The following is a 110,627-nucleotide window of genomic DNA, read 5'->3' as shown; positions in this document are numbered from 1 at the left end:
GACGCCGCTTCGGCGCGCTCGCGGGCACCGCGGTCGTCGCCGCCGGCGGCGGCGATGCGGGCGGCGTGGGCCGCTGCTGCGGCCGCGAGGATCTCGGAACGGTCCATGCGACGACGGTACCGTGCACGACCGACGTGGGTCGGGCCTCCCGGCCGTCCGGACGACGGGAGCGGCAGGCGCGCGGACCGGAGGACCGACGTGCGGGTGACCGCGAGCGGCGGTGCGCGCACCGGGGGGGCGCACCGCCGCCGGGTCAGGTCGTGCGGGCGGCCTCCGTGGTCAACCAGACCGCGGCGTCGGCAGCGAGGATCCCGTCCACGAACGCGCCCGGCACCGACTCGACCAGGACCTCCCCGCCGGACACGCCCTCCCCGGCCGGCAGCCGCACCGGCTCGGAGCCGAGGTTGCCGACGACGGTGACCCGGCCGTTCGACCACGCCAGCACGCTGCCGGTACCGGTCTCGTGCCAGCGCAGGGTCCCGGCGCCGAGGGCCGTCCGCCGTCGGACGTCGAGCGCCCGGCGGTACATCGCCAGGGTGGAGGTCTCGTCGTCCTCCTGCTCGGCGACGGCGTACGCGCCGAAGTCGACCGGCTGCGGCAGCCATGTGTCCGCGGCGGACGAGAAGCCGAAGGACGGCCCGTCGGAGGTCCACGGGATCGGCACTCGGCACCCGTCGCGGCCGCGGATCCGGTGGCCGGAGCGCTCCCACACGGGGTCCTGGCGGACCGCGTCGGGAAGCGTGGTGACCTCGGGCAGGCCGAGTTCCTCACCCTGGTACAGGTAGGCGGAGCCCGGCAGGCCGAGCATGAGCAGCGTCGCGGCCCGGGCACGGCGGAGACCGGTGGCACGATCCGGCTGCGGGTCGTCCACGCCCACACCGGCCTCGAGCTCGACCGGTCCGTCGTAGCCGAAGCGGCTCGCGTGCCGCATCACGTCGTGGTTCGAGAGCACCCACGTGGTCGGCGCACCGACGGCGTCGTTCGCGGCGATGCTCGTGTCGACGTTCGCCCGGATCGCCGCCGCGTCCCACGGGAGCGACAGGTACGCGAAGTTGAACGCCTGGTGCATCTCGTCGGACCGGACGATGCGGGCCGCCCGCTCCGGTGGGAGCCACGCCTCGGCGCAGAGGATGCGCTGGCCCTCGTACTCGTCCAGGATCCGTCGCCACTCGCGGAAGACGGCGTGGATGCCCTCCTGGTCCCACATCGGCGGCATCACGCCGTCGACCGGCTCCACGACGCCGTGGGTCGCGTGCGGCCAGTCCGGCAGGCCCGGGGCCTTCACGATCGCGTCACACACGTCGACCCGGAACCCGTCCACCCCGCGGTCCAGCCAGAACCGTAGCGTCGTCTCGAACTCCCGGTGCACCCGGGGGTCGTCCCAGTTCCAGTCCGGCTGCTCGGGCGCGAAGAGGTGCAGGTACCACTGGCCGAGGGTGCCGTCCGCCTCGGTGACGCGGGTCCAGGCCGGGCCCTCGAACATCGACTGCCAGTCGTTCGGCGGCAGGTCGCCGTGTTCGCCGCGTCCGTCGCGGAAGTGGAACATCCCACGCTCCGGGCTGCCCGGCGCGGCGGCGAGCGCGGCACGGAAGAGCACGTGCTGGTCCGAGCAGTGGTTCGGGACGAGGTCGGCGATGACCCGCAGCCCCAGGTCGTGCGCCCGTGCGAGCAGGGCGTCCGCGTCGGTGAGCGTGCCGTACAGCGGGTCGACGTCCCGGTAGTCGGCCACGTCGTAGCCACCGTCGGCCTGCGGGGACGGGTAGAACGGCGAGAGCCACACGGCGTCGGCACCGAGCGCCGCGACGTGGTCGAGCCGCGCCGTGATCCCGGCCAGGTCACCGGTCCCGTCACCGTCGAGGTCGGCGAAGGACCGCGGGTAGACCTGGTAGATGACGGCGGTGCGCCACCAGTCGGGCGCGGTGTCGGTCACAGCAGCGTCGGTCTCGTCGGCGTGGGTCACGTCGGGGGTGGTCATGCGGTCGGCACCTTCCGGTCGTAGAGCTCGGGGCGGCGGTCCCCGATCCAGTCGTTGTGCGGGCTCGTGGACTTGTCGCGGGCGAGGGCCGGGAAGACGTCGACGGTGATGGCGGTCGCGCCGGCCCCGGGCTCGGTCTCGGCGGCGACCCAGCCGAACTGGTCGACGATCACGCTCGCCTCGTTCCAGTCCTGGCCCCGTTCCGTGCCCGCGCGGTCGCAGCACGCGATGAACACGCCGTTGGTCCGCGCGGTTGCCTGCGCGGCGATCACCTCGGCGACACGGTCGCGCTCCGGGTGGTCCCCGACCGGCCAGTTCGTCGGGACGGCGATGAGGTCCGCGCCCGCGAGCGCGAGCATGCGGGGCATCTCCGGGAACTCCATGTCGTAGCAGACGAGCACGCCGATGCGGCCGTGCGCGGTGTCGACGACGGGAGGCGCGGCGTCGCCCGGCGTGAACACGAGGGTCTCGCGGTCCCACAAGTGCGTCTTCCGGTAGACGGTCCGGACACCGGTCCGGTCCACGACCGCGACGCTGTTGCGCAGGACGCGGCCGTCCCGCTCGCAGAAGCCCACCACGACGACGGTGTCCGTCCCCGTCAGCGCGCCGGCGACCCGGGCGAAGAGCGGGTCGTCCGCCGTGACCGCGAGCGCCGCTGCCTCGTCAGCGTCCCGGAAGACGTACCCGGTCGTGGCGAGCTCCGGCAGGACGAGGACGTCGACCCGGTCCTCGACGGCCCGCTCCACCGCGGCGAGGACGCTCCTGCCGTTGCCCTCGAGGTCACCGAGCACCGGCGCGAGCTGGTCGCACCGGACCCGGGCCACGCCGGCCCCGCCGGCCGTCACTTGACCGCGCCTTCCGTCAGCCCGGTGATGAGCCGACGCTGGAGCAGGACGTAGGCGACGACGATCGGCAGGGCGACGAGCACGGCTGCCGCGGCGGTGACGTCGGGCTGGGCGCCACGCTGCGCGCCGGAGAAGAACGACAGCGACAGCGGCGCCGTCTGGACGGCCTCGTTCTGCGGCACGAGCACGAGCGCGAGCAGGAACTCGTTCCACGTGAACAGGAAGAGGATCGTCGCGAGCGTCGCCACGGCCGGAAGCGCGACCGGGGTCAGCACGCTGCGGAGGATCCGGAAGCGGGAGGCGCCGTCGATGCGCGCCGCCTCGAGCAGCTCACCCGGGACGGAGGCGAAGAACGACCGCATCCAGAACACCCCGAGCGGCACCGACAGACCGATCTGCGGCAGGATGAGCGCCCAGTACGTGTCCACGAGACCCCACCCGGCGAGCATCTGGTACAGCGGCAGCACGGTGACCTCGTACGGCAGGACGAGCCCGACGAGCAGGAGGCCGAGGAGCAACCGGCCCCCGGGCACCCGCATGTGTGCGAGGGCGTAGCCGGCCAGGCAGGCGACCGTCGCGGTCACGACGACGACCGTGATCGCGACGACGGCGCTCGAGACGAGGGCGGACGCGAACCCGCCCTGCGTCCAGGCGTCGACGTAGTTGTCGAACCCGACGCCGCCGTCGTCCCCGCTCAGCGAGGTGACGATCACCGACGCGAGGGGGAACACCGCGACGAGCGCGGCGACGACGAGCACCGCGTGGGTGACGAGGGTCTCGCTGCGTGCGACCTTCACGACGCCGCTCCCTTCCGCTCGCGGAGGGCGAGCTGCACGATGCCGACGACCACCAGGATGAGCACCGTCAGGACCACGGCCAGCGCGGACGCCTGCCCGAGGGCACGGTCCTGGAACGCGTCCTGGTAGACGAAGACGCTCGGCACCGTGGTCGACGTCCCGGGGCCACCGCGCGTGGTGTTCCAGATGAGGTCGAAGTTCCGCAGCGCGAACGTGATGGTCAGGATGAGCGCGATGGAGATCTGCGGGCGCAGGGCCGGCAGTGTGATCGACGTGAACTCCCGGATCGCCCCGGCGCCGTCGAGCCGGGCCGCCTCGTAGAGGGACCGGTCGATCGTCGCGATGCCGGCCAGGAAGAGCACCATGCACAGGCCGTACTCGACCCAGGTCCCGATGAGCCCGATGGACGGCAGGGCGGTGCCGAAGTCACCGAGCCAGCTGCGGGCGAGACCGCCCAGCCCGACCGCCCGGAGGAAGCCGTTGACGGGGCCGTCCTCGGCGAGCAGCCCGCGCCAGGCGACGGCGACGACGACGCTCGACAGGATCTGCGGCAGGAACAGCACCGCCCGGAACACGGTCAGGCCGTGGATGCGGATCCGCGACATCGCGCCCGCGAGCAGCAGCCCGACCAGGACGGGCAGTGCGGCGTAGAAGAACAGCAGCACGACCGAGTGTCCGAGCGCCTGACGGAGGTCGGCGTCCGCGAAGACCGCCGCGTAGTTCGACAACCCGGCCGGGGTGGCGACGCTGATGCCGTCCCAGTCGTAGAACGAGATGCGCACCGACTGGACGATCGGCACCACGACGAACACGACGAAGAACGCCAGGGCCGGGGCGACGTACAGGAGCGAACTCCAGCTGACACGGGTGGCGGCCGGGCGACGCCGACGTGGCGCCGCCCGGTCGGTCCCGCGCTCGACGAGCGTGGCCGCCATGTCAGTCGTGCGCCTTCGCCCAGGTCCGCTGGACCGTGTCGGTGAACTCGGACGGCGTCGTCCGGCCGGCCATCACCTCCTGCAGCGCTCCGCCCATCGCGGTGAGCATGTCCGTGGTGCTCCAGTCGTAGTACCCGACCTGGGTGCCCGCGGCGATGGTGTCCTTCAGCGCGGTCAGGGTCTGCTCCTGGAGCCGGTCCTGCGAGCTGACGCCGTCGGTGACCACCGGCAGGCGGCCGGTGTCGAGGATCCACTGGCCGACCTCGGGGCTGTGCATCATCCCGAGGAACGCGATGGCCGCCTCCTGGTGCTCGGACTTCGTGCTGATGTGCCACGGGGACGCGGTGGCGCCGACACCGCCGGACGTCAGCGGGGCGAACCCGAAGGAGTCCGAGTCGAGCGAGGCGCCGTTCCACGAGCCGCCGACGAAGAACACGCCCTTGCCGTCGGCGAACCGGGCGATCGCGTCCTCGTTGCTCAGCCCGTCGTAGCCGGACCCGAAGTACCCCTTCTCGGCCCAGTCGCGCATGGTCTGGGCGGCTTCCTCGTTGCCCTTGGTCGCGAAGGTCGAACCCGACTTCCCGCCGATCCAGGCGGCGATCGACGACGGGTCCTGCTTCGTCGCGGCGATGTCCGAGAAGACGTGGGTGGCGGCGTACTGGTCGGAGTTGCCGAGCATGATCGGCTGCTCGCCCGCTGCCTTCGCCGTCGCGAGGTCCTGCTCGAGGTCGTCGATCGACGTCGGCGGTTCGAGCCCGAGTTCGTCGAGCTTCCGCTCGTCGTAGTAGATGCCCTGCACCTCGCTGATCACGGACATGCCGTAGAGCGTGCCCGAGCCGAACGCCGTGCCGTCGTCGTTCCAGCGTGCGGGCCCGAGCGTCGAGGCCCCGGTGCCCGTCGACCACCCGTACACGTCCGCCACGTCGTCGAGCGGCCGGACCAGGTCGCCCTTGACGAGCGCCCCGTCGACCGCGTAGCCGATGTTGCCCTGGAAGAGGTCCGGGGCGTTCGCCGAGTTGGCGGCGTTCACGACGGTCGCGATGAGGTCGTCGAAGCTCTTGTACGTGATCCGGACGTCGACGTCCGGGTAGGCCTTCTCGTAGGCCGGGACGAGCTTCTCCATGAGCGGCTTCTCGGCGACGTCGGCCCACATCGTCAGCGTCGTGTCACCGTCGATGTCCGACGCGGCGACCTTCTTCGTGATCTCGGGCTGGTCGACCTGGCCGACGGGCCCTCCGGAGCCGGGGGCCGAGCACCCGGCGAGGGCGACGACGAGGCCGATGACGGGCACCGTGGCGAGGAGACCTCGACGGCGTGCGGCTGGTGTGGTCATGGTCACTTCCGGGTCGTGTGGTCGGGTTCGGGGGTGGTGGAGCGTGTGAGCCGCTCGGTCCGCAGGGTGGCGGTGGCGCGGTGGGCGGACATGCCCTCGCTCGCCGAGATGACGTCGACGGCGTCGGCCAGCTCGGGGGTGGCCTCGCGGGCGATGTGCTGGTAGGTGAGCGGCTTGAGGAACCGGCTCACCGACAGGCCGGCGCTGTGCTTCGCGCCGCCCGCGGTGGGGAGGGTGTGGTTCGTGCCCGCCATGCCCTTGTCGGAGTAGGCAACGGTGCTCCACGTGCCGATGAACAGCGAGCCGTAGTTCGTGAGGCGGTCGTGGTACCAGTCGTCGTCCGCGGTCTGCACCTCGAGGTGTTCCGGAGCGTACTCGTCCATGACCGCTGCGGCGGACTCGCGGTCCCCGACGAGCACGACCGAGCCGTGGTCGCGCCAGGCGGGTCCGCAGATCTCGTTCGTGGACAGGGTCGGCAGCTGCCGCTCGACCTCCGCGATGACCGCCTCGCCGAGCGTGCGGGAGGTGGTGACGAGCGCCGCCGGGGAGTTCGGGCCGTGCTCCGCCTGGCCGAGCAGGTCGGCGGCCACGAGCTCCGGGTCGGCGGTCTCGTCCGCGATCACGGCGACCTCGGACGGCCCGGCCAGCAGGTCGATGGCCACGGCACCGAAGAGCTGGCGCTTCGCCTCGGCGACGAAGGCGTTCCCGGCACCGACGATCATGTCGACCGGTGCCGCGCCGAGCAGACCGAACGCCATGGCGGCGAGCGCCTGGACGCCGCCGACGACGAACAGCCGGTCGACACCGGAGACGTACGCCGCGTACGCCACGGCCGCGTTCACGCCACCGTCCGGCTGCGGCGGGGTGCAGGCCACGACGGTCGGGACGCCCGCGGCCTTCGCGACGCCGACGCTCATGAACGCGCTCGCGGTGAGGGGGAAGCGCCCGGCCGGCAGGTACGCGCCGACACTGCCGACCGGGACGTAGCGCTGTCCCACGGTGAGCCCGGGGACGAGTTCTGCGGAGAAGTCCGCGAGGTGCTCGCGCTGCAGACGCGCGAACTGCTGCGTGCGCGCGGCACCGAGGTCGATGGCCGCACGGAGTTCGGGGGTGAGCCGGTCACCGGTCGCGGCGAGTTCCTCGGCGCTCAGCTCGACGACGTCGGCGTGGTCGAGTTCGCGGGCGTACCGCTGGACGGCCTCGAACCCGTCCCGCTGGATCTCGGCGAGCATCCCGGCGACCCGTTCGGCGACGGCGGGGTCGCGCTGGGCCTCGGGGGCGTCCACGGCCGGGGCCTTGAGGAACGAGAACCGGTCGGCGTTGTCCGCCACGAAACGAGGGCTGAGCTTCATGGAGACGACCCTGCCCGGGCTGATCGGCAAGGACAAGGCCAGATGATCCACGACCACCCATAGGGTTCCCCTGTGACCCTGACCCAGTTGCGTGCCTTCCTCGTCATCACGACGGCGGGCTCGTTCTCCGCTGCCGCCGCCCAGCTCGGCATGGCGCAGCCGTCCGTGTCGGAACTGGTCCGTCGGCTCGAGGAGTCCTACGGGGTGCGGTTGTTCACCCGGGGCAGCCGCCGCCTCGTGCTGACGAGCGCCGGCGAGGCGCTCCTCCCGCACGCGCGCCGGGCGGTCGAGGCGGCCGACGACGCCGACCGGACGCTCCGGGACCTCACGAGCCTCCAGGGCGGTGTCGCCACCTTCGGGCTCCTGCGCAACGCGAACTACTACTTCCTGTCCCGCCTGCTCGAACGGTTCCACTCCCGCTACCCGGACGTCCGGCTCCGCGTGATCGGCCTGAACTCGGTCGAGGTCGCCGATGCCGTCACCGCCGGGGACCTCGAGGCGGGACTCGTCGTCCTGCCGATCGACGCCGACGGTCTCGAGGTGACGCCGCTCCGCCGCGACGACGTCCTCTACGCCTCGGCGGACCCGGCGCGGACCGCGCGGCCGGTGACGATCGAGGACCTGGCGGCCGCGGACCTCATCCTGTACGACGCCCACTACGGGTGGCGTGATCCGACCCGGCGGCAGCTCGCCGAACGGGCGCAGTTCGCCGGGGCCACGCTCACCGCCCGGATCGAGGTCGAACACGTCGACTCGGCGCTCGACCTCGTCGCCCGGGGTGCCGGTGACACGATCGTCTCGCGGGCCGTCGCCGAGGCACCGACCTTCCCGGCCGGGATCCACACCGTGCCGTTCGCGGAGCCGCTGTACGACACGATCGCCCTCGTCCGACGGCGGGACGTCCCGCTCTCCCCCGCGACCCGCGAGATCGCACGGCTCGCGCGCCGGATGCTCCTCGAGCGGTGACCCCGCGCAGCGCGACGGCTCAGCGCGCCCCGGCCAGCGCCCGCAGGCCGTCGTCGATCGACACCGTCGGCTCCCAGTGCAGGTCCCGCCGGGTCCGCCGCTGGTCGAACCAGTGTGCGGTCGACAGCTGCTCCGCCAGGAACCGCGTCATCGGCGGCTCGTCGGTGCCGGGTCGGACGCGCCACACGGCCTCCACCGCGGACCCGACCGCGCGGGCGAGCCCGGACGGCGCGTGTGCCCCCGGTGCCGGGACGCCGGACGCGACGCAGATCCGTGCCAGCAGTTCTCCGACCGGTCGGGGCTCCCCGTTCGTGACCACGTAGACGTTGCCGTGCACGGCCTCCGCGCGGTCCAGCGCGGCGACCATGGCGGTCGCGGCGTTGTCGACGTAGCAGGAGTCGATGAGGGCGGCACCGGAGTCGAGCACCGGCAGACGGCCACGACGTGCGCGGTCCACGATGCGGCCGACGAGCTGCTCGTCGCCGGGGCCCCAGACCAGGTGCGGACGGACGGCGACGACCGCGAACCCGGGGGCGTCGGCGGCGAGCGCGAGCAGTTCGGCGGCGGCCTTCGTCCGGGCGTACTCGCCGCGGGCGTTGCCGGGCGAGGCCGTCGTGGCGTCATCCCCGGCGATGGACGCTCCCGCGTGGGCGACCGACGGGGACGAGACGAAGACGAACCGCGTGACGCCGGCGTCGCGCGCGGCCGCGAGCAGGTCCCGCGTGCCCGCGACGTTGACCCGTTCGAAGTCGGCCGGGTCCCCGGCCAGCGAGACCTTGGCCGCCAGGTGCACCACGGCGTCGACGCCCCGCACGGCGGACCGCACCGCTGCCGGGTCGGTCACCGTGCCGAGGACGTCGACCACCCCGTCGACGCGCGACGGTCGCCGCTGGAAGGTCCGGACGTCGTGCCCGGCGTCCCGGAGGGCAGCGGCGACGGCGCGCCCGAGGAAGCCGCTGGCACCGGTCACCAGGACCGTCACGGGCGGGTCATCCGTCCGCCCGCCAACACCGAGGACGCCCAGCGCGCCAGGCGTGCCCGGTCCACCTTCGAGTTGTGGCGGATGTCGGTCGGCAGTTCCGGCACGACGAGCACCGCGGCGACGGGCACCCCGGCCGCTGCCCGGACGGCGTCCGCGAGCGCCGGGTCGGCGAGCGCGGGGCGACGGGCGGCCGGGACGGTCTCCACGACGGCGACCACCTGCTGCGTACCGGACGGACCGACGCCGACGACACCCGCGCGCCCGACGCCCGGGACGCGTTCCGTGCGCTGCTCGGGCCCGACCGGGGTCACGACACCGGTCGGGGCCGTGATGACGTGCTGCATGCGGCCCTCGACCCAGAGCCGCCCGGAGGCGTCGAGGTGTCCGACGTCACCGGTGCGGTGTCCGCGCGGGTCGTCCACCCCGAGACGGGAGACCCGGTCGGTGCGCCAGAGCCGGTCGTAGTGGTCCCGCACGTGCGGCGCCGCGACGACGATCTCGCCGGTGACGTCGGGCGTCTCGATGAGCGCTCCGGTCGCCCGGCCGTCCTCGTCGAGGGGCGCGATCCGCACCCGGACGGACGCAGCGGGTCGGCCGACGCAGATGCCCGCCGACGAGGACGCCGAGGCGGCCGTGACCCCGTCGAGGTCCACGTCGGTCATGAGCAGCCCCTCGGTCATCCCGTAGGGGGTGTGGGCGCTGGCGTTCGGCATGAGCTCGGTCGCGGCGGTCAGCAGCGCGGCCGACACCGGGGCTCCGGCCGACAGGAACAGCCGCACGCGGCCGAGTGCCCGGCGGTCGTCGTCGGTGAGCGCCGACGCCGTCGCGACGACGTTCGCGATCGCGGCCGGCGACAGGAACACGACGGTGGCGTCCGCCGCGGCGACGGCGTCCGCGACCGCACGGGCGGTCAGGGTGCGCGGCGCGGTGACGTCCATGTCCGGTGCCACGGAGCGAGCGCCGAGCGCGGGACCGAGGAGCGCGAAGGGCGCGAACCCGGCGACGAGTCCGGTGCCGACGCCGACGTCGTACTGCCCGGCGAGCGCGTCCCGCACCGCGCCGAGCTGGCCGTGCGTGTAGACGACGCCCTTGGCGGGCCCGGTCGACCCCGAGGTGAAGAGCACCGCGGCCGGGGCGTCGGGCGCCGGGGCTGCCGGCAGCGCGGTGCCGGCAGCGAGGCGTGCTGCTCCCCGGCGGGCGACGGCGGCGAGGGTGTGCTCGACGCGCAGGGCCGCACGGGCCGGTGCGGGGAGCGCGATGGTGGCGATGCGGCGGCCGGGCCAGCCGAGCGCGCGTGCGGCGGCGAGTCCGGGCAGCGCGCCGATGACCCAGTCGGGCCGGGCACCGCGGACGGCACGGGTCAGCCCGCGGAGGCCGAGACCGGCATCGGCGACGACGACGACCGCGCCGACGCGCACGCAGGCGTACAGGGCGGCGGTCAGGTCCGCGCCGGGGGTCACGAGGAGCGACACGCGGTCGCCGGGACGGACACCGAGGTCGACGAGTCCCGCGGCGACCTCCTCGATCCGTCGGGCGAGCAGCCGCCAGCTGATCGTGCGGGTCCCGCCGGGGGCGGCCATCTCGACCAGGGCGGCGTCGTCGCTGTCCCGCAGCTCCTCGAGGTGGGCCCAGAGCGGGCGGCCCGGACCGGCAGGGAGCGGGCGACCCGGACCGGCAGGGAGGGGGCGGCCAGGTCCGACAGCGACCGGCTCGCCCGCATCGGCATCGACATCGGCGGCCGGGAGGCCCGCACCACCGTCCGGCAGGCGGTCGCCGAGCCAGTCGAAGACCGTCCCGGCCACGTCGGCGTCGTCCGGCAGCAGGTGACCGGCGCCCTCGAACCGGTGCACGTCGGCCTGCGGCAGACGGGCCGCGAGGTCGTCGAGGTACCGCTCGAGGAACACCGGGTCGCGCGGTCCCCAGAGGAGCAGGGCGGGGACGTCGAGCGCGGCGACGCCGGCTGCGATGCGGTCGAGTTCGGCCGCGCTCGGGTGCTGCGCGTCGACGGGGATGTCCGCGACGAACCCGCCGACCGCCCCCCGTCGGGCAGCGCCGCGGTACGGGGCGCGGTAGGCGTCGGCGGTCGCCCGGTCGAGCCGCGGGTGCGCGATCGCGAGGGTGGTCTCGATGAACGCCGGCGTCACGACCGTGGCCCGGCCGAGCAGGTGCGGGCGGAGTGCGAGGCGCAGGGGTGCCGGGATCGGGGCGTCGTCGGGCTGGTGGACCGCGGTGTTGCAGGTCGTCACCGCGACGACGAGGTCGGGGTGGTCGACGGCCCAGCCGAGCGAGACGACACCGCCCCAGTCGTGACCGAGCGTGACGACCGGCCCGGTCAGGCCGAGCTCGTCGGTCAACGCGCCGAGGTCCGCGACCCGGTCGGCCAGACGGTGGTCCTCGCCGGTGCGCTCCGAGAAACCCATCCCGAGCTGGTCGACGGCGACCACACGCCACACGGGGCCACCGGCCGCGGCGACCTCGAGCGAGCGCGCGAGCACCGAGCGCCACAGGTAGGACCAGGTCGGGTTGCCGTGCACACACAGCAGGGTGCCGACGGGCTCCAGGCCGAGCTCGTCGAGCTGCCCGGCCGTGTCGAGCAGGTGCCAGGTGCGCTCGGGTCGGGCCGTGCCCGCCGTCGGACCGGCTGACGCGGGGACGGTGACCAGACGGGACCACGCCGAGTCGAGTCCGGGCAGGGGCGGTGGGAGCGTCGCCGGAGCCGTGGTCGCGGCGGCGCGCGGCAACCGCGGTGTCACCAGCGCAGTTCCATCATCGCCGTGTTGATGCCGGAGCCGACACCGCCGAGGAACACGCGGTCCCCGGGGCGGATGGAGCCGCGGGTGACCTCGTCCGCGAGGGTGATCGGGATCGACGCCGGGCCGACGTTGCCGAAGCGCTCGTAGGTGGTGGGGACCTTGTCGCGCTCGACACCGATCGCCTGGACGAAGGCGTTCGTGTGCACGTCCGAGACCTGGTGCAGGACGTAGCGGTCCATGTCGGCCCAGTCGAAGTGGGCGCGGGCCTCGTTCCAGGCGGCGACGACGAGTTCCATGCCGCCCTTGAGCAGCATCTTCGCGTCCGTGAACATCCCGTCCACGCTGCCGACGCACAGGTCGTACCACTGGGTCGCCGCGCGGGTGACGCCGCCGACGATCCGGTGGCCGGCCGGGTGCAGGTCGGCCGGGCCGAGCACGGCGGCGGCAGCGCCGGAGCCGAGCGTCAGGCTGGCGAACTCGCTCATGAAGTCCTTGCGGTTCCGCCCGCCCTGGTTCAGGCGGTCGATCGTGTTGAGCTGCACCTGGTCGGCGTCCTCGCCGTCCACGATGAGCGCGTACTTGATCTGCCCCGAGTCGATCATGCCCGCGGCGACGCTCATCGCGTTGACGAAGCCGAGGCAGGCGTTCGCGATGTCGAAGTTGATCGCCGACGTCGGCAGGCCGAGACCGTGGTGCAGCCGCACGGCCACCGAGGGCTCGAGGTGCGGACGGGTCACCGACGTGTTGATGAGCAGGCCGACGTCCTCCGGCTTGATCCCCGCGGCCGCCATCGCCCGACGTCCGGCGTCGATCGCGGCGGTCTGGAAGGACTGGTCCTCGCCCCAGTTGCGGCGCTCCCGCACCCCGGCGACGCGTTCAAGCAGCCCCATCGGCAGGCGCAGGCGGCGGAGCACACCGCGGAGCTTCTCCTCGATGTCCGCGGACGTGGTCACGCGCTCGGCGACGGTGGTCTCCACGGCGAGGATCGCGGCGTTCTGGAAACGGACGGTCGCGTTGCCGGGTCGCTCCGTCTCGGCGCTCGGGGTGTCCTGCTGAGGCCGCTCGGTCATGATCGTCACTTGCACATACTTCCGTATCGAGGCTGGGTCTCCGTTGCGACTGCGTCGAACGGACCCCGGGGTTGTCGTCCCCGTTGCCGATCCGGCAATCGTACTGGCCCTGGATGAGCGCCGGTGGGATGCTGCGCGCATGACTGCGTACCCCGCTCCCCGGTCCGAAGCCGAGACGTTCTGGACGGCCCGCTACGGGGACTCACCGATCTGGTCCGGGCGGCCGAACGCATCCCTGGTCGACACGCTCGGGCCGCTCGTCCCCGGAACGGACGACGATCGCGCGTCGGACCACGTCGGCGCCGAGACCGGCCCCACCGCCCTCGACCTCGGGTCCGGCGAGGGCGGCGACGCCCTGTGGTTGGCGGCGCAGGGGTGGCGGGTGACCGCGGTGGACATCGCGCCGAACGCGCTGGACCGGGGCCGGGCCGAGGCGGAGCGTGCCGGGCTCGGCGACCGGGTGCGGTGGGTGCAGGCCGACCTGGCCGGGTGGGACACCGACGACCGGTTCGACCTCGTGTCCGCGTCGTTCCTGCACTCGTCGGTGTCGTTCCCGCGGGCGGCGGTGCTGCGCCGTGCGACGACGTTCGTCGCCCCGCGGGGACGCCTGCTCGTGATCGGGCACGCGGGCTCGCCGTCCTGGGCCGCTCACGAGGAGCACGCGCACGCCGAGCCCCTGGTCGGGCCCGGGGAACAGGTCAGCCAGCTCGCACTCGGTGCCGGGTGGACGGTCGAGGTCGCGGAGCTGCGCACGCGGACCGTCACCGGACCGGACGGTGGCACGGCGACGCTCGAGGACTCCGTGGTGCTCGCCCGACGCACCTGAGGGCCGGACGTACGACCGGCCCGGACGGCCGGCTCAGACGACCGGAGGCCCGGGATGACGGGAGGCCCGGGGCCCGCCGGACAGGGACGTCGCCCTGCCTGCGTGCCCCGGGCCTCCCGGCCGGGCGGCGGCGTCAGCCGCGCAGCTCGAGGTACTTCGCGATGAGCGCCTTCGTCGAGGAGTCCTGCGCGTCGAGGACCGCACGGTCGCCCTGCACGGCCGGGGTGACCTGCAGCGCGAGCTGCTTGCCGAGCTCCACGCCCCACTGGTCGAACGAGTCGATGCCCCAGATGGTCCCCTCGGTGAACACGATGTGCTCGTAGAGGGCGATCAGCTGGCCGAGGACGCTCGGGGTGAGTTCGGGCGCCAGGATCGACGTGCTCGGCTTGTTCCCGGTGAAGGTGCGGGCGGCGACGATCGCCTCGTCCGTGGTGCCCTCGGCGCGGACCTCGTCAGCGGTCTTGCCGAACGCGAGCGCCTTCGACTGGGCGAAGAAGTTCGCGAGGAACAGGGTGTGCACGTCCTGGCCCGGCTGCACGGCCTTCCCGTCGCCGGTCTCGTCCTGCAGCGCGTGCGCGGGCTTCGCGACCGTGATGAAGTCGGCCGGGATCAGGCGCGTGCCCTGGTGGATGAGCTGGTAGAACGCGTGCTGGCCGTTCGTGCCGGGCTCGCCCCAGAAGACCTCGCCGGTGTCGGTGACGACGTCCGAGCCGTCCCAGCGGACCCGCTTGCCGTTCGACTCCATCGTGAGCTGCTGCAGGTACGCGGGGAAGCGGTGCAGGTACTGCGTGTACGGCAGGACCGCGTGGCTCTGGGCCCCGAGGAAGTTCGTGTACCAGACGTTGAGCAGGCCCATCAGGACCGGGACGTTCTCGGCGAGGGGCGCGGTGCGCATGTGCTCGTCGATGGCGTGGAAGCCGGCGAGGAACTGCTCCCAGTTCTCCTTGCCGATCGCGATGACGACGCTCGTGCCGATGGCGGAGTCGACCGAGTAGCGGCCGCCCACCCAGTCCCAGAAGCCGAAGGCGTTCTCCGGGTCGATGCCGAACGCGGCGACCTTGTCGAGCGCGGTCGAGACGGCGACGAAGTGCTTCGCGACGGCGTCCTTCTTCTCGTCGTCGCCGGCGTCGGCGAGGCCGAGACCCTGCCACAGCCACTGGCGGGCGAGACGGGCGTTCGTGAGCGTCTCGAGGGTGCCGAAGGTCTTCGACGCGACGATGAAGAGCGTGGTCTCGGGGTCGAGGCCGGCCGTCTTCTCGGCGATGTCGGCCGGGTCGATGTTCGAGACGAAGCGGACCTCGAGCCCCTGCTGCACGTACGGCTTGAGGGCTTCGTAGACCATGACCGGGCCGAGGTCGGACCCGCCGATGCCGATGTTGACGACGGTCTCGATGCGCTTGCCGGTGACACCGGTCCACGCGCCGGAACGGACCTGCTCGGCGAAGCCGTAGACCTTGTCGAGCGTGGCGTGCACGTCGGCGTCGACGTCCTGCCCGTCGACGGTCAGGGGCGCGGCGGGCACGAGGCCCTCGGTCGCCGCCGGACGGCGCAGCGCGGTGTGCAGGACGGCGCGGTCCTCGGTGACGTTGATCCGCTCGCCGGAGATCATCGCCTGGTACCGCTCGGCGACGCCGGTGTCCTCGGCGACCTGGAGGAGGGCCTGCAGGACCTCCTCGGTCACCAGGCCCTTGGAGAGGTCGACGGTCAGGTCGGCTGCCTGGAAGGTGTACTTCTCGGCACGACCGGGGTCGGCGTCGAACCACCCACGGAGGTCCGGGGAGAAGCCGTCGGCGATGCCGGCGAGCTGCTTCCACCCTGCGGTCGTCGTGGGGTCGACGGGTGCGGATTCGGTCACTTCGGTCCTCCTGGACGCCAGAGTTCGGTCAGCCCGCAGACCTGGCGCAGCATCGCGTCGCGGGCCGCGTCCGAGCGTAGTGCCGTCGCACTCACCTCGCGCACAGGGGAGGCGCCCTGGGCGAGCAGTACGCCGACAGTCGTACTGTGGACGGGCCTCCCGGCGGCTCCACGTCCGCCGGCCGGTCCCCTGCACGACCAACGGAAGGACCCGCGTGACCCACGCACTCTTCGACCCCATCACCCTCCGCGGCCTCGAGATCCGGAACCGCGTGTGGATCCCGCCGATGTGCCAGTACATGGTGGAGGCGCAGGACGGCGTCCCGACCCCGTGGCACCTCGTCCACCTCGGCGCCCTCGCCCGTGGCGGTGCCGGTGCGGTCGTCGTCGAGGCCACCGGCGTCGTCCCCGAGGGCCGCATCAGCCCGCAGGACCTCGGCCTGTGGAACGACGACCAGCGAGACGCCTTCCGACCGATCACCGACTTCATCCACAGCCAGGGTGCGGTCGCCGGGATCCAGCTCGCGCACGCCGGCCGCAAGGCCTCGACCAGCCGCGAGTGGGGACCCACCGCGGGCGGCGGCAACGTCGCGCCGGAGCAGGGCGGGTGGCAGCCGGTCGGTCCGTCGCCGATCGCGTTCCCGGGCCTGCACGTCCCGACCGAGCTCACGACCGAGGGCATCGCCGAGGTCGTCCGTGCGTTCGCCGCTGCGGCCCGTCGCGCCGTCGACGCCGGCTTCGACCTGCTCGAGCTGCACGGCGCCCACGGGTACCTGCTGCACGAGTTCCTGTCACCGCTGTCGAACGAGCGCACCGACCAGTACGGCGGGGCACTCGAGAACCGGGCGCGGGCCCTGCTCGAGACCGTCGACGCCGTGCGCGCCGAGGTCGGCGAGGCCGTCCCGCTCGTCGTGCGCCTGTCCGCGACCGACTGGGTCGAGGGCGGCTGGGACCTCGCCGAGACCGAACAGGTCTCCACGTGGCTCGGCGAACACGGCGTCGACCTCGTGTCGGTCTCCACCGGCGGCAACGTGGCGGACGCCCGCATCCCGGTCGGCCCCGGGTACCAGCTGCCCTTCGCGACCGCGATCCGGCAGGCCACCGGGATCCCGGTCGCGGCCGTCGGCATGATCGACGACGCCTTCCAGGCCGAGCAGATCGTCGCCCTCGGGCAGGCCGACGTGGTCCTCGTCGGACGGGGTGCGCTGCGCGACCCGAACTTCCCGATCCGGGCCGCCCAGGCGCTCCGGGTGGACCTGCCGTACAAGCCCGCCCCGTACGAGCGCGCCTACCGCTGACGACCGGTCCGCCGCCGGGCGGCACGGCCGTGCCGCTACCGTGGTGGCATGACGGGCACGGGGGCGACCGCCGGGGGCGGTCCGACGCAGGACGACGGCTGGTCACGGCTGCCGGTGGGCCCCCGCGAGCACCGGCAGGACGCGGTCCTGGCGCTCGTGCTCGCGGGGGCGCTCGCGGTCTCGGTGACCCTGTACTCCGCCGTGGGGCTGTACGACGACCCGGCGGCGTGGTGGGTGTGCGCACTGATGGTCGTCGCGAACGCCGGGCCCCTGGCGTTCCGCCGCCGGTTCCCGATGACGGTGGCCGTCGTCGCCGCGCTGGCCTTCGCGGCCACGCAACTGCTGCACGTGCCCGAGGGGCTCTTCACCAACTTCACGCTCTTCATCGCGCTCTACACCGTCGGGGCGTGGTGCTCCGACCGCGTGCGGGCCGAGGCCGTGCGCTGGGTCGTCATCGCCGGGATGTTCGCGTGGGTGTTCCTGGCGATCGTCTTCCGCTGGTCGGTGCCGAGCGCGCTGCCCGACGACGGTCACTCCGTCATCCCGCCGTTCGTCGCGAGTTCGCTCCTCACGATCGTCATCAACCTCGTCTACTTCGGCGCCGCCTGGTACTCGGGCAACCGGGCCTGGGCAGCGGCCGTCGCCGCGCACGAGCTCGGCCAGCGCACGGCCGAGCTCGCCGCGGAACGCGAGCGGTCGGCGGCGCAGGCGGTCGCGCTCGAACGCGTCCGGATCGCCCGTGAGCTCCACGACGTCGTCGCCCACCACGTCTCGCTCATGGGCGTCCAGGCCGGTGCCGCGCGGCGCGTGCTCGACCGCGACCCGGCGCAGGCGGCGGCGTCCCTCGGCGTCGTCGAGGACAGCGCCCGGACCGCGGTCGAGGAACTCCGCCGGATGCTCGGCACGCTGCGGGAACCCGGTACGGACGCCCCGACGACCCCGGCGGAGGCGCCGAGCACCGAGGGCCTCACCCGGCTGCCGGAACTCGCCCGGGCCGCCACGGACGCCGGGCACGAGACCGGGTTCAGCGTCGTCGGCGACGAACGACCGGTCCCGCCGACCGTCGCCGCGGTGACCTACCGCATCGCGCAGGAGGCGGTGACGAACGTCCTCAAGCACGCCGGACCGGACGCACGGGCCGACCTGCGGCTCCGGTACCTGCCGGACGCGGTGGAGCTCGAGGTGACGGACACGGGCGCCGGGGCACGGGCCTCCCGGTCGGCGGGCGGCAGCGGGCTCGGACACGTCGGCATGCGTGAGCGCGTGGCGGCGGTCGGCGGGCGGATCGAGATCGGACCGCGGGACCGCGGCGGCTACCTGGTGCGGGCATGGCTGCCGACGACGTGATCCGGGTGGTGCTCGCCGACGACCAGGACCTGGTCCGCGCCGGCTTCCGGGTCATCCTCGAGTCGGAGCCCGGTGTCCGGGTCGTCGCCGAGGCCGCCGACGGTGCGGGCGCGGTGGCTGCCGTCGCCGCGCACCGACCGGACGTGGTCTGCCTCGACGTGCAGATGCCGGGTGTCGACGGCCTCGAAGCGGCGCGCCGGATCACCGCCGGTGCGAACCCACCGGCCGTGCTCGTCCTCACGACCTTCGACACCGACGAGTACCTCTTCGACGCCCTGGCCGCCGGGGCGAGCGGGTTCCTGCTGAAGAACGCCTCGCCGGAGAAGCTCATCGAGGCCGTCCGGACCGTCGCCCGCGGTGACGCCCTGCTCGCTCCGGACGTCACGCGCCGGGTGATCAGTCGGGCGACCACGGCCAGCGTGCCCGTGGTCGACCAGGCCGTGCCCGACGCGGACGTGGCCCTGCCGGGTCTGACGGAACGCGAGACCGAGGTGCTGCGGCTGCTCGGTCGGGGGCTCAGCAACGCCGAGATCGCCGGCCAGCTGTTCGTCGGCGAGGCGACCGTCAAGACGCACGTGTCGAACGTCCTCCAGAAGCTCGGCGTGCGCGACCGGATCCAGGCCGTGGTCTGGGCGTACGAGCACGGGGTGGTGCGCTCGGGCGAGTGAGCCGCCGCGGTCCTCCCCCGCGCGGCGGAGACGCCGACGCACGCGATCCCCGTCTCGTGCCGGAGGCGCCGCCGCCCGCCACCGCAATAGCGTCGGAGGCGCAGCGACGGCCGCTGCGGAAGGGGACCCCATGCTCACCATCGAGGGAGTGACGAAGCACTTCGGCGAGCGCCGTGTGCTCGACGACGTCGGCTTCAGCGTCGGACGCGGACGACTGACCGGGTTCGTCGGCGGCAACGGTGCCGGCAAGACGACGACCATGCGCATCATGCTCGGCGTGCTCGACGCCGACAGCGGCACGGTCGCGCTCGACGGCGCACCGATCGGACCGGCCGACCGCCGCCGGTTCGGCTACATGCCGGAGGAGCGCGGGCTGTACCCGAAGATGCCCGTCGCCGAGCAGGTCACGTACCTGGCCCGCCTGCACGGTGTGGACCGACGGACCGCCGCGGCCCGGACGGCCGAGCTGCTCGAGCGCCTCGAGCTCACCACGCACGCCGGCGACCCCGTCGAGAAGCTCTCGCTCGGCAACCAGCAGCGCGTGCAGGTCGCCGCCGCGCTCGCCCACCGGCCCGAGGTGCTCGTGCTCGACGAACCGTTCTCCGGCCTCGACCCGATGGCGGTCGACACCGTGCTCGGTGTGCTGCGGGAGACCGCGGCCGACGGTGTCCCGGTGCTGTTCTCGAGTCACCAGCTCGACGTCGTGGAGCGGCTCTGCGACGACGTGGTCGTCATCGCCGACGGCCGGATCCGTGCCGCCGGACCCCAGGACGAACTGCGGCGGGCCGCCGGTCCCGCCGCGTGGGAGCTCCTGGTGGCGGACGACGTGGCGTGGGTCCGCGACGAGCCCGGCGTCCGCGTCCGCACCTTCGACGGCGGGTACGCCCTGTTCGAGGCGGACGAGTCCGTGGCGCAGGCCGTCCTGCAACGGGCCGTCGCACGCGGCACCGTGGCGTCGTTCGGTCCGCGGGTCCCCCGGCTCAGCGAGGTCTTCACGGAGGTCGTCCGATGAGCCTCCTCGACAGCAGCACGATCGACGCCGTCCGGCTCGTGACGGTGCGCGAGATCCAGGCGCGGCTCCGGAGCAAGGCGTTCGTCGTCTCGGCGGCGATCCTGCTCGTGATGGTCGTCGTCGGCATCGTCGTCGGCGGGATCGTCGGGAAGTCGGCGGCGGACGCCACGACCCCCGTCGCCGTGGTGAGCGGCGTGACCCTGCCGACGACGGACGGTCTCGACGTGACCGAGACGGCGGATCGGGACGCGGCGGAGCGCCTGGTCCGCGAGCGCGAGGTCGACGCCGCGGTCGTCCCGGACGGCGGCCAGCTCGGGTTCCGGCTCGTCGGCCTCGACAGCGCCCCCACCGACGTGGTGTCGGCGTTGAGCGTGTCGCCGCAGGTCGATCTGCTCGACCCCGACGCGCTCCCGCCCGGCCTCGTCTCGCTCGTCGGCATCGCGTTCGGCGTCGTGTTCTTCGCCTCCGCGGTGACGTTCGGTCAGTCCATCGCGCAGAGCGTCGTGGAGGAAAAGTCGACCCGCGTCGTGGAGATCCTGATGGCGGCGATCCCGGCACGGGCGCTGCTGGCGGGCAAGGTGATCGGCAACAGTGTCATGGCGCTCGGGCAGATCGTCACGATCGCGATCGCCGCGGCCGTCGCCCTGGCGGTCACCGGGCAGGACAACCTGTTCACGCTGCTCGGTCCGAGCGCGCTGTGGTTCGTCGGCTTCTTCGCGATCGGGTTCGTCCTCATCGCGGCGCTGTTCGCGGCGTCGGCGGCGCTGGTGTCCCGCCAGGAGGACGTCGGCAGCGTCACGACACCGGTGATGATGCTGCTGATGATCCCGTACTTCCTCATCGTGTTCGCCCCGGACGACCCGACGGTCCTCGGCATCATGTCGTACGTGCCGTTCAGTGCCCCGATCGGGATGCCGGTGCGGATCTTCCTCGGGACGGCGGCGTGGTGGGAGCCCGTGCTCTCGCTGCTGGTCGTCCTGGCATCCGCCCTGGTGGTCGTGCTCCTCGGCGCCCGGGTGTACGAGAACGCCCTGCTCCGCACCGGTGGCCGGGTGAAGCTCGGCGAGGCGATCCGCGGCTGAAGGGCTCGACCACGCCGACTGTGGCCCCGTCACGGCGGTTCCCGGACACGGGACGCCGGACGGGGCCTCCGACGTGCGACTCTTGAGGCGATGCCGATCGACGACGCGATGCCGGTGCGTCTCGAGGTGACCGGGACGGACATCGACGATGCCGCAGCCCACCTCGCCCGTGTGTACGACGCCGAGCTCGTCGCGACGCCGAGCGCCGTCCCGTTCGCGTTCCGGTACGCGTCCATGGGTGACGACACGATGTCACTGCACACGTCGCGGTTCGCCGGGCACATCGACGGCTCGCTGCCCCCGTCGTCCTCCGTCATCGTGCAGTGGCTCCGGTCGGGGGCGTCCCGGCTCGACACCGGCGGCGACCCCGTGGACATGGTGCACGGCGTCCCGGTGCCCCTGCTGCCGGACCGCACGTTCTCGTTCGAGATGGACGACTACGAGCAGCGGCTCGTGCACCTGTCCCGCGAGGTCGTGGAGCGCGTCGCGTCCGAACAGGGCGCGGACGTGACGGGTGGACTCCGGTTCGACGTCACCGCCCCGCCGTCGGAGCAGTCGGTGCGGACGTGGCACAACACGGTGTCACTCGTCTCCCACACCCTGCGTGACGGCGTCCCCGGGCGCCTCCTGCACGCCGAGATGGCACGGCTGGCGTCGGCGGCCCTGCTCGAGATGTACCCGCAGCAGCACGCCGCCACTCCCGACGTGCCCCCCGCGCAGTCCCCGCACGTGCGCGCTGCGGTCGACTACGTGCACGAGAACGCCCGGTCGCCGATCACGACGAGCAGCCTGGCGCGCCACCTCGACATCGGCTTGCGGGCGTTGCAGGAGGCGTTCCAGCGCGACCTACAGACCACCCCGAACGCGTTCATCCGGCAGGTGCGACTCGACCGGGTCCGGCAGGAGCTCCTCGCCGCGGACCCGGCGACCCGGACGGTCCGCGAGGTCGCTGCGGCCTGGGGCTTCGCCCACCTCGGACGCTTCGCCCAGCAGTACGCGGCGGTGTTCGGCGAGCGGCCGAGCGACACCCTCGCCAGGTCCTGACCGCGACGGACGCCGCACGGTTGCCGGACCACCCGTGCCGCAGAGCGGACGGCGGCGACGTCAGATGAAGGCGGAGGCCGCGGTCGGCCCGTAGGCACCCATGAGCGTCACCACGGCGAGGCGTGCCGACCGGGCGGGTCGGGTCGTCCCGTGGATGGCCGCCTCGACCTTCGCGCCGTGGACGAGCAGCGAGAGCGCGTCGGCGACGTGGACCGGGAGTCCGGCGCGGGCGGCGAGGGCGTGCAGGTGCGCCTCGAGGATGGTGAGGTGCTCTTCCGCCAGTGCGGCGACGAGCGGCTCGGAGTGGCCGAGCTCGCCGTAGCCGTTGATGAACGCGCACCCGGTCCAGGCGTCGTCGTCGAACGAGGCCTCGAGGTGTGCGAAGACGGTGAGGATCTCGTCGCGGGCGTCCTCGACCCCGTCCGCTGCGGCGGCCAGCCCCAGCGTCCAGCGTTCCTGTCGGAAGCGGAGGACCGCGACGACCGCGTCGATCCGCTCGGGGAACAGCGCTCGCACCGTTTCGGCATCGGTCAGCGCGGCTCCCGCCACGCGGCCCGCGGAGAGTCCGGCCGCGCCGGAGGTGCTGAACACGCGGTCCGCGGCCTCGACGATCCGGGCCCTGACCCACGGGTCGTCAGCTCGTTCGCCGACCCCGCCCACGTCAGCGGTTCCTGGTCGGGGTGGTCGCGTCGCGGGAACAGAGCCGTTCCAGACGACCGAGCCGCGACCAGATGTGCTGGTGTTCCGCGGCGATGCCGGTCGCGCTCGTCCCGACCCGGAGCGGGCGGGCCACGGGCGCGACAGCGTCGGTCACGCTGCGACCAGGAAGAAGTCCGCGTAGGTCGGCTCGGCAGCGGTCCCCAGGGAGAGCTTCGTCTGCACGATGCGGTCGATCTCGGACGGGGAGGTCATGCCGTGTCGGCGCCACTCGAGCGGGTCTTCACGGAGGTGTTGCATCACGGACGGTTCACGCATGGAGGGCCTCCTGCTCACGCATCAGGGCGGTCATGTCGATCGGCTCGGTCAGGGCGACGGTGTCGTACCCGGACGGGGCGGTCGGGGCGCTCACGCGGCCACTCCGAGGACGATCACGGCGAGGGCGGAGGCGGTCACGGCCGCGAGGCCGACGACGAGCGCGCTGGCTGCCAGCAGACGGCGCCGCGCCGTCTCCCGGACCTCCGAGAACCCGGTCGCGGGGCGCGAGCTGGGAGTGACGGCGGACCGGGCGGTGGCCGTGGAGTGCTCGACGACGAGCGCGACGAGCGGATTGCGGACGACGGTGGTGGCGTGCATCTGCGACGCCTCCTCACTGGGACCTCGGACGGCCCTGACTGCGGCCAGGATCACCGTGTGAACGGCCTCCGCAGATCGCGGAGGATGTCTGAGGACGACGGTGGGGCGTGCGTCCTGGCACCCTCCACGCTAGGTGACGGGTCGGCCGTGCCACGAACGAACCGGACGATCCGCGAATCGCGGACACGGCAGCGCCGCGCATCCCGAGTGGTGGTGCCGCGCAGTCCGTCCCCGCGGGTCGGTCTGCGCCTGCGAGGGCCAGCCCGGGGACGCTCCGGTCAGCCCCGGCGCGTACCGTCCGAGGCATGAGCAACGTCATCATCCTCGGCGGCCACGGCCGCGTCGCCCTCCTCACCGCGCAGCTCCTCACCGCTCGCGGTGACACCGTCTCGTCGGTCATCCGGAAGGCCGAGCAGCAGGACGACGTCCGCGCCACCGGTGCCGAGCCGGTCGTCGCCGATATCGAGCAGCTCGACATCGCCGGGCTCACCGACCTGGTCCGCGGGCACGACGCCGTCGTCTGGTCGGCCGGTGCCGGTGGCGGGTCCGCTGACCGCACGTGGGCCGTCGACCGCGACGCCGCCATCCGCACGATGCACGCCGCGCTCGACGCCGACGTGCACCGCTACGTGCTCGTGTCCTGGTCGGACGCGGGCCTCGGTCACGGCGTCCCCGAGGACGACGACTTCTTCGCCTACGCCGAAGCGAAGACGGTCGCCGACGCCGTCCTCCGCGACTCCGCCCTCGACTGGACGGTCGTCGCGCCGAGCACCCTGACGGACGACGAGCCGACCGGGGCGGTCGAGACGGCTGACCCGTCGTCGAGCATCGCCCGCGGGGACGTCGCCGCGCTGGTCGCCGCCGCGCTCCACGACGACGCGTCGGTCGGCAAGACCTTCCGCGTCAACACCGGGAGCACGCCGATCGAGCAGTTCGTCCGCGACTGACCCGCGACCCACGCCGAGACGCCGGCGTCACCCCGGAACGCCGCCGAGTCCCCGAGACGCCGCCGGATCCGGCGGCGTCTCGCTCGTTCCGCGGCGTCGCACGCAGACGGGTCCGTCCCGCGTCGCACCGCCGTCAGTCGAGCAGGGCCGCGGCAACCGTCCGCGCGGTCGCGGTGTCCCCGCCGCCGTCCCGGAGCCGCATCGCGAGCGAGCCCGACACGACGAGGAGCAGCTGGTCGGCGAGGACCTCGGCGCGGTCGCCGACGAGCGGGACCGCCCGGTCGCGGAGCCGCTCGCGCAGCGTCGACGTCTCGCCGTGCAGGACGGCGGCGATCTCCGCTGGGGCGTCGGCGTACTCCGAGGCCGTCCCGAGGAACGCGCACCACCGCGACCCGGTCGGGGTCGAGCGGAAGGCATCGAGCGCGTCGAACACGGCCAGCAGGCGCCCGCGGTCGTCGACCGCCCGCGCCACGGCGTCGTCCCAGGTCCGGATCCACTCGTCGTGGCGACGGGTCAGCGCGGCCGCGACCAGCGCCTCCTTGCTGGGGTACCCGCGGTAGAGCGTCGCGGCGGAGACACCCGCCCGTTCCAGGACGGCGTCGATCGGGGTCGCGGCGATGCCCCGCGTGAAGAAGAGTGCCTCGGCGGCGTCGAGCAGCTTCCGCTCCGTCCCTGGACGCATGGTCATGGCAGCACCCTAGGGTGTGAAAAGTGAAACGACCGTTTTCGTTCTTCGCCCGTCCCGGAGCACTCATCGCCAGCGGCACGGCGCTCATCGCCGCGACCTACGGGCTGGTCCGCCTGGCGTACGGCCTGTTCCTGCCGGACGTCCAGCGGTCCCTGTCCCTCGGAGACGGTCCCGCGGGGCTCATCGCGGCCGGTTCCTCGCTCGTGTACTGCGTCGGTGCGCTCGTCGGGTTCCTGCTCGCCCCGACCCGGCCGCGCATGACCGTGGCGCTCGCCTCCGCGTCGGCCGGGCTGGGCGTCGCGGGGATGGCCACCAGCGCGACCTCCGCGGTGTTCGGCGTCACCGCGGTCGTCGCCTCCGCCGGGGCAGGGCTCGCGTCCCCCGCGCTCGTCCGACTCGTGCAGCGGGACCTCCGCGCCGGTCGCGCCGACCGCGCGCAGGCCGTCGTGAACTCCGGGACCGGGCCGGGACTCGTCGTCGCCGGGCTGCTCGCCCTCGTGCTCCTGCCCGACTGGCGCACGGCGTGGACGGCTGCGGCGGTCGTCACGGTCCTGGCCGGAGCGGCGGTCCTCGTCGCGGACGCGTACACACACCCGCGTCGGCAGGTCCGGGAGGACCACCCGCAGCCCGTCGGTCTCCCGCCGTGGAGCTGGTTCGTCGCCCACGGCCGCCTCGTGGTCGTCGCGCTGCTGCTCGGCACGGGGTCCGCCGCGGTGTGGACCTACGGACGGTCACTCCTCGTCGACGCGGGAGCCCCGGCGTCCCTGTCGGTGCTCGCGTGGACCGCCCTGGGCGTCGGCGGTGCAGCGGTGGCCCTGACGGCGCGTGTGCTCGCTCGGCTGCGCGCACGGACGGCGTGGACGGTCACCTCGGCGGCGGTCGCGGTCGCCACGCTCGGCCTCGGACTGGCACCGGTCGCTCCCCCCGCGGCCCTCGTCGCGCTCGCGCTCGCCACGTGCGTGCTGTTCGGCTGGGGCTACACCGCGGCGACCGGGGCGCTCATCGCGTGGACGACCGAGGTCGACGCCGGGCGGGCGGCCTCGGGGACGTCGGTGCTGTTCGTCGTGCTGGTGCTCGGACAGGCACTCGGAGCGGCTGCAGCCGGAACGGTCGTCGCCACCGTGGGGACCGGGCCGGTGTTCGCTGCCGCGACGGCCGTGGTGGCGGCCGCAGCGCTCCTGACGGTCAGGGCTCCTGCAGGTCGGGGTACTCGTCCAGGTCCGGCACGTCGGTCATCTCCTCGCCCCAGGCCGGACGCGCCGGCTGCAGGCGGAGGGTCTCGCGCTCGAGGTACACGATGACCTCGTCGTCACGGGGATCGTCGGTACCACTGTCGACCGGCACCGAGAAGATCTCGCTCGCGGGGCCGATGAGGAGATGTGCGGTGGCGGCGTCCCCGGTCTCGGTGACGACGGGGACCTCGACGACGTCGGACCGGTCGGCCACCGCGAGCGCGCGGCAGTACCGGAGGAGGGCCTTGCAGGTGCGGTCAGCGACGAGGAAGGAGCTGTTGACGTAGTGGACACGGCGCATGTCGGTCAGGCTGTCCGCCGTTCGCTGGGTGAGCGCCTAGGATCAGCCGGAGCCGGCCAGAACGGCGCGGAAGGACAGCACCATGGGCAAACTCGTCTACGACTCGACGTTCACCGCGGAGTTCGACGACCGCCTCCTGACGCACCTGCAGATCGTGATCGGCATGAAGTTGCGCCGCGGTGAGTCGTTCATGTTCTCGTGGAAGGACGACGTCGAGCTCGGCGACGGCCGGACGGCGATCTGGCTCGACCGGTCGATGCCACTGGTCTTCCGCTACTCGGGCAGCCGCGTCCCCGCCGTGAACCGCGCCTGGGTCGAAGCCCTCGGTCTGACCGCGGGGTCGTCGGCCGGCCTCCGCATCGTCCCCGAACCGACCGACACCGGAGAGACCCTGTGAAGCGCACGGTGATCACGTACGGCGGAAGCCGTTACACGATCGCGAACGAGGACGTCGCATCCGTCCAGGCCCGGATCACCGAGGGGCTGCGGAACGAGCCGTGGATGTGGCTCGAGGTGAACCACGGTGACGGCCGCGCCACCCCTGCCCGCCTGCTCGTCTCCCCGGCGACCCCGGTGGCGATCATCAGCGAGCGCGACACCGATCAGCAGGACGAGGAGTCATCGGTCGCGCGGTACATCCTGCCCGACGAGCTCCGGCCGGTGTCCGTCGAGATGGGACCCGCCGACTCCTGACCGGGACCGGCCCCGTCAGGACCGTCCGCCCCCGAGGAGCGCTCGGAGCGCCTCCTCGAGCGGGCCGGCGACTGCTTCGACCTCGGCGGACGCCAGCGGTTCCACGCGCGTGGCGGTCCGGAGCATCGTCATGCCGAGCACCACGGACAGTGCGATCTCGGCACGGACGAGGAGGTCCTCGTCGACGACGCCGTCCGGCCGGACCGCGCCCGCCAGACGATCGGCGTACCCCCGCAACGTCTCCCGACGGATGTCGTCGACGGCTTCGTCCCCGGAGCTCCGGAGCAGGAGCAGCAGCTGCATCGAGTCCTCGTCGGTGGGGGAACGGATGATGTGCCGGATGAGTCCGCCGATCGCGCGCTCCAGGTCGGGCCCGGGCCGAGGCGTCGTGGACGTCGGCCTGGTGCGGACGAGACAGGCGCGGAACAACCCCTCCTTCGAGACGAAGTAGCGGTTGATGAGCGCGACGTTCACCCCGGCGTCGGCGGCGATGTCCCGGACGGTGGTGGCCCGGTACCCGTCGAGGGCGAAGCGCCGACGAGCCGCCTGGAGGAGCGCGAGACGGGTGGCGGCGGCGTCCTTGCTCATGCCGCGATCGTAGCGCGACACCGCCCGATGTAATCAGTTGTTGACATCTCGCCCGTTCCGCGTACCCTCGTCGAGTCAGCAACTGTTGACATCGACAGCGTCGTCGGCGTCCCCATCGACCGGACGGAGCACGATGTCCACCGCCACCGCGAGCCCACGCACGGGTTCCACGCCGACTCCCGCGCCCGCGCACCGCCCGAACAGCACGGCGATCATCGTCTTCCTGTCCCTCGGCGGCTTGTCCTTCGCGGTCCTGCAGTCCCTCGTCGCCCCCGCGCTCGCGACGATCGGCCGAGACCTCGACGCCTCGACGAGCGACGCGAGCTGGGTGCTCACCGCCTACCTGCTGTCCGCGTCCGTGCTGACGCCGATCCTCGGTCGCCTCGGGGACATGGTCGGCAAGCGCAAGGTGCTCATCGTGGTCCTCACGATCCTGCTGGTCGGGGCGGTCCTGGCCGCGCTCGCCCCGAACCTCGGCGTCCTCATCGTCGCCCGCGCACTGCAGGGTGCGGCCGGCGCCGTGATGCCCCTGTCGATCGGCATCGTCCGCGACGAACTGCCGAAGGAGAAGGTGAGCGTCACGATCGGGCTGCTCTCCGCGATCTTCGGCATCGGTGCCGGCGTCGGCATCGTCGCCGCCGGTCCGATCGTCGAGCACCTGTCCTGGCACTGGTTGTTCTGGCTGCCCGCCGTCCTCGTGGTGATCGCCCTGCTCGGCACCGTCTTCGGCATGCCGGAGTCGCCGGTCCGCAAGCCGGGCCGCCTCGACGTGGTCGGGACCGCCGTCCTCGCCGTCTCCCTCGTCGCGGTCCTCCTCGCCGTCAGCGAGGGTCAGACCTGGGGCTGGGGTGACGGCAAGACCGTCGGCCTGCTCGTCCTCGGCGCCGTCGCCCTCGTCGCGTTCGTGCTCGTCGAGCTCCGCGTCGCCGAACCGCTCATCGACGTGCGGCTCTTCGCCGTGCGCGGGGTCTGGACCGCACACGTCGTCGCGCTGGTCTTCGGCTTCGCCATGTTCGGCACGTTCGTCCTCGTCCCGACGCTCCTCCAGCTCCCCGCTGCCACCGGGTACGGGTTCGGCAAGGACGTCACCGAGGCCGGGCTGTTCCTGCTGCCGACCGTCGTCATGATGGTCATCGCCGGCCCCGTCGCCGGCATCCTGGTGCGGAAGGTCGGACCGAAGCCCCCGATGCTGATCGGCGGGGTCGCGATCGTCGCCGCGTTCGTCATCCCCGCGGTCGCGCACGCCGAGCTCTGGCAGGTCGTCGTGTCCGGCCTGCTCACCGGCGTCGGCATCGGCATGGCACTGGCCGCCTGTTCGAACGCCATCATCGAGAGCGTCCCCGCGAACCAGACCGGCGAGGCGATCAGCGCCAACACGGTCGTCCGGACGATCGGGTCGAGCGTCGGCACCGCGGTCATCGCAGCGCTCATCACCTCGCACAGCACGCCGCAGGGCCTGCCGACCGACGACGCGTTCACCATCGGCTTCTGGGCGTGCACCGGTGTCGCGGTCCTCGCGGTGGTCGCCGCGCTCGCGGCGCCGTCGATGCGCGCCCGTCGGGCAGCGGCCGTGGCCGCCGGTGTGACCGACTTCGACGACGTCACGCGCTGACCCAGCGGCCCGGACACACCGTCCGACGGGAGGCCCGGACCGGGTGGGCAGATCCGCTCACCCGGTCCGGGCCTCCCGTCCGTCAGGCGCGGCGGCCGGTCGGCTGCCGTCAGGCGCGGTGGTGGTCCCGGCTGAAGACCGCGGCGAGCCGCGCCACCAGGGCCTCCCGGATCCGGACGCCGACCGGCGGCGCGGCCGGGACGGTCCGGACCGGCGCGGTGAAGGCGAGGTCGTGCAGGTTGTTGCGCTTCGAGCCGTCCCAGTTCGCGAACAGGTAGGGCGTGCCCAGCGCCATCAGGCTGCGGACCGGCGCCCGGCGGCTGCCGGCGGCCGCGACGGCGTACCCGGAGTGCCCCGCTGAGATGGCACGGATGACGGTGTCCGCGTCGCTGACACCGTTGGCGGTGACGACGGTGGTGATGCCCGTGCGGTCGCGGGCGACGAATTCGATGATGTGTTCTGTCACGAGGAGCTCAGGGTCGCGAGTGACGTCTCGGCGGGGGTGGGCCGCGCGAGGCTTGGCCGGAACCGACGTTGCTTCCGTCCCAGAGGATACGTCCCACCTCGGGTACGGGGTCGCGGACGATCCCGAATGCGTCGCTGCAGGGCGGTCAGGGAACCCAGACGACGATGCCGCTGAGGTCGTTCAGCGTGGCGGCGACACCCGCGCGGAGCGCCCGCCCGGCCCGCTCGTCGGTGAAGGTGGACGGGTCGTGGTGGCTCGAGACGCCGAGGCCCTCACCGCGGAAGCCTGCACCGGTCCAGTCCGCGGCCGTGACGTTCGACGTCGGCTCGGCGATCTCGGCGCCCAGCACGAGGAACTGCTGGTGCAGGGCGGACGGTGACACCGCGGCGATCGGGTCGACCATCTCGTCGCCGACGCTGATGACCAGGTCGGACCGCTTCGCGATCGCCGTCGCGACGGACGACAACCGCTCGTCGACGGTGTCCGCGACGACGGGGACCACGGTGACGTCCTCGGCGTCAGCCCACGACTCGACGGCGTCCATGAGCGTCTCGGTCTCGGTGCTCGGGTCGGCGGGCGACAGGAGCACGACGCGGTACCCAGACGGCGGCGCGACGTCGTCCCATGAGCCGGGCGCCGGGTTCACCGTGGCCTCCGGGGCCGGCGGTTCCTCCGGGTCGACGAAGTCGGAGCCGAGCGTGCCCGTGCCGCGGACGGCCGTGGGGACACCGGCGGGTGCGCTGTGCCGGCTCGTCCCGGGGTCACGGTCCGCGGCCCCGTCCGACTGCGCCGAGCAGCTGGTGACCAGGACCGTGCCGGCCGCCACCAGGGCAGCGGCGGCGAGGACGACGGAGGCGCGGGGGACGAGTCGGGTCACGAGGTGCCATGCAAGCACACCGAGGACCCGCGACGGGCTCGGGACGGTCGCTGTCCAGCGCCCGTCCATCGGTTCGTTGCCGTCTGTTCGCCTGCGCGTCGCTCTCGGCCGCGATGGTCGGGCCGGTGAAGCACCGAAGCACCCTCCCCGCCCCCGGCGGGCTGTCCCTCCTCCCCCCGTCCGTCACGCGGATCGTCGCAGCCCTCGTGCTGTTCGGCACGGTCGTCCTGAGCCTGCTCGGCGGAGCGTCGGCGGCGAGCGCGCACGGCTTCAGCTCCGTCGTCTACGCGGACGTCAGCGGTGACGGTGCCGACACGGTCCGCGCCGGACTCGGGCTCGAGTACGACCTCATGCTCGTGTCCGTCGGCACGAGCGAGGACGACGACGCGCTCTACCGCCAGGGTCAGGCGGCCTGGGACGACGGTGACGACGCCGGGATGGTGCGAGCCGCCGAGGCGCACCTCGACTCGATCGGCCGGTACGTGTTCGACCGCTTCGCGGTGACGTCCGGTGGGCACGAGTGCACCGGCACGCTCGACGACTCGGTCCGTGTCGAGATGCGCGACGAGGTCCCGTACGCGATGCTCACGGCGGACTTCGCGTGCCCGGAGCCCGGACACACCGCGTCCGGCCACGTGGTGCGCTCGGAGCTGTTCCCGGACAGCGAGACGTTCGTGCAGGACACCAAGACGATCGTCACGTACGACGTCGACGACCAGGAGGGCACCGCGACGCTCGACGCCGACGAGCCGTCGTTCTCCACGGAGCAGTCCGCGGGCGCACGGTTCTGGGAGTTCTTCACCCTCGGCGCCGAGCACCTGCTGACCGGGATCGACCACATCCTGTTCCTCATCGCGCTCATCGCCGGCTCCCGACGGCTGCGCGAGGTCGTCTACACGGCGTCGGCGTTCACCATCGCGCACTCGATCACGTTCATCCTCGCCGCGCTCGGCGTCGTGAGTCCGCCGTCGATCGTCGTCGAACCGCTCATCGCGCTGTCGATCGCGGCGGTCGCCGGGTGGTACCTCTGGCGGCTGTTCCAGCGCCGGTCGCGCGCCGACGAGCTGGTCGTGGCCGACCACGGCCGGTTCGCCCTGGACCGGTCGGGGTGGTCGCGTCTCGCCGTGGTCTTCGCGTTCGGGCTCATCCACGGGCTCGGGTTCGCCGGCGCCCTCGGCATCCAGGAGGCGTTCTCGTGGCAGCTGCTCGTGTCGCTCCTCATCTTCAACGTCGGCATCGAGGCGGTCCAGCTCGCGATCATCGTCATCGTGTTCCCACCGCTGTCCCTGCTGCGGCGGAAGGCGCACATCGCGTCGCTCTGGGTGACCGGTGCCGTGACGGCAGGCGTGTTCGTGATGGGGATGGTCTGGTTCGTCCAGCGGCTCGTCGAGGGCTGATCTCCTACCGCTTCAGAGCTGTGAGACGGATGGTCACACAGCGTTTACTCACCATCCACCAGGGCGATGCAGAGTCTCTCTGCTGCACCATCCCTTCCCTTGAGAACGGACCCACATGAGTCTCCTGTCCGGCGCCCCTTCCCGGCGCAGAACCACCACCAGCCGCTTCGGCGGGGCCGTCATCGGCGCGGCCCTCATCGCCGGCGCCTGCCTCGTCGGCGCCAACCCGGCGACCGCGGCCACGAACACCCCGACGAGCAACGTCTCGTCCGGCGGCCCGCTCCACATCCTGCTCGGCGTCGGTGCCACCGAGAGCCAGCGCATCGCCTCGTGGTACTTCCCCGCGAACGTCGCCCAGTCGCTCGAGATCCAGAAGACCGACAGCATGACCGGCGGTGTCTTCACCGACGCGAAGAAGACGATCGACGCGTCGGAGGCCGCCAACACGGCAGCCGACACGAGCACGACCGACCGGTCGACCCGCTCGATCCCGGGCATCACCGCCGAGGCCGGCTACATCAACGCCCACGCGACGATCTCGGACCTCGAGCCGAACACCACGTACACCTACCACGTGGGTGCCGCGGACGGGTCGGCCTGGTCCGCCCCGTACACGTTCACGACGAAGAGCTTCAGCGGCGACTTCGACTTCCTGTTCTTCGGTGACCCGCAGATCGGTTCGTCGGGCTTCGTCGACGACGATGGTGCCGGCTGGGCCGACACACTCAAGTACGCGACCACCAAGGAGAAGGACGCCGAGCTCCTCGTCTCCGGTGGCGACCAGGTCGAGAACGCCAACAACGAGTACCAGTGGGGTGCGTTCGCCGACAGCAGCGACGTCCTGAAGCGCTACCCGTGGGCCTCGACCATCGGCAACCACGACGTCGGCGGCAAGGCGTACGAGCAGCACAACCAGCTGCCGAACTCCCTCCGCGTGCCGGACTTCTACCCGGGTGGCAACTCCACCGCGAACTCGGGTGGCGACTACTGGTACATGTACAAGGGCGTCCTGTTCATCGACATCAACTCGAACGCCTACGCCGCCGGTTCCGACGCGGCGCACGTGAACTACATCCGCGACGTCATCACGCGCCACGGCGACGACGCGAAGTGGACCGCGCTGGTCTACCACCACTCGATCTACTCGCCGGCCGACCACGCGAACGACCGTGACAACCAGCAGCGCCGCTTCGACTTCACCCGCGCCTTCTCGGACATGGGTGTCGACGTCGTCCTGCAGGGCCACGACCACTCCTACTCGCGCAGCTACGCGATCAAGAACGGCAAGAAGGCCAACCCGGACGAGCAGCCGGGTGCCGAGGACGTCTTCGCCGGTCCCGGTGGCGTCATCTACCTCACCGCCAACTCCGCATCGGGCTCGAAGTACTACGACCTGACCACCCCGGACGCGACCCAGGGTGGCTACGGCGCCGACCCGCTCGACCCGACCGGTCAGCGTCACTTCGCCAACTCGGTGGAGAACCAGGAGCACGTCCGCACGTACGTCAAGGTCTCGGTCACGGACGACAACCTCGCCGTCACGAACGTCCGGGCGGGCGACTGCACCACGCTCAACTCGGCCGTCCAGCACGGGAACGTGGACAGCTGCGGCGTGACCCTCAAGCCGACCGCGTCGGCTGACCCGGCGCCGATCGGCTCCACGGTCGACGACTTCACGCTCCACGCGGCCCTGCCGGCGACCACCACCACGCTCGAGGCTTCTGCTGCCACCCAGAAGTACGCGACCGCCACCCCGGTGACGATCACGGCGACGGTCGGCGGCGGCATCGGCGAGCAGTCCGGCACGGTCACGTTCTCGGACGGCGACACGGTGCTCGGCACCGACACGGTCGCGAAGGGCACGGCCAGCATCACGCTGCCGAGCAAGTTCGCGATGGGCAAGCACGAGATCACCGCGTCCTTCGCCAGCAGCTCGGACTGGGCCGGCGCGGACTCGTCGACCACGAGCAGCACCGTCGTCACCGTCACGAAGGCGACGTCCACCACGGGCATCTCCTACAGCGGCGGCAAGACGACCGTCACCGTCAAGGTCCCCGGCGTGACGGTCAACGGCACCGCGAAGGTCTACGAGGGCTCGAAGAAGCTCAAGACCGTCTCGATCGTCAACGGCAAGGCGACCACCACCTTCCCGCTGGCGAAGGGCACGCACAAGCTGCACGCCGTGTTCTCGCCCACCTCGATGATCAACACGAGCACCAGCCCGACCATCTCGGTCCGGGTGAAGTAAGACCAGCGACACAGGACCGGCCCCGTGGCGTCTGCCACGGGGCCGGTCTCGTTCGTGCTGGGGGTCGGTGCTGGTGAGTCGGGCCGTCGGTTCGGGGACTCAGGCGTTCTGCCAGACCCGGATCCAGTCGACGAGCATCTGCTGCGGGAACGCGGTCGTCGCGTCCGGCGCACCCGGCCACCCGCCGCCGACCGCGACGTTGAGGACCACGAAGAACGGCTTGTCGAACACCCACGGGTCCCCGTTCGTGTCCGCGGGCGTGATCGTCCGGTAGGTCGCACCGTCGACAGACCAGCTGATCGAGCCCGGTCGCCAGTCCACCGCGTAGACGTGGAAGGCGTCCGCGAAGGCACCGCTCGGCAGCGTCGCCGCCGTACCGATGCCCTCGGCCCCGGAGTACCCGGGTCCGTGCACGGTGCCGTGGATCGTCCCGGGCTCGCGTCCGATGTTCTCCATGACGTCGATCTCGCCGCACGCCGGCCACCCGACCTGCGGCAGATCGGTTCCGAGCATCCAGAACGCGGGCCAGATGCCCTGCCCGCGCGGGATCTTGATGCGGGCCTCGACCCGGCCGTACTGCACGGAGTACGTGCCCTGCGTCGTCAGGCGGGCGGACGTGTACGAGCCGTCGGCCTCGCGCCGCGCGGTGATCGCGAGGTTGCCGCTGCCGTCGAGTGCCGAGTTCCGCCGCGAGTCGGTGTAGACCTCGAGTTCCCCGTTGCCCCAGCCGCCGCCACCCAGGTCGTGGCGCCAGATGCCCGGGTTCGGGGCGCTGCCGGCCGGTCCGTCGAACTCGTCGGCGGCGAGGAGCGTCGGCGCCGTGGCCGCTCGGGCCGCCTCCGGCCGCAGTGTCGCGACGCCCGTCAGGCCGACCGCTGCGGCGGCGCCCAGGCCGAGCGTGAGCAGGCGGCGGCGGTCGATCGCGCCGTCGGCGCGGGACTGGTCGTCCTTCGTCATGGGTCCTCCGGCACGGTGTGCTGTCATCGGGCAGAGGAACAGTAGACGACACGTTCCGCCGGAACACCATGCCCCCGTCCGGGTCCCCCGCGCTGCGCGGCCAGACGGCGCGGTGACCGCAGGACGGACGGGAGGCCCGTGGCGGGTCGCGCCACGGGCCTCCCGGACGGCTCGGGGTGCGCCGATCAGGCGTGCCCGCCCGTGGCCTCGACCGTCTCCTCGAGCACCGCGGCCGGTGCGGACGTGCCGCCGGACCGGACGAAGACGGCGGCGAGGACCGCCACGACGACCGCGACCACACCGGCGACGACGAAGGCGGTGTGCATGCCCCCGAGGAACGCATCGCGGGCGGCCGCCGACGCCGCCGGACCGAGCCCGGTGGGCACGATGCCCTGGGCGAGCCCCTGCCGGTCAGCGCTCGCGAGTCCGAGCCCGGCGGTGCCCGAGAGCACCTCGGCGCTGACCACGGCGGAGAGCACCGAGGTGCCGAGCGCACCGCCGAGCTGCAGCGCGGTGGCCTGGAACCCGCCGGCGACCCCGGCGAGCTGCACCGGGGCGCTGCCGACGACGGCCTCGGCACCGGCCGTCATCGTGAAGCCAGCCCCGAGGGCGAAGACGACGAACGGGACCGCCATCCCGACGTACGCGGAGTCCTGCGTGGTGCCGGTCAGGGCGAACAGCGCGACCCCGACCATGAGCAGACCGATGGTGAGCGTCCGGCGGATGCCGAGCCGCCCCACGAGTGCCGCGCCGATCGGCGACGCGATGATCGAGACGCCGCTCAGCGGGAGCTGCATGAGCCCCGCCTGCAGACCGGTCACCCCGCGCAGGTTGAGCATGTACAGGGACAGGAAGAACGTCACGCCGAGCATCGCGAAGAAGTTCGCGCCGACGGCCAGGCCACCGATCGAGAGCGTCGACGACCGGAACAGCGACATCGGCAGCAGCGGGTCGGTCACGCGCAGCTCGACCAGCACGAAGACCACGAGCAGCGCGGCACCACCGAGCAGCACCCCGAGCGTGAGCGGGCTCCCCCACCCCCACGACTCGGGCTGGACGACGGCCAGCACGATGCCGAACAGACCGAGCGCGAGCAGCACCACGCCGGCTACGTCGAAGCGTCCGCGGTGGGGAGCGGTGGACTCCCGCAGGACGAGCCCGCCGAACACCAGGCCGATCAGGGCGATCGGGGCGTTCACGAAGAAGACGGACTCCCAGCCGAGTGCGGCGACGAGGACGCCGGCGACGATCGGACCGGCCGCGATGGCCACCGAGGACGCACCGCCCCAGACACCGACGGCGACGCCGAACCGCTCCTTCGGGAAGGTCGCCCGCAGCAGCGCGAGGGTCTGCGGCATGAGCAGCGCGGCGCTGAGCCCCTGCACGGCACGGAAGACGATCACGCCCGTGGCGGTCCCCACGAGGCCGATCGCGACCGAGGCCAGCGCGAACGCGACGACCCCGATCAGGTACATGCGGCGGCGGCCGAACCGGTCCCCGAGCTTGCCGCCGAGGATGAGGAACACCGCCAGGGCGAGCAGGTAGGCGTTCGTGATCCACTGCAGCTGGGTGAAGGTGGTGCCGAGGTCGGCGGCGATCGCGGGGTTCGCGATCGACACGACGGTGGCGTCGAGGCCGACCATGAACAGGCCGAAGCAGACGGCGACGAGGGTGGCGATCGGGTTGCCGCGCAGGGTGCGGCGGGATCCGGGCATGGCTGTGCCCATGAGGGCTCCTTCGGACGACACGGACCGTGCTCCGGCGGTGGGACCGCACGACGAGAGGCACGAGGGGTGCGAACCGAAGGACGCGGGGTGGCACCGACAGGGAGCGGTACACGAGCCGACCGTCGTTCTCGCGTGACGGGCAGCCCCCTTGGTTCTGGCACCACGACGGTAGCAGACAGCACCGCGCCGCACGAACGGCCGCACACCGCTGGACTCGGGGCGCTGTGCTCAGGGCTCAGGGCCGGGGTGCCGCTCCGACCGCGGAGCGCTCGGGCTCGCGCTGCGCACACACCTCGGCCCACACGGTGTCGAGGGACAGGCCGAGCACGCCGGCGAGCGCCGCCACGGTCGGGAAGGACGGCGTCGCGATCCGTCCGGTCTCGACCTTCCGCAGCGTCTCCGGCGAGACACCGGCCTCGAGCGCGACCGCGAGCATCGACCGGGTGCCACGTGCGGACCGGAGCACGGCACCGAGGCGCCGCCCGCGTTCGAGGTCGACCGGGGAGAGCGGGAGACGGACCATGCGCCTACAGTAATACCGGTATGACAATCGGAACAGAAACGGCACCCGCATGATCGAGATCCTCACCCCGGCCGAGCTCCCCCGGGCCCGCGCCGCCGGCGCCCTGGTGGCCGACATCCTGCAGACCCTGCGGAGCCGCACCACGGTCGGCACGAACCTGCTCGACCTCGACCGGTGGGCGGCCGAGATGATCACCGCCGCCGGGGCCACGTCGTGCTACGTCGACTACGCCCCGTCGTTCGGGCGCGGCCCCTTCGGTCACCACATCTGCACCGCCGTGAACGACGCCGTCCTGCACGGTCTGCCGCACGACCGCGCCCTGGCCGACGGGGACCTGCTGACGCTCGACCTCGCCGTCGTGCACCAGGGCTACGCGGCCGACTCCGCGATCAGCTTCGTCGTCGGGACGAGCCGTCCGGAGGAGAGCGTCGCGCTCATCGAGACCACCGAGCGGGCCCTGGCCGCCGGGATCGCGGCCGCCCGCCCGGGCGCACGGCTCGGGGACCTGTCACACGCGATCGGGTCCGTCCTCACCGAGGCCGGCTACTCGATCAACCTCGACTTCGGCGGGCACGGCATCGGCTCGACCATGCACCAGGACCCGCACGTGGCGAACGACGGCCGGCCGGGTCGCGGGTACACGCTGCGTCCGGGCCTCCTCCTCGCTCTCGAGCCGTGGGTGATGGTCGACACCGACGAGCTCGTCACCGACGCCGACGGGTGGACGCTCCGCAGCGCGACCGGCTGCCGGACCGCCCACAGCGAGCACACCATCGCGATCACCGAGGACGGGGCCGAGGTCCTCACCCTGCCCTCCGGCCCGGTCGCCGGGTAGCCCGGTCGCCGGATGGCCCGGTCGCCGGGTAGCCCGGTCGCCGGACAGCCCGGTCGCCGGACAGCCCGGTCGCCGGATAGCCTCGACGCGTCGGGCGGTCGAGGGGGCCGTCGACACGAGGGGGACACCGATGCGAACCACCACCATGCCCGTCGCCGCGGCCGCAGCCGTCCTGGCACTGACCCTGGCGGGCTGCTCCGGCGGCGGGGACGACACCACCGGCGGTGCCGGAGCCCGGACATCGGCGCCCGCCCCGAGCGCCCCGGTGACGAGCGCGGCGCCCACGCCGTCGGCGTCGTCGACGGGCGGTCGCGCGTCCGCCCACACCGAGGCCGAGCTGACCGGCGTGTTCCAGCGCATCCAGTTCAGGCCCGCCGAGTTCACCACGACGGACGCGATGCTCGACTCCGTCTACCCGGGCCTGACGGTCTCCGATGCCAGCTGCCTCGCCCCGTTCGGCGTCGGGTGGGACGCCTCGGACGACGCCGGGACCGTGGTGTTCGGCACGAGCAACGACCGGTCGATGACCGCCGTCGTCGCCAGCACCGGGGAGACCGCTGCCGCGACGGACCTGGTCGAGGACGCTCGCAGTGCTCTGACCCGGTGCGCGGACGGCTCGGCGTTGTTCTCGATGCAGGGCAAGCCGATCGAGACCACCGTCGAGACGGCGGAGCCGTCCCTGACCGGTACCGACGAGGCGATCAGCTGGCGCGTGCGCGGCACCGTCGGCGGCAACGCGTTCACGCTCGTCGGCCACACCGCCAGGGTCGGCGGTGACGTCGTCGCGCTGGTCGGGTGGGACCCGACGTCGAACACGACGAACGTCCCGCTCGCGACGCAGATGTTCGTCGACGCGCTGTAGCCGGGTCGACGCATCGCCGCCGGGGATCCCGACGGTGACACGGCCGGCGGCGGGCGCTACATTGTTGAACAATCCCGACAGGAGGTCCGCGTGCCCACGATCGACCTGAACAGCGACCTCGGCGAGGGCTTCGGCGCCTGGACCGCGGGCGACGACGACGCGATGCTCGACGTGGTGTCCAGCGCGAACATCGCCTGCGGGGCCCACGCCGGCGACCCGACGATCATGCTCGACACGTGCCGGGCCGCCGCCGAGCGCGGGGTGGCCGTCGGAGCACACGTGGCGTACCGGGACCTGCTCGGCTTCGGCCGCCGCCCCGTCGCGGTCACCCCGGACGAGCTGTACGCCGAGGTCGTGCACCAGCTCGGCGCGCTCATCATGGCCGCCCGGGTCGCCGGGACCGCCGTCACGTACGTCAAGCCGCACGGCGCGCTATACAACACCGCCTGCGCCGACCCGGTGCAGGCCGAGACGGTCGTCCGCGCGGTCGCCGACGTCGACCCGTCCCTGTCGGTCCTCGCCCTCCCCGGCTCGGAGCTGGTGCTCGCCGCAGAACGCCACGGGCTCCGCGCGGTGCGCGAGGCCTTCGCCGACCGCGCCTACGAGCCGGACGGGTCGCTCGTGTCCCGCAGCCGCCCGGGGTCGGTGCTGCACGACCCGGACGAGGTCGCGGCCCGCGTGCTCCGCATGGTCACCGAGGGTGTCGCGACCGCGGTCGACGGCTCCGAGGTCCGCGTGGCGGCGGACTCCATCTGCGTGCACGGTGACTCTCCCGACGCCGTCGCGATGGCGCGGGCGATCCGGACGCTCCTGACGGAACAGGGCGTCGGCATCACGGCGTTCTCGACCGCCGCCGCGGCATGACGCCCGACGTCCGGGTCGCCGGGGCGACGGCGCTGCTGGCGACGTTCGACACCCTCACCGACGTCGTGGCGTTCCGAGCCGGCCTCACCGCGTCCGCGCTGCCCGGGGTCACCGAGGTGGTCTCCGGTGCGCGGACCCTCCTCCTCCGTTTCGACCCGACCGCCACCGACGCGGGACGACTCCGCGCGCTCCTGTCGGACGTCGAGCCGGTGCGCCCCTCGGACGACCGCGCGGACCGCGACCCGGTCGTGGTCCCGGTCACCTACGACGGCGCCGACCTCGACGCCGTCGGCGCGCTCACCGGCATGACCCGTGGGGAACTCGTGGCCTGGCACACCGGGCAGGTCTGGACGAGTGCCTTCTGCGGCTTCGCCCCCGGCTTCAGCTACCTGACCGGCACCGCACCGTCGCTCGACCTGCCCCGCCGCGACACCTCGCGCACCGCCGTCCCGAGCGGCGCCGTCGCCCTGGCCGGCGAGTTCAGCGCCGTCTACCCGCGGACCTCCCCCGGCGGCTGGCAGCTCATCGGCCGGACCGAGGTGCCGATGTGGTCGCTCGACCGCACCCCGCCGGCGCTCGCACCGGCCGGCGTCCGGTTGCGGTTCGTCGACGCGGCGGCACGGTCGTGAGTGCCCTGACCGTCGTGCAGGTCGGTTACGGCGTGACGACACAGGACCTCGGCCGTCCCGGACTGAGCGACATGGGGTTGGGTGCGGCCGGCCCCGCGGACCGGGGGTCGGCCGCACTGGCGAACCGGATGGTGGGCAACCGTCCGCACGCTGCCGTCCTGGAGGCCCTCCTCGGCTCCGTCGCGCTCCGCACCGACGCGCACGTGGTCGCCGCCGTCACCGGGGCACCGTGTCCGGTGTCGATCGAACGCGCGGACGGACGAGTGCGCGGTGCGGCCGCCTACGAGGTGCTCCTCCTCGAGCCCGGCGACACCCTGCGGGTCGGGCTGCCGGAGGACCGACTCCGCGCGTACGTCGCCGTCCGCGGAGGCATCGCGGTCGAGCCGGTGCTCGACAGTCGGTCGTGGGACTCGCTCGCGCAGCTCGGTCCCGCACCGCTGTCGGCCGGGGACGTCCTGCCGGTCGGGCCCGCCGTGCGCGGTGCCACGGCGACCACGGACGGTAGGGCGACGGCCGGGGACGGGCTCGGCGTCGGCCCCTGGCCGGTGGTCGACGCGGTACCGCCGCCGCTCCTGCCCCGGCCCGGCGACCCCGTGGTGCTCGACGTCGTGCCCGGTCCCCGTGACGACTGGTTCACACCGGCCTGGCGGGCCACCCTGACCGGCCAGGACTTCCACGTCACCCCGGACAGCGACCGGGTCGGGGTCCGCACCACCGCAGACGCCTCCCTCGTGCGTGCGGTCACCCGCGAGCTCCCCAGCGAGGGCGTCGAGACCGGCTCGCTGCAGGTCCCGCCGGCCGGCTTCCCCGTGCTGTTCCTCGCCGACCACCCGGTCACCGGCGGTTACCCGGTCGTGGCGGTCCTGACGCCGGAGTCCGTCGACCGTGCGGCGCAGCTCCGCCCCGGTGACACGCTGCACTTCCGCATCGCCCGCTGACGCAGCGCACCCGGAACAACTCCCCGCCGGTCGTGGTTGCCGTCACGGGGCGCCGTCAGCGGACGGGGTCCGACGACGAAAGGTGCACACCATGACGATGACGGTCTTCCTCGAGGTCCAGATCCGGAACGACGTCGCAGCGGACACGGTCGAGGCCGCGATCCGGGAGACCCTCGCGCAGACCGCAGCCCGGCAGGGCAACGAGTCGCTCGAGGTCCTGGTCGACGACGAGGACCCGACGCGCATGGTCGTGCTGGAGCGCTGGGCCACCGCCGAGGACCACGACGCCTACGTCGCCTGGCGCGCCACCCCCGAGGGCGCGGCGGAGGCGCTCGGCGCAGTGCTCGCCGCCCCGCCGGTCACGAAGACCTTCGGTCAGACCATCCCGTTGCGCTGACACTCGTCGCGGTGCGGCAGGATCAGCGGGCTGCGTGCTCCCGGGCCTCCATGGCGTCCCACGCGAAGCTCGCCAACCAGTGCGTGGAGTAGTACTCCTCGCCGACGCTCGCGGCGAGCCCCGAGGCGAGCAGCCGGTCGGCCGCGCCGTCCAGCAGGGCCGTGAGGTCGGCGTCCTCGGCGTCGGCGGAGCGCAGGGCGTCGGCGATGCGCCGTGCCGATCCGGCCCGGGACAGGTCGAGGCCGAAGAGGTGCACCTGCTGCGGGTCGTTCTCGTCGCGGACGGTGGTCGGGGTCAGGATCGCGTCACCGGCGGAGACCTCGGAGAAGAACGCCCGCGCCCAGGTCTCGAACTCGGACGCCGGCAACACCGAACGCATGAGGTCTGCCTCGGCCAACCCGGCGGACAGGAAGTCGTGCCCGCTGCGCTCCCACGCGAACGGCCACCCGGCGTCGGCGCCGAACCACTCGCGGGCGGTGCGCTCGACCGTGGCGACGAGCTCGGTCCGGCCGAGCGACCGGGCACCCTCGAGCACGAGCAGCAGCCCGAACGCGGAGTTCGAGTGGACGCCGTGCCGGACCGGGTGCGCAGCGCCCTCGACCCAGCGGGTGACCAGGTCCTCGAGCACCTCGACCACGGGCGCGAAGCCCGGCGCGAGTGCGCGGACCGCCGGCACCTCGGAGGCGGCGACCTCGGCGGCGAGCCGCATCAGCCACGCCCAGCCGTAGGGCCGTTCGTAGTGCGGCGTGGCGCGGAGGTACGCGGCCTCGGTCGCGAGGTGGTCGGCGGAGAGGTGCGCCTGCAGGACGGAGGTGATCCGGGCCTCCAGGTCGGCGGGCACGCCGTACGCGACCAGACGCGTCGCGAGCCAGTGCATGTGCACGGACGAGTGCCAGTCGTACGACGTGGCGAAGGCGGGGTGCAGCTCGACGGGGAGCGCGCGGTCCTCCGGACCCGACGTCGTGTGGTGCGCGGCGTACGGGTACTCGCGCGTGGTGTTGTCGAGGGCGACGGCGGCGAAGCCGGCGGCCCAGGCGGCGCGGGCCAGGTCCGGTGCGGACGACGGCGTACCGTCGGCGGGGTCAGAATGCGACAAGGTACATCACTCCCATGTTGACGACGAGCAGGATCCCGGCGGTCGGGAGCTGCGCCTTGATCGGCCCGTACTTGTCCCGCATCTCGAGCAGGGCGGCGGGCACGAGGTTGAAGTTGGCGGCCATCGGGGTGACCAGGGTCCCGCAGAAGCCGGCGAGCATGCCGATCGCGAAGATCGCGGCGGGGTTGCCGTCGAAGCCCTGCACCAGGACCGGCCAGCCGATCGCGGCGGTCATGATCGGGAACGCCGCGAAGGCGTTGCCCATGATGACGGTGAACAGGGCCATGCCGAGGCAGTAGACGACGACCGCGGCGAACAGGGACCCGTCCGGCAGGACCGCCTTGATGATCGTGCCGACCGCCGTGCCGACGCCGGCCTGGGTGAACACGATGCCGAGTGTCGAGAGCATCTGCGGCAGGAGCGCCGCCCAGCCGATCGCCTGCAGCAGCCGTGCGCCCTCGCGGACCGGGGTGTCGAGCCGCGGCGGACGGAGCACGAACACCGCGACGACCACGGCGAGCACCGAGCCGATGCCGAGCCCGGTCAGGGTGGCGCTCCCCTCGGCCAGGAGCGGCTCCCCTCCGATCCGGACGAGCGGGCCGAGGGTGGCGACGAGGACCGCCACGACCGGGATCACCAGCGCCGGGATGAAGAGCTTGTTCCCGTACCGCTGCGCGAACGCGGCGCGCTCGTCCGGGCTCGTCGTCGCGAGGACGCTCGTGCTCGAGCTCGGGCGGGTGGTGACGGCGGTCGGCTCGGCCGGGCCGGTCGCGGAGCCCACCCCGGCGCCGGGGACACTCGCGACGCGGGTGCGGCTCGTCGTGCCGGTGAAGCCGAGGCCGGCGAGCGCCACCATCACGAGGACGGCGATCCCGAGCACCCAGGCGGGGATCACCCCGGACACGACGAAGGTGCCGGCGAAGAACGACAGCCCGAGGATGCCCCAGAAGGCGGCGTTCCCGAGGCGCTTGGCGTGGGAGCGGTCCGTGACGATGAACACGGAGACGGCGATGAAGAACGCGCCGATGAGCCAGTAGAGCCATTCGCTGGTGATCATGCCGCGACCCCCTCGGTCTGGCGGACGTCGGCCGCCATCTTGTCGAGCTTCCGGTCGAGCAGGAGCAGGCGGATGCCGTGCACGATGAGCGCCGCGATGCCGGTGGGGATCGCCCACAGCGCCAGGTCGATCGGTTCGAGCGCGAGACCGTACGTGGTGTCGACGAAGGTCGTGATGAGCAGGATCGACCCGACCGCGACGAAGACGTCCTCGCCGAAGAACACCCCGACGGTGTCGGAGGACGCCGAGAAGCCCTTGATCTTCTCGCGCATCCGCTCGTCGATGCGGCCGTACTTCTTGGTCGCCGCGCCCTCCGCCATCGGGTGCACGAGCGGGCGGACGGTCTGCGCCGGCCCGCCGATGCTCGTCAGGCCGACCGCGGCGGTGACCTGCCGGACCGCCAGGTACCCGGCGAGGATGCGGCCCGTCGTGAGCTTGTCGAGCTTCGCGATGAGCCGCTTCGCCTGGTCCTGGAGTCCGTAACGCTCGATGAGACCGATGACGGGCAGCACGAGCGCGAACGTCGTGACGCTCCGGCTCGACGCGAACCCGTTGCCGAACGCGGTGAGGATGCCGACGGGGTCGATCCCGCCGATGGCTGCCGTGACGATGCCCGCCACGGTGACCACGAGCAGCGCGTTGATGCGCAACGCGAAGCCGATGATCACGACGGCGACGCCGATGAGGACGAACATGCGGGCCAGTCTGGCGTGCATTGTTGAACAATCTCAAGACCCGGCCGGATCTGTAACACGCCGGTCACACGAGTGCTCTGCGAGGATCGGGGCATGACACGGACGGTCAGCGGAGCAGAGTCCACCGCGGCACGGCTGCGGTCCTCGATCGCGGACGGCGCGTTCATGCCGGGCACGCAGCTGTCCGAGGAGCGCCTGAGCGACCAGTTCGGCGTCTCGCGGAACACCCTGCGCGAGGCGTTCCGGCTGCTCGCGCGCGACCGGCTCGTCGAGCACGTCTTCAACCGCGGGGTGTTCGTGCGCCGCCTGTCCGTGGCGGACGTCACGGACCTCTACGCGGCCCGGCGCGTCCTCGAGGAGGCGGGCATCCGCGCCTGCACCCCGGAGTCCCCCGCCCTGGCCGCGGCTGCGTCCGCGGTGTCCGACGCGCGGTCGGCGGCCGCCGCCGGTGACTGGCGCGCGGTCGGCACGGCGGACATCCGGTTCCACTCCGAGCTCGTGCGGGCCGTGCCGAGCGAGCGGCTGCACGTGCTCATGGACGCTCTGCTCGCCGAGATGCGCCTGGCGTTCCTCACCACCGACGACCCGGCGGCGTTCCACGCGGACTTCGTCGACCGGAACGAGGCGATCGTCGCGGCGCTGCGGGCCGGCGACCGGGACGGCGCGGCAGCGCTCCTGGCCGACTACCTCGACGACGCGGAGGCGACGCTGCGGTCTGCCGCCAGCGCGGGCTGACGGCTGGGAGGCACGACCCCCCCCTCGTGCGCGCGCCCGCGGTCGAGCAGGACGCCGGCCACGGCCGCGTCCGGCGCTGCACGCCGACGGCGTCACGGCCACCGCCCGCGTGCCCGCTCAGGGCTTCGCCGCCTCCGCCGGGGCTCCGGGTTCGTCGTCGCCCGTCGTCAGGTCCGACCGCGTGTCGGCGTGGATGACGGTGTCGTGGCCGAACGTGCGGGCAGCGGCGCGCAGTCGGGCCACGAACTCGTCGTTCTCGAGCTCGAGCTCGTCCTCCTCCGCGTCGGCGACGACGACCTCGCTGGACGGGCCGATGAGGATCTTCGTCGTCGTCATGGTGCCGTCCTCGGCGACCGACGGCACCGCCACGGTGTCGGCCCGGTCACCGCCGGAGAGCGCCGCGGCGTACTCGATCACGGCGTCGGCGACGTCGTCGCTCGTGAGGATCACGGTGTTGTCGTAGTGGATGGTCTTCATCGGGAGCCCCTTTCGCTAGACCATCAAAGCCCCCGCTCGCCGGGAACCCACCAGGCGGGCCGGGCGGGCGCGCGTCCTGCGGACACTCCGGCGTCGCCGCACCGCACCCGCCGACGGACGCAGCCGTGCGACGACCGGGACCGTTCACCGTAGGGCCTTGCGCAGCTCCAGTTCCTCGCCGTACGGCGGCAGGGGGTAGGGCACGAGTCGGCCGGTGGGGACGAACCCACGACGACGGTAGAAGGCGATGGCGCGCGGGTTGTCCTCGTGCACGTGCAGGAGGATCCGGTCGCCCCGGCCCCGCGCCCAGTCCTCCACCGCGTCCAGGAGCGCGTCCGTCACGCCGGACTCGCGCCCCCGGTGCTCGGGGTCGACGAAGACGCCGACCAGGAGCGGGTCGCCGCCGTCGAGTCGACCGCCCATGATGCCCGCCCACCCGCCGGTCGTCACGTCCTCCGCGACGAACCAGGGCGTGTCGGCCTCGGCACCGCTGCCGGCGCGCCGACGCCACTCGTCCTCGCCGAGCTGCCGTGCGTGCTCCAGGGTCTCGAGGAACGCGAGCGGGGTGTCCGCGAGCATCCGCAGGCGCAGGTCGCGGAACACGGGCCAGTCCTCGGGGCCGGTGCGGCGGATCACGATGTGGTCGGGCAGTGGCATCCGGTGGTCCTCCCGGTCCGGTGTCGTCAGGGTCCCGCTGCCGTCAGGCGCCGCCGCCCCGCAGCCAGGCGAGGACGGCGAGCACCCGCCGGTGCGCGTCGGGTGTCGGTTCGAGGTCGAGCTTGGTGAAGATCGAGCTGATGTGCTTCTCGACGGACGCGACCGCGATGCGCAGCCGGTGCGCGACCGCCTGGTTGGTCTGTCCCTCGGCGATGAGCCGGAGGACGTCGCGTTCCCTCGGGGTGAGGCGCTCGACCGGGTCGGTCCGGCGGGTGATGAGGCGCTGGACGATCTGCGGGTCGAGGACCAGACCGCCGCGGGCGACCCGGGCGACGTCGTCCCGGAGGTCGTCGATCGACGAGATCCGGTCCTTCAACAGGTACCCGACGTGGTGTTCGCCGGTCGCGAGGAGCTCTCGTGCGTAGTCGAGTTCCGCGTACTGACTGAGCAGCAGCACAGCCACCTCGGGGTGCTCGGTCCGGATCCGGATCGCCGCGCGGAGACCCTCGTCCCGGAACGTGGGCGGCATCCGCACGTCGAGCACGGCGACGTCCGGTCGCACGGTCGCGAGCTCAGCGAGCAGGCCGCCGGCGTCCCCGTACGACCCGCCGATCGTGAACCCGGCCTCCTCGAGCAGGCGGATCGTGCCCTCCCGGAGCAGGACCGAGTCCTCGGCGAGGACGATGCGCAACGCGGCGGGGACTGCACCTGCTCCGAGGGTCACCCGGTCAGGGTACGACCTCCGGTCGCCGGTGCCTCGACGGGGACCGGGATGCGGACCCGCACCACGGTCGGTCCCCCGGGCGGGCTGATGACCGTGAACACGCCCTGGAGACCCTCCACGCGGTCCCGGAGTCCGTCCAGCCCGTGTCCGGGGTCGAGTCGGGCGCCGCCGACCCCGTCGTCGCGGACCTCCAGTTCGAGGTCGCCGCCCGGGGCGGCCACCGCCCGGATCGTCGCGCTGCTCGCATGGGCGTGCTTCGTCACGTTCGTGAGCAGTTCCGACAGGATCGCGTAGGCACTCCGCTCGACGGCGGCGAGCCCGGCCCCGGCGGCGTCCAGCCGGACGTCCGCCGTCGTCGGCAGGACGCTGTCCTCGGCCAGGGCCTGGACGGCCGCCGCGAGACCGCGGTCCTGGAGGATCGGCGGTGCGAGTCCGCGGGAGAGGTTCCGGATCGTCTCGAGCACGACCTTCGACCGGTCCAACGACTCCTCGACGAGCCGCTCGGCGGCTGCGGTGTCGTCCGGGAACCGGCGGAGGGCGATGGCCAGGTCGTACTGCAGGCGGAGCAGCTGCTGCTGGGGGCCGTCGTGGATGTCCCGCTCGAGCCGGCGCAGCGAGGCGTCCTCGGCGAGGAGGGCGGCCCGACGTCCGGCCTCGGCGCGCTGCGCCCCACGGAGCAGCTGCACGTCCTGCCGCTCCCCGAGGAGGAGTCCGGCGAGCACCAGGTGCGGCACGACCAGGACGCGTGTGACGAACGGGAACGTCGCGGCGAGGACGAGTCCGGCGAGGACGACGACCACCGGCCGGAGCACCGTCCCGGTCCACTGCCCGGTCTCCCCGATGCCCGCGGCCACCCGCTCCAGCCAGATGTCGTCGGCCGGGGTGACGGCCCAGCTCCACGCCGGGTACGTGACGGCGCCCAGTGCGAGCGCGCCCCACGTCACCGTGGCCACCCACGTGGCGACCGACACCGGGAAGGTCGCGAGGGTGTGGACGGTCGCGGCCCAGTTCCTGGTGTCCGCGAGCGGCGCCACCAACCGCACCCCGGGGACGCCGGTCGGGAGGGTCGGACGGACCGTCCAGTCCGGAGCATCCGGGACCTCGCCGACCCTGCCCGCCCGGCGGCGGGCGAACACCCCGAGCAGGCGTCCGGTCCGCACGGTCACGGCCAGCACCGGGAGCCCCACCCACACGATCCCCAGCCCGATCCCCAGGCACAGCAGGGTCAGGACGACGACGAAGCCGACGAGGTCCACCGGGAGTGCCGTCAGGAGGTACCAGGTCCGCCCGGTCCAGCCGCGCCACTCGTCGACGTACCGTCGTCGTCTCTCCGTCACGGGCCTATCCTCGCGCTGCCAGGAGCGTCGCGGGGCCCTGACGCGTCGCGACCGCCGCCGCCACGAGCCCGGCCGCCCCCGTCAGGACGAGCCCGCCGCCGCTCGCCGCGACGACGAGGAGCCACGGCACGTGCAGCACCGCTGCTCCCGTGGCCTGGGCCGTCCCGGCGAGCACGGCCGCCGCGGTCATCGCGGTCGCGACGAGCGCCAGCCCGACCGCTGAACCGGCGACGAGGACGGTCTCGAGTGTCGCCGCGGCCAGGACCTGTCCGCGCGTCATCCCGCTCGCGCGGGCCACCGCGAAGGCCCGGCGTCGGCCGGAGGTCGCGATCGCGACGGCGTTGAGGACACCGATCACCGCGTAGAGCGCACCGACCGCCATCACGACGAGCAGGACGCGGGTGTTCTGGTCGAGCCCGGCGGCCCCGGCGTCCTCGGCCCAGGCGTCGGTCTCCGCCACCGTCCCGATGCGGGCGAGGGCGGCGGTGACGGCGTCGCGGTCCGCACCCTGGCGGAGGACGACGAACGTGGTCGCGGGACTGTCGGCCAGGACGTCCGCCGGCACCAGGCCCCGGGGGACGACGATCCCGACCTGCCCGGCGCTCCCGGCCGGTACGGGGACACCGAACCGGACCGCCCCGAGGGCACGGTCACCGATGGCCACGGTCCCGGCTCGTCCGAGACCGAGTCCGGTCGCACCGGGGCCGGGGGCCGCGGACCGACCGCCGAGGTCCTGCATCGCGGTACGCGCACCGGGGTGTGCCGCCGCGAACCCCTCGGGATCGACCACGAGGGCCTCCGTCGTGACGGCGAGCGGCGTCCCCGCGAGTTCCTCGGACATCCCCGGGACGGCCGACCCGGACGGCTGGACCCGCACGGGGACGGCCCACTCGGTGGACGCGGCCGCGACCCCGGGCACCGAAGCCGGGTCCGCGGTGAACGCGCCGGTCGTCTGCAGCACGAGGTCCGCGTCCGTGCCCCGCGCGATCTGGGCGGTCGCGGCGTCGGTGAAGGACAGCATCGCGATCGGCTGGCTCAGCACCAGGGCCAGCAGGACGACGAGCGGGGCGGCGGTGGAGGCCGAGCGGGTCCGGGCGTCGCGGAGTTCCGCGACGGCCAGCGACCCGACCGCCGAACGCGGACGCGGGAGGACGGCTGCCACGAGCGGCACGAGCACCGGGGCGGTCATCGTGATCGCGAGTGCGCCGGTGATGCCCGCTGACATCGCCATCGCCTGCGCGCCGGCGAGCCCGCCCACGGGTGCGAGGACGACCAGGGCGACCGTCACCACGGCGAGCACCAGCCCGCCGACCCATCGCGACCGCGTCATCGGTCGTGCGGCAGCGCAGGTCTCCCGCACCGCGTCGAGCGGGTCGATGCGCGCTGCTCGGCGCGCGGCGACGGCGACGCCCGCCGACGCCAGGCCGATCCCGACGGCGAGGGACGCGGGCACGACCCAGACCTGCCAGGACGGGGAGAAGCCGGACGGCACGAAGCCGGCGGCCACGAGCATGCGCGTCTCCACCGCCATCAGTGCGATGCCGGCCGGGATGCCGAGCACGGCCCCGGCGAGGCCGAGGACGACGGCCTCGCCACGGAGCATCCGTCGTACCTGCCCGACCTCGGCTCCGACGATGCGCAGCAGGGCGAGGTCCCGTCGCCGCTCGGTGACCGAGAAGGCGAAGGTCGACGCGATGATGAACACCGCGAGGAAGGCCGCGAACCCGAGGGTGACGGACACGACGGTGACCGCGACGATCCTGCTGCCGTCCGCCCGGGCCTGGGTGAGCGCATCGGCGCCGGCCGCCGGCTGCATGCCGAGCACGGACAGCAGGAGCAGCAGCGACGCCTGCACGAGCCCGACGCCGAGGGCGACGGTGACGATCGCGCCGACGTACGTCTGCCAGCGTTCCCGGAAGCCGCTCAGTGCGATGCGGTTCATCGTCCCGTCTCCAGGCTGACGAGGCGGTTCGCGATCGTGGCGGCGTCGGCGCCGGTGAGGGCGTCGACGAGCTGGCCGTCGCGGAGGAACACGGTGGAGTCGGCGGCGGCCGCGGCAGCCGGGTCGTGGGTGACCATGAGGATGGTCTGCCCGGCGTCGGTCATCTCGCGCATCATCGCCAGGACCACGCGGGCGGCGGTGGAGTCGAGCGCCCCGGTCGGCTCGTCGGCGAACAGGACCTCGGGTGCGGTGATCATCGCGCGGGCGATCGCGACGCGCTGTTGCTGCCCGCCGGAGAGCTCCCGTGGCCGGTGTCCCACCCGGTCGCCCAGCCCGACGCGGGCGAGGGCGTCGCGGATCATCTGCCGGGACGGGTGACCGCCCGCGAGCTCGAGCGGCAGCGCGACGTTCTGCTCCGCGGTCAGCGACGCGATGAGGTTGAACGCCTGGAAGACGAACCCGATGCGGTTGCGGCGCAGCAGCGTGCGCTCGTGGTCCGTGGCGTCGGTGATGTCCGTCCCGCCGAGGACGACGCGGCCGGAGTCGACCTGGTCGAGGCCGGCGGCGATCTGCAGGAGGGTCGACTTCCCGGAGCCAGAAGGACCCATGATCGCGGTCCAGGAGCCGGTGTGGAGTTCGAGGGTGACGTCGCGGAGCGCGGTCACGCTCGCGTCACCGGTGCCGTGGGTCCGGGTGACGCCGAGGAGCGCCAACGCGGTGTCGTGGTGGACGAGGGGCTGGGTGGGGGTGGTCGTTGTCATGCCTCGATCACAGCCGTCCCGACGCCTCCGGAACAGCGTGCGGACCCGGCCGTGACCCCCTGGCCAGCCAGGGGGTCACGCAGCCAGCCGCGCCTCCGACCGGTGCCTAGGCTGGCATCGTGACCCCGCCCCGCACGTTGCCCGTCCGCACCGCTGCGAGGACCCCGTGAGCGCGCGCGACCGACTCGCGGCGGCCGTCGCCCCGAGCGCGGCGCCGCTCGTCACCGGGATGCCCACGGCACCGTCACCGCGACGTGCCGCCGTGCTCATGCTGTTCGGCGTGCTCGACGAGGTGCCGAGTGAGCGCCCGGCCCGGGCCGGTGACGTCGCACGGGACCTGGACGTGCTCCTGCTCGCGCGCGCCGCGACCCTGCGGTCCCACGCGGGCGAGGTCGCCTTCCCGGGCGGCCGTGTCGACCCCGGTGACGCCGACGCGGTGGCGGCAGCGCTCCGGGAGGCCCGTGAGGAGACCGGCCTGGACGTCACGGGCGTCGACGTGCTCGGGACCGCGGCTCCGGTGCCGCTGGCGTTCTCACGGCACCTGGTGACGCCGGTGCTCGGGTGGTGGCGAGCGCCGTCACCGGTGCGGGTGGTGGACGAGGCGGAGTCGGCCGCGGTGTTCCGCGCACCGGTCGCCGACCTCCTCGACCCCGCGAACCGCGGGGTCACGGCCTTCCACCGCGACGGCCGGGAGTGGCGCAGCCCGGCCTTCACGGTCCACACCGCATCCGGCTCGCACGTCGTCTGGGGCTTCACCGCGACACTGCTCGACGGTCTGTTCGACCGGGTCGGGTGGACCGAGCCGTGGGACCACGACCGGGTGGTGGCCCTGCCGGGGCGATGAGTGCGTCGGGCCGTCGACCGCACGACGGACCGAGTCGGTCAGCGACGCCACTTGTCGAGGATGCCGGCCTTCGACCGCTGCTGCTCCCCCTGCTGCGCACCCATGACGAGGAGCACGGCGGTGAGGGCCGGGGTCGCCCACTGCAGGATCTTCTGCTGCCGCTGCGCCGCCTTGAGCGTGCCCGACGCGTCGGCGCTCGGCTCGGTGGCGCCCTCGGCGCCCTCGCGGGCGTGCTCGGCCATCTTCTTGCCGACCGAGGCCGACCAGAAGGTCGTGACGAGGGCCGCACCGGTCAGCACCAGCTTGATGCCCGTGTTCGTGCGGGCACCCTGCTGCACGCCGAGGCGGTCGCGGTTGGCGACGATGAGGCCGATGCCGCCGATGCCGTGCACCGCGAGCGCGGCGAGCTGCACCGGTGCCCACTTGCCCCAGCCGACGCTCGACAGGGTGAGGCGCTCGACGGGGTCCTTCGCGCCGGCGGCGGCACCGTTCAGCCCGGTGGCACCCATGAGGTTGCCGCCGAACCAGGCGGCGAGGCCGAGGTCGTGCATGCTGCGGATGAGGGTGTTGTTCTCAGACATGGGAGTCGCTTCCTGGTCGGTGGCGCTGGCGCGGCGAGGCGGTCGGCCGCGCGGGGGCGGGCAGCAGCGCGAGGCCGTGCCCGCGGCGGGGTCCGGCTGCAGATCGCGTTCCGGGTCGCTCCGTCGTGTGTCCCCGACGGTACGCGTCGGCGGTCCGGTGTCGGCTCAGGTCCGCGGCGTGCGTGGCCGGGTCACGACGGACGGGAGGCACGGTGCCCGCCCGCCACCGTGCCTCCCGTCCTGATGCTGCAGCCGGTCAGGCGCCGTGTGCCGCTTCGGCGACGGGCTGCCACTCGCGCCACGTCGCGAGGCGCGACTCGTAGTCACGCTCCGCGATACCGAGCGGAGCCTTGCCGAAGAACACCCGGAGCGGGGGCTGCTCGGCGTCGACGACCTTCAGGATCGCGGCCCGCGTGGCCTCCGGCTTGCCCGGGTCGGCCGCCGAGGGGCGCTTCGCCGCGGCTTCGCGGACCTCAGCGTAGGCCGGGTTCTCCTCGCTGTGCTTCGACGACGGGCCGGACCAGTCGGTGGAGAACCCGCCGGGCTCGATGAGGGTGACGGAGATGCCGAAGCCCGCGACCTCCTGGGCGAGCGACTGCGACAGGCCCTCGAGTGCCCACTTCGACGCGTGGTAGGCGCCGACCGTCGGGAACGCGCTGATGCCGCCGATGCTCGACACCTGGATGACGTGCCCGGAGCCCTGCTCGCGCATGATCGGCAGTGCCGCCTGGGTGACCCACACGGCGCCGAACAGGTTGGTCTCGAGCTGGGCGCGGAGCTCGTCCTCGCTGAGTTCCTCGACCATGCCGAAGTGGCCGAAGCCGGCGTTGTTGACGACGACGTCGAGCGACCCGAAGTGCTCCGCGGCACGGGCGATGGCATCGCGGTCGGCGTCCCGGTCGGTCACGTCGAGCCGGAGCGCGAGGAACGTGTCCGGGTACTGGTCGACGAGGTCCTGCACGTCGTCGAGGTTGCGCGCCGTGCCGGTGACGGAGTCGCCGCGTTCGAGTGCTGCTTCCGCCCACTCGCGGCCGAAGCCCTTGGATGCTCCGGTGATGAACCAGGTCTTGCTCATGTGTCCTCCAGTCGTGTGACCGGGCCAGTCAACGCCGTGGCCGATCGGTGCGCGTCGATGTCCGGATCCGGGTGCAGTGTGCGCGGCGTCAGATCGACGCCTCGGTGCCGTGTCGCTTCCCGACGACCACGTCGACGATCCCCGCGACCAGCGCCACCGCGACGAACCCGAGCGACACCGCGAGGCCGAGCGGCAGGCCCTGCGCGTAGTCGCCGCGCGAACTCGCGAGCGTGGAGTAGAACACGCTGCCGACCGCTGCGATGCCGATCGCGGAGCCGACGCGGGCACCGACCTGGATCAGCCCGCCCGCCGATCCGCCCTGCTCGACCGGCACCTCGGAGAGCGTGAGGGTCTGGTTCGGCGAGATGGTGAGCCCGGACCCGATGCCGGCGACGAGCAGCGGCAGGACGAGCCACCATCCCAGGTCCGACTCGAAGTGGTTCGCGACCACCCAGACGACCGCACCGAGCCCGATGAGGACGAGGATCGTCCCGATGACGATGAGCTGCCGACCGAAGCGGTGCACGACGCGGCCGCCGACGGTCGACGCGATGCCCGAGCCGATGGCGAACGGGATCGACGCCAGTCCGGCCATCAGCGCGGAGTAGTGCAGGCCGGACTGCAGTGCGAGCGTCAGGACGAAGAACAGCGGGGTGAAGCCGGCGAAGTACACCGTCGCCAGACCGACGCCGAGCGAGAACGACCGGCGGCCGAACAGCCGCAGGTCGACCACGGGCTCCTTCGTCCGCCCGTAGTGCCGCTCCCACAGGACGAACAGCACGCCGAACACGACGGCGACGACGATGAGCCACCACTTCGCGTTCCCCTTCCACTCCTGCGACTGCACGAACGGCAGCAGCAGGGCGACCACGGCGGCACCGAGGAGCACGATGCCGACGGGGTCGAAGTCGTGCTTCTTCCCCCGCTCGTCCCCGTTCGGTGCGGGCAGGTACCGGAAGGCCAGGAGGATCGTGACGAGTCCGACGGGCAGGTTCACGAAGAAGACGAACCGCCAGCCGTTCTCGGTGCCGAAGGCCGTGATGAGCAGACCGCCGATGAGCGGACCGATCGCGGTCGCGATGCCGACGGTGGCGCCGAAGAGGCCGAACGCGGTGCCGCGCTCCTTGCCGCGGAACAGCTGCTGGATGAGCGCGGTGACCTGCGGCGTGAGCAGGCCGCCGGCCAGGCCCTGCAGCAGACGGGCGACGACCAGGACGATGCCGTTCGGTGCGAAGCCGCAGAGGGCGCTCGCCAGGGTGAACAGGCCGACCCCGATCACGAACATCCGACGTCGGCCGGTGGCGTCACCGAGTCGTCCACCGGGCACGAGCAGCAGCCCGAAGGACAGCGCGTACCCGGACAGGATCCACTGGACCGCCTCGGGCGTGGTGCCGGGCAGCCCCGTTGAGATGGACTGCAGCGCGACGTTGACGATCGAGACGTCGAGCAGGACGATGCCCCCGCCGAGCAGGCAGATGACGAGCGCCTTCCAGCGGTTCGGGTCCGGCTGGTCGCCGGAGCTGCGGTCGTCGGTCTGCGCGGGCTTCGACGCATCGGCGGGCGCAGCGTGGTGCGCCGTGTGGTGGGCGACGGACGGAGCCGCATCGGGCTCGGCGGGTCTGCGGTGTTCGGCTGTCATGACGCCCTCACGGTAGGCGCGTCACGGTGCGGGGTCCGCAGGGAGGACGTTTCCTGTCCACACCCCGGCGCTGTCACAGCCGTCCGTGAACGAGCGCTCAGCCCCACCGGTGTGACGACGGGCGGGACGCGCCCCCCAATGGCCGCTTCCCGCCCGTCGTCGGTCAGTCGCAGACGGTCTGCGGCAGCTGCGACTCGTCCCCTATCCGGATGCCGACCACGGTCTCCCCATCGATGCCCGTCTCGAAGGTGATCGTCCCGCTGGCGCTGGACGCCTGCCAGACGGACCACTGACCGGAGGCTGCCGGGTTCGCCGGGCGGAGGTCGTGGTACTCGGATCGGAGTTGTGTGAGCGTCGCACCGCGGCCGAAACCCCCCGCGGTCCTCGGGCCGGGCCGTGACGGGTCGGGGAGATCGGCCGTCGGGTCGGCGCCGATGACCCGGACCATGCGGACGACGTTCCCGAGATCCGAGAGGACCTCGATCTTCGTTCCGTCATCCCAGGTCCAGACACCCTGACCCGGAGCAGGGCACGCGTCGTCCACCGGCGGCCGGACGGAACCGGAGCCGAGGTCGTCGACCTCATCGTCGAACTGCCCGCCGAGGGCGACCGGTCCGACCTCGTTCGCCGAGATGGTCCACGTCGACGGGTCGTCCAGCACGAATGCGCCCCTCGTCGGCGTCGGCGTCGGTGTCGGTGTCGGGACGGGAACCGGGACCTCCTGGACCGGTGCCGCTGCTGGGGTGCTCGGTACGGCCGGCGCTGTGGGGCTCGGCGTGGAGGTGGGTGCGGGCTCGGCGAAGGGCTGCGGGATCATCCCGAGGGCGACAGCCCCGCTCGTGGCGCCGAGGCCGAGCAGCGCGATCACGCCGATCGCGATGCCGGCACGTCGGCCGCGACGGCGCGGTGCGGGGCGACGGTCCTCGGCGCGGTCGAGGACGGTCTGCTTCATCGAGACGAGCATCCGCTGCAGGTCGTCTCCGGTGGGGGGCTCAGTGTTCATCGTGCATCACCGCCTTCTTCAGTCGTGCGCGCGAGCGGGAGACCCGCTGGGTGACCGCCCCGACGCTGAGGCCGAGGATCTGCGCGGCCTCAGCGTAGGAGTGGCCCTCGAGCAGGCACAGCTCGCAGATGCGTCGGTCGGTGGGTGCCAGTGCTGCGATCTCGTCGCGGACCCAGCGCAGGCGTTCGCGGGCCTCGTCGGCATCCGGATGTGCCGCGAGCTCCTCGGGGAGCTCGTCCCCGCGGTTCTTCGCCGAGCGTCGGGCCTGGTTGCGGGCGTGGTTGCGGCACACCACGAGCAGCCACGGCAGCAGCGCACTCGTGGCCAGGTCGAGCCCGGCAGCCTTCTGCCAGAGCGTGAGGAAGGTGTCCTGCACGAGTTCCTCGACGTCCTGTCGGCTGTCGGCCAGCGCCCACGCGTAGCGCGTCAGGGTCGGCGCGAACCGGTCGAACGCGTCGGCCAGCGCCGTCCGGTCCCCGTCCGCGAGCCGACGAGCCAGTGCTGCGTCGGCTTCGGTGTCGTCATCCACTGATGCCCCCTCTCACCTGGAAGTGTCCGGGACGGCGCGATCCTGACGAGCAGTTCCGAGCTCCGGCGTGTCGGTGCCGTCACGGTGGTGCTGCCGAGGTTGCTGTTCGGTCTCGTTCCGGCGGACCGCGGCCGATCCGCGGGCGCTGCACCGCAGAGTGAAGTGCATGGACACCTGGGACATCGGCGACACCGTCGGACTCATCGGCCGGAGCTTCCTCTGGATGGCCGCGGTGACCGTCCCTGTCGGCACGGCGGCCGTCCCCGCGATCGTCGCCGTCACCAGTGGCACCGCTCCCGACGCTCTCTCATGGGTGTGGTGGAGCCTCCTGTTCGTCGTCGTCACCGACGCGCTGGCTCTCCTCGGCGCCGTCCTGTCCGCGCCGTTCACGCATCTGCTCGGCTGGGCACTGCAGCGGGTGCGCTCCCGCGCGGTCCACACGGCAGCACACGCGGCACTGGCCGGCGTGCTCGGCGCGGTGACGTCGTCGCTCGCCATGGCGTGGTGGATGTCGGGCGCCGACCCGTCGCTCTCCCTCGGCATCGCGATCGCTGCCGGAGCCGCTGCAGCGATCGCGACGTGGCGTCGGATCGGACCGCGTCGGGACCGGTCCGTCGACGACGACACCGATGTCCTCGCCGACGCGCACGCGGTGGTGGTCGGCCGATGACGACACGTGCGGACACGCATCGGAGGCAACCCGACGTCGGCGCGCTGATCGCGATCCTCCTGGTCATCGCCTGGTGTGCCGTCCTCGTCACCACCGGCGCGCTCGGCCCGCAGCGCGACACCCCGCCCTCCCTGTTCGACCAGGCCGGCGGGCAGCTGTCGACAGCGGCGGCCGGCGCCAGCGCGACCCTGCAGGCCTTCGTGTTGATCGGCTCGCTGCCCGTCTCCGTCGTCGCACTGTGGATCTCGGTGCGGTCGCTGCGGAGGTGGAGGCAGCCGGTGACGGCCGTCGTCGCGACCACCGTCTCGAGCCTCGCGACCCTGGTCGGCATCGGTCTCGCGTGGATCGGGTTCGAGACGTTCGTCTTCTCCTCGTGACGCTGTCCGGCGCCGAGCCCGCCCCGGTCCCCCGCTAGCCTCGGCGCATGGCTCCGAGGAACACCGAACTGACGCTGACGACCGCCCGCCTGAGCATCGAGCCGCTCGCGGAACGTGACATCGACGCCTTCACGGAGTACCGACGTGACCCCGATGTGGCTCGGTTCCAGTCGTGGGACACCGACTACTCCCGGGCGGACGCCGAGCGCCTGGTCACCGATCAGCCCGACGGGCGGCTCCCGTCGTCCGGGTCCTGGCTGCAGCTCGCCGTCCGCGAGACCGGGTCCGACGTGCTCCTCGGCGACCTCGCGCTGCACCGCCTCGAGGACCAGCCGGACACCTTCGAGGTCGGCGTGACCCTGGCGCGGTCATCGCGGGGCCGCGGGATCGCAACCGAAGCGCTGGCGGCTCTGCTCGACCACCTCTTCGACGACGAGCACGCCCACCGGGTCGTCGCGTTCTGTGATCTGCGCAACGACGCGGTCGCACGGCTGTTGACCCACTCGGGATTCCGACAGGAGTCGAGGCAGGTCGACGCCGACTGGTTCAAGGGCGCGTGGACCACGCTCGACGGCTACGCGCTGCTCGCCCGCGAGCGCAGCGGGGTGGCACGGAGCGGCACCCGCCCCTGAGGGGCACTGGCCCCGCCTGCCGCACCCGCGCCTCCCGGCCGAGCACCCCGTCTCACGGTGGCCTGCTCCAGCGCGGCCTCCGCGCGCTCCTCACTGCCCGCCGCAAGCCCGCGGTTGATCCGGCCGCGCGACGCCAGCCAGATGCCCACGCCGGCCAGGACGACCAGGACGACCAGGACCTCGGTGAGGGTCAGCGCTCAGATGATCCCCGCGAGTCCGAACCACAGGTCGCCGAGCAGGACGATCGAGATGAACAGGATCCCCTGCGCCATCGACATCACGATCGCCGGGGTGACGAGCAGAGCGGCCTGGAACAGCGAGGTGACGAGCCCGGTGAACCCGTTGACGACGGTCGCGACGAGCTGGGCGACCAGGACCGTCAGACCGATGGCCAGCACCGAGCCGCGAGGTCCCGTGGCTGCGAGGACCCACATACGCAACCCGTGGTCCCACGGATGTCCCCGGATCGTCCCGATGTGAGACTGCTCCTCCTGCCACCGAACACGATCGAGGGAACCCGATGCCCACCGAACCCCGCGCCACCGCCCTCGGCGGCCCTGTCCGGCACGGGCGGCAGCGCCGCCGTGGTCTCGTCCTGCCGACCATCGGCGGTGCCCTCACGATGGCACTGCTCCTGACCGGTGGCTACGCGGCGTGGTCGTACGAACAGCTCGACTCGAGTCTCACCAAGGTGCACATCGCGCAGTCCGCTGCGGACGGCTCCACGGTCGAGGACGCGGCCGACGACGCCGACGGGAAGGCCCAGAACATCCTGCTCATCGGGGACGACCACCGCCCGGCCGACGCCACGCCCCAGGAACTCGCCGAGCTCAGCACCCAGCTCGACGACGGCGCGACCAACACCGACACCATGATCGTGCTGCACATCCCCGCGGACGGCGGTAGCGCGACGATGATCTCGTTCCCCCGCGACTCCTGGGTCCCCATCCCCGGCCACGGCACCTTCAAGTTGAACAGCGCGTTCTTCGACGGAGCCGCGGACGGGGGCGGTGACGCCGGTGGGATGAAGCTCCTCATCCAGACCATCGAGAACACCAGCGGCCTCACCATCGACCACTTCGTGCGGGTGTCGCTCCTGGGCTTCTACCAGCTCGTCAAGGCGTTGGGGCCGATCGACGTCTGTCTGAACCAGGCGGCCCACGACACGAACTCCGGCGTCGACCTGCCCGCGGGACGATCGACCCTGAACGCGTCCCAGGCCCTGTCCTTCGTCCGGCAGCGTGACGGGCTGCCGCGCGGTGACCTGGACCGCGAGGTCCGACAGCAGTACTTCCTCTCCCAGGAGGCCCGGGAGGCGTTGTCGGCGCGCACGCTCCTGAACCCGGTGAAGGTCGCGGACCTGCTGCACGGCGTCGGCGACGCGGTGCAGGTCGACGACACACTGAGCATCCCCGACCTGGTCTCGACGTTCAGCCACATCGATCTGTCCGCCATCCGCTCGACCACGATCCCCACGGCCGGCACCCCGACGATCGACGGGTACGCGACGGTGGCCGTCGACTTCGCCGCCATGCCCGCCTTCATCCAAGACATCGTCGGGCCGCCTGCCGCGTACACCGCTGCGTCGGCAGCTGATCCCTCGACCGTGCACGTCTCGGTCCTGAACGGCGCCGGGACCCCGGGCGGTGCCACGACGGCGTCGAACGCGCTGACCGCGAAGGGATTCGTCGTCGGAGCGCCCGGCGACGCCCCGAGCACCAGCACGACCGTCATCGAGTACCCCGCGGGAGCGGAAGCGCAGGCGAAAGCGGTCGCAGCGGTCGTGCCCGGCGCCACGCCGGTCATGTCGACGACGGTGAGCGGGGTGACGCTCGTCCTCGGCACCGACGGGCACACCGTCTCGACACCTGCACCGGCACCGGCTGGCGGAGCGAGCAGCGCGCCGGCAGCAGCACCCTCCGCTGCGAGCCACGCAGCCGAACCCGCACCCGCACCGTCGAAGCCGGTCGGCGACGCGTATGGGGCGAAGGGCACCTGCATCAACTGACCGGCACGGGTCGACGCGGAGGGACCACCGCCTCCCGTCCGGCCGTTCCTCGGTGCCGGCCGTTCCTCGGCGCCGGCCGTTCCTGGGTGCCAGCCGTTCCTGGGCTCCGGCCGGGGTCGGCGGGGCAGGATCGGCACCGGCGCGGCAGGAGCCGCGCCGCGTTCGCCACCCGACAGGAGCAGCACCATGGACGACGGATCCCCCGCCTCCGGGACACCAGCCGACGACAGCGACGCGGTCCTCGTCGTCGGGGCTGGCGGCGTCGTCGGGCGCAGCGTCGTGGAGCACTTCGCCCGCAGTGGTGTCCGCACGCGAGGTGCCAGTCGCCGCGCTCCGCAGGGCCCCGTGTCCGGCTGGGACCACCTGCCCGTCGACCTGTCCGACGCGGACGCAGCGGTCGACGGACTCCGGCTGGCCGCCGACACCACGCGCCTCGCGTTCGCCGCCTACGTGGAGCACGCCGATCTCGCCGAGCAAATCGCCCCGAACGTCGCGCTCCTCGAGAACACGCTCGACGCCCTGGATCGGCTCGATGCACCACTCCGCCACGTCACCCTCTACCAGGGCATGAAGTACTACGGCGCACACCTCGGCCGGTTCAGGACACCGGCGAAGGAGGACGACCCGCGACTCATGGTCCCGAACTTCTACTACGACCAGGAGGACCTGCTCCGCGAGCGCGCGGCGTCCCAAGGGTTCGCGATGACCGTGCTCCGCCCCGAGGCCGTGATCGGGTACGCGCAGGGCACGCCCATGAACCTGCTCATGGCGATCGGGACGTACGTCAGCATGACGAAGGAGCTCGGGCTGCCGCTGCGGTTCCCCGGCGCCCGCACCACCTACGACGGCATCTTCTACCAGATGACGGACGCCGAGCTCCTCGCCCGCGCCACCGACTGGGCGGGCACGACCCCCGCTGCGGCCGGAGAGGCGTTCAACGTCACGAACGGCGACGTGGTGCGCTGGAGCCACCTGTTCGAGCGCCTGGCCGACCACCACGGCCTCGACCTCGCCGAGCCGCAGTCGATGGAACTCGCACAGGTCATGCCCTCCCGCGAGGACCTGTGGCAGCGGATGGTGGAGCGGCACGGGCTCGTCGCCACGCCCTACGCCGACCTCGTCGACTGGCGGTTCGCCGACATGATCCTGAACTCGACGTGGGACAACGTCTCCTCCCTCATCAAGATCCGGCAGGCCGGGTTCGGGGAGTGCCACGACTCGGCGGACCGGCTCGTGGAGCTCCTCGACGACCTGGGGCGGCGCCGGATCCTGCCCGTGCCGACCCAGTGAGCGCACCCCGCGATCATCGTCCGGAGCGATCCTGCGCTGAGGCGTTCACCCAGCAGGCGTCAGTGCCGAAGCGACGCGCTCCGCGATCGTGCTCTGCACGATGATCGCGCCGCGGGTCGTTTCCAGCCGAACTCCCGTGCCCGCGGACATCGCGAGCACGCGGGCCCCTTGAGAACGTCGGATTCCCACACCACCGAGGCGTACAGGATCGATCGTCACCACGGTCGCTCGCCGTATCTCCGCGAGTTCGAACGCGACCCTGAGGAACGGGAAGAACGAGATGCGGACCGTTCCGCCGGTCACGAGGATGGTGATCCGCGCGACCACCCCCGACAAGCCCGCCAGGAAACCGACCAGCGTGGCGACGAAAGTCTCGGCGTCGAAGCCGGTGACTGCGTTGGTGATGATGATCCCGCCAGCGAGAGCGCCGACCGCGGTCCCGAGCACTCGGACTGCGAATGGTGCTGCGATGCGATCGCGTAACTCAATCTGCGTGCTGTCGAGCGACAAACCAGTCTCGCTTTCTCGGGAAGATGTCTCCGTAGGAGGCGTTCGTAGGGACCAGGTGCAGGAGGAGCGCAGCCGCCATCACCAGCGAGAACGAGGTGATGCCCATGACGAGCACGATGGCGCCGTGGAGGATCAGCCCGAGCACGAGGAGACAGCGCCGGACCCTGGGAGCGAAGAGCGGTCCCATGGCGAGGACGAACTCGAGTGCGATGACCAGGAAGGTCGCGGGACCAGCGATGAGCGGCGCAATGGTCGCCGCCTGGATCACCGGAGCGAGCAGCGGCCCCGGACCGAAGGTCGGACTGCGGAGCCAGTAGTAGAGCGCGGTCCCGTTCGCCCACTCCGGTACCGCGAGCTTTCCGACGGATGCCTCGAGGTAGACGACGAAGATCTGCGATCGAACGAGCGCCCATCCCACGAACGCCAGGCTGCCGCGTCCTGCAGCACATCGATCCGATGTTCTACTCGACCACGAGGTCCGGCGCCAGTCCGTGCAGCTGAGCGGAAGCAGCAGAAGGCCGAGGATCCCGTAGAGCTGGTCGCCCCCGTCGCCCAACGTCATCGTCACACTCGCGCTCACGATCAAGTAGGCCGCCGGTACGGCCGTGAGCCACGGGAGAACGCCACTGGCGAAGACCAGAAGGCACGAACCTGCAAGAACGCGAGCGACGTCGAGGTGTTGATCGAACAAGCAGAACAACGCCCAGCCGTTGTACGAGTCACAGACCGGCACTTCCGGCTGAGCAGTGCTGACCGTGAACAGGATCCATGCGGGGTTCATGAGCAGAGTCAGCGCCATCCCGGCGTAGAGCACACTTCTGGCAACTCCGAGCCCCGCTCCCCACGGGTAGGGGATCGTCCACCTTCTGCGATCAGGCATGTCGGCAACGCACCTCGAGCGCGATCGCCTCGCTGACGTATGTGCCTTCGTTGGAGATGTACCGCCACTCCCAGGGCGTCGGCTTCGTCGCTGCCAGAACGACGTTGCCGCAGAGCGTGGGATGGGGAAGCGGATTCAGGACGGACTGCCGTCGCTGACCGCTGACGCACTGCGGCAGATCCCTGCCATCGCACTCCCGCCATGCTTTCCTCGGGATCCCGGTGAGGACGGACGCCATCTCCACGCCCTGCCGACGCCCCTCCCGGCTCAATCCGCCGAGGAAGCGGAGCTGCGCGTTCGACAGACCCGCTATCTGGACCCATCGTCCGCCGTCATGGGTGTACGCGGTCGGGGTCGCTGAGCGAGCGGGCTTGGTGAAGAAGGCCCAACCTTGCGGAGCGATCCGGGAGAACAGAGCTCCGACGTCACCCTGCGCGGGCATCTGCACCGCGGCCGTTCCGCCGAGCCGACCTGCCAGCAGGTAGCTCGCGAACAGGACCGCGACGAGGAGCCCACAGGCCGTCACGGTCCGAGATGCTCTCCAGCGACGGACTCGATCATCGAGCACGGAAGATGTCGATCGCCTTGGCGGTCAGCAGGTCTTCGAGAGCCTGGCCGGTCGCACCTGTGGCTCGTCGGATCGCGTTCTCGCCGGCGACCTTGGTCGAGCCCACTGCCACAGTGGACGCGAGCGCCAGGACGCCGACCCCCACCGCCGCGACGGTGACCACGAGCACGGCGCCAGCGACCACCCAGACCAGCACGCCGCAATCCGTCCCGATCTCGCCGGGTACGTACGTCGACGAGGCGGCCGGAGCATGACCCGTCAGACCCTGCAAGGTGGGCATGCTCGGGAGTTCGGCTCCGAGCTCGGACATGGCCGTCTGAACTGCGATGGGATCGCTGGCTTGTAAAGCCTTCATCAGGGCTGCCGTCTGTTCAGGCACCCGTTGCTCCAACTCCGACACGACAGAACGAGCGATCGCGGCGGCTCTGGGCTCGGCCAGTGCCTTCTCGAGGGCAGAGGACTGCTCAGCCGAGAGCGGCCCGAGCGCCCCAGTGCGAAGCAGCTCTTCGCCGAAGCTGCCCTGCATGAAGAGCAGCCCCTCGAGGACCTCCGTCATCGACCAGGCTGTTGCACGAGACGGAGCGAGAGTGGAAGTGGCGTGAGCAGAGGGCGCCTCGGGCGCCGTCACGCCCGCGCTGAGCGCACCGATGACGACAGCAGCAGCGCCGACATGAGCAAGCCCGGAGTGCAGTTTCATGCCGCTAACATACTGGTATTCAGATACCTGTCAAGAACCGTCCATGCGGCCCGTTCCGTCCGAGGACACCGCGCCTTCTTCCCGACCCGCCGCGTCCTGGACAGCGCCGTCACCACCCGGGAGCATGAACGCCGTGGACCACCTCGTCGACCTCGATGCGCTCGCCCTGCTGCTACGCCCGCACCTGGACGACTGGGCGCGATCCGCCGCCGTCGGTCCTCTGACGTGGCGCGACGAGGACGCCGCGTGGCCACAGCCCATCGAGCGCCACCGCTCCCGTGTGTCGTCGCCGGAGTCGCTGGGTCTCCGGCTGTGGCGGGGCTCCGACGAACTCGAGCTCGTCGTGTGGACCGGTGGCTGGGCCGACGCGGACCGCTTCGTCGACGGCCGGCTGGAGGCGACCGCTCCCGACTTCACGGACGCGGACTCGGCGTACGCCGCGGTCGTCGACCTCGTGGCGGAGTTCCTCCACGCTGCCGGAGTCGATCCGGCCTGACGCCGGTGGCCCACCGGACGCGTTGCCCCTCAGGAGCCACAGGGCAGCCTGCCTGAACGCACGCGAACGGGGCCTCCCCTGGGCCGACGCCGCCGCGGTACGCTCCGGCACGTGGGGAGTCGGGGGATCTACGTCGAGACGGTCATCGACGCGCCACTCGAACGCATCTGGGACGCCACGCAGGACCCGGAGCAGCACGTCCGGTGGGACGTCCGCTTCTCGGAGATCATGCCCGAGCCCGCCGATGACGACGGCGTGACGCGGTTCACCTACGTCCGCCGGTCCCTCGTCCACGACGTCCACGGCACCGGCGTCAGCCTCGGCGAGCGCCGCCGTCCGGACGGCTCGCGTACGTCTGCCCTCCGCTTCGCGACCGCCGACCGCCTTTCCCCCATCCGCGCCGGCCGCGGATACTGGCGGTACGTCCCCACCGCGGACGGCCGGACCCGCTTCCTCACCGGGTACGACTACGACTCCGGCTGGGGCGTCCTCGACGTCCTCGTTCGGCCGCTCCTCGGCTGGGCGACCGCCTGGAGCTTCGACCGCCTCCGCATCTGGCTCGAGGGCGGACCCGAACCGGAGGCCTGGCCGCTCACGAGCGCCCTGCAGGTCTGGCGGCCGGACCGGCCACGGGCCTCCAGGACGCTCCGCGCGCCCGTCGGCGGCAGCCGACGCGACGACCACCTGCAGGATGCGCCAGCCACCGTGGCGGCCCTGCCCGAGCCAGGAGGCCCGGCATGACGTCCGTCTTCGAGGAAGCGCTGGGTGCCGACTTCCGTCGCCTGCACCCGATGATGCAGCGCCGCTTCGGCGTCGGCCTCGACGCCGCGGAGGCCTGCGTGGGCCAGGGCAGGATGACCATCCGCCGCGGGCCGTGGTGGACCGTGCCGTTCCTGCAGATCGGGCGGCTGCGGAACATCCTCGTGCCCGACGTCGGCACCGACGTGCCGTTCACGATCGAGAACTACCCCTACCGGGACGCCCTCGGGCGGGAGACGGTGACGTTCGTCCGCACCTACGCCACCCGCCCCGGCCGACCGGCACGGTTCGACGCGACGATGGTCCTGTCGGAGGGTCGGGTCCTCGACTACCTCGGGACGCACCAGCACCTCGCGGTCGACCTCGACCTGCGGGTGGACGAGCGCGGCGGGCTCGTGCTGACCTCCGACGAGCAACGCTTCCACGAGGGGCCGATCTCGTTCCGCTTCCCGATGCTGTTCAGCGGCCGCGCGACCCTGAACGAATGGTGGTCGGACGACGACGGCGCCTTCCACGTCGACCTCGCGGTGCGCAACCGCGTGTTCGGCTTCCTGTTCGGCTACCGCGGTACGTTCACGTGCGAGTGGGTGCCGGCGACCGATGCCCCCGAGCGGTTGAAGCCGCGGCGCACGGAAGCGCGGACCTGACGCCTGGGCCGATCCGGCGGGTGGTCAGGCGGGTGGTCCGGCGGTCTGCCTACCCGAGCGGCTCGACGCCGTAGCTGGTGACCACGGCCCGCAGCTCCTGCAGGTACGTCTGCGCCTGCACGGTGAGCGGGACCGAGGCGTGCGCGATCCACCCGATCTCGATGCGTTCGTCGACGTCGAGGGGGATGGCGACGATCTCGGGGTCGAGGTCGTCGCTGATGAGTCCCGTCGAGATCGTGTACCCGCCGAGGCCGATCATGAGGTTGAAGATCGTCGCACGGTCCGAGACGCGGATCTCCCGCTTGCTCGACATCGTCGACAGGATCTCCTCCGCCAGGTAGAAGGAGTTGTTCGCGCCCTGGTCGAACGTGAGCCGAGGGAGCTCCGCGAGGTCGGCGAGGGTCGCCCGCTCCTGGGACGCCAACGGGTTCCGCCGGGCGACGAAGATGTGCGGCTGCGCGACGAACAGCGGCGTGAACACGACCCCGGCGTCCCGCATCAGCTTGCCGAGGACCTGCCGGTTGAAGTCGTTGCGGTAGAGGATGCCCACTTCACTCCGCAGCGTGCGGACGTCCTCGATGATGTCCCACGTGCGGGTCTCCCGGAGCGAGAACTCGTACTCCTCCGCGTCGGCTCCCTCGACCATCCGGACGAAGGCCTCGACCGCGAACGAGTAGTGCTGCGCCGACACCCCGAGCAGTCGGCGTGACGCCTGCCGCCCGACGTAGCGCTGCTCGAGGAGGGAGACCTGCTCGACGACCTGTCGCGCGTACCCGAGGAACTCGACGCCGTCGACGGTGAGCACGACACCGCGCGCGGATCGGGTGAACAGCGGTCGGCCGATCCGTGTCTCCAGGTCCTTCATCGCGGCCGACATCGTCGGCTGCGAGACGTAGAGCAGGTCGGCCGCCGCACTGATCGATCCCTCGGACGCGACCTCGATGAAGTACCGGAGTTGCTGCAGGGTGATGTCGTTCGAGACGCGCGCCATAGCCGCAGGCTATACCGGCGCATAGTGATTCCGGATTACCTGATGACCCGTGCGCCGCGTCATGATCGAGCAACACCTCCCACAGTGCCTCCGGGCGCTCGACGTACGGACTGCCGACCATGGCGAACGACCTCACCTTCAGCATCACCAGGACCCGCTTCGACGAGGACTACTCCCCCGCGGAGAGCTCCCGGCTGACCACGAACTTCGCCAACCTGGCACGCGGCGAGCGCCGCCAGCAGAACCTCCGCAACGCGCTCGCCATGATCAACGCGCGCTGCAACGACCTCGCGGGCGAAGCGGGCAACGCCGACGGCGGTCGGTACCGCCTCGAGCTCGACATCGTCTCGGTCACGCTGCACTTCGAGGACGGCGGTCGCGCCGAGCAGTTCCCGCTGATCGAGGTGCTCGACGTCGCGATCCTCGATCAGCACACCGGGGAACGGCACCAGGGGATCCTGGGCAACAACTTCTCCTCGTACCTCCGGGACTACGACTTCGCGGTCCTGCTGCCGTCCCTGGACAAGAGCGCCGGCGTCCCCGACGACTTCGGCCAGCTCCACGGGGCGCTGTTCCAGCGATTCCTGGAGTCGGACGCGTACCGCGACCACTTCGCCGCCGAGCCCGTCGTCTGCATCAGCGTCTCCACGAGCCAGACGTACCGGCAGACGGGGTACGGCCACCCCGTGCTCGGCGCCGAGTACGAGCACGAGCACTCCTCGCTCACGGACGACTACTTCGGCCGGATGGGCATGCAGGTGCGCTACTTCATGCCGCCGGGTGCGAAGGCACCGCTCGCGTTCTACACGCGCGGTGACCTCACCGGCGACTACTCGGACCTCCAGCTCATCGGCACGATCAGCACCATGGAGACGTTCCAGAAGATCTACCGACCGGAGATCTACAACGCGAACACGGTCGCCCCGAGCACGTACCGCCCGACCCTCGAACACACGGACTTCTCGACGCCTCCCGTCACGTACGACCGGGAGGAGCGCAGCCGCCTCGGAGTCACACAGGGGCGGTACACGGAGGAGCACCTCGTGCAGCCGCACCGAGCACTCCTCGAGCGCTGGGCCTTCAGCCACACCGCTCTGACGCACTGACCTTCCGGCCCGCTGGACCCTGCCCCGCCGCCCGCCTTCCCCACCGACCGACAGGAACCACCCGCGCATGACCACCCTCCTGCCCACCGCGATCGTCGGCAGCCTGCCGAAACCGTCCTGGCTCGCCGAGCCCGAGCGGCTGTGGTCCCCCTGGCAGTTGGAGGGCGCAGCGCTGACCGAGGGCAAGCAGGACGCACTCCGGTCCGCCGTCCACGAGCAGGAGCGCCGCGGCATCGACATCGTCAGCGACGGTGAGCAGACCCGGCAGCACTTCGTGACGACGTTCATCGAGCACCTCGACGGCATCGACCAGGAGCGCAAGGAGACCGTCCGCATCCGGGACCGGTACGACGCCGCGGTCCCCACGGTCGTCGGCGCCGTGAGCCGTGCCGCCCCGGTGTTCATCGACGACGCGAAGTTCCTCCGGGCCCAGACCGACCGCCCGATCAAGTGGGCGCTCCCCGGTCCGATGACGATGATCGACACGCTCTCCGACCAGCACTACAAGAGCCGCGAGAAGCTGGCGTGGGAGTTCGCCACGATCCTCAACCAGGAGGCTCGGGAGCTGCAGGACGCCGGCGTCGACGTCATCCAGTTCGACGAGCCCGCCTTCACCGTCTTCCACGACGAGGTGCAGGACTGGGGCGTCGCCGCACTCGAGCGCGCTGCCGAGGGCCTGCACGCCGAGACCGCCGTGCACATCTGTTACGGCTACGGCATCGAGGCGAACAACAAGTGGAAGGAGACGCTCGGGGCGGAATGGCGGCAGTACGAGCAGTCGTTCCCGCTCCTGCAGCAGTCGTCGATCGACATCGTCTCGCTCGAGTGCATCCACTCCCACGTGCCGCTCGAACTCGTCGAACTCATCCGCGGGAAGAAGGTCATGCTTGGCGCCATCGACGTCGCGACCGAGACCGTAGAGACGCCCGAGGAGGTCGCGGAGGTGCTCCGTCGCGCGCTCGAGTTCGTCGACGCCGACAAGCTCATCCCGAGCACCAACTGCGGGATGGCGCCGCTGGCGCGGGGTGCCGCGCTCGACAAGCTCGGGGCGCTGGCAGCGGGAGCGGACATCGTCCGCAACGAGCTCGTCGGCACCGCCGTCGGGTCGGGAAGCTAGTCGCTACCACTTACAGGATTGCGCCCTCCGGAAGAAAGCCGCCCTGTTCGTTGCGTCGGCCAGGTGCTTGGCTCTCCATCCGGCCTGGAGGCGCGGCTGCCGTTCGACCGACAGGTCCCGTTGGTATTGGCGTCACCCCTCACCGCACCCGCAGACCTAATCGCCGTCCGAGCGGTTACTGAATCGACGCGAGCAAGCGACGACGATCGTCCCGAAAACTGCCGCGGCGATCCAGGTCCCAACGCCGAGCGGGCCCGCCAGGGCGAGGTCCGGCGGATGTTTCGCAGATGAGAACAGCAGCACCAGACCGCCGGCTGCGTTGAACGCGCCGTGCCCGAAAACGGCAGGCCAGACGGAATCGCTCCAGATCCGGAGCCAGCCAAGGAACGTCCCAACGGCGGTGGCTCCGACGATCATCAGGACGACCCCGGACAGGTCTGGACGATCGAAGTTGTAGCCCAGCAAGATGATCGGGCTGTGCCAGACGCCCCACACGATGCCGGTGATCAGCACAGCGGGCCAGTCGCCGACAGGCCGTAGGGCAGGGAGCAGAAAACCACGCCACCCGACTTCCTCTCCGAATGCGAGTACCCCGTTCAGAGGGGCGGCGATCGGGATCGAGATGACCTGCACGAGGACGAGTGCGCCTATCGGCAGAAGATCCCTCGCTTCCTCGGGAAGTAGCGCGGCAAATCCGCTGAACGTCAGGAGGTCGAGGCGGACGAGATGCAGGAGCGCGGCGACTGCGATGCCTGCGATGACGACAAGTGGAAGCACGACGATGCCGCCCAGTGAGAAGCGAAGGAGCTTTCCGAGCGGTCGGAGCGGGACGATTCCGAGCTGCCGGACAGCCTGCCGCACTGGAACGCGTTGCTGCAGCAGTACAACGATCGCTGCTGCAGTGCAGGGTGTGAACATCATGATCGGCAGGACCCACAGCGCGTGCGCCGACGCCAAGCCCACCGGATCGATCCACAGCGGCAGGCTGGCGAACCATCCGAAGCCCCAGGCCAGGACCGTGAAGATCAGGATCGGCTTCCAGCGGACCTCCGCTGCCACTGGCTCGGGAACGACAGGGCCATCAACGCGAAGCATCAGGTGCCTTCCGGACTGCTCGTTGCGCAGCGGCGACGCTCCACAACCCCCCGGCAAGCAGCACAGCAGCGCAGAGGATCACCGCGGACACGTCGTTCGGGCGCCCCGTCACCGCTGCGCTCATCCCGAGAACGATCACGCCACCGGCAGCAACGCTGGTCGGGAGCACGGCAGCCTGGTGTCCTCGGCGCCAGGCTGCCGCATCTCGCATCGTCGCTCGCGTACGAACACCGACGAATGAGTTCCGGCCGATGACGCCGACTGCGGGCAACACGACGAAGACCACGGTCACCACCGCCGCAACCATTTCGACGAAGATCACCTTCTACCCCTCTCCCAGAACGACGGAGCGCGCGCCTGGCCGTTGAACGTTGATGCTCATCACCGCAGCGTTCTGCAACGCGCGGCAGATGAGGAGCGCTCCGGCCATGGTGATGCCGAAGGACCAGAGCCCCAAAACGATGGCGATGCCGGCGTGGAAGGCGATGCCGGCGCCGAGCACGAGCCGTGACCACCGCCCGCGCGTCCAGATCGCTCCGACGAGGCTGAGCTCGAACACGAGGACCGCGTACGTGGCCGTCACCATGATGAGCGGATGTTCGAGAACCGGAGCGAACGCAGCGAACATGTCTGGTGGGAGCCCGAACGTGGGCATCTGGAGCCAGTACCAGAACGCTGTCCCGTCGGACCATTGCGGCACAGCGAACTTCGCAATGGCAGCGATCGCGTAGACGATCGACAGCTGCAACCTGATCAACTCAGCGGCCCCGTACGCGAATGCGTTCTCGCGAAGCAAGTCGAAGTAGGGCGTCTGCGGGGAGTACGCACTTCCCCTCGGCGCACTCAGTAGCCACGGGATCAGAAGCATCGTCATGGCCGCATTGACCTGATCTCCACCCTCGACGAGCACGATGTTCTGCGACACGCTCCACGCCACGTAGAAGTGCGGGACGGCAAGGAGTCTGGGGGCGAAGCCGCTGATGACCCCGAGAAGCACTAACACTGCCGCGATCGTCGCCAGCTTCAGGCCGTTGGTAGTCACCTCGGAGACGCAGAACAGCCCGAACCGTCCGGCACCGACGCAACGTGATGCAGCCGCGTTCGGCAGGAACGTGAGGAACAACGACCGCTCATCGCTCAGCAACAGGGTCGAAAGACTCCCGACAGCCAGCACCGACCGCGAAACGCCGATCGGGTTCGCGCGTCGAAGACCAGCGGTCAGGTCATGCAGGGCATTGCGCATCGACGATCACCACCTTGGATGGCATCGCACTCACGCGCGTCCCGTACGCGAAGGGGATCGGCTCCCTCTTCCGGATGAGGACTGGTTCACAAACCGGCGGGGCAGCGAGCTCGAACTGATGTTGCACTCGTGGCGCCGCAAGCGCGCACCGCTGCACATCAGCATTCGCGGCGCAGGACGACGAGGCGTCCCCGGCTGCTTGCGAAAGGGCAGCTACTTCAGCATCAATCGCGCGGGCTCGCCTCGACAAACCCATTGCATCGGCGGTGGGGAGCGCGTCGACAACCGGCACCCACCTCCCGCCACGTTTGAGGTAGGCCAGATCAGCTGCCTCCGTAGGGTCCTTCGTGAAGAACGCCCAGCCCTGCGGGGATGACACTGCGACTGCCTTAACAGCTCGTGTCAGCCCGGCCGGGAAGTACCGTGCAGACGGAAGCGAGGAGAGCGCGACCGCGGTCACCAACAGCCCGAACACCGCAGCCGCGCTCTTCCCGTGCTTCATTCGCGACCGAGATCCGCAAGACGCGCCGAGATCAACTGCGCATCAGCATCGTTTTCGACCTGACGAGTGACCACCCACGTCACGAAGGCGACCGTCACCGCGACACCAACGTTGATCGCGACGGCGAGGTTACCGGCCAGCACGAGATTCACCGTCGCGCATAGCGCGCCGTTCTCGACGCGCGGCGTTCCCTTGACGTACGTCTCCTGGAACGTGCGCTGGAGGGTCTTGACGGCCTCGTGGACGCGGACCGGATCCCCGGACCGGAACGCAGCAAGCGCGGTGTCGGTCACCTCAGCGCGGTCGGATCGGAATACACGAACCACCTCCGTGGCAAGCTCGTCGAAGTTGTCCGGCAGCGGCGTCTCGTCGCCAATGTGAACGCCGAGCGCCGAGGCAACAGGACCGGCCCCGAACAACACGGCGGTCAGCACTTGATTATCGGAGTACTTGTACCTGGCCGGGAGCGCCACGGTCGCACCCGCGGCCGTGATCTGCTCGGCTGACGCCGCACCCGCTGACGTGATCACCCCGCTCGTCATGATCAGCGCCCCGCCAGTGAGGAGCGCGGCCGTCTTCATCGTCAACATGGATCCTCCTCAATCGCGACGCTTGTTGCGCCAACTGATCTTTCACCGGTCGGATATTGCATGTCAAGGGTGGCCGGTGCAAGCTACTCTCCATGAAGAGGTGGATCCGTATCCCTGCCGTCGTCATCGGCGCTGCAGCCACGGCCTACGGGTGCCTGTACCTGAGCCCGCTCCTGACCGGCTGGATCGGAGCAGCCACACTCTGGATGGCGACGACGCGCTGGAGCTCCGGCGAGCCGATCGAGTTTCCCGTCGGCACAGAGGTCGATCCCACGGACGTCCGGAGGTACCGCGAAGACCATCCCGGAGTCTCGATCGAGCGAGCAGCCGCTGCCGTCGCCAAAGCGTCAGCGGCTCAACCGAACGGGCACGATGAGACGCATCATTGAACAGCGAACGCCCAGCGGGCCGAAGCCCGCGGGGCGTCACGACGATTCGATCAGCATCATCCAGGCACGCAGAACAACACCATCACCGCGAACGTGCAGCGATGGCTTTTGCGCGGGCCGGGCACGCGAGGAAGACCTCGGGTTGACCCTCCCGTTCGACGGATGTGTCGGCAGCGCAATCCACCCGGAGCAACCCACTTGAGTTCGCTCGGGTGTGCGGAAGGGCTGCTGCGAACGGACACGACGTCATCGCGCCCTCGCATCACCAGCAGGTGCGCGTCACCCGCTTCACGCAGCGTCGTTACAGGTCTCGACGCGGTGCTCGTCATCCCGGGTTGTCGCGGCTCATCTTGTCGAAGTCGCCCGCTATGCACTGCGAGCTGCCGTCGATCGTGTACCCCCGAGGATCTGCTCGGAAGCCGGAAGAACTCACCGGACCACCCCTACCCCGGACTCCGAGGGTCGGGTCTACACCGCCGGTCTGGTACCGCTCGGTCGTGACCCCGAGCCCCGGACCGTCTCGGACCTCCCAATCGTAACCAACGACGTCGGCGGACCCCTCGACGAACGTGACGATGGACTGTTCCGCCTGCTCCGGGCTCTTCCCGAGCCCTGCGCTGCAGCCGGTGAGAACGACGACGGTGAACAGCGCCGCTCCTGTCGCCCGGAGGACGATCACGGCCTTCCGCCGATCGGGCTTCATGCGAGAGCTCCTTCCAGACCGCTGCGCTTCAGCAACGACTCCACGGTCATGTCGTGAAGCACTCGGGCCCTTCTCACGATCACTGACACAAGCGGGTCAGGCGTGGGGCGTTGACTACGCCAATGATCACCAAGAGCAAGATCCACGAGGTCGAGAACGCGACCGTCAGAGACCGCGACGGCGTATTGGCCGGCAAGGTCGCGCAGGTGTTCCCCTCCGACGAGGACGGCAGCGCTGCGTTCGTCAGCGTCTCGACAGGACTGCTCGGGGGTCACACCGTGCTTGTCCCGGTCGAGGACGCCACGTTCGACGGCTCGGACCTCCACGTTGGGTACGCGAAGAGTGCGATGAAGGGTGCGCCCTCCCCCGGAGCTGGAAACACCTTGTCCGCCGGAGAAGCGAACGCTGTCCGAAAGCACTACGGACTGTCCCCCATCGGCAGAGCGACCGGCGACATGGGCGATCCGCACGAGAATCTCGACCAGGCCGGTACCGGTCCTGCGGGCGCAGACGACACCGAGGGCGCGGGTACGACGCCACCGGCGTGAGCTGAGCCGAGCAGTCGTCGATCGACATCGTCTCTCTGGAGGCACGGCGCCGGTCCGCCCCTCGCTGCGCTTGCGGCGCTGCTCGCGATCACCTCCAGCCGGCCAATGGCATCATCGGCCGTCTTCATGCTCGGCAGCCCAGTCGTCGTGATCGGCGCCAGCCTCGGTGCCGAGTTCGTCGTCGAGAAACGGCGGGGCCGACGCACGCGCCGGCGATGACGTGAGACCGAGATGAAACACGGGTGCGGCAGCACGCGGCCGTGCAGCGATGCTCCACAGTGTCCGCACCGACGGTGTGCACCGGAAACGGGAATGCCCCACTGGCAGAAGCCAGCGGGGCATTCCCGTGAGACAGACCAGGATCAGAAGTCCCAGTCCTCGTCCTCCGTGTTCACGGCCTTCCCGATGACGTACGACGACCCCGATCCCGAGAAGAAGTCGTGGTTCTCATCCGCGTTCGGCGACAGCGCCGACAGGATCGCCGGGTTCACATCAGTGATGTTCTTCGGGAACATCGCCTCGTAGCCCAGGTTCATCAGCGCCTTGTTGGCGTTGTAGTGCAGGAACTTCTTGACGTCCTCGGTCAGCCCGACCTCGTCGTAGAGGTCCTGCGTGTACTGCGCCTCGTTGTCGTAGAGCTCGTAGAGCAGCGAGAACGTGTAGTCCTTGAGCTCGTCGCGCTCCTGCTGCGTGACGCGCTCCAGGCCCTTCTGGAACTTGTAGCCGATGTAGTACCCGTGCACGGCTTCATCGCGGATGATGAGTCGGATCAGGTCGGCGGTGTTCGTGAGCTTCGCGCGGCTGGACCAGTGCATCGGCAGGTAGAAGCCGGAGTAGAACAGGAACGACTCGAGCAGCGTCGACGCGATCTTGCGCTTCAGCGGGTTGTCGCCCTGGTAGTAGTCCATCACGATGGACGCCTTCTTCTGCAGGTTGGGGTTCTCCTCGGACCAGCGGAAGGCCTCGTCGATCTCCGGCGTCGACGCGAGGGTCGAGAAGATCGACGAGTACGACTTCGCGTGCACCGACTCCATGAACGCGATGTTCGTGTAGACGGCTTCCTCGTGCGGGGTGATCGCGTCGGGGATGAGCGAGACGGCGCCGACGGTGCCCTGGATGGTGTCCAGGAGCGTCAGACCGGTGAACACACGCATGGTCAGCTTCTGCTCGGCCGGCGTGAGCGTGTTCCACGACTGGACGTCGTTCGACAGCGGCACCTTCTCGGGCAGCCAGAAGTTGTTGACGAGACGGTTCCAGACCTCGACGTCCTTGTCGTCCTGGATTCGGTTCCAGTTGATTGCCTGGACCCGATCGATGAGCTTGAGCTTCTCGACCAACGTGTGTTCCTCGTTCAGCAGTAGATGGTGACCAGTGATGCGGACTGGAAGCGCGGTGCGGGATGGCACCGCGCCTCCAGTCCGGTGGGCAGTCGCGTCAGCGACCGGCCGCTACAGCATGCAGCTGACGCAGCCCTCGACCTCGGTGCCCTCGAGCGCGAGCTGGCGGAGACGGATGTAGTAGATCGTCTTGATGCCCTTGCGCCATGCGTAGATCTGCGCCTTGTTGATGTCGCGCGTGGTGGCGGTGTCCTTGAAGAACAGCGTCAGCGACAGGCCCTGGTCGACGTGCTGGGTGGCAGCGGCGTACGTGTCGATGATCTTCTCCGGGCCGATCTCGTACGCGTCCTGGTAGTAGTCCAGGTTGTCGTTCGTCATGAACGGCGCCGGGTAGTAGACGCGGCCGAGCTTGCCTTCCTTGCGGATCTCGATCTTCGACGCGATCGGGTGAATCGACGACGTCGAGTGGTTGATGTACGAGATCGAACCGGTCGGCGGGACGGCCTGCAGGTTCTGGTTGTAGATGCCGTGCTGCTGGATGGACGCCTTCAGCGCCTTCCAGTCGTCCTGCGTCGGGATGGTGATGTTCGCGTTGTCGAACAGCGACGCGACGCGCGGAGTGGCCGGCGTCCAGACCTGGTCGGTGTACTTGTCGAAGAACTCACCCGACGCGTACTTCGAGTCGCGGAAGCCGTCGAAGGTCTCCCCGGTCTCGATCGCGATGTTGTTCGAGGCACGCAGGGCGTGGAACAGCACCGTGTAGAAGTAGATGTTCGTGAAGTCGATGCCCTCTTCGGAGCCGTAGTACACGCGCTCACGAGCGAGGTAGCCGTGCAGGTTCATCTGGCCGAGGCCGATGGCGTGCGACTTGTCGTTGCCGTCCTCGACCGAGCGGACCGACGAGATGTGCGACATCTGCGACACCGAGGTCAGGCCGCGGATCGCGGTCTCGATGGTCTTGCCGAAGTCCGGCGAGTCCATCGTCAGCGCGATGTTCAGCGACCCGAGGTTGCAGGAGATGTCCTTACCGATCTCCTTGTAGGACAGGTCCTCGTTGAAGGTGGTCGGGGTGTTGACCTGCAGGATCTCCGAGCACAGGTTGGACATGTTGATCCGACCCTTGATCGGGTTGGCCTTGTTCACCGTGTCCTCGAACACGATGTACGGGTAGCCCGACTCGAACTGGATCTCGGCGATGGTCGTGAAGAAGTCACGCGCCTTGATCTTCGTCTTCTTGATGCGCGAGTCGTCGACCATCGCGCGGTAGTTCTCGGAGATCGGGACGTCACCGAACGGAACGCCGTAGACCTTCTCGACGTCGTACGGCGAGAACAGGTACATGTCCTCGTTGTTCTTCGCGAGCTCGAACGTGATGTCCGGCACGACGACACCGAGCGACAGCGTCTTGATGCGGATCTTCTCGTCCGCGTTCTCGCGCTTGGTGTCGAGGAACTTCATGATGTCCGGGTGGTGCGCCGACAGGTACACGGCACCGGCACCCTGACGCGCGCCGAGCTGGTTCGCGTAGGAGAACGAGTCTTCCAGCAGCTTCATCACGGGGATGATGCCCGAGGACTGGTTCTCGATCTGCTTGATCGGGGCGCCGGCCTCGCGGATGTTCGACAGGAGCAGGGCCACGCCGCCGCCGCGCTTCGAGAGCTGGAGCGAGGAGTTGATGCCGCGCGAGATCGACTCCATGTTGTCCTCGATGCGGAGGAGGAAGCAGGAGACGAGCTCGCCGCGCTGGGCCTTCGCGGTGTTGAGGAACGTCGGGGTGGCGGGCTGGAAGCGGCCGGCGATGATCTCCTCGACGAGGTCGATCGCGAGCTGCTCATTGCCCTGCGCCAGGCCGAGCGCGGTCATCACGACACGGTCCTCAAAGCGCTCGAGGTAGCGCTTGCCGTCGAACGTCTTGAGCGTGTAGCTCGTGTAGTACTTGAACGCGCCGAGGAACGTCTGGAACCGGAACTTCTTCGAGTACGCCAGGTCGTTGAGCTTCTGGATGAACTCGAGCGAGTACTGGTCGATCGTCGCCTGCTCGTAGTACTCGTTCTCGACCAGGTAGTCCAGCCGCTCCTTCAGGTTGTGGAAGAAGACGGTGTTCTGGTTGACGTGCTGCAGGAAGAACTGCTTGGCCGCCTCACGATCCTTGTCGAACTGGATGTTCCCGTCCGCGTCGTAGAGGTTGAGCATCGCGTTGAGGGAGTGGTAGTCCATCCCCGTCTGCGGCGACGTCAGATCGACGTCTGCAACTGCTGCGTCCAAAATGCTTCCAATCCTGAGTTGACCGCCGACACGTCGTCAGGGGTCCCGAAGAGTTCGAATCTGTAGAGAACGGGCACGTGGCACTTCTGTGCGATCACGTCGCCCGCGAGACCGTAGGCCTCGCCGAAGTTCGTGTTGCCGGCGGCGATCACGCCCCGGATCAGTGCCCGGTTGTGTTCGTCGTTGAGGAACTTGATGACCTGCTTGGGGACCGCTCCGTGGCCGTTGCCGCCGCCGTAGGTGGGCAGGACGAGCACGTACGGGCCGTCCGCGTGGAGGAACGGCTCGCTCGGGAGGAGCGGGATCCGGTCGGCGTCCTGGCCGAGCTTCTCCACGAACCGAGCGGTGTTGCCCGAGACACTCGAGAAGTAGACGAGGCGGCTCATGGTGCGCTCCCTGGCGAGGTGCGGACTGCGGACCGGAGGGGTGTGGCGGGGGCGGGACGAGCCTCCAGGCTGTCTGCCCGCCACCGGGCGACGCGGGCCGGACGGCCCGCGCGGCGTCAGGCCAGTTCGGCGCTGAGGGTGGCGATCTTGTCGGGGCGGAAGCCCGACCAGTGGTCGTCGTCGGTCACGACGACGGGGGCCTGCATGTAGCCGAGGCTCTTGACGTGCTCGAGTGCGGCTTCGTCCGTGGAGACGTCGTGCACCTCGTACTGGATGCCCTTGTTGTCGAGGGCGCGGTACGTCGCAGTGCACTGGACGCAGGACGGCTTGGTGTACACGGTGACGGCCATGATCTCCCCTGGTTCTGGGCCCGGTGGGGGCCCGACGTTCTGGTGCTGTGTTGTGGACGACGCTACTACATGTAGTGCCCGATGGCCGGTTGGACCACTAGAGGAAGTGTTACACCCCTGTAGTTCTCCACAACGCCCTCCACAGACTGTGGATTCCCGCGAGGCCCGGTTTTCCGCCACTCTCGCACCCGCCACCGACACTTCCCACACCCCGTTGAGGGGCCCTCTCCACGGGTGTGGAAACCGTCGGACGCACCTGCCGCTCGGCGTGTCTGAGAACGCTGCGCGGACAGCCACCGATCGTCCTTCCCCCGGACAGGGGACACGGTCCTCCACAGCCCCTGCGGGGCGGTCCGTCCGGTCCGTACACTCGTCACGTGAGCGCGTACGGGTCCCTGTTGAAGACGCCCGGTGTCGGCCGGGTCATCGCCGCGCAGCTGACCGCTCGCTTCCCGTTCGGCATGCTGTCGCTGGCCTACCTGCTGCACGTCGAGCACATCTTCCACTCCTACGGAGCCGCCGGACTCGTGCTCGCGACCACCAGCGTCGGACAGGCCCTCGCCGGGCCGCTGACGAGCCGGTGGATGGGCAGCTGGGGCATGCGCCCCGTCCTGGTCCTCACGAGCATCGTGGCGTTCGTCACCATGGGCGTCATCGCCTTCTTCGTGATGCCGCTCTGGGCCTACGTGGTCATCGGGTTCGTCGGCGGCCTGGCCGTCCCGCCCGTGCAGCCCGCGGTGCGCACCATCTACCCGAAGATGGTGACGTCGAAGCAGCTCACGCCGCTCTTCTCCCTCGACGCCAGCGCGCAGGAGCTCATCTGGGTCGCCGGCCCGGTCATCACGACGTTCGTCGCGACGCAGATCGGCACGGTCGAGGCGATCGTCGTCGCGATGGCGTTCCTGCTCGTCGGCGGCGCGTGGTTCATCGCCTCCCCCGAGCTCGGCCGCGTCCGGATCCCCCGCTCGAAGCGCGCCTTCGGTGTCGTCATGAAGCGTCCGTCGGTCGTCGTGGCGACCCTGACCGGTCTGCTCCTGATCGGGGCGTGCGCCGCGGTCGAGGCCAGCGTCACGAGCGTCTTCGGCGAGGGCAGCCCGAACGCCGGCATCGTCCTCGCGGTCTTCGCCATCGGGTCGCTCATCGGCGGCCTCGCGCTCGGCCACCGCCCGATCTCGAAGAACACGCTCTGGCTGCGGATGACGATCGTCTTCGTCGGCCTGGTCCTCGCCGTGGGCAACCCGACGTTCTGGTGGCTCTGCATCGCCCTCGTCATCGCCGGCGCCGGCATCGCGCCGGCCCTCGCGGTCATGTTCGGGTCGGTGTCGGCGACGGTCAAGTTCTCGGACACGGCCGAGGCGTACGGCTGGATGGGCACCGGTCAGCTCATCGGTGCCGCCGGTGGGTCCGCGGTCGCGGGCTTCCTCATCGACAGCAACGGCCCGAGCGGCGGGCTCATGGTCGGTGCGGTGATGGCCGCGGCCGGCGTCGTGCTGCCGCTGGCGATGCGGAGCTGGCTGCCCGACCTCCGCGGTCGCGACGTCAGCCCCATCCCGGACACCGAGCCGGTCACGATCCCCAGCTGACCTCGGTGGCGGTGCCTCTGCACAGCGCCGCTCGAGATGCCGGCCCGGGAGGCCCGGGGCGGCAGGATGGGGGCATGGTCACCACGATCCCCCTCCGCGACGGCCGGAGCATCCCCGCCGTCGGCTTCGGCGTCTACAAGGTCGACGACGCGGAGGCCGAGACGGCCGTCGGCCTGGCGCTCGACGCCGGGTACCGCCACGTCGACACCGCCGAGATGTACGGGAACGAGCGCGGCGTCGGGAAGGCGATCGGGGCCTCCCGGCTCGACCGCGACGACGTGTTCGTGACCACCAAGGTCTGGAACGACCACCAGGGGCGCGACGCGACCCTGCGCGCCTTCGACGCCAGCCTCGACCGACTGGGACTCGACGCCGTCGACCTGTACCTCATCCACTGGCCCGCCGCGGCGAACGACCGCTACGTCGAGACCTGGCGCACACTCGTCGAACTGCGCGAGTCCGGCCGGGCGCGGAGCGTGGGGGTGTCGAACTTCCAGGTCCCCCACCTCGAGCGGGTCATCGCCGAGACCGGCGAGGTGCCGGCACTCAACCAGGTCGAGCGGCACCCGTGGTTGCCACAGCGCGAGCTCATCGCCTTCCACGCGCAGCACGGCATCGTCACCGGGGCGTGGTCGCCTCTCGGCCGTGGACGCCTCATCGAGGACCCGGTCCTCACCGGGATCGCCGCCGCGCACGGGGTGAGCGTCGCCCAGGTGCTCGTGCGGTGGAACGTGCAGCAGGGCGTCGTCGTCCTGCCGAAGTCGGTCACGCCGGCGCGCATCCGGTCGAACCTCGACGTCGACGGGTTCGTGCTGGGCGACGACGAACTCGCCGCGATCGCCGGCCTCGAGTCCGGGCAGCGGACGGGCTCCCACCCGGACTCGGTGTCCTGAGGGACGGACCCGGGTCCTGACGGGCCGGCTCACATCCTGACGGACCGGCCGATGGTCAGCCCTGGCGGTCCTCCTCGGACTGCCACGGCAGGTTGAGGTCGCCCGGCTCCGGCTCGACGTCACCGGCGTCGTCGGCGCCACCGGTCCCCGGAGCAGCGACGACCCGCGAGGGGTCGATGCCGTCCTCGCGCAGGTCGTCGTCGTCACGCTGCTCGGTCTGGGACGCGTCCATCTCCCGCTCACTCGAGGGGCTGTACGAGGTGTCGGCGGCCCGCTGCTCGCTGCCGCTGACACCGTCGACGTCGTCGCTGTGCGCGGCCGAGGTCAGGGCGTCCGAGCGGTCCCGGTCGTCGGAGTGCTCGGGGCCTGCGATGTCGTTGCTCATGGTGGTTCCTCCCGTTTCCCCGAACGGTAGGCGGCGGAGGGTGGCCGACTCCCAGGGCGTCGGCCCGATCGGGGCACAACGGCGCCGTGCCCGCGTCGGTACCGTCGAAGGGTGATCGATCCTCGTGCCCTTGCTTCCGACGAGCTCCACCCCGGCGAGCGCCTGCTGTGGGTGGGGCAGAGCGACCCTGCCCGCCTGTTCGGCGGGCGCGACGCCTTCCTCGTGCCGTTCAGCCTCCTGTGGGGTGGCTTCGCGATCTCCTGGGAGGTCGGCGTCCTGATCAGTGGAGCGCCGTGGTTCTTCGCCCTGTTCGGCAGCGTCTTCGTCCTCATCGGGCTGCATCTGATCGTGGGCCGGTTCTTCGTGAAGCGCCACCGGAAGCGCACGGAGGCCTTCGCCGTGACGGACAGGCGGGCCTTCATCACGAACGGCCGGAGCAGTCGCGAGACCGATGTCCGACGGATGGACCGGAGCATCACCTGGACGCGCGGTCGTACCCACTGCTCCGTCGAATGGGGCGGATCGGGCGGCGGCCTGTTCTCCGGTGGCGGCGTGCAGCACGTGTACGCGAACACCGGGATGGACGGCTTGTTCGGCCCCCGTCCGATGGCGTTCTTCGACGTCGCCGACGGCACGGCCATGGTGCAGGCGCTCGATGACGCAGCAGGGCGCTGAGGGCGGAAGCGACGCCCTCGTCGCCGCACTCCGCCAGGTGAGCGGCCGCTGACCCGCGGTCCGGTCGCGCCCCGCCGCGGACGACCCGCCCCGTCGCGACAGGGCGCGATGAGCGCAGCTGGGCGCGACCCCGGCACCGTCCCCCGCCGACGGCCGGGAGGCACACCCCGCCCGACAGGTCCGTTACGCTCGTCGGGCACTCGCCACCACTAGAGAGGTCCCACCGTGACGATCGTCGCCGCCGCAGACGGCTCAGCCCTCGGCAACCCCGGCCCGGCCGGCTGGGCCTGGTACGTGGACGACGACCGGTGGGCAGCCGGCGGATGGCCCCGCGGGACGAACAACCAGGGCGAACTGACCGCGGTCCTGCAGCTGCTCCGTGCGACCAAGGACACCGGCGAACCCCTGCACATCCTCTGCGACAGCCAGTACGCCATCAAGGCCTGCACCGAGTGGCTCGCCGGGTGGAAGCGGAAGGGCTGGCGGAAGGCCGACGGCAAGCCCGTGCTGAACGTCGAGATCATCAAGGAGCTCGACGCCGAGCTCCAGGGCCGCAAGGTCACCTTCGAGTGGGTCCGCGGACACATGGGCCACGAGATGAACGAGGCCGCCGACGTCCGGGCCCGGGGAGCCGCGACCGCGTACCAGAACCGCACCGAGGTGCCGACGGGGCCGGGCTGGCCGGGCGTCGACGTCCCGGAGCCGGAAGCGCTGCCCGAGGCCGTCCCGCCCGCGACGCTCTTCTGAGCCGAGCACGCAGCCGCACACACCACCCGGGCACACGACGAGGGCGGGACCGATCGGTCCCGCCCTCGTCGTTCGCGCTTGCGGTGTCAGTAGGTGCCGTCGCGGCGGTCCTGCCGCGTGATCTGCTCACCGGAGGTCGGGTCGACCCCGGAACGGGTCGTGGTGGTGGTCCGACGCCCGCCGAAGCCGACCGCCAGGCTGATGATGAGCAGGATGATCCCCGCTGCGATGAGGATGTAGCCGATGAGCTTCAGGTCGATGCCCGCGACCTGGAAGTCGACCGCGAACGCGACGATTGCGCCGATCACGATCAGGGCGATGCTGGAGCCGATACGCATGGGCGTTCCTTCCGTGGGAACCCCGACCGTACCGGACGGTGTCCGCTCGTGTTCCGCCCTCGGTCGATCCGCACTCGGTCGATCCGCCCTCGGTCGATCCCCCCTCAGTCGACGTCGACCTCGGCCCACCCGTCGAACCGGCCGATCTCGGTGACCCGGACGACGGCCTCCCCCGCCTCGTCGGACGCGTCGAGGTCGATCGTGGCGGAGAAGCCGAAGTCCTTGTCGCCCTCCGGGTCGGCGAAGATCTGCCGTGCGCGCCAGGTCCGGCCTTCCTCGGCGAGGACGAGGTACTGCATGGACCGGGCCTCGGCGTCGATGCCGACGGTGTCGTGCTCGTCGTAGTACTCCTCGAGCACGGTGTCCCACGCGGACCGGTCGAACCCCTGCTGCGCGTCGAGTTCACCGAGCCCGTCGATGTCGTCGCGAGCGGCGAGCAGCACCCGCTGGAACAGGGCGTTGCGCACGAGGACGCGGAAGGCGCGGACGTTGCCGGTGAGGCGGGCGGGCTGCGGCGGGGCGATCTCCTCGTGTTCGGCCTCGGCGAGCGCGATGTCCCCGTTCAGCAGGGCCTCCCACTCGTCGACGAGCGAGGAGTCGACCTGGCGCACGAGTTCGCCGAGCCACTCGATGACGTCGTCGAGCTCCTGCGTCCGGTGCTCGTCGGCGATGGTCTGCCGCATGGTCCGGTACGCGTCCGACAGGTACCGGAGGACGAGCCCTTCGGACCGGGTGAGCTGGTAGTACCGCACGTAGTCACCGAAGGTCATCGCCCGCTCGTACATGTCACGGACCACGGACTTCGGCGAGAGGGTGAAGTCGAGCACCCAGGGCTGCTCGTCCGCGTAGCTCTCGTACGCGGCAGTGAGGAGTTCGTCGAGCGGCTTCGGCCAGGTCACTTCTTCGAGCAGCTCCATGCGCTCCTCGTACTCGATGCCCTCCTGCTTCATCCGGGCGACCGCTTCCCCGCGCTCCTTGAACTGCTGCTGCGACAGGATCGCGCGCGGGTCGTCGAGGGTCGCCTCGACGATGGAGACCATGTCGAGCGCGAAGGTCGGGGAGTCGGGGTCGAGCAGCTCGAAGGCGGCGAGTGCGAAGGGCGACAGCGGCTGGTTCAGCGCGAAGTTCGCCTGCAGGTCGACGGTGAGGCGGTAGCGCCCGTCGACCTTCTCGATCACCCGCGCGTTGATCAGGGTCCGGGCGATGGTGAGCGCCCGCCTGGCCATCGCGAGCTGACGCGCTCGGGGTTCGTGGTTGTCGAACACCAGGGAGCGGACGTCCTGGAACGCGTCTCCCCCGCGCGCGACGACGGAGAGCACCATGGCGTGTGTGATGCGCATACGCGACACCATCGGCTCGGGCTCGGCGGCGATCAGGCGCTCGAAGGACGCCTGGCCCCAGGACACGAAGCCCTCGGGCGCCTTCTTCCGCTTGATCTTGTTCTTCTTCTTCGGGTCGTCCCCGGCCTTGGCGACGGCCCGCGCGTTCTCGATGTCGTGCTCGGGGGCCTCCGCCACGACGTCGCCCTCGGTGTCGTAGCCGGCGCGACCGGCACGGCCGGCGATCTGGTGGAACTCGCGCGCGGAGAGCTGCCGCATCTTCGTGCCGTCGAACTTCGTCAGCCCGGTGAAGAGCACCGCTCGGATGGGGACGTTGATGCCGACGCCCAGGGTGTCGGTCCCGCAGATCACGGGCAGGAGCCCGCGTTGCGCGAGCTGTTCGACGAGCCGCCGGTACTTCGGCAGCATGCCAGCGTGGTGCACCCCGATGCCGGCACGGATGAGCCGGGACAGCGTCTGCCCGAACCCGGCGCTGAAGCGGAAGCCGGCGATGGCCTCCGCGATCTCGTCGCGGCGCTCCCGGCTGGCGACCTTGGCGGACATGAGCGACTGCGCCCGTTCGAGCGCCGCTGCCTGGGCGAAGTGGACGATGTAGACCGGCGCCTTGCGCTCTTCGAGCAGGCGCTCCACCGTCTCCTGCACCGGCGTCATGACGTACTCGTACGCGAGCGGGACTGGCCGCGAGACGCCGGTCACCCGCGCGGTGGCGCGGCCGGTCCGTCGGGAGAGGTCGTCCGCGATCGTGGTGACGTCGCCGAGGGTCGCCGACATGAGCAGGAACTGCGCCCGCTCGAGCACGAGCAGCGGCACCTGCCACGCCCACCCGCGGTCGGCGTCGCCGTAGAAGTGGAACTCGTCCATCACGACGACGTCGACGTCGGCGTCGGGGCCCTGGCGGAGCGCGAGGTTCGCGAGGATCTCTGCGGTGCAGCAGACGATCGGGGCGTCCGCGTTGACGGCCGAGTCGCCCGTGACCATGCCGACGTTCTGCGCGCCGAACAGGTCGACGAGCTGGAAGAACTTCTCCGAGACGAGCGCCTTGATCGGTGCCGTGTAGTAGCTCCGCTTGCCCTCGGCGAGCGCGGCGAAGTGCGCGCCGGCCGCGACGAGCGACTTGCCGGTGCCGGTCGGGGTGCTCAGGACGACGTTGGCGCCGGAGACGAGTTCGATGAGCGCTTCGTCCTGCGCCGGGTAGAGCGGGCGACCGCCGGAAGCGGCCCACTCCGCGAAGGCCAGGTAGACGGCGTCGGGATCGACGACACCGCCCTCTGCCGCCGGCAGTGCGGCGACGAGCGGAGGGACGGTGGTGACATCGGTCATGTCCCCATCCTCCCAGCACCACGCGTCACCGGTCCCGGGAGGCCCGGATCCGTGGACAGGTCCCGCACCTTCCACAGATCCATACGCCCGCATAGACTGCCTCCGTGCGCGAACTCGGCTTCCTCTCCTTCGTCCCGAACCACGGTGGCACCCCCGGCGCCGCGAGCGCGCTCGAGGACGGCCTCCGGCTGTTCGAGGCCGCCGAGGCGCTCGGCTACGGCACCGGATGGGTGCGCGGCCGCCACTTCGAGCCCTTCCTGACGAGCCCGATGACCTTCTTCGCCGCCGCCGCCCAGCGGACGAGCACGATCGGCTTCGGCACCGCCGTCCTCGGGATGCGGTACGAGGACCCGGTCCGGCTCGCCGAGGACGCCAGCACGGTCGACCTGCTCAGCGGCGGTCGGGTGCAACTCGGCATCAGCACCGGGATCGCCGGCTACGGCCCGATCCTCGACCCCGTGTTCGGCACCTCCGAGCGCTCGTTCCGCGACGAGGCCGAGGCCCGTGCCGCCCGCCTGCTCGAGGTCCTGCGCGGCGACGCCCTCGGTTCCGCCGGAACGGGCTACGAGTCCATCCCCGCCGGCGCCGAACTCACCCTGCAGCCGCAGAGCCCCGACCTGCTCGACCGGGTCTGGTGGGGCGGCGGCAGCATGGGCACCGCGGTGAAGACGGCCGAGAAGGGCCTGCTGCTGCACTGCTCGACGCTGAACACCGAGGACACCGGCGCCCCGTTCGCCGAGGCCCAGGCCGACCAGATCGCCGCGTACCGCTCCCGGTTCGCGGAACTGCACCCCGAGCGCACGCCGAAGGTCGCCGTCGGGCGGATCATCGTCCCGCTCCTCGACGACTCCGACCGCGCTGTGCACGAGGAGTTCCTCACCGGGTACGCGTCCGGCATGGACGACGAGGGCCGGCCGCTCTCCGGCCCGCCGTTCCGCTTCAGCCGCGTGCTCTCCGGCGAACCGGCCGCCATCGTCGACGCGCTGCTCGCGGACCCGGCGGTGGCGGCGACCGACGAACTCGTCGTGACCCTCCCGGCCAACGGGGACCGCGCCTCCCACGAGCGGATCCTGCGGATCGTCGCCGAGGAGATCGCACCGGCGGTGCGCACGGTCTGAACCGGCGGAGCGGACAGACGTCCGGCGGGGCCCACGGTGTGGTGAGTACCGAGGGTCCTCCCGCCGCACGACCATCCCGTCCCTGATCCACACGGGATGGTGTACCCATCGTTCCACCACCTGGGTGGTTTGTCACACAGGTCGCCACACGAGGATGCGCCCCCGCACGGGGTGCGGGGGCGCATCGGGACGCATCCGGCCCGGCGGGGCGCCGACGACCGGATCAGGAGGCCGTGGCGCACGCTCGACGGACCGTCGGTGATGCGCGCGTCGCCGGTAACCAGCCGGCTGACGCATCACCGATCGTACTTGCCCGCCGTTGCCCGGTGCGGAAACCGGACGGGTCGAGCGGGCAACGTGTTCACGCCAGTTCGACCGACACCCGTCCGGCCTCGTCGACCACGGACGCGCCGACGTGCAGGGTGAACCACCCGTGCTCGTACGCCCAGTTCCCGTCGCGCCCGCCGTCCCAGTGCGCGAACGCGCGGGCCGGGACCTCGATCGCGACCTCGGTCGACGCACCCGCGTCGAGCCGCACCGGGGCGAAGCCGACGAGCCACCGCACCGGCCGGTCCACCGAGGACCCCGCACGCGACGCGTAGACCTGCACGACGTGTTTGCCCGCGCGGTCCCCGGTGTTCGCGACGGTCGCGGTCACGATGACGGCGTCGCCCTCGGTGACCGTCGGGGTCGCCGCGACGCCGCCGATCGACCACGTGGTGTAGCCGAGCCCGTGCCCGAACGGGTAGGCCGGCTCGGTGCCGGCACGGAGCCATGCGCGGTACCCGATGTGCACGCCCTCGTCGTAGGAGACCGCGCCGTCGACCGGGGTGACGTCGAGCACCGGGACGTCGGACATCACGGCCGGCCACGTGGTCGGGAGCCGGCCGCCCGGCTCCCGCGCACCGGTGAGCACGTCGGCGAGCGCGTTCCCGTACTCCTGGCCGCCGAACCAGCTGAGCAGGACCGCGGCGACCTCGTCCCGCCACGGCATCTCGACGGGCGAGCCGGCGTTCACGACGACGACCGTGGCCGGGTTGGCCGCGGCGACCGCACGGACCAGGTCGTCCTGGTGCCCGGGCAGTGCGAGGGACGTCCGGTCGTGGCCCTCCGACTCGACCCGGCTGTTCGTCCCGACGACCACGACGGCGACGTCGGCCCGCGACGCGGCGGACACGGCCGCGGCGACCAGGTCGGCCGGGTCGTCGTCCGAGGGCTCGGTGCCGAACTGGTAGGCGAGGACCCCGCCGAGCGTCTCGTCCTGCACGACGTCGTGTTCGATGCGGATCGCGAGCCGCTGCCCGGCCGTCACCGGGACGGGCACCGAGCGCGCCGGCGGGTCGAGGAACGCGGCGCCGAGCTGGTCGCCCGCGAACGGCACGTCCTCGTCGAGCAGGAGGGCGCCGTCGACCCACATCCGGGATGGTCCCGCGGCACCGATCCCGATCCGCACGGTGCCGTCCTGCTGCGCCGTGTAGGTGGTCGTGATGTCCAGCCGGTCGGCCTCGCGGGTGGGAGCGTCCCCGCCGAACCAGAACAGCGCGGTGGCGCGACGGTCCTCCGTGTACAGCTCCGCCCCGTCACGCACGAAGGCGACCCGCGCACCGGGCTCCCCGGTGACCGGGTTCGTGATGGTGTCGAGGGGGAACTCGGCGATGCCCTCCTGGACGACGGCACCGATCGCGTACTCGACCGACGCGGCCGGGAACGCGGCACGGATGCCGTCGAGCGGGGAGACGACCGACTCCGGCACGACCGTGGCGGAACCGCCGCCCTGCGTCCGGGCCTGGTCGGCGTTGTGCCCGATGACCGCGATGCGGGACACCGCGGCGGGGTCCAGGGGCAGGACCCCGGTGTTGCGGGCGAGGACCGTGCCCTCGGCCTCGGCCTCGCGCGCGAAGGCGACGCCGTCCTCGACCGAGGGAACCCGTGCCGGCGCGGCGCCAGCGGCAGCAGCACCGGCCGCCCCCGCGGCGTCCACCCCGGACAGCGCCCCCACCCGGGCGGCGAGCAGCAGGATCCGGCGCACCTTCCGGTCGATCGCCGCCATCGGCACCGCCCCGGACTCGACCGCGGCCAGCAGCGGCCCCTCGCTCCACCACGGGTTCGGCCCGGGCATGGCGAGGTCCTGCGACGCCGTCGCCGCCTGGACGGAGCGGACCCCGGTCCAGTCGGACACGACGACGCCGTCGAAGCCCCACTCGGCGTTGAGCGGCGTCTCGAGGAGGTCGTTCTCCGATGCGGTCACGCCGTTGACGGCGTTGTAGGACGACATGACGGCCCACGCGTGTGCGTCGGTCACGGCCTTCTCGAACGCCAGCAGGTACAGCTCGCGCAGGGCACGCTCGGACACCTCGGTGGACGCGGTGAAGCGGTCGGTCTCGTAGTCGTTCGCGATGTAGTGCTTCGGGGTCGCCGCGACGCCGTGCTCCTGCACGCCGGCGACGTAGGAGGCCGCCAGGTCGCCGGTGAGCACCGGGTCCTCGCTGAACGCCTCGAAGTGGCGACCGCCGAGCGGTGAGCGGTGCAGGTTGATCGTCGGACCGAGGACGACGTCGACGCCCTTGCGACGGGCCTCCACGGCGGCCGCGCCACCGTAGCGCTGCGCGATCGCACGGTCCCACGACGCGCTCAGCGCGGTCGCGGACGGCAGGTTGAGCGACGGCTCCCGCTCGTCCCAGACCTCACCGCGCACGCCGGACGGCCCGTCGGACATGAGCACGCGACGGAGCCCGATCTCCTCGATCGGCCAGGTGGTCCAGAAGTCCCGGCCGGTGAGCAGCTGCACCTTCTGCTCGGTGGAGAGCCGGTCGAGGAGCGCGTCCATGTGCTCGCCGAGCGGATCGGTGTCCGCGGGGGTCGGGGCTGCGGGGGTCGCGGTCACGGGGGTCGTTCCTTCCGTCGGAGACGTACCGCCGAGCGCCGTCGTCGGCAGTGTCCTCACGCTAGCACCAATCCCTACCTCTATTCGGTTTCTGCTCGGGCCAGCGGGCGGTACTCTCTCGCCATGGCACGACGGGGTTCGTACGCGAAGGGCATCGCCAAGCGCGAGGAGATCCTGTCCGTCGCGCTCGAGCTCGTCGCCACGCAGGGGTTCCGACGCACGAGCATCAAGGACATCGCCGACGCCGTGGGCCTCACGCAGGCCGGGCTCCTGCACTACTTCGACTCGAAGGACGAGCTCTGGGTCGCGATCCTCCGCCGCCGTGACGACCTGGACAACGCCGCACAGTGGGACGCCCCGGACTTCGCCGCACTCCTCGCCGCGGTCGTCCGGCACAACGCCGAGGTCCCGGGCCTCGTGCAGATGTTCGTCAACCTGTCGGCAGCGGCGGCGACCGACCCGGACCACCCCGCGCACGCCTACTTCCGCGAGCGCTACGAGACCACGCGCGCCCGCATGACGGACGACTTCCGCCGGATGCAGCAGGACGGCCGGCTCCGCACCGACCTCGACCCGGAGGAACTGGCCAGCGTCCTGCTCGCCACCTCGGACGGCATGCAGATCCAGTGGTTGTACGACCCGACCCGGGACATGGCCGAGCACGTCGAGCTCGTCACCCGCCTCGCGATGGCGCAGGTCACGACCGGCTCCTGACGTCCGGCCAGGAGGCCCGCCCCGCGCCCCGGCACAGGCACCGCCCGTCCCTGGTCGCGTCCACCACCCGCGGTGCAGGATGGACGCGACCCGACCCGGGGTCTCGACGACGAGGTGGAGTGACGCGATGACGCGTGTAGTGGTGACCGGTGGCAGCGGCAAGCTCGGACGGGCGGTCGTCCGCGACCTCGACGAACACGGCTACGACGTCGTGCTGATCGACCGGGTGCCCTCGCCGGACAAGCCCGAGCGCGTGCAGTTCGTCCGCACCGACCTGACCGACTACGGCCAGGTCCTCAACACCCTGATCGGCGTCGACGACCGCTACGACTCGGTCGACGCCGTCGTGCACCTCGGTGCGGTGCCGGCGCCGGGCCAGGTGCCGGACGTCGCACTCATCACGAACAACGTGACCGCGTCCATCAACGTGTTCCACGCTGCCCGCGCAGCCCGCATCCGCAACGTCGTGTGGGCCTCCAGTGAGACGCTCCTGGGGATCCCGATGGGCGAGCACCACCCGCCCTACCTGCCGGTCGACGAGGAGTTCGCGGTGCGGCCGCAGTCCTCGTACTCGCTCGGCAAGGCCGTCGAGGAGGAAATGGCGCGTCACTTCACCCGCTGGGACCCGCAGCTGAAGATGATCGGGCTGCGCTTCTCGAACGTGATGGACGAGACGGACTACCCGGCGTTCCCGTGGGACGCGACCCCGGAGGCGAAGACCTTCAACCTGTGGTCGTACATCGACTCCCGTGACGGCGCCCAGGCGGTGCGCAAGGCCGTCGAGAGTGAGCTGACCGGCTTCGAGGCGTTCATCATCGCCAGCCCGGACACGGTCATGGACACCCCGACGCTCGAGCTCGTCGAGCAGTACCTGCCGGACATCGAGCGCCGGGCGGACATCGACGGCGTCAGCTCACTGTTGTCCTCCGACAAGGCCCGCGAGCTCCTCGGCTACGCCCCGGAGCACACCTGGCGCCGCTGACCGCCGGGGTCAGGCGGGGAGCAGCAGGCCGTCGAGCACCAGGTCCCGGAGGCGCGGCACGAGGTCGGCGCTGAGCGCCGCCTCGTCCACGCCGGTGAGCTGGGCGATCGCCCCGACGATCTGGCCGACGGCCAGCTCCCCGTCGGCCGCACCGACGAACGCGGCCAGGGCGGTGTCGGCGTCGACCCGGCGGCCGAACCCGCCGCCCTGCACGAGCGCCATCACCGTGGGGTCGTCGTTGCCCGGCCAGTAGTGACGCTCCTCGGTGACGTCCCCGGCGACACGGAGGTGTGCGTCCGCGAAGGCCCGGTCGTCGTGGGCGGCGAGCCAGCTGACGGCGTCGAGGGCCCGTGCCACGGTCGCGCCGAGGCCCGCCGGGTTCGAGCCGAGCACCTGCGGGAGTCGTTCGAAGCGCCGGAGCGGTGCCGGGCTGCTCCCCCGGGGACCGGACGGCGAGCGGACCACGACGTAGCCGAAACCGACCCCGGTGACGTGCCGGTCGCGGAAGTCGTCGAGCCAGGCGTTCACCAGGTCGTCGAACTCCGGCGAGCCGGGCTTCGTGCCGCCGTCGCGGATCCAGGTCTCGGCGTAGGCGGGCGGGTCCTCGCGCTCGCGTTCGACCACCCACACGTCCAGGTCGGTGTCCGCGAACCAGGACGCGACGCGGTCGAGGCCGTCCGTGCCCCAGCGGTGCTCCCAGTTGCCGAGCAACTGCGCCGTCCCGCCGGGCTCGAGGTGGTCTGCGAGACCCCGGAGCACGGTCTCGACCAGGGCGTCACCGACCATCCCGCCGTCGCGGTACTCGTAGGCGGGGACGCCCTCGCGGCGGGGCGTGATGACGAACGGCGGGTTCGAGACGATCCGGTCGAACCGCTCCCCCGCGACCGGCTCGAACAGGGAGCCGAGGCGGAAGTCGATGCCGTCGACGCCGTTGAGGAGGGCGTTGAACCGGGCGATGGCGAGCGCCCGTGACGAGATGTCGGTGGCGACGACCTCGTCCGCGAAGCGGCGGGCGTGCATGGCCTGGACGCCGCACCCGGTGCCGAGGTCGAGCACGCGGCGGACGGGCACGGGCAGCTGCAGGCCGCTCAGCGTCGTGGTGGCCCCGCCGATGCCGAGGACGTGCTCCTCGCTGATCGCGTGCCCGAGAGCGAGTTCGCCGAGGTCGGACGCGATCCACCAGCTGCCGGCGCCGAGGTCGTCCACGAAGGCGTACGGCCGGAGGTCCAGGGCGGGCGCGACACGGTCCGCATCGGTCCGGAGCACCCCGGCGCTCACGAGCGTGTCCACGCCGGTGGTCGGGAACCCGCGGTCGGCGTCGGCGCGCGACACCGGCAGTCCGAGCACGAACAGCGTCGCGACGGTCGACAGCGGGGTGGTCGGACGCGCCGCGAGTGCGCGGAGGGCCGCGACCCGGGTGCCGCGGTGCAGCGCTGCAGCGGCTTCGGTCCCCCAGAGCGCGTCGACGCCCTCCACCGTGTAGCCGGCCGCGGTCAGGTCCGCGGCGAGCGCCGACGTCACGCGGGGGTCGGCGACGACGGCGGGCAGCCGGTGCTGGGCGGTCCCCTCGCTCACGCGGCGGCCTCGGCGCGCACGAGCCCGGCCGGGACCTGCCAGTCGAGCACGAGGTCGAGCAGGCCGGGGAAGCGCTGCTGGACGTCTTCGGTACGGACGCGGCTGACGCGGGTCAGGCCCTCGAGGTGCTGCTCGAGGAGCCCGGCTTCGCGGAGGACCCGGAAGTGGTGCGTCAGGGTGGACTTCGGGCGGTCGATGCCGACCCATCCGCAGGAGCGCTCCCCGCCGGCCGCGTCGACGAGGTACCGGTGCAGGATCGACAGCCGGATCGGGTCGGACAGGGCGTCCATCACCACGGGCAGGTCCATCTCGGCCGGCGACGGCTGGGGCAGCCGTTCGGGGGCATCGTCGCGCTCGGGCATGGACGGGACGCTACCACCGTTCCCCTCCCTGTACGACTTGCGTCGTACAGCCACGATGCGGTACCAATGCGGTACCACCCGGTACGACTCCGTCCGTACTGGTCCATCACGACGGGAGGGACACCATGCAGTCCACACGCTCGGTCGCCGGGTTCTGGATCATCGCCGCCATGCTGCTCGTGGCGTTGGCGTCGTCGGCGGTCCCCTCCCCGATCTACCCCGTCTACGCGGCCGAGTGGCACCTGACGCCGCTCATGCTCACCGCCGTGTTCGCCGTCTACGTCGCCGGGCTGCTGGTGAGCCTGCTCGTCGCCGGCCGGCTGTCCGACCACGTCGGCCGGAAGCCCGTGCTCGTCGCCGGCGGGATCGGCCTCACCGTCTCGCTCGGGCTCTTCGTGGTCGCCGACGGCTTCGGTGCCCTCGTCCTCGACCGCGTCGTGCAGGGCGTGTCCGTCGGCCTGCTCATCGGTGCCCTCGGTGCCGCGCTCATCGACAACTCCCTCGAGCGGCACCCCGCCCTCGCCGGTGTGCTGAACGGGGCCGTCCCGCCGATCGCGCTCGCCACCGGCGCCCTGTCGAGCGGCGCCCTGGTCGAGTGGGGTCCGGCACCCGAGCAGTTCGTCTACCTGCTCTTCGGCGCGCTCCTCGTGCTCATGCTCGTCGCGCTGGCCGTCGTCCCCGAGCGGGTCACCCGCCGGCCGGGAGCCCTGCGGTCCCTCCGCCCGACGATCGCCGTACCGCGGTCCTCGCGCCGGCTGTTCCGGGGCGTCGCCGGTTCGCTCATCGCGAGCTGGGCCCTGGGCGGGCTCTTCCTGTCCCTCGTCCCCTCGGCGCTCGGCGCGGTCTTCGGCATCGACAACCACTTCGCCGCCGGAGCCCTCATCGCCGTCGTCACCGGGGTCGGCGCGGCCACCGGCATCACCACGCAGTGGCTCGACGCCCGCGTCGGCGTGCTCATCGGTCTCGTCGCGCTCGTCCTCGGACCCGTCGTCACGATCGGGTTCGTGTTCGCCCAGTCCCTGCCGGGCCTCGTCGTCGGCAGCGCGATCGCCGGCGTCGGCTTCGGAGCCGGCTTCCAGGCGCCGCTGCGGATGCTGCTCGCGACCGCCGCGCCGACCCACCGTGCGGGACTGCTCTCCACCATCTACGTCGTCAGCTACCTGGCGTTCGGCGTGCCCGCCGTCATCGGTGGGCTGCTCGAGCCGACGGTCGGCCTCGTGCCGGTGCTCGCCGGCTACGGCGCGTTCATCGTCGTCGCCGCGGGAATCGCCCTCGTGCTGCAGCTCACGTCGAAGGACACCGTCGCGGTGGAGGAGTCGGCCGCCGAGGCCGTCGAGCGGACGGCGACGGGCACGGTCCGCACGGTCTGACGCGGGCGGCGCGTCGCGACGGGCTCGCTAGAGACCGGGTCGCGCGGTCCGACCGCGGGGGCGCGGGACGCCGACGTTCCGGTGCGCCTCGGCATGGGCCGCGTCGACGTCCGCCTTGCCCTTGTCCGCCGCGTCCCGCATCCGCTTCGACGGGGCGTGGTGCTTCGCCCAGTCCCAGAACCGGTGCAGCTTCGCCCGCAGCCAGGTGATGATCCGGTGGAAGAAGTGGAACTCGCTCGCCAGGACCGTCAGGCCGATGAAGACGACCAGCCACCCGGGACCGGGCAACGGCACCAGGGCGAGCCCGACCACGACGATGAGCCCGCCGACGATCCCGACCAGGACCTTGTAGAAGAGGTGCACGTGCGGCCGGGCGTGGATCCAGGTCCGCAGGTCTCGGAACCACTGGAAGCGCTGACGACCGCCGTCGGCCTGCTCGGTACGGCCGGACGCAGCGCGGTCCGCGTCGGGTCCGCCCACGTCGGGGCCGGCACTCCGGGGAGGCTCAGTCGGGTCGCCGTGCATGTCCGCACGCTAGGGCGCGCGGCTGGGAAACCGCGGCGCATCGGGTCCGCACCAGGTGGGTGTCGGGAGCCGACGCGGCGGACGTCGTCCGGGCCTCCAGGCCGGCCGGGAGGCCCGTCACGCGTGCGCGACGCAGGTCGCCGCCCACGGGACCGCGGCCAGGCGAGCCTCCGGGATGGGCTCCCCGCCGACCGCGCAGCGCCCGTACGTCCCCGCGTCGAGACGGCCGAGGGCCGCGTCGACCTGCTCGATGCGGCGTCGGGCGTCGTCACGCACCGCGCCGAGGGACCCGCGCTCCCAGGCCAGGGTCGCCCCCTCCGGGTCGTGCTCGTCGTCGGTGTTCGCGCCGTCCCGGGCGTCGCTGACGTCCCGCATGCTGCGTTCGACGTCGGCGAGGAGCTTCGTCGCCCGGACGCGTTCCCCGTCCAGGGCAGCGCGCGGGTCGAGGTCCATGGGGACGACCGTAGTCCGGCGGAATGGGCCGCGGCACGGATGCGTTCGCATGGGCATGACGAAGATCGGGTTCCTGTCCTTCGGGCACTGGCGCGACGTCCCCGGGTCGAAGGTCCGCAGTGGCCGTGAGGCCCTCGTGCAGGCGATCGACCTCGCCGTGGCCGCCGAGGAGGCCGGCGTCGACGGCGCGTACTTCCGCGTGCACCACTTCGCACCGCAGCAGGCCGCACCATTCCCGCTGCTCTCCGCGATCGCCGCCAAGACCAGCCGGATCGAGATCGGCACCGGCGTGATCGACATGCGCTACGAGAACCCGCTGTACATGGCGGAGGAGGCCGCGGCGACGGACCTCATCTCCGGCGGCCGACTCCAGCTCGGCGTGAGCCGGGGGTCACCCGAGACCGCACTCGCCGGCTACCGCTCGTTCGGCTACGTGCCCGAGTCGGGCGACGAGAACGGCGCCGACCTGGCCCGCGACCACACCGCGGTGTTCCGGCGTGCGATCGCCGGCGAACCGATGGCGAACGCGAACCCGCAGATGACCGGCTCCGTCGGGTCCCTCGCGGTCACGCCGCAGTCCGACAGCCTGTCCGAGCGCATCTGGTGGGGTGCCGGCACCCGGGCCACTGCCGAGTGGACCGCCGAGCAGGGCATGAACCTCATGTCCTCGACCCTGCTCACCGAGGACACCGGCGTGCCGTTCGACGAACTGCAGGCGGAGCAGATCGAGCGCTTCCGGTCGACCTGGGCCGACATGGGCTGGAAGCGCCAGCCCCGGGTGAGCGTCAGCCGGAGCATCATCCCGATCATCGACGACGAGTCGCGCCACTACTTCGGCGTCCGTGCGCAGGTCGAGGGGCAGGACCAGGTCGGGCACCTCGACGGGGGCCTCGCCCGGTTCGGCCGCTCGTACATCGGCGAGCCGGAACAACTCGTCGCGGAGCTCGCGGCGGACCGTGCCGTCCGCGAGGCAGACACCGTCCTCGTCACCGTCCCGAACCAGCTCGGGGTGGACTTCAACGCGCGGTTGCTCGCCGCCGTGAAGGACGTCTTCACCGAGGTCGACGCGGCGCCGGCAGCGGTCTGACGGGCCGGTCCCCCCTTCTGCCGACACCCGGTCTGGGGCTGCGGTGCGGGATCGTGGCGGGTAGCGTCGAACCGCACTGACGACACCCCTCAGACCCCAGGAGTTCCCGTGACGCTGCCGGCCGCCGGCTGGTTCCCGGACCCGCGCGACACCGCTCGACTGCGGTGGTGGGACGGGCACGCCTGGGGCGAGACCACCCGGGTGCTCCCCCGCGTCGTCCCGGAGCCGGCGCTGCAGGCGCTCGCGGTGTCGAGCGGTCCGGCATTCTCGGTCGATGCCTCGGGTCGCCCGGCCGACGTGCAGTCCTGGGCCTACGGCAGCACCGAGCGGCGGTTCTGCGTCTTCGCGGTCCTCGCCGTGCTGTCCGCCGTCGTGTCCCTCGTGCTGAACCCGTGGGGCGTGTGCAGCCTCCTCGCCGTGGTGACCGGCGTCGTCGCACTCGTGCGCCCCGGCGCGACCGGAGCATGGCGGGTCGTCGGGCAGAGCGTCGGTACCTCGGCGCTCGTGCTCGCCGTCGCGACGGGCGTCGTCGCGCTGAACACCCACCTGCACCTGTTCTGACGCCACCGCCGCGCCGCCTCGACGATCAGTCGTCGGACGGACGACGACGGTGCTGCTTCGTCACGGACCGCTGCTGCTTGGTCGCGAGACGCCGGCGCTGGGAGCCGCGCGTCGGCCGGGTCGCCCGCCGCGGTGGGCCGGGCGGGGCGAGTGCTTCCCGCAGGAGCTCGCGGAGTGCGTCGAGGGCGGCCTCGCGGTTGCGCAGCTGGGACCGTCGCTCGGACACCGTGACGGTGATCGTGCCCGCGACCGTCCGCCGGCCGAGCCGCTCGAGGACGCGTGTCCGCTGCTCCTCGGTGAGCGCCGCCGACGCCACGACGTCCCAGGTGAGCTGGACGCGGCTGTCGGAGGTGTTCACGTGCTGGCCCCCGGGGCCGGACGACCGCGAGAACCGCCAGCGCAGTTCGGCCTCGGGGATCGTCAGCCCCGACCCCACCTCGAGGTCCATGCGCCAAGGGTTGCACGATCTCCGCGCGGCCGGCTCGCTCCCGCTACCGCCGCGCCCGCGGGTGCGCCGTCTGGTAGACGTCCCGCAGCATGTCGGCCGTCACCAGCGTGTAGATCTGCGTCGTCGCGACGCTCGCGTGCCCGAGGAGCTCCTGCACGACACGGACGTCCGCCCCACCCTCGAGCAGGTGCGTCGCGAAGGAGTGCCGGAAGGTGTGCGGGGAGACGTGGTCGGCGAGCCCGGCACGTTCGGCCGCGGCCTGGATGACGAGCCAGGCGCTCTGCCGGGACAGCCGGGCGCCGCGTGCCCCGAGGAACAGCGCCGGGGTGCCGCTCCCGCGAGCGGCGAACACCGGCCGCGCCCGCACCAGGTAGGCGTCGACCGCCGCGCGTGCGTAGCTGCCGAGCGGCACGATCCGCTGCTTGTTCCCCTTGCCGGTGACCCGCACGACCGAGACGTCGGTGTCCTCGTCCGGGACCCCGTCGACACCGGCGAGCGTCGTCACGTCGTCGACGGAGAGCCCGACCGCCTCGGAGACGCGCGCGCCGGTCGCGTACAGCAGTTCCAGGAGGGCTCGGTCGCGGAGCTGTGCCGGTTCGTCACCGACCACCGCGCCGAGCAACCGCTCCATGTCGTGCACGGAGATCGCCTTCGGGAGCCGCATGGGCGCCTTCGGCGGACGCACGGAGGCGCCGGGGTCGAGCGGTAGCCAGCCCTCCGCCGCCGCGAACGCACTGAACGACCGCACCGAACTGAGCATCCGGGCGACCGACCGCGGTGCGAGCGGCCCGTCCGGCCTCGTCGCGAGGTGCTGCACGAACCCGGCCAGGTCCGCGCGCGCGAGCCGCCCGACGTCGTCGAGGACCGCCGCCCCACCGGCCCGGTCGGCACCGGCGGAGTCGACGACCGGCTGCGTGCCGACCCAGTCCCCGAAGGTCGAGAGGTCGCGCCGGTAGGCGGACAGGGTGTGCTGCGACAGGCCCCGCTCGATCGCGATGTGCCGCAGGTAGTCCTGCACGGCACGCTCGAACGGCATCACCCGACGAGGCTACCGGGACGCGGGCTCCGGCCCGGAGGAGCTACTCCGCCGAGGACGCACCGTCGCCGGACGCCGCCGGGGCCGCCGCCTCCGTCGGGGCCGGCGCGTCCGCCGCGTCCGCGGCGTCCGCCGCGAGGGCCTTCCGACGCTGCACGACCTGCACCGCGATCGCGACCGGCACCGCGGCCAGGGCGACGGCGCGGAGCCACGGCCGGTCGAGGGCGTGCCGGGTCGCGTGGTCGAGCGACACCGGGCCCGGGCCGCCGAGGGCGAACATCGCCGCCGAGAAGCCGAGGAACGCCGGCAGCTCCAGGCCGCCGTCCGCGTTGAAGAAGCCGTTCGGCGTGTGCACGCTGGAGGCCACCCCCATGGTCGTGGCGGCACCGGCGCCGGCGATCGGCGTGGCGAGGCCGAGCGCGAGGGCGGCACCGGACCCGGCCTCGCCGATGCCGGCCAGGACGGCGTTGCGGCGGCCGGGCCGGAAGCCCATCGCGTGCATGCCCTGGGCGGTGCCGTCGATGCCGCCGCCGCCGAACGCACCGAAGAGCTTCTGGGCGCCGTGCGAGACGAGCACCGCTCCGAGTGCGATGCGGAGCAGGGTCGTCGCGGTGACGGCTGCGGTGGTGGTGCGCGAGCTCATGGGGGTCCTCCCGGTCGTCGGTGTCCGGCCACCCGTCGACGCGGGTGAGCACGGTGCCGCCGACGGTACGCCGTGTCAGCCCTGCGAGCGGCGCTCGATGGCGTCGACCGCGAGCGTCGCGACGATGAGCGCCGAGTTGTGCAGCCGACCCGCGAGGATCCCCTCCAGCAGTTCGGCGCGCGGCACCCAGCGGATGACGATGTCGGCTTCCTCGGCCTCGCGCTCGAAGGCGGACTCGGTCGCACGCACGCCGGTCGCGCGGTACACCTCGATGAACTCGTTGCTGCCACCCGACGAGGTGTTGTAGCGCACGAGGTGCTGCCACTCGTCGGCCTCGACGTCGGCCTCCTCCGCGAGCTCGCGCTTCGCGGCGGTGAGGTGGTCCTCGCCCTCCTGGTCGAGCAGCCCGGCGGGCAGCTCCCAGTCGCGCAGCTGGACCGGGTGCCGGTACTGCTGGATGACGAGGACGCGGCCTTCGTCGTCCTCCGCGTACACGGCGACGGCGCCGGTGTGGTCCACGTACTCACGGACCATGTCGGAGCCGTTGTAGTCGATGTGGTCACGGGTGATGTCCCACACCGCGCCCTCGAACACCCGCTCGGAGGCGGTGACGTGGTGGGAGGCGGTCTCGTCGGCGATCGGTGCGTCAGTCACCTCGCCATCCTGCCCCACCCGGCCCGGGCGGGCCCACGGGCTGTGGACAGACGGACGGGAGGCTCCCCACCAGCTGGTGGTGGGCCCACGCCGGCCGGTTCCTGACCGACGCGCCAGCGGCGGTCCGGCCGTGCCCGGTGGGGAGCCTCCCGTTCGTCGTCCGGTCGCGACCGCGACCCGACCCACTAGGCGACCGCTTCGGTCTCCGGGTCGAAGAGCCGCGTCGACTCGTTGCGCTCGATCGCCGCACCGACGAGGCCCGCGAAGAGCGGGTGCGCGCGGTTCGGACGCGACCGGAGCTCCGGGTGCGCCTGGGTGCCGATGTAGAACGGGTGCTCCGCACGGTCCAACTCGACGTACTCGACGAGCGTGCCGTCCGGCGAGGTACCCGAGAAGCGCAGGCCGGCGTCCGCGATCTGCTCGCGGTAGTGGTTGTTCACCTCGTAGCGGTGACGGTGACGCTCCGACGCCTCGGTCGCGCCGTACAGCTCAGCCGCCAGGCTGCCGTCGGTGAAGTGCGCCGGGTACATGCCGAGCCGCATCGTGCCGCCCAGGTCACCGCCCGCGATGATGTCGACCTGCTCCGCCATGGTCGCGATGACCGGCGTCGAGGTCTCGGGGTCGAACTCGGTGCTCGACGCGTCGAGCAGACCGGCCTCGTGGCGGGCGTACTCGATGACCATGCACTGCAGGCCGAGGCACAGCCCGAGCGTGGGGATGTTCTGCTCACGCGCGAACTTCAGCGCGCCGAGCTTGCCCTCGATGCCGCGGATGCCGAACCCACCGGGGATGCAGATGCCGTCGACGTCGCCGAGGTTCTTCGCGGCGCCCTCGGGGGTGATGCACTCGTCGGACGCGACCCACTTCAGCGTGACCTTGGCGGTGTGGGCGAAGCCGCCCGCGCGCAGGGCCTCGGTGACGGACAGGTACGCGTCCGGCAGGTCGATGTACTTGCCGACCAGGGCGATCGTGACGGCCTTCTTGGGCTCGTGCACCGCGGTCAGCACGCCGTTCCAACGCGACCAGTCGACGTCGTGCGCCTCGAGGCGGAGGGCCTCGATGATGACCTGGTCGAGGCCCTGGTCGTGCAGCATCGTCGGGATGTCGTAGATCGAGGGGACGTCCACGGCGTTCACCACGGCGTCCTCGTCGACGTCGCACATCAGGGCGATCTTGCGCTTGTTCGCGTCCGAGACGGGGCGGTCCGAGCGGAGCACGAGGGCGTCGGGCTGGATGCCGATCGAGCGGAGCTGCGCGACCGAGTGCTGCGTCGGCTTCGTCTTCTGCTCGCCGGAGGCGTTCATGAACGGCACGAGCGAGACGTGCACGAAGAAGACGTTGTTCCGGCCGAGCTCGTGGCGCACCTGGCGGGCCGCCTCGATGAACGGCTGCGACTCGATGTCGCCGACCGTGCCGCCGACCTCGGTGATGATGACGTCGGGCTGCGGGTCGTTCTCCGCCTGCTCGCGCATCCGCCGCTTGATCTCGTCGGTGATGTGCGGGATGACCTGCACGGTGTCACCGAGGTACTCGCCGCGACGCTCCTTGGCGATGACCGTCGAGTAGACCTGCCCGGTCGTGACGTTCGCCGACTGGGCGAGGTCGATGTCGAGGAAGCGCTCGTAGTGGCCGATGTCCAGATCGGTCTCGGCGCCGTCGTCGGTCACGAAGACCTCGCCGTGCTGGAACGGGTTCATGGTGCCCGGGTCCACGTTGAGGTACGGGTCGAGCTTCTGCATGACGACCTTGAGGCCGCGTGCCGTGAGGAGGTTGCCGAGGCTGGCCGCCGTCAGGCCCTTGCCGAGAGACGAGACGACCCCGCCGGTCACGAAGATCTGCTTCGTCACCTTCGGGGTCTTGCTGTCGATGCGCGCTGTGCTTGCCTGGGTACCGCTGCTGAGAGTGTCCGCCACGGGATTCCATCGTACGTCAGAAGTGCCGGGAGGCGCGACCCGCGTTCGCCGGGCGCGTTGCGTCCGGAGCGTGGTCGCCGACGCGGGGCGGGCCTCCGGGCCGTCAGGCGGACCGACCGGCGACCTCGAGGAGTTCGCGTGCGTGCTCCATGCCGCTGGCGCTGTCGCCGAGACCGGAGAGCAGCCGTGCCATCTCCTGCAGGCGGTCGTCGCCCTCGAGGCGCCGCACGCTCGACGAGGTGACCGCGCCGCTGGCGTCCTTGACGACGTTGAGGTGGTTGTTCGCGAACGCAGCGACCTGTGCGAGGTGCGTGACCACGATGACCTGCGTGCGCTCGGCGAGCGCCGCCAGGCGTCGGCCGATCTCGATCGCAGCAGCGCCGCCGACACCCGCGTCGACCTCGTCGAACACGAACGTCGGGACCGTGGTGCTCCCGGCCATGACGACCTCGATCGCGAGCATCACGCGGGAGAGCTCACCGCCGGAGGCACCCTTGCCGATCGGTCGGGGGTCGGTGCCCGAGTGCGGCTGCAGGAGGATCGCCACCTGGTCCCGCCCGTGGCGACGGAACTCGCCCGCGTCGGTGACCTCGACCACGAGGGTCGCGCCGGCCATCGCGAGGCTCTTCAATTCGGCGGTGACCCGCTTCGCGAGGTCCGTCGCCGCCTTGCTCCGCACCTTGGTGAGGGTGGCGGCGGCGGCCTCGAGGGCGACCAGGTCCGCCTCGACGGCCTGCTGGAGTCCGACGATCCGGTCGTCGTCGCCGTCGAGTTCGAGCAGCCGGTCCGAGGCGCGCTGACCGTAGGCGATGACGTCCTCGACGGTGTCCCCGTACTTCCGGGTCAGTCCGGCGAGCAGGGCGCGGCGCTCGTTGACGAGTTCGAGGTCGTGGCCCGCTTCCGGCTCGAGCGAGCCGATGTAGCTCGACAGCGACGCCGAGGCCTCACTCGCCTGGATCCCGAGCTCGGTGAGCTGTTCCAGCACCGGCTGCAGGGCCTGGTCGACGTTCGCCACCCGTTCGATCGCACGCCGTGCGGACTCGACGAGGCCGATGACGTCGGGCCCGTCGAGCGACTCGCTCGAGACGGCCTCGTGCGCGAGCCCTGCGGACAGTCGGAGCTCCTCGAGGTTCCCCAGCCGCTCGGCGCGTTCGGCGAGCTCGGTGTCCTCGCCCGGCTGCGGGTCGGCTGCCTCGATCTCCTCGGACGCCTCGCGGAGCCGCGCGGCCTCGGCGAGCCGTTCGTCCCGGTCCCGCGTGAGCGTCTCGAGGTCCCCGGCGTGCTGCTGCCAGGCGTCGTACACGGCGACGTACTTCGCGAGGGCCTTCTCGATCGCGCCGGCACCGAACCCGTCGAGCGCGGCCCGCTGCGCCGACGCCGAGGTCAGCCGGATCTGGTCGGACTGGCCGTGCACGGTGACGAGCTGGTCGGCCAGTTCGCCGAGCACGGCGACGGGCGCGCTGCGGCCCCCGACCGTGGCGCGGCTGCGACCCTCGGCGGAGACCGTCCTGGTGAGGATGAGCTCGCCGTCCTCGACCGTCCCGCCGGCGTCCTCGACCCGCTCGGCCACGGCGGCGTGGTCCGGCAGGTCCCAGCGTCCCTCGACGACCGCGCTGGACGCCCCGCGACGGACGGACCCGGCGTCCGCCCGGGCGCCGAGGAGCAGGCCGAGCGCGGTGACGATCATCGTCTTGCCGGCTCCGGTCTCACCGGTCACGACGGTGAAGCCCGGGCCGAGCTCGAGCGTGGCGTCGCCGATCACGCCGAGGTCGGAGATGCGGATTTCCTCGATCACTGGATGTGCTCCTGCTGCTGGTTCACGTCGTGGTGCCGGTGGTCGTGCTCGTGTTCGTCGTCCGGGCGGCCGGCTGGGTCGCTGACAGGTCAGGCCGGACCGGCGCGGTGGTCGCACGAGGGCGTCACTGGACGTCCTCGTCGTCGCGCTGCGGGCCGCGCCAGCCCGCGACCGGCAGGCGGAACTTCGCCACCAGCCGGTCGGCGAACGGAGCGTCCTTGAGCCGCGCCACCCGCACCGGATCCGGCGACCGGCGCACCTCGACCCGCGCTCCGGGAGGCAGGTCGTGCGTCCGGCGTCCGTCACACCACAGCACGCCCACGCCGCTCGTGCGCCGCAGGACCTCGACCGCGAGGACGCGGTCCGGACCGACCACGATCGGCCGGGAGAACAGGGCGTGCGCGCTCAGCGGGACCATGAGGATGGCGTCGACGTCGGGCCACACGACGGGGCCGCCCCCGGAGAAGGAGTAGGCGGTGGACCCGGTCGGCGTGGAGAACACCACGCCGTCGCACCCGAAGGAGGACAGCGGTCGGCCGTCGACCTCGGTCACGACCTCGAGCATGCGCTCGCGCGAGGCCTTCTCGACCGTCGCCTCGTTGAGCGCCCAGCTCGAGTAGACGATCTCGTTGCCGACCACCACGTCGACCTGCAGGGCGACGCGCTCCTCGACCTTGTACTCGCCGGTCAGCGCGCGTTCGACCGTCTCGGCGAGTCCGTCGCGCTCGCTCTCGGCGAGGAAGCCCACGTGGCCGAGGTTGACCCCGACGATCGGTGCGGAGGTGCCTCGGGCCAGTTCGGCAGCGCGGAGGATCGTGCCGTCCCCGCCGAGGACGATCACGATCTCGATCTCGTCCGGGCGCACGTCGACGCCGAGGATGTCGACCTGTCCGACCGACGCTTCCGCTCGGCGGACGTCGGCGTACTCGTCGAAGGGCATCACCGGGGTGAGGCCGGCGGCGTGGAGGATGTCACAGACCTCGACAGCGGCGTCGATCGAGTCGCGCCGCCCGGTGTGCGAGACGAGCAGGATGTGTCGTTCATCGCTCATGGAGCTCCCTCCGCCAGTTCCGTCGCCCGGACGATCCATTCTGTCGGGTTCTCCCCGCGACCCCGCTGGAGACGCGCGAGGTACTCCTGGTTGCCGTGCGTGCCGACGATCGGCGACGGCGCCAACCCGGCCGTCCCGAAGCCCAGGTCCCACGCTGCCCAGAGGACGTTCATGAGGGCGTCCTGCCGCAGCGACGCGTCGCGGACGATGCCCTCGCGGATCCCGGTGCGGCCCACCTCGAACTGCGGCTTCACGAGGAGGACGAAGTCGTCGGCGGGCACGGCCTCGACCAGTGCCGGCAGGACCATGCGGAGGCTGATGAACGACAGGTCACCGACCACCAGGCTGGTGTCCGCCGCGGCCGGGTCGAGGGCGAGGTAGTCGCTGCTCGTGAGGTTCCGGGCGTTGACCCCCTCCACCACCGCCACACGGTCGTCCAGGGCGATCTCGGGAGCGAGCTGGCCGTGTCCGACGTCGAGGGCGACCACACGGGCCGCGCCTCGCGACAGCAACACCTGGGTGAACCCGCCCGTGGAGGCGCCGACGTCGAGCACGGTCCGCCCGCTCGGGTCGACGTCGAACGCGTCGAGTGCGGCGACGAGCTTGAGCGCAGCGCGGGAGACCCATTCGTCCTCGGCGTCCACCGTGACGTCGGACGCAGCGGTCACCGGCGTCGACGCCTTCACCACCGGCACACCGTCGACCGTGACACGTCCGGCCTGGATCAGGGCAGCGGCGGCCGTGCGGGAGCGAGCGAGGCCCCTGGCAGCGACGGCCGCGTCGAGGCGCTGCGTGGAGGCGCGGTCGCCCGTCGCTGGCCTGTCACCGGTCGCTGCTGTGTTGCCGGTCTGTGCTGCGTTGCCGGTCTGTGCTGCGTCGCTGGTCTGTGCTGCGTTGCCGGTCTGTGCTGCGTCGCTGGTCTGTGCTGTGTTGTTGGTCACTGCCGTGGCACGCTCTCCGGGGCGGGGCGTCGACGACGTGAGCGGCGCCCCCTGGTCACGGGCTGTGCCGCGGTCAGGCACGTGCGGCCCCACCCTGCTCGAGCCGGGTCCGGAGGTCGTCGTGCAGGGCTGAGAAGGCGTCCGCACGCTCCGCGAGTGGCATGGCTTCCACGGCCTCGGCACGCCGTCGGAGGGAGCCGCCGAGGTCGCCGCCGAGGTCGCCAGATCCGCCAGCTGCACGCACGGCACCGTCCGCTGCAGGATCGTCGTCGCCGGTCGACGTGCTGCTCGCCGCGCCGTTCTGCGATCCCATCCCCAGCGGCTCGTTGAGCGCCTCCGCGCCCAGCGCGTCCGTGTCCAGCGCCTCCGTGTCCAGCGCCTCCGTGTCGTTCGTCGGGGCGACGGGTCGCGGCGGACCGGGCACTGCACGCGGAGCTACCGGAACGGCCCGCGGGGGTCCTGGGACGGCCCGTGCAGTCGGGAGGACCGGCTCGGCAACGTCGTCGGTCCGGGCCTGGTCCACGCCCGTCACGCTACTCGCCGCCGTACAGCTTCGGGTCCACGTCCAGCCCGTAGATCGCCAGTCCGGAGTCCCAGATCGCTGTCGCGCCGGCACGCAACAGGTCCATGTCGTCCGGTCCGACTCGTTCGGCGCGGACGACGTGACCTCGCATGCTCACCGTCGACTCGCCGACCGTGACCCGGCGCGTGCCGTCCCGGTCCTCGTGCCGGATGGTCACCGGGTACGGCTCGTGCAGACCCCTGAGGTCTCGGAGCACGTACGTCGGTCGCGACCGCTGGTCCGCTGCGAGCACCTGCTTGGGCTGATCGATGCCGGTGAGCACGAGCACGCTCGGGATGCCGGCGTCGTTCGCGCCCTTGATGTCGGTGTCCAGTCGGTCACCGATGAAGAGCGGGCTCGCACCACCGAACCGAGCGAGGGCGGCGTCGAAGATCGGCCGCTCGGGCTTGCCCGCGACCACCGGCATCCTGCCGACGGCCTGGTGCACGGCCGCCACGAGCGTGCCGTTGCCGGGCGCGATGCCGCGCTCGACGGGGATCGACCAGTCCATGTTGGTGGCCACCCACGGTACGGAGGCGTCCGCCAGCGCGAAGGACGCCTCGGCGAGCTGCTTCCAGCCGAGCTCCGGGGCGAAGCCCTGGATGACGGCAGCCGGGTGGTCCTCCGCGCTGTCGGTGACGACGAAGCCGGCCTGTTCGACGATCGTCGTCAGGCCGAGCCCACCGATCACGAGCACGGTGGAACCCGCCGGAACCAGCGTCGCGAGGAGCCGCGCACCGGCCTGGGAGGACGTCACCACGTCGTCGGCGGTGACCTGCAGACCGTACTGCTCGAGGTGTTCCGCGACGTCCACCGGGCGCCGCGACGCGTTGTTCGTGATGTAGCCGACACGCGCCGTCGAGGCGGCCCGGGTCAGGGCCTCCACGGCGTGCGGAACAGCGTTCCGTCCGCGGTAGACGACGCCGTCGAGGTCGGTGAGGACCACGTCGACGCCGTCCACCGGCGGACGAGGGGTCTCAGCCTGCTGCGGACCCGTCGATGTCCCGCGGGTTGTCCTCGTCGCGCTCTCCGAGGTCGTCCCCGGCGACGCCGTCGGATTCGTCGTTCCCGAGGGTGCTGACGTACCCGTTGCCGGGCTCGGCGTCCCCGAGCTCTGCGTCGTCGAGCTCGCCGTCGTCGAGTCCGGAGTCGTCGGACTCGTCGCGTCCGGGCTCGCTGTCGAACCCGTCGTCTTCGAGCGCTTCCTCGACCACATCCACTGTCTCCCAAGCATCGTCTTCAGCGGCCTCGGCGAGAGCCTCGGCCGCACGGTCGACACGGGCCCACCATTCGTCGGCCTCGTCCTGGCGGCCGAGCTCCTCGAGCGTGGCCGCGTAAGCACTGTAGAGCGCCGGTGACCAGCTGTAGGCCGTGGACGGGTCGAGCTGTGGAATCTCGAGTTCGCCCAGCGCGGCTGTGGGGTTCCCGAGGTCGAGCCGGGCTCCGGACATCGCGATCGCGAGTTCCACCTGCACCGGCGTCTCCAGGGCGGCGCGGTCGACCGACCGACCCAGCTCGAGCGCACGCTCGGGTCGGCCGAGGCCGCGCTCACAGTCGACCATCATCGGCAACTGGTCGTTCCGGCCGGAGATGCGTCGGTACGTCCGGAGTTCCCGGAGCGCCGTCGCGAAGTCACCGAGCCGGTACGCCGTGATCGCAGCCGTCTCGCGGACGACGGCGACGCGGCCGGCACGACGAGCCGCGCTGAGGGCGTGCTGGTTCGCCAGCTCCGGGTCGGTGTCCACGAGCATCGCGGCGGTGACGAGGTGCCGGGCAACCCAGTCAGCGTTGTCCTTGCTCAGCGTCTTCAGCTCGGCACGCGCGGCGGGGTGCAGGTCACGCGCCTGGATCTCCTCGGGGATCTCCGGGTCATCGTGCCGCGGCCGGATCGACCGGGTGCCGTACGGGTCGCGGTCTTCCCAGTCGTCGCGGGCCGCCTCGCCGAACCGCGCGCCGGCCGAGCGCGAGCCGTCTCCGAACCGCTTCCGGTCGGCGCCGTCGCGGCCCGGACGGTCGTCGTCACGGCGCGGACGCCCTCCGTCGCGGAACGGACGATCGCTGTCACGCCGGGGCCGGTCGTCACCGCCGCGGAAGGGACGCGCCGGACCACCGGAACGAACCGGCCGGTCTCCGTCACGGCGCGGACGGTCATCGCCGCCACGGATGGGGCGGTCACCGTCACGACGCGGGCGGTCATCGCCACCACGGAAGGGGCGGTCAGACCCGCCGGAGCGGTAGGGGCGGTCACCATCGCGACGCGGCCGGTCATCGCCACCACGGAACGGGCGGTCAGACCCGCCGGAACGGTAGGGGCGGTCACCGTCACGACGCGGCCGGTCGTCGCCACTCCGGAACGGGCGGTCACCGTCACGACGGGGACGGTCATCGCCACCACGGAACGGACGGTCGCCGTCACGGCGGGGGCGATCGTCACCACCGCGGAACGGACGGTCTCCGTCTCGACGCGGCCGGTCGTCGCCACCGCGGAACGGACGATCCGAGCCCCCGGAGCGAACCGGGCGGTCACCGTCACGACGGGGTCGGTCGTCTCGACCACGGAAGGGACGGTCACCATCACGACGCGGACGGTCGGACGAAGGGCGGTCCGATCGCCACGAGGGGCGGTCCGAGCGCGCTCCACCCTCACGGAAGTCACGACCAGCCGGCCGCCGATCCGACGACTCGTTGGAGGGACGACCGGCGCCACGACGGTCGTCGCCACGCTGCCCCTCGCGGCGTTCGAAGTCGCGAGGTCCGGACGACCACCCACCGCGGTCACCGCTCCGCTGCGGACCGCCGTCGCGTCGAGGCCGGTCCTGACGGTCGCCGTCGCGCCCGTCTCGTCGCTGTTCGTCGTCGTTCGCCACCGTAGCTCCTCGTTGCGTGCCGAGATCAGATGTCCCGACGGTCGTCCGCTGTGTCGTTGTGTGTGGGCTGTGCAGCTCGCCCTGCGTCAAGTCCATCACGAACCCAGCGCAGAGTCGACCTGTGGAGCACCCTGAGAAAGAGAAATGGCCACCGACCCTCCCGAGAGCTCTCGCTCTCGATGGAGGGCCGATGGCCACATCTGTGAAAAGAAGTCCGGCGGCGTCCTACTCTCCCACAAGGTCCCCCTTGCAGTACCATCGGCGCTGAGAGGCTTAGCTTCCGG

117 protein-coding genes (1 of these 117 running past the window's edge) are annotated in these 110,627 nt (G+C 71.6%); 45 read left to right on the top strand and 72 right to left on the bottom strand.

What is annotated here, in order from left to right; all coding sequences use genetic code 11:
• The 7 genes from DEJ16_RS14225 to hisD form a co-directional block, all read right to left on the bottom strand.
• On the bottom strand, nt 1–107 hold the beginning of the coding sequence (locus DEJ16_RS14225) for a hypothetical protein (RefSeq protein WP_146232899.1). 409 nt of this gene lie to the left of the window's left edge; 107 of the gene's 516 nt are visible here — the first part of the coding sequence; the start codon lies at nt 105–107; its stop codon lies beyond the left edge, outside the window.
• A 146-nt stretch (nt 108–253) separates the two neighbouring features.
• Nucleotides 254–1,975, bottom strand: a complete 1,722-nt coding sequence (locus DEJ16_RS14220; RefSeq protein ID WP_110825919.1) for a glycoside hydrolase family 13 protein — start codon at nt 1,973–1,975, stop codon at nt 254–256.
• Complete coding sequence (locus tag DEJ16_RS14215; protein WP_220032721.1) at nt 1,972–2,820, bottom strand: nitrilase-related carbon-nitrogen hydrolase; 849 nt, start codon at nt 2,818–2,820, stop codon at nt 1,972–1,974. The genes DEJ16_RS14220 and DEJ16_RS14215 overlap by 4 nt, the downstream gene beginning before the upstream one ends.
• Nucleotides 2,817–3,617, bottom strand: a complete 801-nt coding sequence (locus tag DEJ16_RS14210; protein ID WP_110825918.1) for a carbohydrate ABC transporter permease — start codon at nt 3,615–3,617, stop codon at nt 2,817–2,819. The genes DEJ16_RS14215 and DEJ16_RS14210 overlap by 4 nt, the downstream gene beginning before the upstream one ends.
• Entirely contained in the window at nt 3,614–4,552 is a 939-nt protein-coding gene (locus DEJ16_RS14205; protein WP_110825917.1) for a carbohydrate ABC transporter permease, read from the bottom strand. Before DEJ16_RS14205 ends, DEJ16_RS14210 begins: the two co-directional genes overlap by 4 nt.
• Before the next feature lies 1 nt (nt 4,553).
• Nucleotides 4,554–5,885, bottom strand: a complete 1,332-nt coding sequence (locus DEJ16_RS14200) for an ABC transporter substrate-binding protein (RefSeq protein WP_110825916.1) — start codon at nt 5,883–5,885, stop codon at nt 4,554–4,556.
• Between the two features lie 2 nt (nt 5,886–5,887).
• A complete protein-coding gene (hisD, locus tag DEJ16_RS14195) occupies nt 5,888–7,237 on the bottom strand; it encodes a histidinol dehydrogenase (RefSeq protein WP_110825915.1) in 1,350 nt (449 codons plus the stop codon).
• A gap of 72 nt (nt 7,238–7,309) precedes the next feature.
• Between hisD and DEJ16_RS14190 the strand changes: the two genes are divergently transcribed.
• Entirely contained in the window at nt 7,310–8,203 is an 894-nt protein-coding gene (locus tag DEJ16_RS14190) for a LysR family transcriptional regulator (protein WP_110825914.1), read from the top strand.
• A 19-nt stretch (nt 8,204–8,222) separates the two neighbouring features.
• On the opposite strand, the gene DEJ16_RS14185 is transcribed toward DEJ16_RS14190, so the two are convergent.
• The 3 genes from DEJ16_RS14185 to DEJ16_RS14175 are packed head-to-tail and all read right to left on the bottom strand — an operon-like array spanning nt 8,223 to nt 13,008.
• Nucleotides 8,223–9,185, bottom strand: a complete 963-nt coding sequence (locus tag DEJ16_RS14185; RefSeq protein WP_110825913.1) for an NAD(P)-dependent oxidoreductase — start codon at nt 9,183–9,185, stop codon at nt 8,223–8,225.
• Nucleotides 9,182–11,938: an alpha/beta fold hydrolase gene (locus DEJ16_RS14180; RefSeq protein WP_258366000.1), complete on the bottom strand. Its 2,757-nt coding sequence runs from the start codon at nt 11,936–11,938 to the stop codon at nt 9,182–9,184. The genes DEJ16_RS14185 and DEJ16_RS14180 overlap by 4 nt, the downstream gene beginning before the upstream one ends.
• Nucleotides 11,935–13,008 (bottom strand): 3-oxoacyl-ACP synthase III, encoded by a 1,074-nt coding sequence (locus DEJ16_RS14175; RefSeq protein ID WP_110826038.1) that lies wholly within the window; start codon nt 13,006–13,008, stop codon nt 11,935–11,937. The genes DEJ16_RS14180 and DEJ16_RS14175 overlap by 4 nt, the downstream gene beginning before the upstream one ends.
• 139 nt (nt 13,009–13,147) lie before the next feature.
• Between DEJ16_RS14175 and DEJ16_RS14170 the strand changes: the two genes are divergently transcribed.
• Nucleotides 13,148–13,834: a cyclopropane-fatty-acyl-phospholipid synthase family protein gene (locus DEJ16_RS14170; RefSeq protein ID WP_110825912.1), complete on the top strand. Its 687-nt coding sequence runs from the start codon at nt 13,148–13,150 to the stop codon at nt 13,832–13,834.
• A 133-nt stretch (nt 13,835–13,967) separates the two neighbouring features.
• Here the strand turns inward: DEJ16_RS14170 and pgi are convergent, their stop codons facing one another.
• Nucleotides 13,968–15,689: a glucose-6-phosphate isomerase gene (gene pgi / locus DEJ16_RS14165; RefSeq protein ID WP_110825911.1), complete on the bottom strand. Its 1,722-nt coding sequence runs from the start codon at nt 15,687–15,689 to the stop codon at nt 13,968–13,970.
• A gap of 214 nt (nt 15,690–15,903) precedes the next feature.
• On the opposite strand from pgi, the gene DEJ16_RS14160 reads away from it, so the two are divergent.
• From DEJ16_RS14160 to DEJ16_RS14135, 6 genes are all read left to right on the top strand, one after another.
• On the top strand, nt 15,904–16,986 hold the full coding sequence (locus DEJ16_RS14160) for an NADH:flavin oxidoreductase/NADH oxidase (RefSeq protein WP_110825910.1): 1,083 nt from the start codon (nt 15,904–15,906) through the stop codon (nt 16,984–16,986).
• Nucleotides 16,987–17,034: 48 nt separating this feature from the next.
• Nucleotides 17,035–18,333, top strand: a complete 1,299-nt coding sequence (locus DEJ16_RS14155) for a sensor histidine kinase (protein WP_110825909.1) — start codon at nt 17,035–17,037, stop codon at nt 18,331–18,333.
• On the top strand, nt 18,315–19,001 hold the full coding sequence (locus DEJ16_RS14150; protein WP_110825908.1) for a response regulator transcription factor: 687 nt from the start codon (nt 18,315–18,317) through the stop codon (nt 18,999–19,001). The genes DEJ16_RS14155 and DEJ16_RS14150 overlap by 19 nt, the downstream gene beginning before the upstream one ends.
• 130 nt (nt 19,002–19,131) lie before the next feature.
• Entirely contained in the window at nt 19,132–20,013 is an 882-nt protein-coding gene (locus tag DEJ16_RS14145; RefSeq protein WP_110825907.1) for an ABC transporter ATP-binding protein, read from the top strand.
• Nucleotides 20,010–21,095 carry an ABC transporter permease gene (locus DEJ16_RS14140; RefSeq protein ID WP_110825906.1) on the top strand — a complete coding sequence of 362 codons (1,086 nt, stop codon included), beginning with the start codon at nt 20,010–20,012 and terminating at the stop codon, nt 21,093–21,095. Before DEJ16_RS14145 ends, DEJ16_RS14140 begins: the two co-directional genes overlap by 4 nt.
• A gap of 90 nt (nt 21,096–21,185) precedes the next feature.
• On the top strand, nt 21,186–22,139 hold the full coding sequence (locus tag DEJ16_RS14135) for a helix-turn-helix domain-containing protein (protein ID WP_110825905.1): 954 nt from the start codon (nt 21,186–21,188) through the stop codon (nt 22,137–22,139).
• Between the two features lie 60 nt (nt 22,140–22,199).
• Here DEJ16_RS14135 and DEJ16_RS14130 read toward each other — a convergent pair whose 3' ends face one another.
• The 4 genes from DEJ16_RS14130 to DEJ16_RS14125 all read right to left on the bottom strand — a co-directional run bounded on the left by DEJ16_RS14130 (nt 22,200) and on the right by DEJ16_RS14125 (nt 23,432).
• The gene (locus DEJ16_RS14130) at nt 22,200–22,799 is read right to left on the bottom strand and encodes a TetR/AcrR family transcriptional regulator (RefSeq protein WP_110825904.1); all 600 of its coding nucleotides are present in this window, start codon (nt 22,797–22,799) and stop codon (nt 22,200–22,202) included.
• 1 nt (nt 22,800) lies between these two features.
• A complete protein-coding gene (locus DEJ16_RS15845) occupies nt 22,801–22,953 on the bottom strand; it encodes a hypothetical protein (protein ID WP_181419615.1) in 153 nt (50 codons plus the stop codon).
• A complete protein-coding gene (locus tag DEJ16_RS15840) occupies nt 22,950–23,114 on the bottom strand; it encodes a hypothetical protein (RefSeq protein WP_181419614.1) in 165 nt (54 codons plus the stop codon). Before DEJ16_RS15840 ends, DEJ16_RS15845 begins: the two co-directional genes overlap by 4 nt.
• A gap of 90 nt (nt 23,115–23,204) precedes the next feature.
• Nucleotides 23,205–23,432, bottom strand: coding sequence for a hypothetical protein (locus tag DEJ16_RS14125; RefSeq protein WP_110825903.1), 228 nt, complete (start codon nt 23,430–23,432; stop codon nt 23,205–23,207).
• Between the two features lie 305 nt (nt 23,433–23,737).
• Between DEJ16_RS14125 and DEJ16_RS14120 the strand changes: the two genes are divergently transcribed.
• The gene (locus tag DEJ16_RS14120) at nt 23,738–24,379 is read left to right on the top strand and encodes an NAD(P)H-binding protein (protein ID WP_110825902.1); all 642 of its coding nucleotides are present in this window, start codon (nt 23,738–23,740) and stop codon (nt 24,377–24,379) included.
• Between the two features lie 133 nt (nt 24,380–24,512).
• Here the strand turns inward: DEJ16_RS14120 and DEJ16_RS14115 are convergent, their stop codons facing one another.
• Nucleotides 24,513–25,067, bottom strand: coding sequence for a TetR/AcrR family transcriptional regulator (locus DEJ16_RS14115; RefSeq protein ID WP_110825901.1), 555 nt, complete (start codon nt 25,065–25,067; stop codon nt 24,513–24,515).
• Between the two features lie 23 nt (nt 25,068–25,090).
• On the opposite strand from DEJ16_RS14115, the gene DEJ16_RS14110 reads away from it, so the two are divergent.
• Entirely contained in the window at nt 25,091–26,368 is a 1,278-nt protein-coding gene (locus tag DEJ16_RS14110; RefSeq protein WP_110825900.1) for an MFS transporter, read from the top strand.
• On the opposite strand, the gene DEJ16_RS15585 is transcribed toward DEJ16_RS14110, so the two are convergent.
• Nucleotides 26,253–26,600 carry a hypothetical protein gene (locus DEJ16_RS15585; protein WP_146232898.1) on the bottom strand — a complete coding sequence of 116 codons (348 nt, stop codon included), beginning with the start codon at nt 26,598–26,600 and terminating at the stop codon, nt 26,253–26,255. The genes DEJ16_RS14110 and DEJ16_RS15585 overlap by 116 nt on opposite strands.
• Nucleotides 26,601–26,682: 82 nt before the next feature.
• Here DEJ16_RS15585 and DEJ16_RS14105 point away from each other — a divergent pair, with 82 nt between their 5' ends.
• Complete coding sequence (locus DEJ16_RS14105) at nt 26,683–26,997, top strand: ATP-dependent DNA ligase (RefSeq protein WP_110825899.1); 315 nt, start codon at nt 26,683–26,685, stop codon at nt 26,995–26,997.
• Nucleotides 26,994–27,293: a hypothetical protein gene (locus DEJ16_RS14100; RefSeq protein WP_110825898.1), complete on the top strand. Its 300-nt coding sequence runs from the start codon at nt 26,994–26,996 to the stop codon at nt 27,291–27,293. The genes DEJ16_RS14105 and DEJ16_RS14100 overlap by 4 nt, the downstream gene beginning before the upstream one ends.
• A gap of 15 nt (nt 27,294–27,308) precedes the next feature.
• Here the strand turns inward: DEJ16_RS14100 and DEJ16_RS14095 are convergent, their stop codons facing one another.
• Complete coding sequence (locus DEJ16_RS14095) at nt 27,309–27,881, bottom strand: TetR/AcrR family transcriptional regulator (RefSeq protein WP_110825897.1); 573 nt, start codon at nt 27,879–27,881, stop codon at nt 27,309–27,311.
• A gap of 133 nt (nt 27,882–28,014) precedes the next feature.
• Between DEJ16_RS14095 and DEJ16_RS14090 the strand changes: the two genes are divergently transcribed.
• The gene (locus tag DEJ16_RS14090; RefSeq protein WP_110825896.1) at nt 28,015–29,493 is read left to right on the top strand and encodes an MFS transporter; all 1,479 of its coding nucleotides are present in this window, start codon (nt 28,015–28,017) and stop codon (nt 29,491–29,493) included.
• Between the two features lie 109 nt (nt 29,494–29,602).
• Here the strand turns inward: DEJ16_RS14090 and DEJ16_RS14085 are convergent, their stop codons facing one another.
• Together DEJ16_RS14085 and DEJ16_RS14080 are read right to left on the bottom strand one after the other, a co-directional pair.
• The gene (locus tag DEJ16_RS14085; RefSeq protein WP_110825895.1) at nt 29,603–29,959 is read right to left on the bottom strand and encodes a hypothetical protein; all 357 of its coding nucleotides are present in this window, start codon (nt 29,957–29,959) and stop codon (nt 29,603–29,605) included.
• A gap of 145 nt (nt 29,960–30,104) precedes the next feature.
• Nucleotides 30,105–30,836 carry a hypothetical protein gene (locus DEJ16_RS14080; protein WP_110826037.1) on the bottom strand — a complete coding sequence of 244 codons (732 nt, stop codon included), beginning with the start codon at nt 30,834–30,836 and terminating at the stop codon, nt 30,105–30,107.
• A gap of 125 nt (nt 30,837–30,961) precedes the next feature.
• Here DEJ16_RS14080 and DEJ16_RS14075 point away from each other — a divergent pair, with 125 nt between their 5' ends.
• Both DEJ16_RS14075 and DEJ16_RS14070 read left to right on the top strand, forming a co-directional pair.
• A complete protein-coding gene (locus DEJ16_RS14075; RefSeq protein WP_258365999.1) occupies nt 30,962–32,233 on the top strand; it encodes a HupE/UreJ family protein in 1,272 nt (423 codons plus the stop codon).
• A 115-nt stretch (nt 32,234–32,348) separates the two neighbouring features.
• Nucleotides 32,349–34,481 carry an Ig-like domain repeat protein gene (locus tag DEJ16_RS14070; protein WP_110825893.1) on the top strand — a complete coding sequence of 711 codons (2,133 nt, stop codon included), beginning with the start codon at nt 32,349–32,351 and terminating at the stop codon, nt 34,479–34,481.
• Between the two features lie 99 nt (nt 34,482–34,580).
• Here the strand turns inward: DEJ16_RS14070 and DEJ16_RS14065 are convergent, their stop codons facing one another.
• The 3 genes from DEJ16_RS14065 to DEJ16_RS14055 form a co-directional block, all read right to left on the bottom strand.
• Nucleotides 34,581–35,438 carry a glycoside hydrolase family 16 protein gene (locus tag DEJ16_RS14065; protein ID WP_110825892.1) on the bottom strand — a complete coding sequence of 286 codons (858 nt, stop codon included), beginning with the start codon at nt 35,436–35,438 and terminating at the stop codon, nt 34,581–34,583.
• Nucleotides 35,439–35,623: 185 nt separating this feature from the next.
• Nucleotides 35,624–37,165, bottom strand: a complete 1,542-nt coding sequence (locus DEJ16_RS14060; RefSeq protein ID WP_110825891.1) for an MFS transporter — start codon at nt 37,163–37,165, stop codon at nt 35,624–35,626.
• Between the two features lie 235 nt (nt 37,166–37,400).
• Nucleotides 37,401–37,688 carry a helix-turn-helix domain-containing protein gene (locus tag DEJ16_RS14055; protein WP_110825890.1) on the bottom strand — a complete coding sequence of 96 codons (288 nt, stop codon included), beginning with the start codon at nt 37,686–37,688 and terminating at the stop codon, nt 37,401–37,403.
• A 49-nt stretch (nt 37,689–37,737) separates the two neighbouring features.
• Here DEJ16_RS14055 and map point away from each other — a divergent pair, with 49 nt between their 5' ends.
• From map to DEJ16_RS14025, 6 genes are all read left to right on the top strand, one after another.
• On the top strand, nt 37,738–38,523 hold the full coding sequence (gene map / locus DEJ16_RS14050; RefSeq protein WP_110825889.1) for a type I methionyl aminopeptidase: 786 nt from the start codon (nt 37,738–37,740) through the stop codon (nt 38,521–38,523).
• Nucleotides 38,524–38,653: 130 nt separating this feature from the next.
• The gene (locus tag DEJ16_RS14045) at nt 38,654–39,385 is read left to right on the top strand and encodes a hypothetical protein (RefSeq protein ID WP_146232897.1); all 732 of its coding nucleotides are present in this window, start codon (nt 38,654–38,656) and stop codon (nt 39,383–39,385) included.
• A 90-nt stretch (nt 39,386–39,475) separates the two neighbouring features.
• Complete coding sequence (locus tag DEJ16_RS14040; protein ID WP_110825887.1) at nt 39,476–40,249, top strand: LamB/YcsF family protein; 774 nt, start codon at nt 39,476–39,478, stop codon at nt 40,247–40,249.
• Complete coding sequence (locus DEJ16_RS14035; protein WP_110825886.1) at nt 40,246–40,878, top strand: allophanate hydrolase subunit 1; 633 nt, start codon at nt 40,246–40,248, stop codon at nt 40,876–40,878. Before DEJ16_RS14040 ends, DEJ16_RS14035 begins: the two co-directional genes overlap by 4 nt.
• Nucleotides 40,875–41,816, top strand: a complete 942-nt coding sequence (locus DEJ16_RS14030; protein ID WP_110825885.1) for a biotin-dependent carboxyltransferase family protein — start codon at nt 40,875–40,877, stop codon at nt 41,814–41,816. Before DEJ16_RS14035 ends, DEJ16_RS14030 begins: the two co-directional genes overlap by 4 nt.
• Before the next feature lie 91 nt (nt 41,817–41,907).
• A complete protein-coding gene (locus DEJ16_RS14025) occupies nt 41,908–42,213 on the top strand; it encodes a putative quinol monooxygenase (RefSeq protein ID WP_110825884.1) in 306 nt (101 codons plus the stop codon).
• 22 nt (nt 42,214–42,235) lie between these two features.
• Here the strand turns inward: DEJ16_RS14025 and DEJ16_RS14020 are convergent, their stop codons facing one another.
• The 3 genes from DEJ16_RS14020 to DEJ16_RS14010 are packed head-to-tail and all read right to left on the bottom strand — an operon-like array spanning nt 42,236 to nt 45,061.
• Nucleotides 42,236–43,309, bottom strand: a complete 1,074-nt coding sequence (locus tag DEJ16_RS14020; RefSeq protein ID WP_258365998.1) for a DUF2891 domain-containing protein — start codon at nt 43,307–43,309, stop codon at nt 42,236–42,238.
• Nucleotides 43,296–44,366 carry a DUF979 domain-containing protein gene (locus tag DEJ16_RS14015; protein WP_110825883.1) on the bottom strand — a complete coding sequence of 357 codons (1,071 nt, stop codon included), beginning with the start codon at nt 44,364–44,366 and terminating at the stop codon, nt 43,296–43,298. Before DEJ16_RS14015 ends, DEJ16_RS14020 begins: the two co-directional genes overlap by 14 nt.
• Nucleotides 44,363–45,061 carry a DUF969 domain-containing protein gene (locus tag DEJ16_RS14010; protein WP_110825882.1) on the bottom strand — a complete coding sequence of 233 codons (699 nt, stop codon included), beginning with the start codon at nt 45,059–45,061 and terminating at the stop codon, nt 44,363–44,365. Before DEJ16_RS14010 ends, DEJ16_RS14015 begins: the two co-directional genes overlap by 4 nt.
• 93 nt (nt 45,062–45,154) lie before the next feature.
• Between DEJ16_RS14010 and DEJ16_RS14005 the strand changes: the two genes are divergently transcribed.
• Nucleotides 45,155–45,796, top strand: a complete 642-nt coding sequence (locus DEJ16_RS14005; RefSeq protein WP_110825881.1) for a GntR family transcriptional regulator — start codon at nt 45,155–45,157, stop codon at nt 45,794–45,796.
• 117 nt (nt 45,797–45,913) lie between these two features.
• Here DEJ16_RS14005 and DEJ16_RS14000 read toward each other — a convergent pair whose 3' ends face one another.
• From DEJ16_RS14000 to DEJ16_RS13975, 6 genes are all read right to left on the bottom strand, one after another.
• Nucleotides 45,914–46,273: a hypothetical protein gene (locus DEJ16_RS14000; protein WP_110825880.1), complete on the bottom strand. Its 360-nt coding sequence runs from the start codon at nt 46,271–46,273 to the stop codon at nt 45,914–45,916.
• A 144-nt stretch (nt 46,274–46,417) separates the two neighbouring features.
• On the bottom strand, nt 46,418–46,930 hold the full coding sequence (locus DEJ16_RS13995; RefSeq protein ID WP_110825879.1) for a GNAT family N-acetyltransferase: 513 nt from the start codon (nt 46,928–46,930) through the stop codon (nt 46,418–46,420).
• A 43-nt stretch (nt 46,931–46,973) separates the two neighbouring features.
• Entirely contained in the window at nt 46,974–47,654 is a 681-nt protein-coding gene (locus DEJ16_RS13990) for a response regulator transcription factor (RefSeq protein ID WP_258365997.1), read from the bottom strand.
• Nucleotides 47,651–48,991: a sensor histidine kinase gene (locus DEJ16_RS13985; RefSeq protein ID WP_110825878.1), complete on the bottom strand. Its 1,341-nt coding sequence runs from the start codon at nt 48,989–48,991 to the stop codon at nt 47,651–47,653. The genes DEJ16_RS13990 and DEJ16_RS13985 overlap by 4 nt, the downstream gene beginning before the upstream one ends.
• Nucleotides 48,992–48,995: 4 nt before the next feature.
• Nucleotides 48,996–50,933, bottom strand: coding sequence for an ABC transporter permease (locus DEJ16_RS13980; protein WP_110825877.1), 1,938 nt, complete (start codon nt 50,931–50,933; stop codon nt 48,996–48,998).
• Entirely contained in the window at nt 50,930–51,694 is a 765-nt protein-coding gene (locus tag DEJ16_RS13975) for an ABC transporter ATP-binding protein (protein WP_110825876.1), read from the bottom strand. Before DEJ16_RS13975 ends, DEJ16_RS13980 begins: the two co-directional genes overlap by 4 nt.
• Nucleotides 51,695–51,923: 229 nt before the next feature.
• On the opposite strand from DEJ16_RS13975, the gene DEJ16_RS13970 reads away from it, so the two are divergent.
• Nucleotides 51,924–52,538, top strand: a complete 615-nt coding sequence (locus DEJ16_RS13970) for a CoA pyrophosphatase (RefSeq protein ID WP_110826034.1) — start codon at nt 51,924–51,926, stop codon at nt 52,536–52,538.
• A gap of 38 nt (nt 52,539–52,576) precedes the next feature.
• Here the strand turns inward: DEJ16_RS13970 and DEJ16_RS13965 are convergent, their stop codons facing one another.
• The 5 genes from DEJ16_RS13965 to DEJ16_RS13945 form a co-directional block, all read right to left on the bottom strand.
• Entirely contained in the window at nt 52,577–53,119 is a 543-nt protein-coding gene (locus DEJ16_RS13965; RefSeq protein WP_110825875.1) for a hypothetical protein, read from the bottom strand.
• A 256-nt stretch (nt 53,120–53,375) separates the two neighbouring features.
• A complete protein-coding gene (locus DEJ16_RS13960) occupies nt 53,376–54,194 on the bottom strand; it encodes an SDR family oxidoreductase (RefSeq protein WP_110825874.1) in 819 nt (272 codons plus the stop codon).
• Between the two features lie 88 nt (nt 54,195–54,282).
• A complete protein-coding gene (locus tag DEJ16_RS13955; protein ID WP_110825873.1) occupies nt 54,283–55,833 on the bottom strand; it encodes an MFS transporter in 1,551 nt (516 codons plus the stop codon).
• Nucleotides 55,834–55,996: 163 nt separating this feature from the next.
• On the bottom strand, nt 55,997–56,836 hold the full coding sequence (locus tag DEJ16_RS13950; RefSeq protein ID WP_146232896.1) for a hypothetical protein: 840 nt from the start codon (nt 56,834–56,836) through the stop codon (nt 55,997–55,999).
• Nucleotides 56,826–57,365, bottom strand: a complete 540-nt coding sequence (locus tag DEJ16_RS13945; protein ID WP_110825871.1) for an RNA polymerase sigma factor — start codon at nt 57,363–57,365, stop codon at nt 56,826–56,828. Before DEJ16_RS13945 ends, DEJ16_RS13950 begins: the two co-directional genes overlap by 11 nt.
• Before the next feature lie 166 nt (nt 57,366–57,531).
• Here DEJ16_RS13945 and DEJ16_RS13940 point away from each other — a divergent pair, with 166 nt between their 5' ends.
• Genes DEJ16_RS13940 through DEJ16_RS13930 form a run of 3 tightly spaced genes read left to right on the top strand, consistent with a single transcriptional unit; the run spans nt 57,532 to nt 59,044 of the window.
• Complete coding sequence (locus DEJ16_RS13940) at nt 57,532–58,035, top strand: hypothetical protein (RefSeq protein ID WP_110825870.1); 504 nt, start codon at nt 57,532–57,534, stop codon at nt 58,033–58,035.
• Entirely contained in the window at nt 58,032–58,412 is a 381-nt protein-coding gene (locus DEJ16_RS13935; protein ID WP_110825869.1) for a hypothetical protein, read from the top strand. Before DEJ16_RS13940 ends, DEJ16_RS13935 begins: the two co-directional genes overlap by 4 nt.
• 47 nt (nt 58,413–58,459) lie before the next feature.
• Complete coding sequence (locus DEJ16_RS13930) at nt 58,460–59,044, top strand: GNAT family N-acetyltransferase (protein ID WP_110825868.1); 585 nt, start codon at nt 58,460–58,462, stop codon at nt 59,042–59,044.
• Nucleotides 59,045–59,241: 197 nt separating this feature from the next.
• Here DEJ16_RS13930 and DEJ16_RS13925 read toward each other — a convergent pair whose 3' ends face one another.
• A complete protein-coding gene (locus DEJ16_RS13925; protein WP_146232895.1) occupies nt 59,242–59,484 on the bottom strand; it encodes a hypothetical protein in 243 nt (80 codons plus the stop codon).
• 80 nt (nt 59,485–59,564) lie between these two features.
• On the opposite strand from DEJ16_RS13925, the gene DEJ16_RS13920 reads away from it, so the two are divergent.
• A complete protein-coding gene (locus tag DEJ16_RS13920) occupies nt 59,565–61,052 on the top strand; it encodes an LCP family protein (RefSeq protein ID WP_110825866.1) in 1,488 nt (495 codons plus the stop codon).
• 186 nt (nt 61,053–61,238) lie between these two features.
• Entirely contained in the window at nt 61,239–62,342 is a 1,104-nt protein-coding gene (locus DEJ16_RS13915) for an SDR family oxidoreductase (RefSeq protein ID WP_110825865.1), read from the top strand.
• A gap of 45 nt (nt 62,343–62,387) precedes the next feature.
• Here DEJ16_RS13915 and DEJ16_RS13910 read toward each other — a convergent pair whose 3' ends face one another.
• Genes DEJ16_RS13910 through DEJ16_RS13895 form a run of 4 tightly spaced genes read right to left on the bottom strand, consistent with a single transcriptional unit; the run spans nt 62,388 to nt 64,997 of the window.
• A complete protein-coding gene (locus tag DEJ16_RS13910) occupies nt 62,388–62,852 on the bottom strand; it encodes a hypothetical protein (RefSeq protein WP_146232894.1) in 465 nt (154 codons plus the stop codon).
• Nucleotides 62,827–63,732: a sporulation-delaying protein SdpB family protein gene (locus DEJ16_RS13905; protein WP_110825863.1), complete on the bottom strand. Its 906-nt coding sequence runs from the start codon at nt 63,730–63,732 to the stop codon at nt 62,827–62,829. Before DEJ16_RS13905 ends, DEJ16_RS13910 begins: the two co-directional genes overlap by 26 nt.
• On the bottom strand, nt 63,725–64,258 hold the full coding sequence (locus DEJ16_RS13900) for an SdpA family antimicrobial peptide system protein (RefSeq protein WP_110825862.1): 534 nt from the start codon (nt 64,256–64,258) through the stop codon (nt 63,725–63,727). Before DEJ16_RS13900 ends, DEJ16_RS13905 begins: the two co-directional genes overlap by 8 nt.
• Nucleotides 64,259–64,289: 31 nt before the next feature.
• Nucleotides 64,290–64,997 carry a hypothetical protein gene (locus DEJ16_RS13895; protein ID WP_146232893.1) on the bottom strand — a complete coding sequence of 236 codons (708 nt, stop codon included), beginning with the start codon at nt 64,995–64,997 and terminating at the stop codon, nt 64,290–64,292.
• A 124-nt stretch (nt 64,998–65,121) separates the two neighbouring features.
• On the opposite strand from DEJ16_RS13895, the gene DEJ16_RS13890 reads away from it, so the two are divergent.
• The 3 genes from DEJ16_RS13890 (at nt 65,122) to DEJ16_RS13880 (ending at nt 66,899) form a co-directional block, all read left to right on the top strand.
• Nucleotides 65,122–65,493 (top strand): hypothetical protein, encoded by a 372-nt coding sequence (locus tag DEJ16_RS13890; protein WP_110825860.1) that lies wholly within the window; start codon nt 65,122–65,124, stop codon nt 65,491–65,493.
• 111 nt (nt 65,494–65,604) lie between these two features.
• On the top strand, nt 65,605–66,234 hold the full coding sequence (locus DEJ16_RS13885; RefSeq protein ID WP_258365996.1) for an SRPBCC family protein: 630 nt from the start codon (nt 65,605–65,607) through the stop codon (nt 66,232–66,234).
• Nucleotides 66,231–66,899, top strand: a complete 669-nt coding sequence (locus tag DEJ16_RS13880; RefSeq protein ID WP_110825859.1) for a DUF4166 domain-containing protein — start codon at nt 66,231–66,233, stop codon at nt 66,897–66,899. Before DEJ16_RS13885 ends, DEJ16_RS13880 begins: the two co-directional genes overlap by 4 nt.
• 49 nt (nt 66,900–66,948) lie before the next feature.
• On the opposite strand, the gene DEJ16_RS13875 is transcribed toward DEJ16_RS13880, so the two are convergent.
• A complete protein-coding gene (locus DEJ16_RS13875; RefSeq protein WP_110825858.1) occupies nt 66,949–67,890 on the bottom strand; it encodes a LysR family transcriptional regulator in 942 nt (313 codons plus the stop codon).
• A 119-nt stretch (nt 67,891–68,009) separates the two neighbouring features.
• Between DEJ16_RS13875 and DEJ16_RS13870 the strand changes: the two genes are divergently transcribed.
• Both DEJ16_RS13870 and DEJ16_RS13865 read left to right on the top strand, forming a co-directional pair.
• Nucleotides 68,010–68,996, top strand: coding sequence for a putative oxygenase MesX (locus tag DEJ16_RS13870; protein WP_110825857.1), 987 nt, complete (start codon nt 68,010–68,012; stop codon nt 68,994–68,996).
• Between the two features lie 67 nt (nt 68,997–69,063).
• A complete protein-coding gene (locus tag DEJ16_RS13865; RefSeq protein ID WP_110825856.1) occupies nt 69,064–70,113 on the top strand; it encodes a methionine synthase in 1,050 nt (349 codons plus the stop codon).
• Between the two features lie 156 nt (nt 70,114–70,269).
• On the opposite strand, the gene DEJ16_RS13860 is transcribed toward DEJ16_RS13865, so the two are convergent.
• From DEJ16_RS13860 to DEJ16_RS13845, 5 genes are read right to left on the bottom strand one after another with little or no spacing between them, the layout of a single operon-like run.
• Nucleotides 70,270–71,208, bottom strand: coding sequence for a CPBP family intramembrane glutamic endopeptidase (locus DEJ16_RS13860; RefSeq protein ID WP_110825855.1), 939 nt, complete (start codon nt 71,206–71,208; stop codon nt 70,270–70,272).
• A complete protein-coding gene (locus DEJ16_RS13855; protein ID WP_110825854.1) occupies nt 71,195–71,530 on the bottom strand; it encodes an SdpI family protein in 336 nt (111 codons plus the stop codon). The genes DEJ16_RS13860 and DEJ16_RS13855 overlap by 14 nt, the downstream gene beginning before the upstream one ends.
• Before the next feature lie 3 nt (nt 71,531–71,533).
• Complete coding sequence (locus DEJ16_RS13850) at nt 71,534–72,451, bottom strand: hypothetical protein (protein WP_146232892.1); 918 nt, start codon at nt 72,449–72,451, stop codon at nt 71,534–71,536.
• Nucleotides 72,432–72,953 carry a hypothetical protein gene (locus tag DEJ16_RS16140; RefSeq protein WP_181419613.1) on the bottom strand — a complete coding sequence of 174 codons (522 nt, stop codon included), beginning with the start codon at nt 72,951–72,953 and terminating at the stop codon, nt 72,432–72,434. The genes DEJ16_RS13850 and DEJ16_RS16140 overlap by 20 nt, the downstream gene beginning before the upstream one ends.
• On the bottom strand, nt 72,950–73,543 hold the full coding sequence (locus DEJ16_RS13845) for a hypothetical protein (protein ID WP_110825852.1): 594 nt from the start codon (nt 73,541–73,543) through the stop codon (nt 72,950–72,952). Before DEJ16_RS13845 ends, DEJ16_RS16140 begins: the two co-directional genes overlap by 4 nt.
• A gap of 92 nt (nt 73,544–73,635) precedes the next feature.
• On the opposite strand from DEJ16_RS13845, the gene DEJ16_RS15580 reads away from it, so the two are divergent.
• Nucleotides 73,636–73,932, top strand: coding sequence for a hypothetical protein (locus DEJ16_RS15580; protein ID WP_146232891.1), 297 nt, complete (start codon nt 73,636–73,638; stop codon nt 73,930–73,932).
• A 325-nt stretch (nt 73,933–74,257) separates the two neighbouring features.
• Here DEJ16_RS15580 and DEJ16_RS13840 read toward each other — a convergent pair whose 3' ends face one another.
• On the bottom strand, nt 74,258–74,635 hold the full coding sequence (locus DEJ16_RS13840) for a hypothetical protein (RefSeq protein WP_110825851.1): 378 nt from the start codon (nt 74,633–74,635) through the stop codon (nt 74,258–74,260).
• A gap of 122 nt (nt 74,636–74,757) precedes the next feature.
• Here DEJ16_RS13840 and DEJ16_RS13835 point away from each other — a divergent pair, with 122 nt between their 5' ends.
• A complete protein-coding gene (locus DEJ16_RS13835) occupies nt 74,758–75,183 on the top strand; it encodes a PRC-barrel domain-containing protein (RefSeq protein WP_110825850.1) in 426 nt (141 codons plus the stop codon).
• A gap of 362 nt (nt 75,184–75,545) precedes the next feature.
• On the opposite strand, the gene nrdF is transcribed toward DEJ16_RS13835, so the two are convergent.
• From nrdF to nrdH, 4 genes are all read right to left on the bottom strand, one after another.
• Complete coding sequence (gene nrdF / locus DEJ16_RS13830; RefSeq protein ID WP_110825849.1) at nt 75,546–76,520, bottom strand: class 1b ribonucleoside-diphosphate reductase subunit beta; 975 nt, start codon at nt 76,518–76,520, stop codon at nt 75,546–75,548.
• Nucleotides 76,521–76,631: 111 nt separating this feature from the next.
• On the bottom strand, nt 76,632–78,737 hold the full coding sequence (gene nrdE / locus DEJ16_RS13825; RefSeq protein WP_110825848.1) for a class 1b ribonucleoside-diphosphate reductase subunit alpha: 2,106 nt from the start codon (nt 78,735–78,737) through the stop codon (nt 76,632–76,634).
• 17 nt (nt 78,738–78,754) lie between these two features.
• Entirely contained in the window at nt 78,755–79,171 is a 417-nt protein-coding gene (nrdI, locus tag DEJ16_RS13820; protein ID WP_110825847.1) for a class Ib ribonucleoside-diphosphate reductase assembly flavoprotein NrdI, read from the bottom strand.
• A 116-nt stretch (nt 79,172–79,287) separates the two neighbouring features.
• Nucleotides 79,288–79,521 (bottom strand): glutaredoxin-like protein NrdH, encoded by a 234-nt coding sequence (nrdH, locus tag DEJ16_RS13815; protein WP_058769310.1) that lies wholly within the window; start codon nt 79,519–79,521, stop codon nt 79,288–79,290.
• 377 nt (nt 79,522–79,898) lie between these two features.
• Between nrdH and DEJ16_RS13810 the strand changes: the two genes are divergently transcribed.
• Nucleotides 79,899–81,104 (top strand): MFS transporter, encoded by a 1,206-nt coding sequence (locus DEJ16_RS13810; protein WP_110825846.1) that lies wholly within the window; start codon nt 79,899–79,901, stop codon nt 81,102–81,104.
• A gap of 74 nt (nt 81,105–81,178) precedes the next feature.
• The gene (locus tag DEJ16_RS13805; protein ID WP_110825845.1) at nt 81,179–81,997 is read left to right on the top strand and encodes an aldo/keto reductase; all 819 of its coding nucleotides are present in this window, start codon (nt 81,179–81,181) and stop codon (nt 81,995–81,997) included.
• A 55-nt stretch (nt 81,998–82,052) separates the two neighbouring features.
• Here DEJ16_RS13805 and DEJ16_RS13800 read toward each other — a convergent pair whose 3' ends face one another.
• A complete protein-coding gene (locus DEJ16_RS13800) occupies nt 82,053–82,382 on the bottom strand; it encodes a hypothetical protein (protein WP_110825844.1) in 330 nt (109 codons plus the stop codon).
• A 111-nt stretch (nt 82,383–82,493) separates the two neighbouring features.
• Between DEJ16_RS13800 and DEJ16_RS13795 the strand changes: the two genes are divergently transcribed.
• Both DEJ16_RS13795 and DEJ16_RS13790 read left to right on the top strand, forming a co-directional pair.
• The gene (locus DEJ16_RS13795; protein ID WP_146232890.1) at nt 82,494–83,057 is read left to right on the top strand and encodes a hypothetical protein; all 564 of its coding nucleotides are present in this window, start codon (nt 82,494–82,496) and stop codon (nt 83,055–83,057) included.
• A gap of 225 nt (nt 83,058–83,282) precedes the next feature.
• Nucleotides 83,283–83,804, top strand: a complete 522-nt coding sequence (locus DEJ16_RS13790; protein ID WP_110825842.1) for a ribonuclease H — start codon at nt 83,283–83,285, stop codon at nt 83,802–83,804.
• A gap of 86 nt (nt 83,805–83,890) precedes the next feature.
• Here DEJ16_RS13790 and DEJ16_RS13785 read toward each other — a convergent pair whose 3' ends face one another.
• Nucleotides 83,891–84,142 carry a DUF6458 family protein gene (locus DEJ16_RS13785; RefSeq protein WP_110825841.1) on the bottom strand — a complete coding sequence of 84 codons (252 nt, stop codon included), beginning with the start codon at nt 84,140–84,142 and terminating at the stop codon, nt 83,891–83,893.
• Between the two features lie 104 nt (nt 84,143–84,246).
• On the bottom strand, nt 84,247–86,802 hold the full coding sequence (locus tag DEJ16_RS13780; RefSeq protein WP_110825840.1) for an RNA helicase: 2,556 nt from the start codon (nt 86,800–86,802) through the stop codon (nt 84,247–84,249).
• A gap of 104 nt (nt 86,803–86,906) precedes the next feature.
• On the opposite strand from DEJ16_RS13780, the gene DEJ16_RS13775 reads away from it, so the two are divergent.
• Nucleotides 86,907–87,920 (top strand): LLM class flavin-dependent oxidoreductase, encoded by a 1,014-nt coding sequence (locus DEJ16_RS13775; protein WP_110825839.1) that lies wholly within the window; start codon nt 86,907–86,909, stop codon nt 87,918–87,920.
• A gap of 361 nt (nt 87,921–88,281) precedes the next feature.
• Here the strand turns inward: DEJ16_RS13775 and DEJ16_RS13770 are convergent, their stop codons facing one another.
• Nucleotides 88,282–90,747, bottom strand: a complete 2,466-nt coding sequence (locus DEJ16_RS13770) for a glycoside hydrolase family 3 protein (RefSeq protein WP_110826032.1) — start codon at nt 90,745–90,747, stop codon at nt 88,282–88,284.
• Nucleotides 90,748–90,927: 180 nt separating this feature from the next.
• Here DEJ16_RS13770 and DEJ16_RS13765 point away from each other — a divergent pair, with 180 nt between their 5' ends.
• Entirely contained in the window at nt 90,928–91,518 is a 591-nt protein-coding gene (locus DEJ16_RS13765; RefSeq protein WP_110825838.1) for a TetR/AcrR family transcriptional regulator, read from the top strand.
• A gap of 127 nt (nt 91,519–91,645) precedes the next feature.
• The gene (locus DEJ16_RS13760) at nt 91,646–92,500 is read left to right on the top strand and encodes an NAD(P)-dependent oxidoreductase (protein WP_181419612.1); all 855 of its coding nucleotides are present in this window, start codon (nt 91,646–91,648) and stop codon (nt 92,498–92,500) included.
• A 9-nt stretch (nt 92,501–92,509) separates the two neighbouring features.
• Here DEJ16_RS13760 and DEJ16_RS13755 read toward each other — a convergent pair whose 3' ends face one another.
• Both DEJ16_RS13755 and DEJ16_RS13750 read right to left on the bottom strand, forming a co-directional pair.
• Entirely contained in the window at nt 92,510–94,075 is a 1,566-nt protein-coding gene (locus tag DEJ16_RS13755) for a class I SAM-dependent methyltransferase (RefSeq protein ID WP_258365995.1), read from the bottom strand.
• The gene (locus tag DEJ16_RS13750; protein WP_110825836.1) at nt 94,072–94,437 is read right to left on the bottom strand and encodes a helix-turn-helix transcriptional regulator; all 366 of its coding nucleotides are present in this window, start codon (nt 94,435–94,437) and stop codon (nt 94,072–94,074) included. Before DEJ16_RS13750 ends, DEJ16_RS13755 begins: the two co-directional genes overlap by 4 nt.
• Before the next feature lie 125 nt (nt 94,438–94,562).
• Here DEJ16_RS13750 and DEJ16_RS13745 point away from each other — a divergent pair, with 125 nt between their 5' ends.
• Nucleotides 94,563–95,807 carry an MFS transporter gene (locus tag DEJ16_RS13745; RefSeq protein WP_110825835.1) on the top strand — a complete coding sequence of 415 codons (1,245 nt, stop codon included), beginning with the start codon at nt 94,563–94,565 and terminating at the stop codon, nt 95,805–95,807.
• Between the two features lie 27 nt (nt 95,808–95,834).
• On the opposite strand, the gene DEJ16_RS13740 is transcribed toward DEJ16_RS13745, so the two are convergent.
• Entirely contained in the window at nt 95,835–96,332 is a 498-nt protein-coding gene (locus tag DEJ16_RS13740) for a TIGR02611 family protein (RefSeq protein ID WP_110825834.1), read from the bottom strand.
• Between the two features lie 117 nt (nt 96,333–96,449).
• The gene (locus DEJ16_RS13735; protein ID WP_110825833.1) at nt 96,450–96,785 is read right to left on the bottom strand and encodes a TraR/DksA C4-type zinc finger protein; all 336 of its coding nucleotides are present in this window, start codon (nt 96,783–96,785) and stop codon (nt 96,450–96,452) included.
• Between the two features lie 49 nt (nt 96,786–96,834).
• On the opposite strand from DEJ16_RS13735, the gene DEJ16_RS13730 reads away from it, so the two are divergent.
• Nucleotides 96,835–97,872, top strand: coding sequence for an LLM class flavin-dependent oxidoreductase (locus DEJ16_RS13730; RefSeq protein WP_110825832.1), 1,038 nt, complete (start codon nt 96,835–96,837; stop codon nt 97,870–97,872).
• 108 nt (nt 97,873–97,980) lie between these two features.
• Nucleotides 97,981–98,433: a DUF2510 domain-containing protein gene (locus DEJ16_RS13725; RefSeq protein ID WP_110825831.1), complete on the top strand. Its 453-nt coding sequence runs from the start codon at nt 97,981–97,983 to the stop codon at nt 98,431–98,433.
• Between the two features lie 25 nt (nt 98,434–98,458).
• Here DEJ16_RS13725 and arfB read toward each other — a convergent pair whose 3' ends face one another.
• From arfB to DEJ16_RS16025, 11 genes are all read right to left on the bottom strand, one after another.
• Nucleotides 98,459–98,881: an alternative ribosome rescue aminoacyl-tRNA hydrolase ArfB gene (gene arfB, locus DEJ16_RS13720; protein WP_110825830.1), complete on the bottom strand. Its 423-nt coding sequence runs from the start codon at nt 98,879–98,881 to the stop codon at nt 98,459–98,461.
• 43 nt (nt 98,882–98,924) lie between these two features.
• Entirely contained in the window at nt 98,925–99,917 is a 993-nt protein-coding gene (locus tag DEJ16_RS13715) for a site-specific tyrosine recombinase XerD (protein WP_110825829.1), read from the bottom strand.
• Nucleotides 99,918–99,960: 43 nt separating this feature from the next.
• On the bottom strand, nt 99,961–100,560 hold the full coding sequence (locus DEJ16_RS13710; protein WP_110825828.1) for a DoxX family protein: 600 nt from the start codon (nt 100,558–100,560) through the stop codon (nt 99,961–99,963).
• Nucleotides 100,561–100,635: 75 nt separating this feature from the next.
• Nucleotides 100,636–101,214 carry an NUDIX domain-containing protein gene (locus DEJ16_RS13705; protein WP_110825827.1) on the bottom strand — a complete coding sequence of 193 codons (579 nt, stop codon included), beginning with the start codon at nt 101,212–101,214 and terminating at the stop codon, nt 100,636–100,638.
• Between the two features lie 185 nt (nt 101,215–101,399).
• Nucleotides 101,400–103,127: a CTP synthase gene (locus tag DEJ16_RS13700; RefSeq protein WP_375232127.1), complete on the bottom strand. Its 1,728-nt coding sequence runs from the start codon at nt 103,125–103,127 to the stop codon at nt 101,400–101,402.
• 103 nt (nt 103,128–103,230) lie between these two features.
• Nucleotides 103,231–104,922 carry a DNA repair protein RecN gene (recN, locus tag DEJ16_RS13695; RefSeq protein WP_110825826.1) on the bottom strand — a complete coding sequence of 564 codons (1,692 nt, stop codon included), beginning with the start codon at nt 104,920–104,922 and terminating at the stop codon, nt 103,231–103,233.
• 124 nt (nt 104,923–105,046) lie between these two features.
• Entirely contained in the window at nt 105,047–105,973 is a 927-nt protein-coding gene (locus tag DEJ16_RS13690) for an NAD kinase (protein WP_110825825.1), read from the bottom strand.
• Nucleotides 105,970–106,914, bottom strand: a complete 945-nt coding sequence (locus DEJ16_RS13685) for a TlyA family RNA methyltransferase (RefSeq protein ID WP_110825824.1) — start codon at nt 106,912–106,914, stop codon at nt 105,970–105,972. Before DEJ16_RS13685 ends, DEJ16_RS13690 begins: the two co-directional genes overlap by 4 nt.
• A 73-nt stretch (nt 106,915–106,987) precedes the next feature.
• Nucleotides 106,988–107,227 carry a hypothetical protein gene (locus DEJ16_RS13680; protein ID WP_146232889.1) on the bottom strand — a complete coding sequence of 80 codons (240 nt, stop codon included), beginning with the start codon at nt 107,225–107,227 and terminating at the stop codon, nt 106,988–106,990.
• 220 nt (nt 107,228–107,447) lie between these two features.
• Nucleotides 107,448–108,437, bottom strand: coding sequence for an HAD-IIA family hydrolase (locus tag DEJ16_RS13675; protein WP_258365994.1), 990 nt, complete (start codon nt 108,435–108,437; stop codon nt 107,448–107,450).
• Between the two features lie 16 nt (nt 108,438–108,453).
• A complete protein-coding gene (locus DEJ16_RS16025; RefSeq protein WP_258365993.1) occupies nt 108,454–109,227 on the bottom strand; it encodes a hypothetical protein in 774 nt (257 codons plus the stop codon).
• Nucleotides 109,228–110,627: the final 1,400 nt, after the last annotated feature.

The sequence above is a fragment of the Curtobacterium sp. MCJR17_055 genome (assembly GCF_003224335.1).
In the GTDB taxonomy this organism is placed as follows: Bacteria; Actinomycetota; Actinomycetes; order Actinomycetales; family Microbacteriaceae; genus Curtobacterium.
The sequence above is the reverse complement of the archived record's forward strand: the minus strand, read 5'-3'. Positions and strand labels throughout refer to the sequence as shown.

Coding starts and splice junctions, on each gene's coding strand:
- DEJ16_RS13785 (WP_110825841.1), bottom strand. CDS start 84,142: ATGCGTATCGGCTCCAGCATCGCCCTGATCGTGATCGGCGCAATCGTC.
- hisD (WP_110825915.1), bottom strand. CDS start 7,237: ATGAAGCTCAGCCCTCGTTTCGTGGCGGACAACGCCGACCGGTTCTCG.
- DEJ16_RS13860 (WP_110825855.1), bottom strand. CDS start 71,208: ATGCTTCGCGTTGATGGCCCTGTCGTTCCCGAGCCAGTGGCAGCGGAG.
- nrdH (WP_058769310.1), bottom strand. CDS start 79,521: ATGGCCGTCACCGTGTACACCAAGCCGTCCTGCGTCCAGTGCACTGCG.
- DEJ16_RS14150 (WP_110825908.1), top strand. CDS start 18,315: ATGGCTGCCGACGACGTGATCCGGGTGGTGCTCGCCGACGACCAGGAC.
- DEJ16_RS13690 (WP_110825825.1), bottom strand. CDS start 105,973: ATGAGCGATGAACGACACATCCTGCTCGTCTCGCACACCGGGCGGCGC.
- DEJ16_RS14140 (WP_110825906.1), top strand. CDS start 20,010: ATGAGCCTCCTCGACAGCAGCACGATCGACGCCGTCCGGCTCGTGACG.
- DEJ16_RS13850 (WP_146232892.1), bottom strand. CDS start 72,451: ATGCGCAATGCCCTGCATGACCTGACCGCTGGTCTTCGACGCGCGAAC.
- DEJ16_RS13930 (WP_110825868.1), top strand. CDS start 58,460: ATGGCTCCGAGGAACACCGAACTGACGCTGACGACCGCCCGCCTGAGC.
- arfB (WP_110825830.1), bottom strand. CDS start 98,881: ATGGACCTCGAGGTGGGGTCGGGGCTGACGATCCCCGAGGCCGAACTG.
- DEJ16_RS13805 (WP_110825845.1), top strand. CDS start 81,179: ATGGTCACCACGATCCCCCTCCGCGACGGCCGGAGCATCCCCGCCGTC.
- DEJ16_RS13975 (WP_110825876.1), bottom strand. CDS start 51,694: ATGACAACGACCACCCCCACCCAGCCCCTCGTCCACCACGACACCGCG.
- DEJ16_RS13915 (WP_110825865.1), top strand. CDS start 61,239: ATGGACGACGGATCCCCCGCCTCCGGGACACCAGCCGACGACAGCGAC.
- DEJ16_RS14145 (WP_110825907.1), top strand. CDS start 19,132: ATGCTCACCATCGAGGGAGTGACGAAGCACTTCGGCGAGCGCCGTGTG.
- DEJ16_RS13835 (WP_110825850.1), top strand. CDS start 74,758: ATGATCACCAAGAGCAAGATCCACGAGGTCGAGAACGCGACCGTCAGA.
- DEJ16_RS13995 (WP_110825879.1), bottom strand. CDS start 46,930: ATGCCACTGCCCGACCACATCGTGATCCGCCGCACCGGCCCCGAGGAC.
- DEJ16_RS13880 (WP_110825859.1), top strand. CDS start 66,231: ATGACGTCCGTCTTCGAGGAAGCGCTGGGTGCCGACTTCCGTCGCCTG.
- DEJ16_RS13845 (WP_110825852.1), bottom strand. CDS start 73,543: ATGTTGACGATGAAGACGGCCGCGCTCCTCACTGGCGGGGCGCTGATC.
- DEJ16_RS13765 (WP_110825838.1), top strand. CDS start 90,928: ATGGCACGACGGGGTTCGTACGCGAAGGGCATCGCCAAGCGCGAGGAG.
- DEJ16_RS13770 (WP_110826032.1), bottom strand. CDS start 90,747: ATGGACGCGCTCCTCGACCGGCTCTCCACCGAGCAGAAGGTGCAGCTG.
- DEJ16_RS13970 (WP_110826034.1), top strand. CDS start 51,924: ATGCCCACGGCACCGTCACCGCGACGTGCCGCCGTGCTCATGCTGTTC.
- DEJ16_RS14155 (WP_110825909.1), top strand. CDS start 17,035: ATGACGGGCACGGGGGCGACCGCCGGGGGCGGTCCGACGCAGGACGAC.
- DEJ16_RS14125 (WP_110825903.1), bottom strand. CDS start 23,432: ATGCACGCCACCACCGTCGTCCGCAATCCGCTCGTCGCGCTCGTCGTC.
- DEJ16_RS14005 (WP_110825881.1), top strand. CDS start 45,155: ATGACACGGACGGTCAGCGGAGCAGAGTCCACCGCGGCACGGCTGCGG.
- DEJ16_RS13920 (WP_110825866.1), top strand. CDS start 59,565: ATGCCCACCGAACCCCGCGCCACCGCCCTCGGCGGCCCTGTCCGGCAC.
- DEJ16_RS16025 (WP_258365993.1), bottom strand. CDS start 109,227: ATGCTCGTGGACACCGACCCGGAGCTGGCGAACCAGCACGCCCTCAGC.
- DEJ16_RS16140 (WP_181419613.1), bottom strand. CDS start 72,953: ATGAAGCACGGGAAGAGCGCGGCTGCGGTGTTCGGGCTGTTGGTGACC.
- DEJ16_RS14010 (WP_110825882.1), bottom strand. CDS start 45,061: ATGTTCGTCCTCATCGGCGTCGCCGTCGTGATCATCGGCTTCGCGTTG.
- DEJ16_RS13980 (WP_110825877.1), bottom strand. CDS start 50,933: ATGAACCGCATCGCACTGAGCGGCTTCCGGGAACGCTGGCAGACGTAC.
- DEJ16_RS13950 (WP_146232896.1), bottom strand. CDS start 56,836: ATGAACACTGAGCCCCCCACCGGAGACGACCTGCAGCGGATGCTCGTC.
- DEJ16_RS13965 (WP_110825875.1), bottom strand. CDS start 53,119: ATGTCTGAGAACAACACCCTCATCCGCAGCATGCACGACCTCGGCCTC.
- DEJ16_RS13760 (WP_181419612.1), top strand. CDS start 91,646: ATGACGCGTGTAGTGGTGACCGGTGGCAGCGGCAAGCTCGGACGGGCG.
- DEJ16_RS14175 (WP_110826038.1), bottom strand. CDS start 13,008: ATGACCGAGCGGCCTCAGCAGGACACCCCGAGCGCCGAGACGGAGCGA.
- map (WP_110825889.1), top strand. CDS start 37,738: ATGATCGAGATCCTCACCCCGGCCGAGCTCCCCCGGGCCCGCGCCGCC.
- DEJ16_RS14115 (WP_110825901.1), bottom strand. CDS start 25,067: ATGACCATGCGTCCAGGGACGGAGCGGAAGCTGCTCGACGCCGCCGAG.
- DEJ16_RS13840 (WP_110825851.1), bottom strand. CDS start 74,635: ATGAAGCCCGATCGGCGGAAGGCCGTGATCGTCCTCCGGGCGACAGGA.
- DEJ16_RS14015 (WP_110825883.1), bottom strand. CDS start 44,366: ATGATCACCAGCGAATGGCTCTACTGGCTCATCGGCGCGTTCTTCATC.
- DEJ16_RS14060 (WP_110825891.1), bottom strand. CDS start 37,165: ATGGGCACAGCCATGCCCGGATCCCGCCGCACCCTGCGCGGCAACCCG.
- DEJ16_RS13715 (WP_110825829.1), bottom strand. CDS start 99,917: ATGCCGTTCGAGCGTGCCGTGCAGGACTACCTGCGGCACATCGCGATC.
- DEJ16_RS13935 (WP_110825869.1), top strand. CDS start 58,032: ATGACGACACGTGCGGACACGCATCGGAGGCAACCCGACGTCGGCGCG.
- DEJ16_RS14095 (WP_110825897.1), bottom strand. CDS start 27,881: ATGAGCAAGGACGCCGCCGCCACCCGTCTCGCGCTCCTCCAGGCGGCT.
- DEJ16_RS13730 (WP_110825832.1), top strand. CDS start 96,835: ATGGGCATGACGAAGATCGGGTTCCTGTCCTTCGGGCACTGGCGCGAC.
- DEJ16_RS14000 (WP_110825880.1), bottom strand. CDS start 46,273: ATGAAGACCATCCACTACGACAACACCGTGATCCTCACGAGCGACGAC.
- DEJ16_RS13780 (WP_110825840.1), bottom strand. CDS start 86,802: ATGACCGATGTCACCACCGTCCCTCCGCTCGTCGCCGCACTGCCGGCG.
- DEJ16_RS13865 (WP_110825856.1), top strand. CDS start 69,064: ATGACCACCCTCCTGCCCACCGCGATCGTCGGCAGCCTGCCGAAACCG.
- DEJ16_RS14220 (WP_110825919.1), bottom strand. CDS start 1,975: ATGACCACCCCCGACGTGACCCACGCCGACGAGACCGACGCTGCTGTG.
- DEJ16_RS13905 (WP_110825863.1), bottom strand. CDS start 63,732: ATGCCTGATCGCAGAAGGTGGACGATCCCCTACCCGTGGGGAGCGGGG.
- DEJ16_RS13710 (WP_110825828.1), bottom strand. CDS start 100,560: ATGAGCTCGCGCACCACCACCGCAGCCGTCACCGCGACGACCCTGCTC.
- DEJ16_RS13680 (WP_146232889.1), bottom strand. CDS start 107,227: ATGGGATCGCAGAACGGCGCGGCGAGCAGCACGTCGACCGGCGACGAC.
- DEJ16_RS14135 (WP_110825905.1), top strand. CDS start 21,186: ATGCCGATCGACGACGCGATGCCGGTGCGTCTCGAGGTGACCGGGACG.
- DEJ16_RS14070 (WP_110825893.1), top strand. CDS start 32,349: ATGAGTCTCCTGTCCGGCGCCCCTTCCCGGCGCAGAACCACCACCAGC.
- DEJ16_RS14105 (WP_110825899.1), top strand. CDS start 26,683: ATGGGCAAACTCGTCTACGACTCGACGTTCACCGCGGAGTTCGACGAC.
- DEJ16_RS13890 (WP_110825860.1), top strand. CDS start 65,122: ATGAACGCCGTGGACCACCTCGTCGACCTCGATGCGCTCGCCCTGCTG.
- nrdI (WP_110825847.1), bottom strand. CDS start 79,171: ATGAGCCGCCTCGTCTACTTCTCGAGTGTCTCGGGCAACACCGCTCGG.
- DEJ16_RS13875 (WP_110825858.1), bottom strand. CDS start 67,890: ATGGCGCGCGTCTCGAACGACATCACCCTGCAGCAACTCCGGTACTTC.
- DEJ16_RS14170 (WP_110825912.1), top strand. CDS start 13,148: ATGACTGCGTACCCCGCTCCCCGGTCCGAAGCCGAGACGTTCTGGACG.
- DEJ16_RS13745 (WP_110825835.1), top strand. CDS start 94,563: ATGCAGTCCACACGCTCGGTCGCCGGGTTCTGGATCATCGCCGCCATG.
- DEJ16_RS14200 (WP_110825916.1), bottom strand. CDS start 5,885: ATGACCACACCAGCCGCACGCCGTCGAGGTCTCCTCGCCACGGTGCCC.
- DEJ16_RS14120 (WP_110825902.1), top strand. CDS start 23,738: ATGAGCAACGTCATCATCCTCGGCGGCCACGGCCGCGTCGCCCTCCTC.
- DEJ16_RS13870 (WP_110825857.1), top strand. CDS start 68,010: ATGGCGAACGACCTCACCTTCAGCATCACCAGGACCCGCTTCGACGAG.
- DEJ16_RS13735 (WP_110825833.1), bottom strand. CDS start 96,785: ATGGACCTCGACCCGCGCGCTGCCCTGGACGGGGAACGCGTCCGGGCG.
- nrdE (WP_110825848.1), bottom strand. CDS start 78,737: ATGGACTACCACTCCCTCAACGCGATGCTCAACCTCTACGACGCGGAC.
- DEJ16_RS15580 (WP_146232891.1), top strand. CDS start 73,636: ATGAAGAGGTGGATCCGTATCCCTGCCGTCGTCATCGGCGCTGCAGCC.
- DEJ16_RS13940 (WP_110825870.1), top strand. CDS start 57,532: ATGGACACCTGGGACATCGGCGACACCGTCGGACTCATCGGCCGGAGC.
- DEJ16_RS13740 (WP_110825834.1), bottom strand. CDS start 96,332: ATGCACGGCGACCCGACTGAGCCTCCCCGGAGTGCCGGCCCCGACGTG.
- DEJ16_RS14055 (WP_110825890.1), bottom strand. CDS start 37,688: ATGGTCCGTCTCCCGCTCTCCCCGGTCGACCTCGAACGCGGGCGGCGC.
- DEJ16_RS13800 (WP_110825844.1), bottom strand. CDS start 82,382: ATGAGCAACGACATCGCAGGCCCCGAGCACTCCGACGACCGGGACCGC.
- DEJ16_RS14065 (WP_110825892.1), bottom strand. CDS start 35,438: ATGACGAAGGACGACCAGTCCCGCGCCGACGGCGCGATCGACCGCCGC.
- DEJ16_RS13960 (WP_110825874.1), bottom strand. CDS start 54,194: ATGAGCAAGACCTGGTTCATCACCGGAGCATCCAAGGGCTTCGGCCGC.
- DEJ16_RS14045 (WP_146232897.1), top strand. CDS start 38,654: ATGCGAACCACCACCATGCCCGTCGCCGCGGCCGCAGCCGTCCTGGCA.
- DEJ16_RS14090 (WP_110825896.1), top strand. CDS start 28,015: ATGTCCACCGCCACCGCGAGCCCACGCACGGGTTCCACGCCGACTCCC.
- DEJ16_RS14205 (WP_110825917.1), bottom strand. CDS start 4,552: ATGGCGGCCACGCTCGTCGAGCGCGGGACCGACCGGGCGGCGCCACGT.
- DEJ16_RS14025 (WP_110825884.1), top strand. CDS start 41,908: ATGACGATGACGGTCTTCCTCGAGGTCCAGATCCGGAACGACGTCGCA.
- DEJ16_RS13955 (WP_110825873.1), bottom strand. CDS start 55,833: ATGACAGCCGAACACCGCAGACCCGCCGAGCCCGATGCGGCTCCGTCC.
- DEJ16_RS13750 (WP_110825836.1), bottom strand. CDS start 94,437: ATGCCCGAGCGCGACGATGCCCCCGAACGGCTGCCCCAGCCGTCGCCG.
- DEJ16_RS13895 (WP_146232893.1), bottom strand. CDS start 64,997: ATGAAACTGCACTCCGGGCTTGCTCATGTCGGCGCTGCTGCTGTCGTC.
- DEJ16_RS15585 (WP_146232898.1), bottom strand. CDS start 26,600: ATGCGCCGTGTCCACTACGTCAACAGCTCCTTCCTCGTCGCTGACCGC.
- DEJ16_RS15840 (WP_181419614.1), bottom strand. CDS start 23,114: ATGCGTGAACCGTCCGTGATGCAACACCTCCGTGAAGACCCGCTCGAG.
- DEJ16_RS14035 (WP_110825886.1), top strand. CDS start 40,246: ATGACGCCCGACGTCCGGGTCGCCGGGGCGACGGCGCTGCTGGCGACG.